This is a genomic window from Streptococcus sp. STC1396, assembly GCF_058933875.1.
This window is the reverse complement of the sequence record NZ_JBZYCU010000006.1, coordinates 1-88750: the sequence shown is the minus strand read 5'-3', so window position 1 is coordinate 88750 and position 88750 is coordinate 1. Positions and strand designations below refer to the sequence as shown.

Annotated in this window: 91 protein-coding genes and 1 pseudogene; 83 read left to right on the top strand and 9 right to left on the bottom strand. The window is 42.5% G+C overall.

The features are described 5' to 3' along the window. Positions 1-219: 219 nt before the first annotated feature. The 4 genes from AC5FEC_RS03495 to AC5FEC_RS03480 form a co-directional block, all read right to left on the bottom strand. Complete coding sequence (locus AC5FEC_RS03495) at positions 220-585, bottom strand: hypothetical protein (RefSeq protein ID WP_493661314.1); 366 nt, start codon at positions 583-585, stop codon at positions 220-222. A 252-nt stretch (positions 586-837) separates the two neighbouring features. Further along, positions 838-2379 (bottom strand): ATP-binding cassette domain-containing protein, encoded by a 1542-nt coding sequence (locus tag AC5FEC_RS03490; protein ID WP_493661313.1) that lies wholly within the window; start codon positions 2377-2379, stop codon positions 838-840. A 366-nt stretch (positions 2380-2745) separates the two neighbouring features. Beyond that, positions 2746-3486: an amino acid ABC transporter ATP-binding protein gene (locus AC5FEC_RS03485; protein WP_493661312.1), complete on the bottom strand. Its 741-nt coding sequence runs from the start codon at positions 3484-3486 to the stop codon at positions 2746-2748. Continuing rightward, complete coding sequence (locus AC5FEC_RS03480) at positions 3486-5660, bottom strand: ABC transporter substrate-binding protein/permease (RefSeq protein WP_493661311.1); 2175 nt, start codon at positions 5658-5660, stop codon at positions 3486-3488. Before AC5FEC_RS03480 ends, AC5FEC_RS03485 begins: the two co-directional genes overlap by 1 nt. Before the next feature lie 188 nt (positions 5661-5848). On the opposite strand from AC5FEC_RS03480, the gene AC5FEC_RS03475 reads away from it, so the two are divergent. From AC5FEC_RS03475 to AC5FEC_RS03440, 8 genes are all read left to right on the top strand, one after another. After that, positions 5849-6142 carry a TIGR04197 family type VII secretion effector gene (locus tag AC5FEC_RS03475; RefSeq protein WP_493661310.1) on the top strand — a complete coding sequence of 98 codons (294 nt, stop codon included), beginning with the start codon at positions 5849-5851 and terminating at the stop codon, positions 6140-6142. Beyond that, positions 6135-6494 (top strand): flagellar hook-associated protein, encoded by a 360-nt coding sequence (locus AC5FEC_RS03470; protein ID WP_493661309.1) that lies wholly within the window; start codon positions 6135-6137, stop codon positions 6492-6494. Before AC5FEC_RS03475 ends, AC5FEC_RS03470 begins: the two co-directional genes overlap by 8 nt. Further along, complete coding sequence (locus tag AC5FEC_RS03465; RefSeq protein ID WP_493661308.1) at positions 6484-8370, top strand: DUF3114 domain-containing protein; 1887 nt, start codon at positions 6484-6486, stop codon at positions 8368-8370. Before AC5FEC_RS03470 ends, AC5FEC_RS03465 begins: the two co-directional genes overlap by 11 nt. After that, positions 8354-8947, top strand: coding sequence for a hypothetical protein (locus AC5FEC_RS03460; protein ID WP_304948769.1), 594 nt, complete (start codon positions 8354-8356; stop codon positions 8945-8947). The genes AC5FEC_RS03465 and AC5FEC_RS03460 overlap by 17 nt, the downstream gene beginning before the upstream one ends. 278 nt (positions 8948-9225) lie before the next feature. Next, positions 9226-10173 carry a CPBP family intramembrane glutamic endopeptidase gene (locus AC5FEC_RS03455; RefSeq protein WP_493661307.1) on the top strand — a complete coding sequence of 316 codons (948 nt, stop codon included), beginning with the start codon at positions 9226-9228 and terminating at the stop codon, positions 10171-10173. A 161-nt stretch (positions 10174-10334) separates the two neighbouring features. Beyond that, positions 10335-12323 carry an excinuclease ABC subunit UvrB gene (gene uvrB, locus AC5FEC_RS03450; RefSeq protein ID WP_493661306.1) on the top strand — a complete coding sequence of 663 codons (1989 nt, stop codon included), beginning with the start codon at positions 10335-10337 and terminating at the stop codon, positions 12321-12323. A 21-nt stretch (positions 12324-12344) separates the two neighbouring features. Continuing rightward, positions 12345-12842, top strand: coding sequence for a GNAT family N-acetyltransferase (locus AC5FEC_RS03445; protein WP_234550071.1), 498 nt, complete (start codon positions 12345-12347; stop codon positions 12840-12842). A 35-nt stretch (positions 12843-12877) separates the two neighbouring features. After that, positions 12878-13429, top strand: a complete 552-nt coding sequence (locus AC5FEC_RS03440) for a DUF1697 domain-containing protein (protein ID WP_493661305.1) — start codon at positions 12878-12880, stop codon at positions 13427-13429. A 101-nt stretch (positions 13430-13530) separates the two neighbouring features. Here the strand turns inward: AC5FEC_RS03440 and AC5FEC_RS03435 are convergent, their stop codons facing one another. After that, the gene (locus AC5FEC_RS03435) at positions 13531-14307 is read right to left on the bottom strand and encodes an XRE family transcriptional regulator (RefSeq protein ID WP_268735796.1); all 777 of its coding nucleotides are present in this window, start codon (positions 14305-14307) and stop codon (positions 13531-13533) included. An 89-nt stretch (positions 14308-14396) separates the two neighbouring features. Then, positions 14397-15239: a DegV family protein gene (locus AC5FEC_RS03430; protein WP_493661304.1), complete on the bottom strand. Its 843-nt coding sequence runs from the start codon at positions 15237-15239 to the stop codon at positions 14397-14399. A 123-nt stretch (positions 15240-15362) separates the two neighbouring features. Between AC5FEC_RS03430 and AC5FEC_RS03425 the strand changes: the two genes are divergently transcribed. Beyond that, positions 15363-15935: a TetR/AcrR family transcriptional regulator gene (locus AC5FEC_RS03425; RefSeq protein WP_037615450.1), complete on the top strand. Its 573-nt coding sequence runs from the start codon at positions 15363-15365 to the stop codon at positions 15933-15935. Positions 15936-16056: 121 nt separating this feature from the next. On the opposite strand, the gene AC5FEC_RS03420 is transcribed toward AC5FEC_RS03425, so the two are convergent. Next, positions 16057-16227, bottom strand: a complete 171-nt coding sequence (locus tag AC5FEC_RS03420; RefSeq protein ID WP_005590510.1) for a DUF3042 family protein — start codon at positions 16225-16227, stop codon at positions 16057-16059. Positions 16228-16309: 82 nt separating this feature from the next. Here AC5FEC_RS03420 and miaA point away from each other — a divergent pair, with 82 nt between their 5' ends. The 48 genes from miaA to AC5FEC_RS03180 all read left to right on the top strand — a co-directional run bounded on the left by miaA (position 16310) and on the right by AC5FEC_RS03180 (position 62976). Beyond that, positions 16310-17194 (top strand): tRNA (adenosine(37)-N6)-dimethylallyltransferase MiaA, encoded by an 885-nt coding sequence (miaA, locus tag AC5FEC_RS03415; RefSeq protein ID WP_493661303.1) that lies wholly within the window; start codon positions 16310-16312, stop codon positions 17192-17194. 31 nt (positions 17195-17225) lie between these two features. Beyond that, complete coding sequence (hflX, locus tag AC5FEC_RS03410) at positions 17226-18464, top strand: GTPase HflX (protein ID WP_493661302.1); 1239 nt, start codon at positions 17226-17228, stop codon at positions 18462-18464. Then, a complete protein-coding gene (locus AC5FEC_RS03405; RefSeq protein ID WP_493661301.1) occupies positions 18457-19080 on the top strand; it encodes a cystathionine beta-lyase in 624 nt (207 codons plus the stop codon). Before hflX ends, AC5FEC_RS03405 begins: the two co-directional genes overlap by 8 nt. Positions 19081-19090: 10 nt before the next feature. Beyond that, entirely contained in the window at positions 19091-20020 is a 930-nt protein-coding gene (rnz, locus tag AC5FEC_RS03400; protein WP_493661300.1) for a ribonuclease Z, read from the top strand. Continuing rightward, on the top strand, positions 20017-20772 hold the full coding sequence (locus tag AC5FEC_RS03395) for an SDR family NAD(P)-dependent oxidoreductase (RefSeq protein ID WP_493661299.1): 756 nt from the start codon (positions 20017-20019) through the stop codon (positions 20770-20772). Before rnz ends, AC5FEC_RS03395 begins: the two co-directional genes overlap by 4 nt. A gap of 6 nt (positions 20773-20778) precedes the next feature. Continuing rightward, complete coding sequence (locus AC5FEC_RS03390; protein WP_493661298.1) at positions 20779-21489, top strand: methyltransferase domain-containing protein; 711 nt, start codon at positions 20779-20781, stop codon at positions 21487-21489. Positions 21490-21529: 40 nt separating this feature from the next. Then, positions 21530-22582, top strand: a complete 1053-nt coding sequence (locus AC5FEC_RS03385) for an acyltransferase family protein (protein WP_493661297.1) — start codon at positions 21530-21532, stop codon at positions 22580-22582. Between the two features lie 219 nt (positions 22583-22801). Continuing rightward, positions 22802-25021: a single-stranded-DNA-specific exonuclease RecJ gene (gene recJ, locus AC5FEC_RS03380; protein WP_493661296.1), complete on the top strand. Its 2220-nt coding sequence runs from the start codon at positions 22802-22804 to the stop codon at positions 25019-25021. Positions 25022-25144: 123 nt separating this feature from the next. Further along, a complete protein-coding gene (locus tag AC5FEC_RS03375) occupies positions 25145-25657 on the top strand; it encodes an adenine phosphoribosyltransferase (RefSeq protein WP_037615461.1) in 513 nt (170 codons plus the stop codon). 100 nt (positions 25658-25757) lie between these two features. Further along, positions 25758-26699, top strand: coding sequence for a homoserine O-acetyltransferase MetA (gene metA / locus AC5FEC_RS03370; protein WP_037615463.1), 942 nt, complete (start codon positions 25758-25760; stop codon positions 26697-26699). An 8-nt stretch (positions 26700-26707) separates the two neighbouring features. Then, on the top strand, positions 26708-27388 hold the full coding sequence (locus AC5FEC_RS03365) for a DnaD domain-containing protein (protein WP_037615464.1): 681 nt from the start codon (positions 26708-26710) through the stop codon (positions 27386-27388). 262 nt (positions 27389-27650) lie between these two features. Then, on the top strand, positions 27651-28910 hold the full coding sequence (murA, locus tag AC5FEC_RS03360) for a UDP-N-acetylglucosamine 1-carboxyvinyltransferase (RefSeq protein WP_037615465.1): 1260 nt from the start codon (positions 27651-27653) through the stop codon (positions 28908-28910). Between the two features lie 33 nt (positions 28911-28943). Then, complete coding sequence (locus AC5FEC_RS03355; protein ID WP_493661295.1) at positions 28944-29495, top strand: GNAT family N-acetyltransferase; 552 nt, start codon at positions 28944-28946, stop codon at positions 29493-29495. Further along, positions 29488-30765: a CBS-HotDog domain-containing transcription factor SpxR gene (gene spxR, locus AC5FEC_RS03350; protein WP_187423900.1), complete on the top strand. Its 1278-nt coding sequence runs from the start codon at positions 29488-29490 to the stop codon at positions 30763-30765. The genes AC5FEC_RS03355 and spxR overlap by 8 nt, the downstream gene beginning before the upstream one ends. A gap of 59 nt (positions 30766-30824) precedes the next feature. Then, positions 30825-31682: a methionyl aminopeptidase gene (locus tag AC5FEC_RS03345; protein ID WP_493661294.1), complete on the top strand. Its 858-nt coding sequence runs from the start codon at positions 30825-30827 to the stop codon at positions 31680-31682. A 57-nt stretch (positions 31683-31739) separates the two neighbouring features. Further along, positions 31740-32636, top strand: a complete 897-nt coding sequence (locus AC5FEC_RS03340) for a YihY/virulence factor BrkB family protein (protein ID WP_217472602.1) — start codon at positions 31740-31742, stop codon at positions 32634-32636. A gap of 150 nt (positions 32637-32786) precedes the next feature. Next, complete coding sequence (locus AC5FEC_RS03335) at positions 32787-32915, top strand: DUF4044 domain-containing protein (protein WP_082757320.1); 129 nt, start codon at positions 32787-32789, stop codon at positions 32913-32915. Between the two features lie 52 nt (positions 32916-32967). Next, the gene (gene obgE, locus AC5FEC_RS03330) at positions 32968-34278 is read left to right on the top strand and encodes a GTPase ObgE (RefSeq protein ID WP_493661293.1); all 1311 of its coding nucleotides are present in this window, start codon (positions 32968-32970) and stop codon (positions 34276-34278) included. 11 nt (positions 34279-34289) lie between these two features. Beyond that, positions 34290-34448, top strand: coding sequence for a hypothetical protein (locus AC5FEC_RS03325; RefSeq protein WP_148881334.1), 159 nt, complete (start codon positions 34290-34292; stop codon positions 34446-34448). A 384-nt stretch (positions 34449-34832) separates the two neighbouring features. Then, positions 34833-36599, top strand: a complete 1767-nt coding sequence (locus tag AC5FEC_RS03320) for an ABC transporter ATP-binding protein (RefSeq protein WP_493661292.1) — start codon at positions 34833-34835, stop codon at positions 36597-36599. Further along, the gene (locus tag AC5FEC_RS03315) at positions 36592-38337 is read left to right on the top strand and encodes an ABC transporter ATP-binding protein (RefSeq protein WP_493661291.1); all 1746 of its coding nucleotides are present in this window, start codon (positions 36592-36594) and stop codon (positions 38335-38337) included. The genes AC5FEC_RS03320 and AC5FEC_RS03315 overlap by 8 nt, the downstream gene beginning before the upstream one ends. Positions 38338-38431: 94 nt before the next feature. Further along, entirely contained in the window at positions 38432-40024 is a 1593-nt protein-coding gene (locus tag AC5FEC_RS03310; protein ID WP_493661290.1) for a DUF2130 domain-containing protein, read from the top strand. A gap of 51 nt (positions 40025-40075) precedes the next feature. Then, a complete protein-coding gene (locus AC5FEC_RS03305) occupies positions 40076-40882 on the top strand; it encodes an alpha/beta fold hydrolase (RefSeq protein WP_493661289.1) in 807 nt (268 codons plus the stop codon). A gap of 3 nt (positions 40883-40885) precedes the next feature. Continuing rightward, positions 40886-41764 (top strand): tRNA pseudouridine(55) synthase TruB, encoded by an 879-nt coding sequence (gene truB, locus AC5FEC_RS03300; RefSeq protein WP_493661288.1) that lies wholly within the window; start codon positions 40886-40888, stop codon positions 41762-41764. A gap of 25 nt (positions 41765-41789) precedes the next feature. Further along, positions 41790-42719: a bifunctional riboflavin kinase/FAD synthetase gene (locus tag AC5FEC_RS03295; RefSeq protein WP_493661287.1), complete on the top strand. Its 930-nt coding sequence runs from the start codon at positions 41790-41792 to the stop codon at positions 42717-42719. Positions 42720-42830: 111 nt separating this feature from the next. Beyond that, complete coding sequence (locus AC5FEC_RS03290; protein ID WP_037615395.1) at positions 42831-43229, top strand: Spx/MgsR family RNA polymerase-binding regulatory protein; 399 nt, start codon at positions 42831-42833, stop codon at positions 43227-43229. Positions 43230-43232: 3 nt separating this feature from the next. After that, positions 43233-43511 (top strand): UPF0223 family protein, encoded by a 279-nt coding sequence (locus AC5FEC_RS03285; RefSeq protein WP_493661286.1) that lies wholly within the window; start codon positions 43233-43235, stop codon positions 43509-43511. Beyond that, positions 43501-44271: an inositol monophosphatase family protein gene (locus AC5FEC_RS03280; RefSeq protein ID WP_493661285.1), complete on the top strand. Its 771-nt coding sequence runs from the start codon at positions 43501-43503 to the stop codon at positions 44269-44271. Before AC5FEC_RS03285 ends, AC5FEC_RS03280 begins: the two co-directional genes overlap by 11 nt. Before the next feature lies 1 nt (position 44272). Next, positions 44273-45586, top strand: coding sequence for an RsmF rRNA methyltransferase first C-terminal domain-containing protein (locus AC5FEC_RS03275; protein WP_493661284.1), 1314 nt, complete (start codon positions 44273-44275; stop codon positions 45584-45586). A 97-nt stretch (positions 45587-45683) separates the two neighbouring features. Continuing rightward, a complete protein-coding gene (locus AC5FEC_RS03270; RefSeq protein ID WP_493661283.1) occupies positions 45684-46568 on the top strand; it encodes a phosphate ABC transporter substrate-binding protein PstS family protein in 885 nt (294 codons plus the stop codon). Beyond that, positions 46565-47482 (top strand): phosphate ABC transporter permease subunit PstC, encoded by a 918-nt coding sequence (gene pstC, locus AC5FEC_RS03265; protein WP_015604880.1) that lies wholly within the window; start codon positions 46565-46567, stop codon positions 47480-47482. Before AC5FEC_RS03270 ends, pstC begins: the two co-directional genes overlap by 4 nt. Next, complete coding sequence (pstA, locus tag AC5FEC_RS03260) at positions 47472-48356, top strand: phosphate ABC transporter permease PstA (RefSeq protein ID WP_037615389.1); 885 nt, start codon at positions 47472-47474, stop codon at positions 48354-48356. The genes pstC and pstA overlap by 11 nt, the downstream gene beginning before the upstream one ends. An 11-nt stretch (positions 48357-48367) precedes the next feature. Further along, positions 48368-49171, top strand: a complete 804-nt coding sequence (pstB, locus tag AC5FEC_RS03255; protein ID WP_148880482.1) for a phosphate ABC transporter ATP-binding protein PstB — start codon at positions 48368-48370, stop codon at positions 49169-49171. Between the two features lie 27 nt (positions 49172-49198). Next, the gene (pstB, locus tag AC5FEC_RS03250) at positions 49199-49957 is read left to right on the top strand and encodes a phosphate ABC transporter ATP-binding protein PstB (protein ID WP_493661282.1); all 759 of its coding nucleotides are present in this window, start codon (positions 49199-49201) and stop codon (positions 49955-49957) included. 50 nt (positions 49958-50007) lie between these two features. After that, positions 50008-50661 (top strand): phosphate signaling complex protein PhoU, encoded by a 654-nt coding sequence (gene phoU, locus AC5FEC_RS03245; RefSeq protein WP_037615384.1) that lies wholly within the window; start codon positions 50008-50010, stop codon positions 50659-50661. Between the two features lie 296 nt (positions 50662-50957). After that, entirely contained in the window at positions 50958-51587 is a 630-nt protein-coding gene (locus AC5FEC_RS03240) for a hypothetical protein (RefSeq protein WP_493661281.1), read from the top strand. Further along, a complete protein-coding gene (locus AC5FEC_RS03235) occupies positions 51578-51745 on the top strand; it encodes a hypothetical protein (RefSeq protein ID WP_156956310.1) in 168 nt (55 codons plus the stop codon). The genes AC5FEC_RS03240 and AC5FEC_RS03235 overlap by 10 nt, the downstream gene beginning before the upstream one ends. 194 nt (positions 51746-51939) lie before the next feature. Continuing rightward, positions 51940-52569: a hypothetical protein gene (locus AC5FEC_RS03230; protein WP_493661280.1), complete on the top strand. Its 630-nt coding sequence runs from the start codon at positions 51940-51942 to the stop codon at positions 52567-52569. Between the two features lie 267 nt (positions 52570-52836). Further along, a complete protein-coding gene (locus AC5FEC_RS03225) occupies positions 52837-53466 on the top strand; it encodes a hypothetical protein (RefSeq protein ID WP_037617954.1) in 630 nt (209 codons plus the stop codon). Next, a complete protein-coding gene (locus tag AC5FEC_RS03220) occupies positions 53457-54797 on the top strand; it encodes a hypothetical protein (RefSeq protein WP_493661279.1) in 1341 nt (446 codons plus the stop codon). The genes AC5FEC_RS03225 and AC5FEC_RS03220 overlap by 10 nt, the downstream gene beginning before the upstream one ends. A 10-nt stretch (positions 54798-54807) precedes the next feature. Continuing rightward, entirely contained in the window at positions 54808-55104 is a 297-nt protein-coding gene (locus AC5FEC_RS03215; RefSeq protein WP_493661278.1) for a hypothetical protein, read from the top strand. Positions 55105-55112: 8 nt separating this feature from the next. Then, positions 55113-55439 carry a hypothetical protein gene (locus AC5FEC_RS03210; RefSeq protein ID WP_493661277.1) on the top strand — a complete coding sequence of 109 codons (327 nt, stop codon included), beginning with the start codon at positions 55113-55115 and terminating at the stop codon, positions 55437-55439. Between the two features lie 243 nt (positions 55440-55682). After that, positions 55683-58223: a M1 family metallopeptidase gene (locus AC5FEC_RS03205; RefSeq protein WP_493661276.1), complete on the top strand. Its 2541-nt coding sequence runs from the start codon at positions 55683-55685 to the stop codon at positions 58221-58223. A gap of 219 nt (positions 58224-58442) precedes the next feature. Continuing rightward, a complete protein-coding gene (locus AC5FEC_RS03200) occupies positions 58443-58883 on the top strand; it encodes a hypothetical protein (protein ID WP_493661275.1) in 441 nt (146 codons plus the stop codon). Positions 58884-59002: 119 nt separating this feature from the next. After that, positions 59003-59677: a response regulator transcription factor gene (locus AC5FEC_RS03195; RefSeq protein WP_125387876.1), complete on the top strand. Its 675-nt coding sequence runs from the start codon at positions 59003-59005 to the stop codon at positions 59675-59677. Continuing rightward, positions 59667-61025: a sensor histidine kinase gene (locus AC5FEC_RS03190; RefSeq protein ID WP_493661274.1), complete on the top strand. Its 1359-nt coding sequence runs from the start codon at positions 59667-59669 to the stop codon at positions 61023-61025. Before AC5FEC_RS03195 ends, AC5FEC_RS03190 begins: the two co-directional genes overlap by 11 nt. Positions 61026-61101: 76 nt before the next feature. Further along, positions 61102-61488 (top strand): lactoylglutathione lyase, encoded by a 387-nt coding sequence (gloA, locus tag AC5FEC_RS03185; protein ID WP_493661273.1) that lies wholly within the window; start codon positions 61102-61104, stop codon positions 61486-61488. Positions 61489-61578: 90 nt separating this feature from the next. Continuing rightward, entirely contained in the window at positions 61579-62976 is a 1398-nt protein-coding gene (locus AC5FEC_RS03180) for a polysaccharide deacetylase family protein (protein ID WP_493661272.1), read from the top strand. 82 nt (positions 62977-63058) lie between these two features. Here AC5FEC_RS03180 and AC5FEC_RS03175 read toward each other — a convergent pair whose 3' ends face one another. Beyond that, positions 63059-64147 carry a DEAD/DEAH box helicase gene (locus AC5FEC_RS03175; RefSeq protein ID WP_493661317.1) on the bottom strand — a complete coding sequence of 363 codons (1089 nt, stop codon included), beginning with the start codon at positions 64145-64147 and terminating at the stop codon, positions 63059-63061. Next, a complete protein-coding gene (locus AC5FEC_RS03170; protein WP_493661271.1) occupies positions 64140-65120 on the bottom strand; it encodes a Gfo/Idh/MocA family protein in 981 nt (326 codons plus the stop codon). Before AC5FEC_RS03170 ends, AC5FEC_RS03175 begins: the two co-directional genes overlap by 8 nt. A 104-nt stretch (positions 65121-65224) precedes the next feature. On the opposite strand from AC5FEC_RS03170, the gene udk reads away from it, so the two are divergent. The 26 genes and pseudogenes from udk to ldcB all read left to right on the top strand — a co-directional run bounded on the left by udk (position 65225) and on the right by ldcB (position 88472). Then, positions 65225-65860, top strand: a complete 636-nt coding sequence (udk, locus tag AC5FEC_RS03165; RefSeq protein ID WP_217472574.1) for a uridine kinase — start codon at positions 65225-65227, stop codon at positions 65858-65860. A gap of 40 nt (positions 65861-65900) precedes the next feature. After that, entirely contained in the window at positions 65901-66569 is a 669-nt protein-coding gene (locus tag AC5FEC_RS03160) for a YoaK family protein (protein WP_493661316.1), read from the top strand. Positions 66570-67109: 540 nt separating this feature from the next. Beyond that, positions 67110-67367: pseudogene (locus tag AC5FEC_RS03155) on the top strand (hypothetical protein); the annotation flags it as partial. A 147-nt stretch (positions 67368-67514) separates the two neighbouring features. Then, a complete protein-coding gene (locus AC5FEC_RS03150) occupies positions 67515-67949 on the top strand; it encodes a hypothetical protein (protein WP_493661315.1) in 435 nt (144 codons plus the stop codon). Further along, entirely contained in the window at positions 67942-69657 is a 1716-nt protein-coding gene (locus tag AC5FEC_RS03145) for a cutinase family protein (RefSeq protein WP_493661270.1), read from the top strand. The genes AC5FEC_RS03150 and AC5FEC_RS03145 overlap by 8 nt, the downstream gene beginning before the upstream one ends. Beyond that, positions 69641-69952: a hypothetical protein gene (locus tag AC5FEC_RS03140; RefSeq protein WP_493661269.1), complete on the top strand. Its 312-nt coding sequence runs from the start codon at positions 69641-69643 to the stop codon at positions 69950-69952. The genes AC5FEC_RS03145 and AC5FEC_RS03140 overlap by 17 nt, the downstream gene beginning before the upstream one ends. An 11-nt stretch (positions 69953-69963) precedes the next feature. Next, the gene (locus AC5FEC_RS03135; protein ID WP_493661268.1) at positions 69964-70275 is read left to right on the top strand and encodes a hypothetical protein; all 312 of its coding nucleotides are present in this window, start codon (positions 69964-69966) and stop codon (positions 70273-70275) included. 478 nt (positions 70276-70753) lie between these two features. Continuing rightward, positions 70754-72319, top strand: coding sequence for a 2-isopropylmalate synthase (locus AC5FEC_RS03130; protein ID WP_493661267.1), 1566 nt, complete (start codon positions 70754-70756; stop codon positions 72317-72319). Positions 72320-72331: 12 nt separating this feature from the next. Then, positions 72332-73369: a 3-isopropylmalate dehydrogenase gene (gene leuB, locus AC5FEC_RS03125; protein ID WP_037617995.1), complete on the top strand. Its 1038-nt coding sequence runs from the start codon at positions 72332-72334 to the stop codon at positions 73367-73369. Further along, on the top strand, positions 73366-73632 hold the full coding sequence (locus AC5FEC_RS03120; protein ID WP_037617997.1) for a DUF1294 domain-containing protein: 267 nt from the start codon (positions 73366-73368) through the stop codon (positions 73630-73632). The genes leuB and AC5FEC_RS03120 overlap by 4 nt, the downstream gene beginning before the upstream one ends. Position 73633: 1 nt before the next feature. Next, entirely contained in the window at positions 73634-75016 is a 1383-nt protein-coding gene (leuC, locus tag AC5FEC_RS03115; protein WP_037617999.1) for a 3-isopropylmalate dehydratase large subunit, read from the top strand. Between the two features lie 9 nt (positions 75017-75025). After that, complete coding sequence (gene leuD / locus AC5FEC_RS03110) at positions 75026-75616, top strand: 3-isopropylmalate dehydratase small subunit (protein WP_493661266.1); 591 nt, start codon at positions 75026-75028, stop codon at positions 75614-75616. 99 nt (positions 75617-75715) lie between these two features. Next, positions 75716-76495, top strand: coding sequence for an L-threonylcarbamoyladenylate synthase (locus AC5FEC_RS03105; RefSeq protein ID WP_037618002.1), 780 nt, complete (start codon positions 75716-75718; stop codon positions 76493-76495). A 188-nt stretch (positions 76496-76683) separates the two neighbouring features. Continuing rightward, positions 76684-77496 carry an SIR2 family NAD-dependent protein deacylase gene (locus tag AC5FEC_RS03100; RefSeq protein ID WP_493661265.1) on the top strand — a complete coding sequence of 271 codons (813 nt, stop codon included), beginning with the start codon at positions 76684-76686 and terminating at the stop codon, positions 77494-77496. Next, positions 77484-78236: a protein-ADP-ribose hydrolase gene (locus AC5FEC_RS03095; protein ID WP_493661264.1), complete on the top strand. Its 753-nt coding sequence runs from the start codon at positions 77484-77486 to the stop codon at positions 78234-78236. Before AC5FEC_RS03100 ends, AC5FEC_RS03095 begins: the two co-directional genes overlap by 13 nt. A 68-nt stretch (positions 78237-78304) precedes the next feature. Then, positions 78305-78754 carry a MarR family winged helix-turn-helix transcriptional regulator gene (locus tag AC5FEC_RS03090; protein WP_037618008.1) on the top strand — a complete coding sequence of 150 codons (450 nt, stop codon included), beginning with the start codon at positions 78305-78307 and terminating at the stop codon, positions 78752-78754. A 17-nt stretch (positions 78755-78771) separates the two neighbouring features. Next, complete coding sequence (locus tag AC5FEC_RS03085; protein WP_037618108.1) at positions 78772-79626, top strand: SDR family oxidoreductase; 855 nt, start codon at positions 78772-78774, stop codon at positions 79624-79626. After that, positions 79619-80347: an ABC transporter ATP-binding protein gene (locus tag AC5FEC_RS03080; protein ID WP_037618010.1), complete on the top strand. Its 729-nt coding sequence runs from the start codon at positions 79619-79621 to the stop codon at positions 80345-80347. Before AC5FEC_RS03085 ends, AC5FEC_RS03080 begins: the two co-directional genes overlap by 8 nt. Continuing rightward, entirely contained in the window at positions 80340-81860 is a 1521-nt protein-coding gene (locus AC5FEC_RS03075) for an ABC transporter permease/substrate-binding protein (protein WP_493661263.1), read from the top strand. Before AC5FEC_RS03080 ends, AC5FEC_RS03075 begins: the two co-directional genes overlap by 8 nt. Positions 81861-82010: 150 nt before the next feature. Next, on the top strand, positions 82011-82328 hold the full coding sequence (locus tag AC5FEC_RS03070; RefSeq protein WP_037618014.1) for a TfoX/Sxy family protein: 318 nt from the start codon (positions 82011-82013) through the stop codon (positions 82326-82328). Positions 82329-82419: 91 nt separating this feature from the next. Next, positions 82420-83085: a SatD family protein gene (locus tag AC5FEC_RS03065; protein WP_493661262.1), complete on the top strand. Its 666-nt coding sequence runs from the start codon at positions 82420-82422 to the stop codon at positions 83083-83085. Beyond that, complete coding sequence (locus tag AC5FEC_RS03060) at positions 83082-83819, top strand: DUF3307 domain-containing protein (RefSeq protein ID WP_493661261.1); 738 nt, start codon at positions 83082-83084, stop codon at positions 83817-83819. The genes AC5FEC_RS03065 and AC5FEC_RS03060 overlap by 4 nt, the downstream gene beginning before the upstream one ends. Positions 83820-83895: 76 nt before the next feature. Further along, on the top strand, positions 83896-84480 hold the full coding sequence (locus AC5FEC_RS03055; RefSeq protein ID WP_493661260.1) for a GrpB family protein: 585 nt from the start codon (positions 83896-83898) through the stop codon (positions 84478-84480). Between the two features lie 322 nt (positions 84481-84802). Beyond that, positions 84803-85939, top strand: a complete 1137-nt coding sequence (locus AC5FEC_RS03050; protein ID WP_493661259.1) for a DUF6574 domain-containing protein — start codon at positions 84803-84805, stop codon at positions 85937-85939. 25 nt (positions 85940-85964) lie between these two features. Continuing rightward, positions 85965-87686: a TcaA second domain-containing protein gene (locus AC5FEC_RS03045; RefSeq protein WP_493661258.1), complete on the top strand. Its 1722-nt coding sequence runs from the start codon at positions 85965-85967 to the stop codon at positions 87684-87686. Positions 87687-87689: 3 nt separating this feature from the next. Continuing rightward, on the top strand, positions 87690-88472 hold the full coding sequence (gene ldcB / locus AC5FEC_RS03040) for an LD-carboxypeptidase LdcB/DacB (protein WP_493661257.1): 783 nt from the start codon (positions 87690-87692) through the stop codon (positions 88470-88472). Positions 88473-88750 lie beyond the last annotated feature (278 nt).

Here is an 88750-nt window from a genome sequence, read left to right as displayed (position 1 = left end):
ACTCATGCTCAAGGCGATATTTTGGGGTACTCGTCGGTAGAGTGGATTAGTTTGTCCCGCGAAAGTGATATTCAAGAAATTATCAACCACAAAGCCCTCACTTATATTATACTTCTAAATGAGGGCTTTTGTCTTTATTTTCGTGTTTCTGTGGGTGACGGCTATGTCGTCATGGCTGTCTGTCCCACTCTCATATTTATAAAAGATAGATTTAGTGTACTACTTGTTTTGAATCGCTTCTTTTACTTGGGCAATGGTGACAGGTTGAGAGTTTCTATAAACGACTTTGTTGCCTTTAGTATCAAGAATTTCTCCGACTAGAGGTTCGCTACTATCTGCAGATTTAACAGAAAACCCACCACCCATGTTTTCAGGATAGGCAATGATAGTATCCTGGTCTGAAAATTGATTTAATGTTTCCAAGAGATTAGGATTTTTAGAAGCTTGTTTTACCATTATCTCTAGAGTTGGTGGTTTCGCTTGGATATCCTCGCCTTTATCATTTGCAAATATAATATTACTTCCGATAAGGACAGAAGAAATTAGAGTAAGGATAAAAGCACATGTAGTGACTTTCTTGAGCATGCTGAGTCTCCTTATCTATTTTCTATGATGTATCGAGTCGTAGTTATTAGTGTAGTGTAAAATGCGAAAAGATATATCGGTTAGTTCTGACGTATTAAGCCAGAGAAACATAGTTTCCTAATTTTTTCCTTTCTATCTCTAGTTAAGTGATAGGGCTTCCATTAATATTGTACTTTTTTTGAAATGTAAGGAAAGAAACTTAAATAAAAAAGTAACTTTAAAAATAATATAAGAGTCATTTAATCATAGATTTTAGTTCAAGGATTGGTTTAGTTCCACCACTTCCAACCCTGTATCCGTAAGTCGATAAATCTTCTGACAGACTTCTTTGAGAAAGATGCGATCGTGGGAGACAGCGATGATAGCGCCGGGATAGGTGGCCAATAGCTGGCGAACCTGAGGCTGAGAGGTGGGAGAGAAGTTGCGGGTTGGCTCGTCCAGAAGGAGAACATGAGGGCGGTCTAGGACTAGTTTGAGTAGGAGGAGCTTGGCTTTTTGACCTCCGGAAAGCTGCCCAATCGGGTGGCGAGCCTCGTCGCGCGTGAACTGGAGATTAGCTAGATGGGTCAGAATTTTCTCCTCCTGAGCCTTGTCGCCAGAGGGAGCTAGAAAGTCCAAAGGAGAGCTTTCGTCATCCAGCAAGTCGCCATAGTGCTGGGACATGTAGCCGACCCGCAGATCTGTCCGCTCACGCAGAATCTTCCATATTTCCTTAAGTAGAGTAGATTTTCCTGCACCATTGGCGCCAATCAGTCCGATTTTTTCCTGACCGCAGACCTCCAGAGTCAGGTTCTCCGCTAACTGTTGTCCGTCTACTTCCAGTTTTATGCCTTCTAATTTTAGGATTCTTTTGGTCAATGGAAGAGCTTCTATGTCTGAGAAGTGAAGGCTGATGGCATCTTCCTGTGTCGGGATTTCGGTCATTTCAGCACCTGCCTTTTCGAATCGTTTGCCCTGCGAAAGAACGTTTTTCATCTTCTTAGCCACCAGTCGACCTGCAGTAGAATCATGGGTATTTCGTAAAGTATGCTCCACACTCTGCTTAACCCGTCGGTGTTTTTCCATGGTCTTGGCGTGCTCTTCCCGCTCTTTCCGTGCTAGTTGTCCCTGTTTTTCAAAGGTCTCCTGACGCTGATGGCGGTAGTTTTCATAGTCCAGACTCTTGACGCTGGTTCTAGCCTCCTGTTTCTTTTTGATTCGCTCCAGATGAACAATCTTGGTCGCAGCTTGAGCGAGGAAGTGCTCGTCGTGAGAGACGAAAAGGACCGTTCTCTGGCTACGGCTGATAAAGTTTTCCAGCCAAGTTAGAGTTTCGAGATCGAGGTCATTAGAGGGCTCGTCAAGAAAGAGAATATCCCAATCACTGGCTAGTTTCTTGATGAGCTGAACTTTAAGCTTTTCTCCTCCAGATAGGCTAGAGAGCTGCTGCTGACTGGCAAAACGCTGGCTGTCAAAGTTGAGCTCTCCAGCGTAGCGATAGAGCTTGGCATAGTCCAGCTCAGTCTCAAAATCAGCAAAGAAATAGTCATTGAGGGTCAGTTGGGCATCCTCTGAAGGCAGCTGCTGGGGCAGGTAAACAGCAGCAGTATAGGACTTATCAATCTGCCCGCTGTAGCTGACATAGGAGCTGACCAGTCGCTCGTCTAGCAGGAGCTTGAGCAGGGTGGACTTGCCATTGCCCTCCTCGCCGATAATAGCGACCTTGTCTCCTTGATTGACGGTCAGTGTCAGATCTTTGACCAGCTCCTTCAGGTCTTTTAAGTGGGTAATGGTTAGATTTTTTATTTGCAGCATAGATGTCTCCTTCGTTTTATAACACAAAATACAGCCCTGCTTTATTTAGCAGAGCTGTTTTTAATTGCACAAAGAAGACACAGGAGTGTCAAAGTCAGGTCTTTCGTATATGGTCTCCCAGCCTATACTGCCATAGGAAGGACAGGATTGGTCTAAAAACCAACGGAAGCTAGAGAGCACACAAAACGACAGACCTGCGGATATGCAGAAACATGACAAAATCTACTAAATAAAGTTTCCTTTAAAAAATAGACTTAATTTTTCATGTCTCCGTGTACCTCCGAAATCATTCTATCTTTAGTCTAGCAAAAAGGGCAAAACAAGTCAATAAAAATCCTGAAAAATTACTTTCAGGATTCGTCACATTTATACATTGAGCACCTTGTCCAAGAAGTCCTTGAGACGTGGATGCTGAGGGTTATCGAAGATTTGGTCTGGTTTACCGTCTTCTAGGAATTCACCATCAGCAGTAAAGATAACGCGATTGGCAACTTGACGGGCAAAGCCCATTTCGTGAGTCACAATCAGCATGGTCATACCTTGCTGAGCCAGATCCTTCATAACGTTGAGAACGTCGCCGACCATTTCAGGGTCAAGGGCAGAAGTCGGTTCGTCAAAGAGCATAATGTCCGGGTTCATAGCCAATCCTCGAGCGATGGCCACCCGCTGTTTTTGTCCTCCTGACAAGCTGTCTGGTTTGGCATCGGCCTTGTCCGCCAACCCTACCTTTTCCAAGAGTTCCATACCAAGTTTATCTGCCTCAGCTTGGCTCATTCGCTTGTGCTCAACTGGAGCAAAGGTGATATTCTGTAGGACGGTCATGTGTGGGAAGAGATTGAAGTGCTGGAAGACCATTCCGATGTCTTCACGAACATGGTCTACGTTTGTAGCTTTATCTGTCAGATCATAACCATTGACGGTAATCGTTCCACTGGTCACTTCTTCGAGCAGGTTCAAGCTGCGTAGGAAAGTTGATTTCCCAGAGCCAGAAGGTCCGATGATACAGACGACATCCCCCTCGTAAAACTTAGCAGTAATACCTTTCAGAACTTCGTTTTCTCCATAGTATTTATGCAAATCGTTGACATCAATTTTTAATTTTGCCATTACTTAATCCTCTTTTCTAAGCGTTTTGCCAAGCGAGTCAAGAGTGTGATGATGACCAAGTAGAGCACTGCTAGGATGGCATACATCTTGAAGCTCTGATAGTTACGGGCAATGATGATCTTACCTGTTTGGAAGAGCTCGACAAGTCCGATAGCTGATACGATAGTCGTATCTTTAAGGGCAATGACGAACTGGTTGACAAAGTTTGGCAGCATAATTTTGGTTGCTTGAGGCAGGATAATCTTGCGCATGGTCTTTCCATACGAAATCCCTAGACTTCGGCTAGCTTCCATCTGTCCAGCTGGAACAGCTTGAATCCCTCCGCGAACAATCTCAGCGATATAGGCACCGGCATTGAGTGACAGGGCAATCGTCCCTGCGACAAAGTCGTTAATCGGACTTTGCTGACCAGTCATAGACTCAAGGAAGTTTGGAATTCCCCAGAAAATGAAGGCTGCCAGAATCATGAGTGGGATACCACGAATAACATCGACAAAAATTTCTGAAATAATGCGAAGCGCTTTGATTGGGCTGACGCTAAACATTCCAAAGATGATCCCAATTACCATGGCAATTGCAAAAGAAAGAAGTGCCAGAGCGATAGTAACACCCAGACCGCTCAAAAGTTGTTTGTAGTTGTTTTGCAGGAGTCCCCAGATGGTTGTTTCGTCAACGGTCGTAGAATCATCTTTGTCAGCTGATAGATATTTATCAAGGATTTCTTGGTATTTACCATTTGCTTTCAGATTGGCCAGACCGTTATTGAACATTTCGATAAGCTCAGAATTGGTTCCTTTTTTCACTGCAAAAGCAACTTCACCACTAGGAGTTCCTTTAATTGGCGTTTTCATTTTCTTGCCTTGGTTGATGGCATATTTGACAACGGGCTCGTCGTCCATAATGGCAGCAACAGAGCCAGAGTTTAGGCTGTCATACATCGAAGAACCATCTGAAAAAGTTTTGATTTTATAGCCGTATTTGCTTTGATTTTCGACGAGGAAGGTTTGAGAGGCTGTACCATTTTTGACTCCAACGGTCTTTCCTTTCAAGTCGTCATAAGAGCTAATAGTGCTTGATTCTGTCACCGCAAGGATAGAGTTAGCTGTGTAGTAAGGTTCAGAGAAATCAAAGGTCTCTTTACGAGCATCTGTCACAGACATCCCTGCAATCATTCCGTCAGCTTGGCCAGATTGAACAGCATTGATGGCAGCATCAAAGCCAGGGTTAGAGATTTCAAGTGTAAAACCTTGGTCTTCGGCAATAGCTTTAATCAAGTCCATGTCAATACCAGTGTATTGGTTACTATCATTTTGGAAAACGAAAGGAGCAAAGGATGAGTCGCTGGCAATCGTATATTTAGCTTTGACTGGAGTGGCTTTTTGACCAGACTTGGTTGTGGTCTCTGGTACTGCTGAATTTGTTGAAGTTTTGGAAGCAGCAGTCCACTTGTTGATGATGTCCTTCAAGGTGCCATCTTTTTTCATCTGAGCCAAGGCTTCGTTAAACTCAGTGACTAGGTATTCGTATTTGCTGCCTTTTTTGACACCAAATGCAAAACTACCAACAGCCTCACCCTTCATTGAAATTTTCAAATCTTGACCTTGGCTGATTGCGTATTCAATAACGGGTTGGTCATCCATGACTGCGTCAACCGCTCCAGCTGACAGACTATTATACATGAGATCACCCGTATCAAACGTTTTGATGGTGAAGCCATACTTATCTTTGATTTTTTCAAGGAAACGCTGAGCAGCTGTACCGTTTTTGACACCGACTGTTTTTCCTTGGAGTTGATCATAGGATTTTATTGTATTGGCTTTGGTCGTTGTGATGACAACTTTTGTGTCATAATATGTGTCAGACATGGTAAAGACTTTTTCGCGTTCAGCAGTCTTGGTCATACCTGCCATAATAGCGTCGGCCTGTCCCGCTTGGACCGCATTAACAGCAGCATCAAAGCCAGGGAAGGACATATTGATATCCCATCCTTTGATTTCAGCGACCTTATTGATAATGTCTACATCAATTCCTTTGTATGTTTGGTCGGAATCTTTAAATTCAAAAGGCGCATAAGCCGTGTCAGATACGATTTTGATTGTATCTGCATGAATTGTTGTCCCTAAGGCAAAGATAGGGAATAATGTTAGCAGAAAAGCTATGATTTTTTTCTTCATACTTTCTCTCCTTTGGTAGAATATTGTCTGATTATATCAGAAAAATTTGAGAAAGGCAAATATTTTTTGAATTCCATGTCATATTTTCTAACACAAAGCATAAGCGGTGCCAATATTAAGCGCTGTTTTACTTTGCTTGGATAATATGCTAGAATTGAGACACACATGTGGGTTTGAAGGAAATTTATATGAAGGAAATTAAAAGTGATATTTTGATTGCCCAACAATTAGGGGCTGCTTTGAGAACTGGGGCAGAGGCACTCATCAGTATTGCAGATGTCTATAAAGATGAGCAAACTAAGCTTTTGGGAAATGATTCTGCACATCATGCAATAGAGCTTTCTCAAAGCAAGGCTAAGGATATTTCTGTTGCTATTCAATCAGTTTGCGCCAATATCAAAAGCGTTGCAGAGGAATTTCAAGCTATTGATGAGGCTAGTGCCAGTAGATTTCAGCTGATGGAGGGCCGAAATCGTGAATAAAGAGCAGAAGCTCTATGAACTGAGAAAAGAGGAAGCACGGCTGTTTCGACAGAAGGAAAGCTTGCTGAAGGAAAAAAGCTTGCTGGAGAATCAAATAGAAGATTTTGAAAGGTATTGTTCAGATGCACAAACAAAGCTCTGGGATTCTTTCGAGACTTATCCTTGTTCCAGAATCTTTTTTGAGCAGTTGCAGTCAGAGGCATCTCATGAGTCGCGTATGATTTCTGAAAGCTTCTTTGATGATTTGGATAAAGTGAATCTTCAAAAGTGGAAGTTAGAAGATGATTTAAATGACGTCTATCACGAGCGTATCAGAATCAACCAAATGGAGGATGAAGAAGATGGGAATTGAAGTTTATTGCGGAAGCTTAGATGCCCAGGCCGAGAGTACAACAATTATGACTAAAAGCCAGCTGGAGTGCTATAAAGAATTGGGGAAGGCTCTGGAACAAGCGGAGAATTCTGCATCCTCCTTATCTGGTAAAGCTTATGATTCTTTTAGAGCTTTTATCAGCGATGTCATTGTCCCTTTAAAGGAAGCAGGAATAGCCTTATCTGAAGCGACTCAGATAGATGTGCAGTCTCTTCCAAAGGAGTATCGTACACAAGTTGCGGATGAGGATTTACAGGAGGATAAGCTGGTAGAGGATATTCAGCGTTATGACCAGCTTCTTGCAGCTAATCTAGATTTACTAGATGCCATTGTGACAAGTAAGTCCACTAGTCCGGGTAGTTTTCAACGGCTACAGGGACTGCAGAAACTGAACGACACCTATACTGCAGCTCGAAAAGAGCTTCAGGAAAAGTTGGATAAACTCCGAGCTTTTGATGCCAGTTCGTCTGAAATATTCGGAGATATTGATGCTTTGGTGCAAGCGATTGATACTGGTGTGGGGCAGCTAGCTAGCTCTTGGGATGCTAATACAGGGACCTATAGTATTCCTGCGGATTTATCGTGGACGACAGTAACGGGAGAACTAAAAGCAAATCGTGATTTTGCTAAGAAATATCAGATTGAGCGACCACAAAATCTGTCATGGAAGGAATACAACTCTTATATCACAGGTCTGCGCCAACAGGCCGAAGAGTTGAAGAAAGTTGATGGCTGGGATGATACCGCGGTAAAAAGTTATGTCACTCAGGTTAAATCAAGCACAGCAAAACTTCAGACGGGCCAAGAGTTCTACAATAAACGTGATGAACTCTATGCTCAGACCAAGGAAGTAGGATCTGACGTCTACACAGGCATGTATGCAGCAAGTAAGATGAGTTCCAGAGACAAATTAGAATTAGTTCTCAAACATTTAGGGGCTGAGGTGGATGGATATAATTTTATGCATTTAACCAGTACAACTCATAAATTTTCTGATAAAATGGCGCCTCATGGAGATTTTTTGATGTATTTTAGAAAAGATGTAATTTTGACTTTTAAGGATAAATCGCTGAAGGACGATAAATCTGGGTTAGGTCAGCAGATTCACCTTTTCCGCTATTATCTGGATCGTCAAGCAATTTACTATATTCGAAATAATTACGACGGCGCTAATGACTATGAAAAACTCTTGGCTTACGGCAAGGAGCAAGGACTTACCTTTGATTATACAACGGGAGCTAACTATCACAATCGTTATGATAAAGCAACAGAGTTTTTTACACGTCCTTACAATATGAAGGTGCAAGTTCCTAAAGAAAACACAGTTCGTTCAAAAAAAGATTTAAATAATGCTCGGATGGTTGAATTTATTGTGAATCTCGAAACAGGAGAATTTGAGACTCAGTGGGATGCCTATGATCAGCATAAATTGCCTGATGGTAGATACGATTCCAATCCAGAACATTATACTCATGATGAATTGCATGAAATTGCTAACACGGAATCCTTTAACTACGGTCCATCAAAAGGGAATAATGACGCAGTCACAGGAATTTATGCCGGTCAACATAATAGATTGGATGTTACACAGCCGGCAGACTCTGAGCTCAGGCAAAAAGCCAAGAATATCTTCAAATCTGAAAGTGATTTGGGTAAAAAGGGCGGCCAGTATGCAGATATTGTAAAAGGAGGAGGACACAAAGATTATGAAGCTTGGCAAGAAAGAACAAAGGGCATGTCCGAAGATGAAAAAGTGGCAGAGTATAATAAATATAAGGAGTATGCGAATAAGCTTGGTGCTACTCCTGGTTATAGCGATTATTCTAATAGTAAGGACTATGGTTGGGACCACTAATAATGCTCGAGAAGTTCTTGAACATAAACGCTTTGTATTAGTTCAAAATCCCAAGTTTATAAAAAGTAAAGGTGATCATTATGGCAAAGGCTTTGATCTATATGATAAAAAATATTTTAATCCTAATCAGGCTGCTATAAAAGATAATTCTATTTACGGAGGAGCTAATAACAGTAATGCAACAGAATTTTTTATAAGAATGAAAAACTTTGAGTTCTCTTCTGCACTCTTAAATTCGAATTTTACAACTGATGAAATAAAAAAATCAAACTATCAAATTACTCGCTCACCTGAATCGCTGGTGAATAAATCCTTATTAAAAGAAAAATATCCACCCGAATTTGAGTTACAATACTTCTACAGGGAAGAAGATCAGTTTTCAAAGGTGCGCATCACATACAACAAAGATTTTCTGCCAACCAAGATAGAATGGTATTACAAAGGCGAAGAAGGGCTTAAATGGTACACTTGGCGGACTTATTCTTATCCCTTCAAGAATAAGGCGGAATTTGATAAACGGTTAGACGAAGAAATAGCCAACATTGAAGAGATTGCTAGAGAAAACGAAGGGGACTGATAGCTCTCTCTAACTTGTTTTCATACTATAGAATCAATGAAGAATAAGGCGAAGAGGATTAGATAATTGAAACTTGGCAAGAAAAATAAGATTATGTTTGATTGCGTTTGTTCAAAAAACCAAGTTTATAAAGAACAGAGGTGAGGATTGTGGCAAGGGCTTTGATTTATAGGATAAAAATTTTCAAATCCTAATCAGGCAGCTATAAAAGATACTTCGCTTTTTACGCATACTGTAGTAATATTTTATGGTAATTAAAAAAAGGAAGGAACATGTTTATGTTTAAATCACGTATGTTGGAAAATGTTAAACTGTCTCGCTACATACCGGCCATTTGGTTGGCAGTTTTACTTGCGATCGGTTTTGTCTATTTAGGAGAAATAATTGCATTTGCTGGAATGATTCCGGTGGGGCTGATCATCGGGATCTTGCTTGGTCTTGCAAATCCAGCAGCTGATCGGACGGCAGTTATGGAAGTGGTCGGACATTATGGTATCTTTTTTCAGCTGGGTAGTTTTTTCTTTATTGGTCTAGTTGTTTTTTTCTGGGTCAAGTTTGGAGAAAAGAGACCTTTTTCCAGTCTGGGCTTCTTTAAGAGAGGATGGCTGAAAGAGCTGGGCAGAGGCTTCCTGATTGGGGCAGCACAGTTTTCGCTCGTCGTCGCTTTGTTCTTGCTAACGGGTACGGGAAGCCTAGAATGGTCACAGCTTAGCTTAGAACCATTTCTCTTTATCCTTGCTTTGATTCCTTTTTGGATTCTTCAAGGGGGAGCGGAGGAGTTGGTTACTCGTGGCTGGCTCTTTCCAGCAGTTAGCGCTAAGTCAAATATCTTCATTGGTATCTTGATTTCTAGTGCTCTATTCGGGGCATTGCACCTTTTTAATCCTGGTGTGACAGTCCTTTCCATTGTTAATATTGTTTTGGATGGTATCTTTGCTTGTTTCCTTATGCTCAAGTATGACAACATGTGGGTATTGGCTGGCATGCATGGAGCTTGGAACTTTGTCCAAGGAAATATCTATGGCATCCAGGTCAGTGGTCAAGGAGCTATTGCCTCTGTCTTCAACTACACTTCCCAATCTTCTATGGACTGGCTTTCTGGCGGTGCCTTTGGCGCAGAAGGCTCTGTTATTAGCAGTATCGTTTTGATTGGCTGCATTGCCTATCTTTACTGGTCACTCAAGAAAGAAAATCGCCTGCCTCAGGCGCTGATCTATAAAAAATAACCATTTCGCCCAGTTGAGCTGGGCCTTTTTTATGTTTTTTAACGAGAGGTGTGACAAGAGACAGACGATGGTAAAAGCGTGGCCATTCTACCTACACCCAAACCCAGAGAAAATGTGTCAAATATGATAAAATGATAGAAGCACAAGTTAAGGAATAAAAGATGATTAACAGAATAACAGATAATAAATTTGAATTGATTTCTAAGTATGAGCCTTCAGGTGACCAACCTCAAGCTATCGAGCAGCTGGTGGACAATATCGAGGGGGGCGAGAAGGCTCAGATTCTCATGGGGGCGACTGGTACAGGTAAGACCTATACCATGAGTCAGGTTATTGCTCGGGTCAACAAGCCGACTCTGGTTATTGCCCATAATAAAACGCTGGCCGGGCAGCTCTATGGTGAGTTCAAGGAGTTCTTCCCCAATAACGCGGTGGAATACTTCGTTTCCTACTATGATTACTACCAGCCAGAGGCCTATGTGCCTTCCAGCGATACTTATATCGAAAAGGATAGTTCGGTCAATGACGAGATTGATAAGCTCCGTCACTCAGCGACTTCTGCCCTCTTGGAGCGCAATGACGTAATTGTCGTGGCTTCGGTCTCTTGTATCTACGGTCTGGGTTCGCCTAAGGAATACTCCGACAGCGTGGTAAGCTTGCGTCCTGGACTAGAGATTTCCCGTGACAAGTTGCTCAATGATCTGGTAGATATCCAGTTTGAGCGCAATGACATTGACTTTCAGCGGGGGAAATTCCGAGTTCGTGGCGATGTGGTGGAGATTTTTCCAGTTTCTCGTGATGAGCATGCCTTTCGGGTGGAGTTTTTCGGAGATGAGATTGACCGGATTCGTGAGGTTGAAGCCTTGACAGGTCGAGTTTTGGGTGAAGTGGACCATTTAGCCATCTTCCCAGCCACTCACTTCGTGACTAATGAAGACCACATGGAAGTAGCCATTGCCAAGATTCAGGCCGAGTTGGAGGAGCAATTAGCTGTCTTTGAAAAGGAAGGCAAATTGCTTGAAGCCCAGCGTTTGAAACAGCGAACAGAGTATGATATAGAAATGCTGCGTGAGATGGGCTATACAAATGGGGTTGAGAACTATTCTCGCCACATGGATGGACGGAGCGAAGGTGAGCCTCCTTATACGCTTCTCGACTTCTTCCCAGATGATTTCTTGATTATGATTGACGAGAGTCACATGACTATGGGGCAAATCAAGGGCATGTACAATGGAGACCGTTCGCGTAAAGAAATGCTGGTTAATTATGGTTTCCGTTTGCCATCAGCTTTGGACAATCGACCTCTACGCCGGGAGGAGTTTGAGAGCCATGTGCATCAGATTGTTTACGTTTCAGCAACACCAGGTGATTATGAAAATGAACAGACCGAGACAGTAATTGAGCAAATCATTCGCCCGACTGGGCTTTTAGACCCTGAGGTGGAAGTCCGTCCGACTATGGGACAGATTGATGACCTTTTGGGTGAAATCAATGCCCGTGTTGAAAAGAACGAACGGACCTTTATCACTACTTTGACTAAGAAAATGGCAGAGGACTTAACCGACTACTTCAAGGAAATGGGTATCAAGGTCAAGTACATGCACTCAGATATCAAGACCTTGGAGCGGACTGAGATTATCCGTGATTTGCGCTTGGGTGTCTTTGACGTTCTGGTTGGGATTAACCTTCTACGCGAGGGAATCGATGTTCCCGAGGTTAGTCTGGTGGCAATTCTTGATGCGGACAAGGAAGGCTTCCTCCGTAACGAGCGTGGTCTGATCCAGACCATTGGACGGGCAGCCCGCAACAGCGAAGGGCATGTGATTATGTATGCAGACACCATGACCCAGTCCATGCAGCGAGCTATCGATGAAACTGCCCGTCGTCGGGCAATCCAGATAGCTTATAATGAAGAGCACGGCATTGTACCGCAGACTATCAAGAAAGAAATCCGCGACCTGATCAGCGTGACCAAGGCTGCCCTGCCAGACAAGGAAGAAACTGTCGAAATCGAAAGTCTCAATAAGCAAGAACGCAAGGACATGATCAAGAAACTGGAAGGTCAGATGCAAGAAGCTGCCGGACTTCTGGACTTCGAACTGGCTGCACAGATTCGCGATATGATTTTGGAAATAAAGGCGATGGATTAGGGATATCAAGGAGAAAAACAAATGGTCATCACTATCAAAGTAATGGAAACAGCTGAGGAGATAGAAGGGAAATCCCGAGTTCATTGGCAGACATGGCGTGAAGCTTATGATGAGATTTTGCCTGAGGAATTTCAAGAGCAGATGACTTTGGATAAGTGCCGATTTTATAGTCAAAAGTACCCTGAAAATACCTTGATTGCCTTGGATGATGCTAAAGTGGTTGGCTTTGTTAGCTACGGTGATTTTCAAGATTCAGCTACGATTGCGGGTGAAATTTTCGCCTTGTATGTCTTAAAAGATTATTATGGCAAGGGTGTAGGACAGCAGCTAATGCAGACTGCTTTTGCCGCTTTGGATGGTTATCAAGAGATTATATTATGGGTTTTAGAAGATAACAAACGTGCCATCGCCTTTTATGAAAAAATGGGTTTTGTTTTTGACGGCGAGGAAAAGGTCATTGACCTCGGGAAAGGCGTGAAAGAAAAACAGATGATCTACATTAGAAACTCTAGCAGTTAGTTTGGAAATAATAGATATATTTTTAAGGAGCACACATGCGTTATGCACTTTTACTCCGTGGCATCAATGTCGGCGGGAAAAACAAGGTCGTTATGGCTGATTTGAAGAAGGATTTGGCTGGGTTGGGTTTTGAAAATCCAGTTTCCTACATCAACAGTGGTAATCTTTTCTTTGATAGCGAGGAGCAGGAGGAGAGGATTCGGGAGATTTTGACGGCTTATTTCAGTCAGTCTTATGATTTTCCTCTGCCTTTTGTCCTGATCAGCTCTGCTATGCTTCAAAAAGAAACAGCCAATCTACCTACTTGGTGGCAGGATGAAACAGCTTTTCGGCGAGATGTTCTCTTTTATCTGCCGCAGACAGACAGGGAGAATGTTCAAGAGCTGGCTGGCAGTTGGGCAAATGACAAGGAGCAACTGCATTTTGGGCAGACGGCTTTCTTTTATAGCAATGCTGATCAAGCGGATTACCTCAAGTCCAACTACCATAAGAAACTGCTCAAGTCTAGTTTTTACAAGCAACTGACCATCCGGAACGGCAAGACTTTCCAGAAGATTGTGGAGTTGGTTCATGAGAACAAAAAATAAACTATTTAAGAGTTGATACACAAGCTTTTCTTTGACGATGAGAGGTCTAGATAAGAAATGTTGGAGTCGTTAAATGATAATTAAAAAGCCGCTTTATTTTACTAAAGTGGCTTTTGTGCTTGCTCTGACAAATCTAAGGGCATAAAGGCGGCCATGACACGGCCGATGACCTTGGGTTCTTCCTGATGTGGGATAAATTTATCGCTGTATTTTTTATTGAGAGAGATGAGTCGGATGCCGGCTGGGTCATTGAAGACTCTTTTCAGAATTGTCTGACCGTCGTAATCAATAGCATAAATGGCGCCAGCAAATTCAAAATGTGTATTCTTGATGAGAGCTACAGATCCTTGCGGATACTTTGGCTCTAACGAATCCGTGCGGATCCAGAGAGCAATATCATAGTCAATTTTTCTATCCAGCCAAACCAGATCGCCCTGCTCTTTCTTATGGACAAAAGTATAGTAATCCTCGTAGACCATGTAAGGGAAATAGTTTTCTTTTAATTTCATTTCCAATTCTTGGTCTTTTAATTTTTTTTCAGTTAGTGCGAGAATCTCTTTCTGATTTTCCACGTCTAGATCTTGGTAGAGCTGAGTCAACTCGGTAAATTCCTGTGGAATATCTGCCGTGAGTCGGTAGCGGGGGTCGATTTCCTCTACTGTAATAGCAAAAAAATCAGCAATTTTTTCTATATTTGCTGCGATTGGCAGTGAAGTTCCTTTGATATAACCTGTTAGAGTGCTCGCTGGAATGCCAGTTTCTCTAGATAATTCAATTTGTTTTTTTCCTTGCTCTTTGAGCAATTCTTTAATTTTTTTGGAAATGGTCAGCGTTGCTGCTTTATCCTGTGGACTTGCCGTTCCTCTTCCTCTTGCCATGAAATCAACTCCTTTTCTCTCTTATTTTAGCGAATTAAATCGAAAAAGTAAAGAGCCGAATGCCAACATTCAGCTCAAAAGGTGAAGATTTAAATTTCGTAGCCCAGCAAGAGTCCACCTTCTTCCGCATAAAAACTGCAAAGTCCAGAAGTTGGTAGGAATGAAATGTCGGCAGCTGGGAATTTTTCTTTGATGAGGCTAGAGAATTGCTGGCAAAATTTCTCGTTATTGCGATGAGCAATGATAATGCGACCTCCCTTATATCCAGCTTTCAGAACTTCATCGACAGCAGCAGTCAGGGCTTTTTTAGCACCTCTGGCTTTTTGGAGCAACTCAAGTGTCCCCGTCTTGCTGGCTTCGCCGACCATCCGAATATTTAGGAGTCCAACAACTGCACCAATCAGCTTATTGAGACGGCCATTTTTGACCAGATTATCAACTTTAGCTAGAACAAAAAGGAGTTTTGTCTTTTCTTGGTAGTGAGTGATGGCTTCCACGATTTCATTAAAAGAAAGCCCTTCTTTGATGAGTTCGTTTAACTTTGTGATGATGAGATCAACTTCGCCTCCAGCGGAGAGGCTGTCAATCACATGGATATTAGCTTCTGGGCGTTCTTCTAAAAAGAGCTTTTTAGCCAACTGGGCGCTGTTGTGACTACCAGAAAGGGAGCCTGTGATCGTCACGACAAAGATATTTTCAGCTCCTTCAAAGCTTCTGAGGTAGTCATCAGGGCTTGGGCAGGCTGACTTTGAAGCGGTTGAAGTAGCGTACATTTTTTCCATCATGTCATCAATATCAAGATTTGCATCGTCCACAAAAATCTCACTATCCACCTGAATAGTCAGCGGTACGCTTTTAAAGCTTGTATCGTTTGCTAAATCAGCAATCTCGCGGTAATCACAACCAGAATCGGCAATTATTTTCCAAGTCATTTTTTCTCCCCCTCATCAACCTTAGGCATTGACAAAGAACATGTCTTTTCTTACAATTATATCATGAAGATGGCTTGATATAAAGGCCTAATTCTCAGCTGATACAGGAAGAAAGAAATTGTTATGGCGGAAAAGAAAATATCAGAAAAATCCCTTGCAAATTTAAAAACTTATAACCAAGAATCTAATCGAATTACAAAGGAATCCTTGGAAATTTCTCTGATGCAACTGCTAGAGAAGAAAGATTTGAAAAAGATTACCATCTCTGAGTTAGTCGAGCGGGCTGGAGTTTCGCGCGCAGCCTTTTATCGTAACTATAGCTCCAAAGAAGAAATTCTAGAGGGGATTTTCCAAAATACGGTTCAGGGAATTGTCGATAAACTGGAGCAGTTTAATTTCAAGACAGAAATGTACCAGATTTGGCTTTTTCTTTTTAAGGAAGCCAAGAAAGAGGCGCGTGTTATCAGTCTGGCTATTGATTATAATTTTGAAAAGTTGCTGACGCAGGCGGTCTTTGATTTCCTTGAAAAGCGCAGCAAAAGTGGGAAAAAGACAGCTAATTCCTATATGAATTCATTCTGGAGTTCTGCGGTTGTTTCGGTGCTTTCCAAATGGATCAAAGAAGGCATGAAGGTTCCAGCTGAAAAGATAGCTGCTTTGGGGATGCCACTTTTTCCACAGAAAAAGAAGAAATAAGCTTGGGCTATGGCCATATAGTTTATAACTTTTCCTGGCAGTTACAAAGCAAAAAGAGCCAATCTCAGGCAAATTTTCCAAGAGGAAATGATGAGATTAGCTCTTTTAATTATTTTGCAGCTTAGTGTGCTACGCGTTTACGGGCTGCTTTCTTACGATTTTCTTCGATGAAAGCTGCTTTTTGTTCTTCTGGTTCGATGACTTTTTTCTTAAAGGCATAGACTGCACCAGCAAGAGCAGCAACAGTACCTGCTACACCTGTAAGAACGCCTTTTCCAAATCCTTTAGCCATGTGATTTCTCCTTTTCTGAACTTTTATTATTTATGTTATAATTAATAGTAACGAAAAATCAAAATTTTTTCAAGGAAAAACGATGAAAACCAAGATAATTGTAATAGTGGGGCCGACGGCAGTTGGGAAAACGGCTCTGAGTATCGAAGTAGCCAAGCGCTTCAATGGCCAAATCATCAGCGGTGATAGCCAGCAGGTCTATCGTGGCTTGGATATTGGCACGGCCAAGATTCGTCCTGAAGAGCAAGAGGGCATTCCCCATCATCTGCTGGATGTGCGGGAGGTTGGAGAAAGCTACTCGGCCTATGATTTTGTGACTGAGGCGTCTCAGACTATTCGTGAGATTGCAGCTCAAGGACAGCTTCCCATCATTTGCGGCGGCACAGGGCTCTATATCCAGAGCTTGCTCGAGGGCTACCATCTGGGCGGCTCCGTCCCTCACGAGGAGATTCTGGCCTATCGGTCGCAGCTGGATACTTGGTCAGATGAAGCTTTGTTTGGGAAAATAGCAGAGCTGGGTATCGAGATTCCTCAGATAAATCGACGCAGGGCTATGAGGGCGCTAGAGATTGCTCAGTTAGGCGGGCAACTAGAAAACAATCTTCCAGACTATGAAGCTCTGCTGATTTGTCTAGATGATGAGCGGGAGCGACTTTATGAGCGGATCAATCAGCGGGTAGATCTGATGATGGAAGCCGGACTTTTAGAAGAAGCCCGCTGGCTTTACGAGCAAGCCCCGACCAGTCAAGCCAGTAAGGGTATCGGCTACAAGGAACTTTTCCCCTACTTTGAAGGTCAGATGAGCCTAGAAGAGGCGGTGGACAAGCTCAAGCAGAACACCCGCCGTTTCGCCAAGCGCCAGCTGACTTGGTTTCGCAACCGGATGTCTGTAACCTTTTATCAGGTGGGAAATCCAGACTATAAAAATCAGGTCATGGAAGCCATTAGGAAGTTTTTGGACAAGTAGCTGGCTGACCAAGTCTTAGTAAGGATATGAAATGATAGAAACAGAGAAAAAAATAGAGCGTGTCTTTCTGGTCGGTGTGGAACTACCAGACACGGAGAATTTTGACCTATCCATGGAGGAGTTGCAAAGTCTGGCTAAGACGGCAGGGGCTGAGGTAGTTGGTTCCTATAGCCAGAAGCGGGAAAAGTATGACAGCAAGACCTTTGTCGGTTCTGGCAAGTTAGAAGAAATCCGGCAGATGGTTGATGCCGAAGAGATTTCGACAGTTATTGTCAATAACCGTCTGACACCTCGCCAAAATGTTAATCTGGAGGAAAGTTTGGGGGTCAAGGTCATTGACCGGATGCAGCTGATTTTGGATATTTTTGCCATGAGGGCTAGGAGTCATGAAGGCAAGTTGCAGGTGCATCTGGCCCAGCTCAAGTACCTGCTGCCTCGCTTGGTTGGTCAGGGCATCATGCTCAGCCGTCAGGCTGGTGGAATTGGCTCCCGCGGGCCTGGTGAAAGCCAGCTGGAGCTCAATCGACGCAGTGTCCGCAATCAGATTCATGATATTGAGCGCCAGCTCAAGGCAGTTGAGAAAAACCGGGCTACCGTTCGTGAAAAGCGACTGGAGTCCAGTATTTTCAAAATCGGCCTCATCGGTTATACCAATGCTGGAAAGTCTACGATCATGAACTGCTTGACTAGTAAGAGTCAGTATGAGGCCGATGAACTCTTTGCGACGCTAGACGCCACGACCAAGAACATCAATCTCAGTGGCCAGCTCAATGTCACTCTGACGGACACAGTTGGCTTCATTCAGGATTTGCCGACGGAGCTGGTGTCTAGCTTTAAGTCCACTCTGGAAGAGAGTAAAAATGTCGATTTGCTGGTTCATGTTATTGACGCCAGCGACCCTCATCATGAGGAACATGAAAAGACCGTTCTGGACATCATGAAAGAGCTGGACATGCTGGATATTCCCCGGCTGACTCTCTATAACAAAGCGGACAAGGCTGAGGATTTTACTCCGACCTTGACTCCTTATTCTTTGATTTCGGCTAAGGCGGACAATAGCAGGGCTGTTTTGCAGCAAGTCCTGCTGGAGCGGATGAAAGAGCTCTTTTTGCCTTTTACCATCAAGGTAGCTCCGGCTAAAGCTTACAAGATTTATGATTTAGAGAAAGTAGCGATTATCGGAAATCGAGAATACATAGACGACGTCGAAGCTATTTCAGGCTGGATTGCCGAGAAAAATAAATGGAAACTGGAAGAATTTTATGACTGATTATATTGATTTGGCCCTGAAATACGGCGGTTTTACTAGTCTAGACAGGGTTTACTTAGAGCAAGTATTGGCTGGTCTGACGGAGGAGCAGAAGCTTAGCTTCATCACACCGCCGCCCAGCGTTATCAACGCTTACTTTGCAGAGCTTTATCAAAAGAAAAGTCCGGAAGCCGCGACAGCCTATTTTTTAGAAATCAGCCAAGCGCTGGACTTGTGGAATGCGGAGCCTAGCTTTGTAGAAAGCAAACCTTTTGTAAGACTTAATCTTTCTGGCAAATCCTATGGATTTTGCTATGAGAGTGAGGAAGTCGGCTTGGTATTCCCTGAAAAGCCAGAGCCGGTAACAGCTGACTTGCTCTTTGAAATCGCTCAAGTCTTTCCCCAGTACTTGGTCTACGAAGAAGCTGGGAGAATAAAAATGGCACCTCTCAAAGCTGAGTCTCAAGTCGTGGATAGTCAGGCTCTGACTGCTTTGACCGATTGGCAGCAGCTGGCTGATGGCAGCCAGAGGGTTCTGGGCTACAATCAAGATGAAGTCAGTCAGCTGGCTCAGTCCTATGCTGGCAGGAAATACTATCACTCGCAGAATCGCTCTGCCATGATTTATATCATTTAGAAAGAAAAACATGCAATTACAATTTTTAGGAACAGGAGCCGGTCAGCCCTCCAAGGCCCGCAATGTGTCCAGTCTTGTCCTCAAGCTTTTGGAGGAAATCAATGAGGTCTGGATGTTTGACTGTGGCGAAGGGACGCAGCACCAGATCTTGGAGACGACGATTAAACCGCGCAAAATCAGCAAGATTTTCATCACGCATCTGCATGGCGACCATATTTTTGGCTTGCCGGGCTTTTTATCCAGTCGTTCTTTTCAGGCTAATGAAGAGCAGACGGACCTAGAGATTTTTGGTCCCAAAGGTATTAAGAATTTTGTCCTGTCTAGCCTGCGCGTGTCTGGTTCTCGTCTGCCTTATCGGATTGATTTTCATGAGTTTGATGAAAACAGTCTGGGCAAGATTATGGAAACGGACAAGTTCACTGTTTATGCAGATAAGCTGGATCACACGATTTTCTGTGTGGGCTATCGGGTCATGCAGAAAGATTTGGAAGGAACGCTGGATGCGGATAAGCTGCGGGCAGCAGGTGTTCCCTTTGGTCCCCTCTTTGGTAAAGTTAAGAACGGTCAGAATATCGTCCTCGAAGATGGCACGAAGATTATCGCAGCCGATTATATCTCAGCTCCTCGTCCGGGCAAGACCATTGCTATTCTAGGTGATACTCGGAAGACTGCTGCCAGCGTTCGCTTGGCTGTATCAGCAGATGTGCTGGTCCATGAAGCAACCTATGGCAAGGGAGATGAAAAGATGGCTCGCAAGCATGGGCATTCTACCAATATGCAAGCAGCAGAAGTAGCCAAGGAAGCTGGTGCCAAGCGCCTCCTCCTCAATCATGTCAGCGCGCGTTTCTTATCGAAAGACATTAGCCAAATGCGTCGCGATGCCAGCGCTGTCTTTGACAATGTCCATGTGGTCAAGGATTTGGAAGAGGTTGAATTGTGAGAAACATCATCATCACAGGGGCTAGCGGTGGATTGGCTCAGGAAATGGTTAAGCTCTTGCCCCATGACCGACTGATTTTGGTCGGGCGAAGCAAGGCTAAGCTGGAAAAACTCTATGGAGAAAATGACAATCTTGACCTAGTGGAGCTGGATATTACAGACAGCTCGGCTTTGGAGAGCTTTGCTGAGCGGATTGACAGCCAGTACGGTCCTGTCGATGTCCTGGTCAATAACGCTGGCTATGGAATTTTTGAAGAATTTGACAAAATCAGCTCAAGCGATATCGAGGCCATGTTTGAGGTCAATACCTTTGCCCTGATGAATCTGTCCCGTATCTTTGGGTCTCGTATGAAGCAGAGAGGTCAGGGGCATATCGTCAATATCGTCAGTATGGCCGGCCTCATTGCTAGTGGCAAGTCCAGTCTCTACTCGGCAACCAAGTTTGCAGCAATTGGCTTTTCCAATGCCCTGCGTTTGGAACTTCTGCCTTTTGGGGTCTATGTCACGACGGTAAATCCCGGTCCTATCAAAACTTCCTTTTTCGATCAGGCAGATCCTGACGGCTCCTATGTGAAAGCAGTTGACAAATATATGCTTGAGCCAGACTTTGTAGTGAGCAAAATTGTCAGCTCCTTTGGCAAAAAGAAGCGGGAAATTAATTTACCTGGGATTCTCAATCTAGCTCATAAGCTTTATACACTTTTTCCAAGAATGGCCGACAAGATGGCAGCCAATATGTTTAACTACAAGTGAGGTTTTATGACAGCTAATCTACAAGCTTACAAGGCTCATCTGCAGGCGCCTTGGGGCAAGCTTCAGTATGATATTGTTTTTGCCTTTCTAGAGTCACTTAAGGGCCAGAAAATTCTTGATTTCGGTAGCGGTTTTGGGATTGTGGCTGATTTTCTAGCGGAAAAGAACCAAGTGACCGCCATCGAGCCGAACTCAGAAATGATTGCTGAGCGCAAGCAGAATTTTTCCTATGAGCAATTGCAAGGTAGCCTAGAAGTTCTGCAAACATTGCCAGTCCAGTCTTTTGATGTTATCATCTGCCATAATGTTTTAGAGTATGTATCTGAGCCATCCCTTTATTTAGCAGAATTTTCTCGCCTCTTAAAAAAGAATGGCAAAATCTCTCTGGTTAAGCACCACGAGGTTGGGCGCATTATGCATACAGTGGTTTTTGAAAATGACCCAGAAAAGGCCCAGCATTTTTTGGCAGGTCAGGAATATCAAACCCACAGCATGGGAGCTGCTAAGGTCTATCAGGTTCAGGAAATGATCTCAGGTCTGCCATTAGAAGTTGAGGATTATCAGGGAGTACGGATTTTTTACGGGCTGCAATCCAATGACTACAAAACGGCCCCTGACTGGGCTGAAAAGATGCTTGAGATGGAGCTGGCTGTCTGCAACAAATCACCTTATCGGGACATCGCCGCCTTTCAGCATGTTTGGCTGAGCAAGCACTAAATCTATTTATTAAGCACAATCTTCCTAGGGAGAACTATTTATGGCAGAAAGAAATGTCAGAGAGCCTGAGCAGCCGATCAACTACGCCATGCTAAGTTTATTTCAGTATCTGGCTTCAATTTTGGTAATTCTGGTTCACTGCCAGAGGCTTTTTGAACATGAAGCTCTACATTTTATTCAGAAGAGTATGTTTGGCCGCATGGCGGTCCCTTTCTTTTTAATTTCTTCAGCTTTTATACTTAAATCCAGCTTGGCTAAGAAGAAGGAAATGAAGGTCTACATTAAGCGGGTTTTGAAGCAGTATCTTTTGTGGAGCGGAATTTATATCCCTTATGCCTTGGCCTATTTTTGGTCGCTTCCACTCCCTAAACATTATGCTCCTTTAGCCTTATTGGCTGGGCTTTTGTATATCGGTTTATGCTATCAGCTTTGGTATATTCCTGCCTTTCTCTTAGGACTTTTACTTGTTCACTATTTTTATAGAAAATGGGGTGCTAGAAAGACGGGGATATTTTTACTCTTGCTTTATGTAATCGGCTCGATTGAGACATACTACGCTTATTTTTCAAATAGCTGGCTTACCCAGTCATTTGATGCCTATGCTAAAGTTTTCTTCACCACCCGAAATGGCATTTTCTATACTCCTATTTTTATTTACTTGGGCTATCTCCTTTATGATTATCGTCATTTCAGCCTTTTCAAGGACAATTTTGGGAAAAAGCTATTCTTATCTGGCCTTCTTTTGCTGCTAGATGGGTGGATTGTCTTTATTCACCAAGGAATTGATAAGAACTTCTTTTTGGCTTTGCCTATTTTTTCATTGTTTCTGGTGAATTGGGTTTTACGGACCAAGGTAGGTCAAAAGTGGCGTCTTTATCACCTTAAAGAATTGAGCGTTTTATATTTCTTTTTGCATCCAATTTTTATAGAATCCTCTTTTTATCTGCTCCAGAAGACCGATTTTGCCAAATGGCAGCAGGGAAGGATTGTATTTTTGCTAACTTTGCTCTTAACTCATCTAAGTGCAGAAGTCATTTTATTGGCTCGGAAGCGCTTGTTCTTGAAGCAAAGACTTACAAAGGGAATAGGATGACGAAAGAAAGCTAGTGAGTCGGATATGCCGATTGGAGAAGTCCTAACTGGTAAGAGAAAATCCACCCAAATTGCTCTTACCCAGATTTTGACCGAGCGAGGAAGATAAATCATAAAGTGATGGGACAGAAGAAATATTCGTGCCTTTTTCTTCTGTTCTGTTGCTTTTTCATGTTATAATATTCAGACAAGATTGAACGGAGAAAGTGTTTCACTTATCATGATTAGCTCAAAATACGACTGGCAGTTTGCCACTAATTTTACAGACGAAAAATTTTTAAAAAAGGCTAAGAAAGCTGGCCTAGAACCCGCCGCTGCCAGTCTTCTTTATCAGAGAGGTGTGCAGACTGAAGAGGCCTTGCAGGAATTTTTGGAACCTAGTTTGGATCTGCTTCACGACCCTTATGACCTGCATGATATGGAGAGGGCAGTGGAGCGCATTCGCTCAGCGATTGAGAATTACGAGCAGATTTTGATCTACGGCGATTATGATGCTGATGGGATGACCTCCGCATCGATTGTCAAGGAAGCCTTGGAGCAGCTGGGGGCTGAGTGTCAGGTTTATCTGCCCAATCGCTTTACGGATGGCTATGGTCCTAATAGCAGTGTTTACAAATATTTTATTGAAAATCAAGGCATCTCGCTCATTATTACAGTAGATAATGGAGTGGCTGGCCTTGAAGCTATCGAGCTGGCCCAGTCTCTGGGCGTGGATGTCATCGTGACGGATCATCACTCCATGCCTGAGGAGCTGCCAAACGCCTATGCGATTGTCCATCCGGAACATAGCGAAGCGGATTACCCTTTCAAGCATCTAGCTGGTTGTGGGGTGGCTTTTAAGCTAGCAACAGCCTTGCTGGAAGAAGTCCAAGTCGAACTTTTGGACTTAGTTGCCATTGGCACCATTGCCGATATGGTCAGTCTGACAGAAGAAAATCGAGTTCTGGTCAAATACGGACTTTCCGTTCTCAAAAATACCCAGCGAGTAGGACTTCAGGAGCTCTTCAAAATCGCTGGTATTCAGCCAGATGAACTGGATGAAGAAACGGTTGGCTTCCAGCTTGCTCCCCGACTCAATGCTTTAGGACGATTGGATGATCCCAATCCAGCGGTTGAGCTTTTGACAGGCTTTGACGACGAAGAAGCTCGCGACATTGCTCTCATGATCAACCAGAAAAATGACGAGCGCAAGGAAATCGTCCAGCAGATTTATGAAGAAGCACAAACCATGTTGGACCCTAAGAGACCAGTGCAGGTGTTGGCCAAGGAAGGCTGGAATCCCGGTGTGCTAGGGATTGTCGCTGGGCGCTTGCTGGAAGAGCTGCACCAGCCAGTCATAGTGCTCAATATTGAGGATGGCATCGCTAAGGGTAGCGCCCGCAGTATTGAAGCGGTCAATATTTTTGAGGCCTTGGACAGCCATCGTGACCTTTTTGTAGCCTTTGGTGGCCATGCTGGAGCAGCTGGAATGACTCTCGAAGCAGATAAACTGTTGGAGCTTGCTGATATCTTGACAGCTTATATCTTAGACAATGATGTAGATTTGACTGGCAAAACAGCCCTGCACTTGGATGAGGAGTTGTACTTGCCAGAACTAACCCTCGATACACTCAAAAGCTTTGAAAAACTGGCTCCTTTTGGTATGGACAATAAGAAGCCGCTTTTTTACCTCAAGGACTTTAAAGTGGACAATGCTCGGACTATGGGGGCTGGCAATAGCCATCTCAAGCTGAAAATTTCTCAGGAAGATGCATCTTTTGAAGTAGTAGCTTTTGGGCAAGGAAGCTTGGCGACAGAGTTTGCCCAGACCAAGAATCTGGAGCTAGCTGTCAGCCTCTCTGTCAATAAATGGAATGGACAGACCAGTCTCCAGCTCATGCTGGTAGATGCCCGTGTGGACGGTGTTCAGCTTTTCAATATCCGCAGCAAAAATGCGACGCTGCCTGACAAGGTTCCAGTCTTGCGTTTCACAGAGGAATTGCCGGATTTGTCAAATAGCAGAGCAGTTGTGGTTTATGACCTGCCTGATGATTTGCAGCTCTTGAAGAAGATTCTTCAGTCTCAAGATTTCGAAGCTATTTACTTTAAGAATGAGATTGCCAAGCCTTACTATCTGACCGGTTATGGTACTCGTGAGCAATTTGCTAAACTTTACAAGACAATCTATAAGTTCCCTGAATTTGACGTTCGCTATAAGCTCAAGGACCTAGCAGCTTATCTGAAAATTGACCCCATTCTCTTGGTCAAAATGATTCAGATTTTTGAAGAACTGGGCTTTGTCAGCATCACAGAAGGCGTCATGAAAGTCAATAAGGAAGCTGAAAAGAAAGAAATTGACAGCAGTCACATTTATCAAGACCTCAAGCGCCTGGTCAAGGAGCAAGAACTCATGGCTTTGGGCACCGTGCAGGAGATTTATGACTATCTCATGGGTAAATAAGCGACAAACCTCCGTATTTTACAAATATTTTACATGTTAAAATATTTGATAGTCTGCTACAGCCTTTTTGAATAAAACATGATATAATAGAGAGTAAAAAATTTTTTTGAAAGAAAGTATATTATGAATTTAAAAGATTATATTGCAACCATTGAAAACTACCCTACGGAAGGTATTCTCTTCCGTGATATTAGCCCTTTGATGGCTGATGGGAATGCCTATAGCTACGCTGTACGTGAAATTGTACAGTATGCGACTGACAAGCAGATCGACATGATCGTTGGTCCAGAAGCGCGTGGCTTTATCGTAGGCTGTCCAGTTGCCTTTGAATTAGGAGTTGGTTTTGCCCCTGTTCGTAAGCCTGGTAAACTTCCTCGCGAAGTCGTTTCAGCTGACTATGCCAAAGAATATGGTGTAGATACTCTGACCATGCATGCGGATGCAATCAAACCTGGTCAACGCGTTCTGATTGTAGATGACCTTCTTGCGACTGGTGGAACAGTGAAGGCGACGATTGAGATGATTGAACGTCTTGGCGGTATCGTTGCTGGCTGTGCCTTCCTTATCGAGTTGGATGAGCTGAAGGGCCGCGAAGCAATCGGCAATTATGACTACAAGGTATTGATGCATTACTAAAGATATAGCTTATTACTATATCTAGTTAGAGAAAAAGTATAATTGAAAACTATATCTCCTTTGAGTATAATGAGTATATTAAACAAAAGGAGATATTTTCATGCCTATCAAGATTGATAAGAAGCTTCCAGCAGTTGAAATTTTAAGCTCTGAGAATATCTTTGTCATGGATGACGATCGGGCGGACCATCAGGATATTCGCCCTCTGAATATTCTGGTACTCAATCTCATGCCCCAGAAAATGGTGACGGAAACTCAGATTTTGCGTCATTTGGCCAATACGCCTTTGCAATTGACTATTGAGTTTCTTTATATGACTTCTCATACATCAAAGACCACTCAGGCAGAGCACATGCAGACCTTTTACAAAACCTTTGATGAGGTCAAAAATCGTTTCTTTGATGGCTTGATTATCACGGGAGCGCCAGTAGAGCATCTGCCTTTTGAGGCAGTGGACTATTGGGAGGAATTCCAGCAGGTGATCGAATGGTCAAAGACTCATGTCTTTTCGACTCTACATATCTGTTGGGGAGCTCAAGCTGCGCTTTATGCCCGATATGGTATTGACAAACATCAGATGGAACGAAAACTATCAGGGGTCTATATCCAGTCGGCACCAAGTAACAATCTTCTTTTCCGCGGTTTTGACGATGAGTTTTATGTTCCCCATTCTCGGCATACAGAGGTTTTAAAAGAAGATATTCTGAATCTAACAAATCTGGAAATTCTTTCTTATGGAGAAGATGCGGGTCTGTCTGTGCTTGCTAGCCGCGATCTGCGAGAAGTCTACAGCTTTGGTCACATGGAATACGACCGTGATACTCTGGCTAAGGAATATTTCCGTGATCTTAAAGCGGAGAAAAATCCGCATATTCCGGAAAATTATTTCAAGAATGACGATGTCAATTCGACTCCTTGTTTGCGCTGGAGCCTAGCGGCAGCTCTCTTTTTCAACAACTGGGTCAATTATGCTGTCTATCAGGAAACTCCTTTTGACTGGGAGAGTCCCGAAAATGATGTATCGTTTTTTGCTTATTTATAAGAGGTGACATGACGTATTTATCAGCTTTTAAATCCGGTAATTTAATTATTCCGAGCGCCCTTTTGTTCCATTTCAAGGAGATTTTTGATTCCAGCGATGATTTTTTGGTTTGGCAGTTTTTCTATCTGCAAAATACAACTTCGCTCGAAGAAGTTGCACCGAGACAAATTGCGGAAAATATTGGCAAGACATTGACAGAAGTTAATCGCTCCATGTCTCATTTAACTGAAAAAGGACTCTTGCAGTATAAGACTATCGAGCTGAATGGTGAAACGGAAGTAATTTTTGATGCTTCACCAGCCTTAGAAAAGCTGGATGAGATTTTGTCAGCTAAGACAGGAGATCAGCAGCCTGTTAAGACTGCGCAGAATATTTTGAAAGACTTAGTAGATACTTTTCAGCAGGAATTGGGCCGTTTACTTACACCTTTTGAAATTGAAGATTTGACCAAAACGATTCAGGACGATCAGACAAATCCTGACTTAGTTAAAGCGGCGCTTCGTGAGGCTGTTTTTAATGGGAAGGCTAACTGGAAATATATCCAAGCTATTTTGCGTAACTGGCGTCGGGAGGGCATTACTAGTCTGGCTCAGGTTGAAGCCAAGCGGGCAGAGCGTGAGGCAACCAGCCCACAAAATATCACCGTTTCAGACGACTTTCTAAGTGCTATGAATCTTTGGAAAGACTGAGATTCACTTTTTATTGTATAATAGAACTAAAATCTGAATGTTTCATTCAGATTTTTCTTATCTATCAGAGAGAAATATAGAAACTAAGAGTATATTTTATAACGGCAAAACCAATCTAACAGCGACAAGATGTGGGTTTCTCCTCTAAAAATGTCCTTCATAGCTAAATTGTAAAATATTGATGTAGGAAAAATCAAACTGTTATGGTATAATGGGAAAAGATAGATTATAAATGAATATTTGAAAGAACCTATTTTAAAATATGAAAAAAATTGTGATTAATGGTGGTCGCCCCTTAAAAGGAGAGGTGATCATTAATGGTGCCAAGAACAGTGTCGTAGCATTGATTCCGGCAGTGATTTTGGCGGATGATACGGTGATTCTTGATGGAGTACCCAATATTTCTGACGTTGATAGCTTGATTGATATCATGGAAGCAATGGGGGCAAGTATTAAGCGGGTAGAGGATAGTTTAGAAATTGATCCACGCGGCATTAAAAATATGCCGATGCCCTTTGGTAAAATCAATAGTTTGCGAGCATCCTATTACTTTTATGGCAGTTTGCTAGGACGTTATGGTGAAGCAACAGTTGGTCTGCCTGGTGGCTGTGATCTTGGTCCCCGCCCGATTGATCTGCACCTTAAGGCTTTTGAAGCCATGGGAGCAAAGATGACCATGGATGGAAATTATATGAATCTGTCAACGGGTGGCAAACAGCTAGTCGGGGCAAGTATTTATATGGATACGGTCAGTGTGGGTGCCACCATCAATACAATTCTGGCTGCAGTTAAGGCCAAAGGTCGGACTATTATCGAAAATGCAGCACGTGAACCAGAGATTATTGATGTGGCTACCTTGCTCAACAATATGGGAGCTCATATTCGTGGGGCAGGGACAGACATTATTATCATTGAAGGTGTGGAAAGACTTCACGGAACCCGCCATCAAGTCATTCCTGATCGGATTGAGGCGGGAACTTATATCGCTTTAGCAGCTGCTATTGGAGAAGGAATCCAGATTAACAACGTCCTCTATGAGCATTTGGAAAGCTTCATTGCTAAATTAGAAGAAATGGGCGTTCGGATGACGATTTCTGAGGACAGTGTTTTTGTTGAGAAACAGACTGATTTAAGAGCAATCAGTATTAAAACCTCTCCTTATCCAGGCTTTGCAACTGATTTACAACAGCCGATTACTCCACTATTGCTGACGGCGCGTGGTCATGGAAAAATCATTGATACGATTTATGAAAAACGAGTAAATCATGTCGCTGAGTTGGCAAAAATGTCAGGTAGAATTTCTACAGCCAGCAATCAGATTGTTTATGAGGGTCCAAATCAGCTACATGGGGCATCTGTAAAGGCAACAGATCTCCGTGCAGGTGCAGCGCTTGTTATTGCTGGTCTGATGGCTGAAGGCCAGACCGAAATTACCAATGTGGAATTTATCTTGCGTGGTTATTCCAATATTATTAAAAAATTAAGGAGCTTGGGTGCAGATATCCAGCTCATCGAAGAATAAGCGATTGTCGCTTATTTTTTATAGAGGAAGCATATGAATTTGTGGACAAATTTGGCAGCTTTTTCATTTATTGAAATGAAGCATTTGTTTTTGCGTCCGATTATTTTTGAAGATGCAAAAGCTCTTTATAAAATAGCTTCAAATCCAGAAAACACCGAGTTTATTTTTCCGACTGAAAGCAATCTGCAGGGAAGTGAATATCTTATCGCTAATTATTTTATGAAAAATCCTTTGGGAATATGGGCTATTTGTGATAAGGAAACAAACGAAATGATCGGAACTATTAAATTTGAAAGAATGGATGAGATAAAAAAAGAAGCTGAATTAGGCTATTTTTTGAGGAAGGACTATTGGGGACAAGGGTTGATGACCGAAATTGTCCGTGAGCTAGTTTTCCTTTCCTTTACAAAATTTGGTTTTAAGCGCCTGAGCATTGTCACGCATGCAGAAAATATAGCGAGTCAGAAAGTTGCGCAGAAAGCTGGTTTTAAGCTCTTTCGTCAGTTTAAGGGAAGCGATCGCTACACAAGAAGAATGCGAGATTATATTGAATATAGCTATGAGAGAGGAGATTTTAATGAGTAAGCACCAGGAAATTTTAGCCTATCTTGAAAATCTTCCAATCGGAAAAAGGGTCAGTGTTCGCAGTATTTCAAATTACTTAGGAGTCAGCGACGGGACGGCTTATCGGGCGATTAAAGAGGCAGAAAATCAAGGAATTGTTGAGACCAGACCTAGGAGTGGAACCGTTCGGGTTAAGTCAAAAAAGGTTGTTTTAGAGCATCTGACTTATAAGGAGATTGTAGATATTACTGGCTCGGAAGTGCTGGCCGGAGAAAATGGTTTGGAGAAAGAATTTAATAAATTCTCCATTGGTGCTATGACGGAACAGAACATTCTGCGTTATCTGACAGAAGGAGGTCTCTTGATTGTCGGAGACCGAACCCAGATTCAGATGCTGGCGCTTGAAAATGAGAATGCGGTGCTGGTGACGGGTGGTTTTGAAGTCGATCCAGAAGTTTTAAAATTAGCCAATCGTAAAGAAATTCCAGTTTTTAGAACCAAGCACGATACTTATACAGTGGCGACCATGATTAACAGAGCCTTATCCAATATCCAGATCAAAACAGATATTCTGACAGTGGAACAGGTTTATCGGGCCAGTCATGAATATGGTTTTCTGCACGATACGGATACGGTGAGGGATTACTTGGATTTGGTTCGTCGCAACCGAACCAGTCGCTTTCCAGTTATTAATCAGCACCAAATGGTCGTGGGTGTCGTAACTATGCGGGATGCCGGTGACAAATCGCCTTTGACAACTCTAGATAAGGTGATGACTCGAAGAGTCTTTATGACGGGGCTTTCTGCCAATATTGCTAATATCAGCCAGCGTATGATTGCGGAAGATTTTGAAATGATTCCGGTTGTGCGTAGCAATCAGACCTTATTGGGCGTGATTACCCGGCGTGATATTATGGAAAAGATGAGTCGGGCACAGATTTCTAGCTTACCAACGTTCAGTGAACAGGTTGGGCAGAAAATTAGCCGTCAGGATGATGTTTTTTCCTTTACCGTTGAACCTTTTATGTTGGATCAAAATGGGGTTCTGGCTAATGGAGTTTTGACGGAAATTATCACTCGGATTACGCAACAGATGATGTCAAATAGAGGCCGCAGTCTAATCATCGATCAGATGATGATGTATTTCTTTCAGGCGGTGCAGATTGATGATCTCCTGCATGTTCAGCCACAAATTATTCGTCAGACTCGGCGAACGGCTATTATTGATTTTGATATGCTTCTGGGGACTAATCTGGTTTCCAAGGCTACCATTACTGTAAAGATTAACTAAAGCATTTAGACTTGTATTCGAAAAAAGATTTAAAATAGAACTTACAGACAGGAGATAGAATGATAACGTTAAAATCACAACGTGAAATTGACTTGATGGACAAGAGCGGAGACTTTCTGGCTTCTATCCATATTGGTTTGCGAGATTTGATCAAGCCAGGCCTTGATATGTGGGAAATTGAAGAATATGTTCGCAGACGTTGTAAAGAGGATAATGCTCTGCCCCTACAGATTGGAGTGGAAGGAAGCGTCATGGATTATCCTTATGCGACATGCTGCTCGCTTAATGATGAAGTTGCCCATGCCTTTCCTCGTCATCAGAGATTGGTAGAAGGTGATGTGATCAAGGTTGACATGGTTGTTGGTTTAGTGGATAAAGCCGAATTGGATGTCTCTAAGCTAGATTTTAACAATGTCGCTGAAATGAAAAAACACACAGTGGAATTTCGGGGCGGTGTAGCTGATTCTTGCTGGGCTTACGCAGTTGGTCAGGTCAGTCCAGATGCCCAAAAGCTGATGGATGTGACCAAAGAATGCCTTTATCGGGGGATTGAGGCAGCAAAAGTTGGCAATCGTATTGGAGATATTGGCGCAGCAATTCAAGAATATGCTGAAAGTCATGGCTATGGTGTCGTGCGAGATCTAGTTGGCCACGGGGTTGGTCCAACTATGCACGAAGAACCAATGGTTCCTCATTACGGCCGAGCTGGTCGCGGCCTGCGTCTGCGGGAAGGGATGGTCTTAACGATCGAGCCGATGATTTCAACTGGAACTTGGGAAATTGATACGGATTATGAAACAGGTTGGGCTCATAAAACCCTTGATGGCGGACTTTCTTGCCAATATGAGCATCAGTTTGTGATTACTAAAGACGGTCCTCGCATCTTGACTAGTCAGGGTGAAGAAGGAACTTACTAAAAACAGCAAGGGTTGAGAAGGGATTTCTCAATCCTTCTTTTTTGAAGGAGGCTAGGAGTGAAGAAATGGATTGAAAGGGTTCGGAAGAATCAGTTTTTAGGAGCTTTTTTTGGATTTTATCAATCAGCTGAGACGGACATTACGAGTATTGCAGTGGCTTATTATTCACTGATCTCGGTCTTTCCACTGCTTTTGATTCTCGTCAATATCCTGCCCTACTTTCAGATTCCAGTAGCCGACTTTTTGGAAGTGATTGAAGATGTGCTTCCAGAAACTTTTTATGAGGTAGTAGCAAAAATTGTCAGAGATGTTTTGACTCAACCTTCTTCTGGTTTGCTGAGTTTCTCCATTCTTTCTGCCTTATGGACTTTTTCACAGTCCATGAACTTTTTGCAAAAGGCTTTTAATAAGGCTTACGGAGTTGCTAAAAGTCGAGGAGTCATTTCCCATCGTCTGCTCAGTCTAGTAGTCAGCTTGGGGCTCCAGCTGCTCTTTGCTTTTGCCCTTTTTTTGACTATGTTCGGGCATATGTCGATGATCTTTATCCGCAATTTTTGGGAAATTGATGAAAGAACCTATCTGTATCTGCAAAATCTGACTCAGCCATTGATTTACTTCTTGCTGCTGGTTACTGTAGCTTTGCTTTATTATTTTCTGCCCAATGTGAAAATTAACAAAATCCGCTATGTTCTGCCGGGCAGCGCTTTTGTTGTATTCGCTATCATGGCCTTGCTGAATCTGTTTTCGGCTTACATGGACAAGTATGTCAATCATCTGGTTGACGTTCGCTTTTTCAGTTCCATTATTGTAGTAGTGATTATGGTGTGGTTTATCATCATTGCTAAACTGTTGATTATCGGAGCTATTCTCAATGCAAGCTATCAAAGCTGTCGGGAATCTGAATTTGAGGTCGGTAAAGTGCGAAATTTTTCCTTTGTAAAAAAGGAAGACTAGCTTTCCTCTTAGCATTTGGCTGCTTAGTTGAAAGGGTCTGCAATTGACAGGTTTGAAAGTGCCTTCTGGACATTTCTCTCACTTACCATTTGAAAAACCTGCTTTTTCATGTTAAAATAAAAAGAAGTAATTTGTAAAAGAGGTAATAAAGTGGCTTTTGGAGATAATGGACAACGTAAAAAAACTGGATTTGAAAAATTGACAATGCTGGTCGTGGTAATTATGTTACTTGTAACGGTCGGTGCAATTTTTGCATCAGCTATCGGCGCAATCTTCTAATCCTAAACGCTGCAAGGCGTTTTTTTAGAGTAAAAAAGAAGCGAGAATTTATATGAGTATGTTTTTAGATACAGCCAAGATTCAGGTCAAGGCTGGCAAGGGCGGCGATGGCATGGTGGCCTTTCGTCGAGAAAAATATGTACCCAATGGCGGACCTTGGGGTGGCGATGGCGGCCGTGGTGGCGATGTGATTTTTGTCGTGGATGAAGGTCTCCGTACCTTGATGGACTTCCGTTACAACCGTCATTTCAAGGCTCAATCGGGCGAAAAAGGAATGACTAAGGGAATGCATGGTCGAGGAGCGGAGGATTTGATTGTCCGTGTACCTCAGGGGACGACCGTGCGTGATGCTGAAACTGGCAAGGTAATTACGGATTTGATCGAGCACGGTCAACGATTTATCGTGGCGCATGGCGGCCGTGGCGGACGTGGCAATATCCGCTTTGCTACACCTAAAAATCCTGCTCCGGAAATTTCTGAAAATGGGGAGCCAGGTCAGGAAAGAGAATTACTGCTGGAGCTAAAAGTGCTGGCCGATGTTGGTCTGGTTGGTTTTCCTTCGGTTGGCAAGTCAACCCTTCTGAGTGTGATTACATCAGCCAAGCCAAAAATCGGAGCCTATCACTTTACCACGATTGTTCCTAATCTGGGCATGGTTCGAACTCAGTCTGGGGAATCTTTCGCTGTAGCCGATCTACCGGGCTTGATTGAAGGAGCCAGTCAGGGAGTAGGCCTAGGCACCCAGTTTCTTCGTCATATTGAACGGACACGGGTGATTTTGCACGTTATTGATATGTCTGCCAGTGAGGGGCGCGATCCTTATGAGGATTACCTAGCGATCAATAAAGAGCTAGAATCCTATAATTTGCGCTTGATGGAGCGGCCACAGATTATTGTAGCCAACAAGATGGATATGCCTGATAGCGCAGAAAACTTGAAAGAATTCAAGAAAAAACTGGCTGCCAACTATGATGAATTTGAAGAGTTGCCGCAGATTTTCCCTATTTCTAGTCTGACCAAGAAAGGTCTTGCAACTCTTCTAGATGCTACAGCTGAGTTGCTGGATAAGACACCTGAGTTTCTGCTTTATGAAGAAGCGGATATGGAAGATGAAGCTTATTATGGCTTTGATGAAGAAGCACCAGCCTTCGAAATCTCCCGTGATGATGATGCTACATGGGTACTTTCAGGTGATAAACTAGAAAAACTCTTTACAATGACCAACTTTGACCGAGATGAGTCCATCATGAAATTCTCCCGTCAGCTACGCGGTATGGGCGTTGATGATGCCCTTCGTGCCCGCGGTGCTAAGGACGGCGATTTGGTTCGTATCGGCAAATTTGAGTTTGAATTTGTTGACTAAGGAGATTTGTGATGGGCGATAAACCAATATCTTTCCGAGACGAAAATGGGAACTTTGTCTCAGCAGCAGATGTCTGGAATGCAAAAAAGTTGGAGGAACTCTTCAATCGGCTTAATCCAAATCGCAAACTTCGCCTTGAGAGAGAAAAGCTAGAGAAGAAGGAAGAGTAAGAAAAGCGAAGCTAAAACAAGTTTTTTCAGTAAACCTCAAACAATTTCTCGGACTAGTGAAGTGGAATCTAAGAAGGTAGTTTTCGTCAGGCAAGTTTTGTGGAGTCTAATTGACGAATAAAGTAGAAACTTGCTGCGGAAGAACTATCTGCAACAACAAAGACTCGCTTTTGAGAACAGTCAGTTTACAAGCTAAAATAGTTTTCTAGACTACTTTAGCAAGGAATTGGCGAATCAATCATTTATTGTTATGAAAATTGAGGCTGGGACAATATTGTCTCAGCCTTTTAAAATTCTCTTGACATTAGAATTGTCAGAATTTATAATAAAAGGAAACTGGTGGTTCATAAAACTCCCTGTTTATTGATGAAAGAAGGATTTGATATGAAGAAAAAATCTGTCTTTGCTTGGATTTGGGAATTTGTTTCCCATCACAAACTCTATTTTATTCTCAGTTTGACTTTTGCCTTTGCTTCTGTGCTAGCTGGTTTTCTACCCTACTTTTTGGTGGGAAATATGATTAATCAGCTCTTGGCTGGCAACCGGGATTGGAATTTCTATCTGGTCCAGTCTATTTGGGTTGGTATTTTCTGGATAGCTTATTGGGGTTTTCATGGCATTTCTACCCTGCTTTCCCATACAGCAACCTTTAAGATTCTGGCGGAGATGCGCTACCGTCTGACCGAGAAATTGCGACTCTTGCCTCTAGGAACTGTCTTAGATCAGTCTTCTGGCAGCTACAAGAACATTATTGTGGAGCGGGTGGATGCGACCGAGACTACCTTGGCCCATTTGATTCCTGAGTTTACATCTGGTCTTTTTGGCCCTTTGTTGATTTTGGTGGCCATGTTTGTCATTGACTGGCGGCTGGCTCTGTTTTCGCTTTTAACTCTACCTATCGCTGTTCTGGCCTATATTCGGATGGCGGCTAACAGCGAAGCTGATTATCAGAATACCATTGTTAAGACCAAGAAACTCAACGATACGGCTGTTGAATATATCAATGGGATTGAGGTCATCAAGATTTTTGGCAAGGAGAAATTCTCCTACGATAAATTTGTCAAAGCCGCCAAAGAAGGAGCGGACTGTTTTATCGAATGGATGCGCAAATTCAATCTGGAAATGGCTATTGTGACAGCTTTTCTACCTTCTGGCTTACTCTTTTTGCTACCGGCTGGAACTTATTTTTATCTGCGAGGAAGCGTCAGTGCAGGCAATTTCATCCTTATGATTATCTTATCGCTCAGCCTGCTGACACCTTTGATTTTGGTGGCCAGCTATATGGACGAATTGCGCAAGGTGGGATCTATCTTTGGGGAAGTCATTGCTATTTTGGAAAAGGAAAATCTGGAAAGGCCGATTGCTCTGGTAGAAAAACCTCAGGGGTGTGATTTGGTTATGAAAGATGTTTCTTTTGGCTACTCTGCAGAAGAAGAGGTCTTGCATGGGATTTCCTTTGTTATCAAAGAAGGCAGTATCAATGCATTGGTCGGTCCGTCGGGATCAGGTAAATCCACCATTGCCAAACTCTTGGCTTCCTTCTGGGATGTTTCCTCTGGTCAGATTACTTACGGCGGAGTCGACATCCGCCAGTTACCGCTGGATTATTACAGTCAGCAGATTGCCTATGTTACTCAGGACAATTACCTTTTTGATGAAAGTATTATGGATAATATCCGCATGGGAAATCCTGCAGCCTCGGATGAAGAAGTTATGGAAATTACTCGAAAGTGTGGCTGTTATGACTTTATCCTGCAGCTGGAAGAAGGTTTCCAGACTCGCGTTGGTGTTGGTGGCAGTCATTTGTCTGGTGGTGAGCGTCAGCGGATTGCTATTGCCCGTGCCATGCTTAAGGATGCACCGATCATTATCTTAGATGAGGCGACAGCCTATACTGATCCGGAAAATGAAGCTCGTATCCAGTCTAGCCTGGCTAAGCTGATTGAGGGTCGAACGCTGATTGTTATTGCCCATCGTCTGTCAACCATTAAGACGGCAGAACAAATTCTAGTCCTTAATGCCGGTCGACTTGAGGCTCAAGGGCGTCATGAGGAACTGTTAGAGACCTGTCCGATTTATGCTTCCATGTGGCAGGCTCATATAGCGGTTAAGGATGGAGACCAGCTGGAAGGAGGGGTGGCTCATGCTTAGTATACTGAAAAAATTCTTTGATTTTTGCCAGCCAGAAGATTGCAGAAAATTTTATCTATCCATCTATCTGGGGGTAATCAAATCCTTGATTATCGCCCTGCGTATTCCGGCTATTGGCCTAGTAATTATGGGGCTGATTGAGAAAAATCTTTCCATGCGGACTTTTTGGCTGTCCTTGGTTATTATGGCTATTTCTGTTCTGCTTAATATCTGGATTACACTGAAAATTACTATGCTGCAGACGGAAGCTGGCTATAATACCTGTACTCAGAAACGGATTGAGATTGCCCAGCACATGCGCTATCTGCCTATGGGATATTTCAATCAAACTAGTTTAGGAAAAATCACCAGTGTCACAACCAATACACTGGAAGCCTTATCCGATGTAGCGACGCGGGTGGTCATGATGACAGTTCAGGGCTTTCTCTCGTGTGCTTTGATTACTATTCTAGTCTTTATTTTTGACTGGCGGATTGGTTTGGTTCTGCTGGTGGGGCTGAATCTTTTTCTCTTGCCCAATAGCCTCATGCGCTGGCAGGCGGGTAAGGTATCGGATATCAAGCACAGGGCAGATATGAATCTGGTCGAAGTGGTTCTCGAGTACAGCCAAGGTATTGCTGAAGTCAAGAACTACAATCTAGCTAGCCGATCTAGCAAGAAGCTATCGCGGGCGATTGATGAAAAGAGCCGACTGGATACCAATCTGGCCCTAGTCACTTCGCCATATATTGCCCTCCAAGGTATGATTACCAAGCTGACTGGACTCTTTATGGGACTCTTCTCAATTTACTTTTATCTGAATGGCAGCATGGAGTTGCTAGTGGCTATCATGATGATTATCAGTGGTTTTATGGTCTATGAAAATCTGGATGGTGTAGGCAGTTTTTCAGCGCTCTTACGCATTGTTGATCTGTCGGTCGATATGGTTAATCAAGTCTTGGCTATCCAGCCTATGGACATCAGCGGTCAGGATATAGAGCCCAAGAGCAGCCGTATTGAGCTGAGAGATGTCAGCTTCTCTTATGGAAATAAAAGGATTATTGACCATGTCTCTCTCTCTATTCCAGAAAAAACGACAACTGCTCTGGTCGGACCTTCTGGCTCTGGCAAAACAACGCTCTGCAATCTCATTGCCCGTTTCTGGGATGTGGAACAGGGCAGTATCAGTCTGGATGGACATGATGTCAGGGATTACAGCTATGATAGCTTGATTCGCAATTTCAGCTTTGTCTTCCAAAGCGTCTATCTCTTTGAGGACACCATTGCCAATAACATCCGTTTTGGCAAGCCAGAAGCTAGTCTGGAAGAAGTGATAGAGGCTGCCAAGAAAGCGGCCTGTCATGACTTTATCCTCTCGCTGCCTGATGGCTATGACACCAAGATTGGTGAAGGAGGAGCCAGTCTTTCTGGAGGTGAGCGTCAGCGCATTTCCATTGCACGAGCAATTATCAAGGATGCTCCTATTATCATTCTGGATGAAGCAACAGCCAATGTCGACCCAGAGAACGAAGAAGCCCTCATGCAGGCTATTCAGGCTCTGACTCGCGATAAGACTATTATCATGATTGCCCACCGACTCAAGACAGTTGAGCATGCAGACCAGATTCTGGTGTTGGATCAAGGTCGCATTGTCGAGCAAGGCAAACACCAAGACTTACTAGCCAAACAAGGAATCTACAGCAAGTTTATCCAAGAAAGAAAAACAGCTGCTAGCTGGCGGATTGAGATAGCTGATTAACAGTTGATACAGCGAGCCCCTTTGGCTTGCTGTTTTTCATTTGCAGGGAAGAATGTTATAATGAGATATAGAAATGTCTTGAACGAGGTACCCTATGAACGAAATCAAATGCCCCAACTGCGGGGAGGTTTTTACAGTCAATGAGAGCCAGTACAGTGAGCTCTTATCGCAGGTGCGGACAGCGGAGTTTGACAAGGAGATTCATGCTCGGATTGAGCAGGAACTGGCTTTAGCAGAGCAAAAATCACAGAATGCACAGCAGACTCTCAGCGCTCAAAAAGATCAAGAAATCAGTCGACTAAAGCACCAAATTGATCAGTTTGAAACTGAAAAAGAGTTGGTCAAAAAGGAAGTTGAGAAAGAGTATGACAAATCTATAGTTGACAAGGATCAGACTATCACGGAGCTTCGTAATCAAATTTCTCAATTTGATAGTCAGCAGGAGCTTGCGAAAAAAGAGGCTCAAAATCAGCAACAGCTCATCCTAGCAGAGAAGGAGCAGGAAATTACTGATTTACATCATAAGATTAGTCAATTTGAGACAGAGAGAGAGTTAGTAAAGCAAGAAGTTGAAAAAAACTACGATAAGCGTATAGCAGACCAAAATCAAGTTATCTTAGAACTTCAAAGTCAGATTGCTCAGTTTGAGACCCAGCAGGAATTGGCTAAGAAAGAGGCGGAGCAGGTAGCTAGTCTTCAATTACAGGAGAAAGACAAGGAAGTCCAGCAACTGGAAAATCAGCTGAAAACTCTGCAATTGGAGCATGAAAATCAACTTCAAAAGACCTTGTCTGCGTTGGAAAAAGAGCGAGACGAGGTTAAGAATCAGCTAGTTTTGCAAGAAAAGGAAGCAGCGCTGGCTCAGACCTCGCTCAAAGAGCGCTATGAGGTAGAGCTACGGCAGAAAGATGAGACTATAGAGTTCTACAAGGATTTCAAGGCCAAGCAGTCTACTAAGATGATTGGTGAGAGTTTGGAACAGCACTGCGAGTACGAGTTTAACAAGAACCGTATGGCTATGTTTCCACGAGCGGAGTTTGGCAAGGACAATGATGCCAGAACCGGCAGCAAGGGTGACTACATTTACCGTGAGGTGGATGAAAATGGTGTAGAAAGCCTCTCCATTATGTTTGAGATGAAAAATGAAGGTGATGAGACAGCGACCAAGAAGAAAAACGAGCATTTCTTCAAAGAGCTGGATAAGGACCGGCGGGAGAAAGGCTGTGAGTATGCTATTCTGGTGACACTTCTTGAGGCTGACAGCGAGCTCTACAATTCGGGTATTGTCGATGTGTCCTATGCCTACGAGAAGATGTATGTTATCCGGCCTCAGTTCTTCCTGCCCATGATTACCCTCCTGCGTAATGCTGCGCTTAACTCGCTCCAGTACAAGCAGGAACTAGCCTTGGTGCGGGAACAGAATATTGATATTACGCATTTTGAGGAAGATTTAGATGCCTTTAAAGTAGCTTTCGCCAAGAACTATCAGTCTGCTTCGACCAACTTTGGCAAGGCCATCGAGGAGATTGACAAGGCAATCCGCCGGATGGAAGAGATCAAGAAATTCCTGACGACTTCCGAGAACCAGCTGCGCTTAGCTAACAATAAACTGGACGATGTCTCTGTCAAAAAACTGACACGCAAAAATCCTACTATGAAAGCTAAGTTTGAGGCTTTGAAAAAGTAATAACAGGCCTTGAACTATTCTTGTAAGTAAGATTTCGGGAGGATTCTGAATATGGTCTATCGTGCAAAAAATTATGTCCTGCATCTTAAAGATAGGAGCATGGACTATGTGACCTTTGGAAAAGGTAAGAAACCTCTGCTCATCATCCCAGGTCTAGGGGATGGTTTGGCGACTGTTAAGGGAATGGCGCAAATGCTTGCCCTATCTTATAGGGAATTCGCAACAGCTTACCAAGTGTATGTTTTTAGCCGAGTCAATGAATTGCCAGAAAATTACACAACACGAGATATGGCGACTGATATAGCTGAAGCTATGGAGGTCTTGGGGCTGAAAGCAGAAGCTGTTCTAGGAATTTCCCAAGGCGGTATGATTGCTCAGTGGTTGGCAGCAGATTTCCCGGAAAGAGTTGAAAAATTGATTTTGACAGTTACAACTGCAAAACTGAATAATCTTGGTAGGGAGCGGATTACTCGCTGGCTTGAGTTGAGTCAGACTGGATCCTATAAGGAACTGATGTTGGATATTGCAAGTCACTCTTATACGGCTAAATCCTTTGGAAAGTTTAAATACCTTTATCGAATAATGGGAATCTTTGGTCGCATTAAAGATAAACAGCGGATTGCTATTCAGGCCATATCTTGCTTAAGACATGATAGTTTAGCAGTTCTGGAAAAGATCAATTGTCCTACGCTAATCATTGGAGCAGAAGAAGATGATGTTCTAGGTATAGAAGCTTCGCTCGAATTGCATCAACATATCAAAGATAGCCAGCTCACTATTTTTCCAGACTGTGGCCATGCACTCTATGAAAAGCATAAGGATTTCCAAAAGAGAGTTTTAGTATTTTTAGAAAGTTAATCAATGAACGGAATTATCAACTTAAGAAAAGAAGCGGGCATGACCTCGCATGATGCGGTATTTAAGCTGCGCAAGATTTTAAAAACCAAGAAAATCGGTCATGGAGGCACCTTGGATCCAGATGTGGTCGGAGTACTTCCGATTGCTGTAGGCAAGGCGACACGTTTGGTCGAGTTCATGCAAGAGGAAGGCAAAGTTTACGAAGGTGAAATTACTCTGGGCTGCTCAACGACAACAGAGGATGCCAGCGGAGACATCCTAGAGCGGATGCCGGTGACGGAGCTTTTAGAAGAAGCTCTCATTGATGAAGCTATGGAGTCCATGACCGGTGAGATTCGCCAGATTCCGCCCATGTACTCTGCAGTCAAGGTAAATGGCCGCAAGCTTTATGAGTATGCAAGAGCGGGTCAAGAAGTGGAGCGACCAGAGCGGCAGGTGACTATTTTTAGCTTTGAACGCACCAGTCCGATTTCCTACGTAGATGAACAAGCCTGCTTTCGGTTTCGAGTGAAGTGCAGCAAGGGGACTTATGTTCGGACTCTGTCTGTTGATTTGGGAGCCAAGCTTGGCTTTGCCAGTCACATGTCCCAGCTGACACGGACTTCTTCAGCGGGTATGAGCTTAGATGATGCCTTGACCTTGGATGAAATAGCAGAGCGAGTAGCAGTGGAGGATTTCTCTTTCCTCCAGCCCTTGGAGCTGGGGACGGGTGACCTGCCTAAGCTAGAACTGAGAGCAGACCAATTGGAAGAAGTGCGCTATGGTCGTTTTATTACCCTAGAAGATGCTGGACTGGAATTAGCTGCCTTTCATGAGGGTAAGCTAGTCGCAATATTAGAAAAAAGAGACCAGTCTTATAAGCCTAAAAAGGTCTTTCTCTGATATTTTGTGATAAAATAGAAAAATGATGAAAACGATTAAAATTAAAAATGAAAAAGATATTATCCAGAAAGAAGACACCGTCCTAGTTCTAGGTTATTTTGACGGTTTGCACAAGGGTCATCAAACACTTTTTAAGCAAGCTCAGAGAATTGCGGCTGAGCAAGGGCTGAAAATTGCGGTGCTGACTTTTCCAGAGTCACCTAAGCTGGCTTTCGTCCGCTATCAGCCAGAGTTGATGTTGCATTTGAATCATCCCGAAGAACGCGCTGCTCACCTAGAGAATTTAGGTGTGGACTATCTTTATCTGATTGATTTTACCAGCCATTTTTCTAAGAACACAGCCCAAGAATTTTTTGATAAGTATGTCTCTGCGCTCAAAGCAAAGGCAGTTGTAGCGGGATTTGACTATCATTTCGGTTCTGACAAGCGAAAGGCAGATGAGCTAGCAGATTATTTTGATGGTCAGGTGTTTATCATTTCATCGGTCAACCAGGATGATGAAAAAATATCCTCTACTCGTATCCGTCAAGCTGTGCAGAGTGGTGATGTCTCCAAGGCACATCAGTTGCTGGGTTATCCTTTGTCTACTCGCGGAATCGTGGTCCATGGCAATGCCAGAGGCCGTACGATTGGCTATCCTACGGCTAATTTGGCGCCGCTGGACCGAGTGATCCTACCAGCAGATGGTGTTTATATTGTGGAAGTTGAGCACAATGGCAAGCTTTATCGAGGCATGGCTAGTGTCGGCAAGAACGTGACCTTTGAAGGTGATGAGCTCCGTTTTGAAGCCAATATTTTTGACTTTTCTGAGGAAATCTATGGCGATACCATTCGAATTATTTGGTTGGATAAGATTCGGGAGATGGTCAAATTTGACAGTATCGAGACTCTCGTTGCTCAGCTGCAGAGTGATGAGCAGGTCGCTAAAAGTTGGACTGCTTATCGAAATAGTTGAAAAATTTATAATTTCATGACATTCGGCAGTAATTTTCAAAAAAATATAGTCAATCCAAATTAAATTTAGTATAATAGAGTTAGTTATTATATAAAATAAGAAGAGAAAAGCATGATTACACTATTTTTATCGCCGAGTTGTACTTCCTGCCGCAAGGCGCGTGCTTGGTTGATTAATCATGAAGTTCCATTTACGGAGCATAATATCATGACAAGCCCTCTGTCTGCCTCAGAATTGCAGCATATTCTTTCATTGACAGAAAACGGAACAGATGACATCATTTCAACTCGTTCAAAAATTTTTCAAAAACTGGACTTAGATGTAGAGGATTTATCGATTTTAACGCTGATTAAGTTGATTGAGGAAAACCCTAGTCTTTTGCGTCGTCCAATTATCCTTGATGGCAAACGAATGCAAATCGGTTTCAATGAAGATGAAATACGTGCTTTCTTACCTCGGGGTTATCGGAAGGAAGAGTTAAGAGCCGCAACTATGCGTGCTGATATTTAAAATATGGACAAAAATTATAGTTACCCACTAGACTTATCGTGGAGCACTGAAGAGCTTGCTTCAGTGCTTTCTTTTTTTAATGATGTAGAGCAAGCTTACGAACAGAAGATTCAAGCGGAACAACTGCTCCAGTCTTATGCAGTCTTTAAGAAAATTGTTCCCAGCAAAGGAGAGGAGAAGCGAATTGGCCGTGAGTTTGAGACTGTCAGTGGCTATTCGCTTTATCGTGCTGTTCAGGAAGCTAAAAGAAAAGGGAAAGGAATGATTTCTCTTGGAAAATAAATTTCATTTTGCGAAAGAAATAGTTTGTCAGGCAGGTGTTTTTTTAAAGGAGCATCTGCATGATGACTTAGATGTTGTGCAAAAGAGCAGTCCGACTGACTTGGTGACCCAAATGGACCAAAAAATTCAGGATGATTTGGTTGAGAAAATATTGGCTCGTTATCCTGATGATGCGATTTTGGCAGAGGAAAATGACCTGCGACATGATATCTCAGATGGGAATGTCTGGGTGATTGACCCCATTGATGGAACCAATAATTTCATTACCCAGCAAGCTGATTTTGCTATTATGTTGGCTTATTTTGAAAGTGGGCAGGGCCAGTTCGGATTGATTTATGATGTGACGCGGGACCAGCTTTTTCATGGAGGCGGGGCTTTTGATGTTTACTGCAATGACAGAAAGTTGTCTGCTTTTATCAATAAACCCTTGCAAGCATATCTCATCGCTTCAAATGCCAGTATGCTGGAGCATAATCACTGGGGGCTGGCTGACTTGTCTCGTGCTTGCTTAGGCGTGCGTGTGTATGGCAGTGCTGGGATTAGTTTTGGCAAGACCCTTTCTGGTGGTTTGGCGGCCTATTTCTCTTATAATTGGCCTTGGGACTATGCAGCGGCCTACGTGATGGCTGACAAATTGGGGTTTGTCATTCAGACTTTAGATGGCGGCCAGCCGAATTTCCAGACCAAGGAGCCCATCATGATTGCTCCAAAGTGTAAATTGGGTGAACTACAAGAGTATTTACGAAAGGGAAAAGGCTAGTATGGACTTTCCAGTAGGTTTTAAGGAAAAGTATGAGAAGCTCTTGGGTCAGGAAGCAGAGGCTTTTTTTGCGACTTTTGATCAAGAGCCGATTTCAGCCTTTCGAAGCAATCCTTTAAAAGAAACTCAGAAAGATTTTGTGAATGCTATCCCAAATACAGACTGGGGCTATTATGGAAAAATATCAGGTAAGTCAGTAGAACACGTCACAGGTCTAGTCTATTCTCAGGAACCGGCTGCCCAGATGGTTGCCCAGGTTGCAGCACCGCAAAAGGGCATGAAAGTTTTGGACTTAGCGGCTGCACCAGGCGGAAAATCTACCCATTTACTCTCTTATCTGGAAAACACAGGTTTGCTGGTTTCTAACGAAATCAATGCCAAACGTAGTAAAATTTTGGTGGAGAACATTGAGCGTTTTGGAGCGCGAAATGTCCTTGTCACCAATGAATCTGCGGATAGATTGGCTAAGGTTTATCAGGGATATTTTGACCTCATTGTCCTAGATGCTCCTTGCTCTGGCGAAGGGATGTTTCGCAAGCAGCCGGATGCCACCCAGTATTGGAACCCAGAATATCCTGCTCAGTGTGCACGTCTGCAGCGAGAAATTTTAGCGGACGCTATCAAGATGTTAGCAACAGGCGGGCAGTTGGTCTATTCGACCTGCACTTGGGCACCTGAAGAAAATGAAGAAATTGTCGCTTGGCTTTTAGAGAATTTTCCTTTGGAATTGCTTGAAATACCAAAAGTCAATGGCATGGTGGCGGGGAATGATTTTCCAGAAACAGCTCGTATGTATCCCCAACGTTTCAAAGGAGAAGGGCAGTTTGTAGCGAAATTTTGCTTTACAGGAAGTCAATCTGCTAAAAAAATTAAAGCAGTTAGAAATAAATTGACAGCTGAGCAAAGAAAACTCTGGCAAGATTTCCAGAAAAAGCATCTAAAAATTGAGCTAGAAGGACATTTAGATACTTTTGGGGACAATCTGTATCTGGTGCCAGCTGGACTGCCAGACATGGCTAAGCTGAAAATTGCTCGCAATGGCCTGCATCTAGGAGAATTTAAGAAAAATCGCTTTGAACCGAGCTTTGCCTTAGGTTTAGCCTTGAGGCCCAGTGAAGTCGTCTCTGTCCTTGAGATTGATGACGAGGCCTTTGGTAAATATGTAGCAGGCGAGACGGTTCAACTCTCTCAAAACTATCCAAATGGTTGGTATCAAGTGCTTGCCCAAGGCAATGGTCTGGGCTTTGCAAAAATTACTGGAAATACCTTGAAAAATTATTTCCCTAAAGGGCTTCGCTTTCGTTCAAAAGACTAGGCAAAGCCCTCTTTCTATGTTATAGTGGATATAGTGGGATTTTCAGTTTCTTTCAAATAGACATTCCACTATCATTCTCAAGATTTCGAGGAGAAAAATGGTGAAGAAAAAATATAAGCTGATTTTGTCAGCGGTTCTAGTGCTATTTGCAGTCAGCCTATCAGCCTGTTCCAGCTGGATTGATCGAGGGGAGTCCATGACTGCCGTTGGTTCGACAGCTCTTCAGCCGCTTGTCGAAGCAGCAGCGGATGAGTTTGGTTCAGCCAACATTGGAAAAACAGTCAATGTTCAGGGTGGCGGATCAGGTACTGGCTTGTCTCAGGTTCAGTCTGGTGCGGTTGAAATTGGTAACTCAGATGTCTTTGCTGAGGAAAAAGAAGGGATTGATGCTTCAGCCCTTGTTGATCACAAAGTAGCAGTCGCTGGAATTGCCGTGATTGTCAATAAAGAAGTATCTGTCGATAATTTAACGGCAGAGCAGTTGCAGAAGATTTTTACCGGTGAAGTGACCAACTGGAAGCAGCTGGGTGGGAAAAACCTAGAGATTTCCATCATCAACCGTGCGGCAAGTTCTGGTTCTCGAGCTACGTTTGACAGTGTCATCATGAATGGTAAATCAGCCGTTCAAAGTCAGGAGCAGGATTCAAATGGGATGGTTAAGTCCATTGTTTCCCAAACTCCTGGAGCTATTTCTTATCTAGCCTTTGCTTACGTGGATGATTCTGTCAAGACTTTGAAGCTCAATGGCTACGAGCCAACGGCCAAAAATGTTGCGACCAATGCTTGGCCACTCTGGTCTTACGAACACATGTATACTCTTGGTCAGCCTCAGGGCTTGGCAGCAGAGTTTCTGGACTACATGTTGTCAGATGAAGTTCAGGATGGAATCGTCTCAGGAATGGGCTATATTTCCATCAAGGAAATGCAGGTCAGCAAGGACGCTGATGGAAATGTTACGAGCTTAAAAGGAGATAGCAAATGAGAAATGAAGAATTAGCAAAGAAATTACTATCCCCTTCGAAAAACTCTCGTCTGGAAAAATTTGGTAAATATATCACCTTTGCCTGCCTGTCTTTAATCGTACTGATTGTAGCCATGATTTTAATCTTCGTAGCACAAAAAGGTTTATCGACCTTCTTTGTCAACGGAGTCAATGTGTTTGAATTTTTATTTGGTTCAACTTGGAATCCGTCAGGTAAGGAATTCGGTGCTCTGCCCATGATCTTGGGTTCTTTCATTGTTACGATTTTGTCAGCATTGATTGCAACGCCATTTGCTATTGGAGCAGCGGTCTTTATGACTGAAGTGTCGCCTAAAGGGGCCAAGATTCTTCAGCCTGCGATTGAGCTCTTGGTTGGGATTCCGTCTGTTGTGTACGGATTTATCGGCTTGCAGGTTGTTGTTCCGTTTGTTCGGACTGTTTTTGGAGGTACCGGATTTGGAATTTTGTCTGGTATTTTCGTACTTTTTGTCATGATTTTGCCAACGGTGACTTTTATGACGACAGATAGTCTTCGTGCTGTGCCACGTCACTACCGTGAAGCAAGTCTGGCTATGGGCGCTACGCGTTGGCAGACTATTTGGCGGGTAACACTCAAGGCTGCTCGCTCCGGTATCTTTACAGCGGTAGTCTTTGGAATGGCGCGGGCCTTTGGGGAAGCCTTGGCCATTCAGATGGTTGTCGGTAACTCTGCGGTGATTCCAACCTCTTTGACAACACCTGCGGCGACCCTGACTTCCGTTTTGACCATGGGAATCGGAAATACTGTTATGGGAACCGTTGACAACAATGTCCTCTGGTCCTTGGCTCTGGTCTTGCTGTTGATGAGTCTGGCCTTTAACAGTGTCATTAAATTGATTACAAAAGAAAGAGGTAAGAAAAACTATGCACGCTAAGAAATTAGATAAATTGGCGACTGGTATCCTCTACACGATAGCTGGTATCATTGTTGCTATCCTTGCCTCTCTGATTCTTTATATTCTGGTAAGAGGATTGCCGCATATTTCTTGGTCTTTCCTGACTGGGAAATCTTCTTCCTATCAAGCTGGTGGTGGTATTGGGATTCAGCTTTATAATTCCTTCTTCCTGCTGGTGATTACTCTGATTATCTCTGTTCCCCTTTCGATGGGAGCGGGAGTCTATCTGGCTGAGTATGCTAAAAAAGGTCCGGTGACTAATTTTGTCCGTACCTGTATTGAAATCCTATCCTCGCTGCCGTCCGTGGTTGTCGGACTCTTTGGCTATTTGATTTTCGTTGTCCAATTTGAGTATGGCTTTTCTATCATCTCAGGTGCCTTGGCGCTGACTGTTTTTAATCTACCTCAGATGACCCGCAATGTTGAAGATAGCTTACGCCACGTTCACCATACACAACGTGAAGCAGGTCTAGCTTTGGGAATTTCCCGCTGGGAAACGGTGCTACATGTTGTTATTCCCGAAGCTCTGCCAGGGATTGTGACAGGGATTGTTCTTGCTTCTGGTCGGATTTTCGGCGAAGCAGCTGCCCTGATTTACACTGCAGGTCAATCTGCGCCAGCTCTGGATTGGTCTAACTGGAACATTTTCAGCATTACAAGTCCGATTTCGATTTTCCGGCAGGCGGAGACACTGGCTGTTCATATCTGGAAGGTCAATAGTGAAGGAACCATTCCTGATGGAACAGTGGTATCAGCAGGATCAGCAGCTGTGCTCCTGATTTTCATCTTGATTTTCAACTTTGGAGCCCGCAAACTCGGTTCCTACTTGCACAAGAAATTAACCTCTGCATAAAAGGAGAAGCAATGACAGAATATAATTGGAATGAAAAACATATCATTACTTTTCCTGAAGAAAAGATAGCCCTTTCGACCAAGGATTTACATGTTTACTACGGTAAAAAAGAATCCATCAAGGGCATTGATATGCAGTTTGAAAAGAATAAAATCACAGCTTTGATTGGACCGTCTGGTTCAGGGAAATCCACTTACCTCCGCAGTCTCAATCGTATGAATGACACGATTGATATTGCTAGTGTGACTGGTGAAATTTGGTATGAAGGAATTGACATCAATCGTCGTGATATTAATGTTTACGAAATGCGTAAGCACATCGGCATGGTCTTTCAACGTCCTAATCCATTTGCCAAGTCCATTTATCACAATATCACTTTTGCCCATGAGCGGGCTGGTGTGAGAGATAGGAAAGTTTTGGATGAGATTGTTGAAACTTCGCTCAGGCAAGCCGCGCTTTGGGACCAAGTAAAGGATGATCTTCATAAATCGGCCTTGACCTTGTCAGGCGGCCAGCAGCAACGGCTCTGTATTGCCAGAGCTATCTCAGTCAAGCCAGATATCTTGCTTATGGACGAGCCGGCTTCTGCGCTGGATCCGATTGCGACCATGCAGCTGGAAGAGACTATGTTTGAGCTCAAAAAGGACTATACGATCATCATCGTGACTCACAATATGCAACAGGCTGCCCGGGCCAGTGACTACACCGGCTTCTTTTATCTGGGAGATTTGATTGAGTACGACAAGACTGCCAATATTTTCCAAAATGCCAAATTGCAGTCGACCAATGACTATGTTTCTGGTCATTTTGGTTAAAGGTGAAGAAACTAAAGGAATGAACTTATGACAGAACCTATTTTGCAAGTCAAGGACTTGTCGGTTTATTATAATAAAAAGAAAGCACTCAATAGTGTCTCCTTGGACTTTATGCCCAATGAAATTACAGCCTTGATTGGACCATCAGGCTCAGGGAAATCTACCTTGCTCAAGGCTATCAATCGCATGGGTGATTTGAATCCAGAAGTAACAACGACAGGAACGGTCATCTATAATGGGCACAACATCTACAGTCCTCGGACAGATACGGTGGAGCTGCGTAAGGAGATTGGCATGGTTTTCCAGCAACCCAATCCCTTCCCGATGACCATTTATGAAAATGTTGTCTACGGCCTGCGGATCAACGGTGTCAAGGATAAACAAATATTAGATGAAGCGGTAGAACGCTCCTTGATGGGGGCTTCTATCTGGGATGAGGTGAAAGACCGTTTACATGATTCGGCTATTGGTCTTTCCGGCGGTCAGCAGCAGCGGGTCTGTGTAGCGCGTGTATTGGCTACTCGTCCGAAAATTATCCTCTTGGATGAGCCAACGTCAGCGCTGGATCCAATCTCTGCTGGTAAGATTGAGGAAACTCTGTATGGACTCAAAGACACTTATACTATGCTCTTGGTAACTCGTTCCATGCAGCAGGCTTCTCGGCTTTCGGACAAAACAGGCTTCTTCTTGGGTGGTGATTTGATTGAGTTTAATGAGACGAAAGAAATGTTTATGAACCCAGCTAATAAAGAAACAGAAGACTATATTACTGGTAAATTTGGTTAAAAATTTGATTCTATCAAAAGGAATCAGAAAAAGCTTATGAAAGGAAAATTATGCTTAGAGTACAATTTGAAGAAGATTTACAGAAACTCCATAATCAATTCTATGCTATGGGAAATGAAGTGCTGTCGCAGATTAATCGCACAGTTCGAGCTTTTGTGACCCATGACCGCGACTTGGCTCGCCAAGTTATTGAAGATGATGCGGAAGTCAATGAATACGAAGTGAAGTTGGAGAAAAAATCTCTAGAAATTATTGCCTTGCAGCAGCCCGTTTCTCAGGATTTGCGGACAGTTATTACAGTACTGAAGGCCAGTAGTGACTTGGAACGGATGGGAGACCACGCTGTGTCTATCGCCCAAGCTACCATTCGGATGAAAGGCGAAGTACGCATCCAGTCTGTTGAAGAAGAGATTAAGAAAATGGGCCGCGATGTCAAGGATTTCGTAGAGGAAACCCTCAATGTCTATCTGAATGGCAATGTGGATCAGGCCTATGCTATCGCAGCTATGGATGAAAAAATCAACCAACATTTTGATGATATTCGTGATTTAGCAACTGAAGAAATCAAACATAATCCCGAACTGATTGTGACTGGCCGCGATTACTTTCAAGTCATCTCTTATCTGGAGCGCATCGGAGACTACGCTAAAAACATCTGCGAGTGGGTCGTTTACTTCGAAACAGGTAAGATTATTGAATTATAATAGATAGTAAAAAGACAGGCTAAGCTTGTCTTTTTGTGTTTTAATGAAGAAAATGGTAAGACGAGCTTAAAAGGATAGATGCCTAGCCTTTAGGTAGACAATGGACGAATTGGGATTTCAAAGGCCCAAAAGCCTAAAATAAACTAGCGTGATTTACCTAGATGATTGAGGAAGCCACCTTTGGTTGAAACGATAGAAAAAGACGATAGGGGACAATACTAAAAAATTATGCTACAATGTGGGAAAGCGATGACTGAAAGCGTTGTTTTATAGGATACTATAATGGAGGTATGGTTATGAAGAAAAAGGTTGTTGTCAGTCTGACAATTTTATTCTTTCTAGTTTCAGGAGGGGGATACTATATGACAAAATGGATTGAACATCAAAACTCGCCATATAATGTTAGTGACGTTTTAGACAACAAAGGAGTAAAACTTTACAAACGCGGATTTGGTTTGTTGGAAGAACAACTGGCAACTTACATTAAAGAGCACTATTCAGGAGTTAGTAAAATTGAGTTTTCACCTATACTAGTTCGAGGAGGTGACGGACGATATATGTTTCATGCCAATATTGTTCCTATAGTTTATGACGAATATGGAGATAAGGCGTATTTAGGTAAAAAAATTGGAAATCAAACATTTGCTCATTATGATGATTTTAGTAGTATTAGACTCGATTTTGATGGATTGGATGAAGAAATCATTGAAATAAGAGTTGGTAGTGAATTTATTGATATATCTGATAGTAAATGTTTACCTGAAAATGCAAAACTTAATTCTGTTAAAGAAATTGATGAAAATATTGAAGCGCTTGTCAATGCTGGTCACCTAAAAGATGTGGTAAAAAGTGAAAAAGGTAGTCAAAAAGTGGAAATTCTCTATAATACAGAAATTAGGAAAGGAGACCATTTGGAATGGCGTTGACAGATGAAAAAATGCAAGAGCTACAAGTCAATGTGCTTGATATAATAAAAGAAAGCGATGCTGGAAAAGACTATACAATCCCCAGAACTAATCATAAGTATAGGTTAATCAATGAGGTCAACGAAACAACCCAAGCCATTGCTTTTGCTGGAACTTAAGTTCTTGGCGGAGCCATTAATAATCATGTTATAGAGTCTGGATTTAATGCAGCAACAGCAAGAGTTTAATTAATAGAACAGACAAAAGCAACACCGAAATCAAAATGGAAAGTTAATAAAATGGTATTTATGTTATAATTCAGGTATATAGTTGCTGTTACACAGTTTTCACGAAATATAAAAGGAGGAGACTGATGAAGAAAAAAATTTTTGTAATCGGCGCAGTTCTTATAGTTTTAATTTCGGGAGGAGTATATTGTATGACAAAATGGATTGAACATCAAAATTCGCCATATAATGTTAGTGACGTTTTAGACGATAAAGGAGTGAAACTTTACAAACGAGGATTTCGTTTGTTGGAAGAACAACTGGCGACTTACATCAAAGAACACTATTCAGGAGTTAGTAAAATTGAGTTTTCACCAATTTTTGTCCAAGGTGGGGATGGACAGACTATGTTCGATGCTAATATCGTTCCCGTAATTTATGACAATCATGGGAATAAGGCTTATTTAGGGCGGAAAGTTGGTAAGCATGGATATGCAAGCTACGGTCTTTTAGGAGATCTACGGTTAGATTTTAATGGATTTGATGAGGAAGTGATTGAAATTGATGTAGATGGTAAATTTCTTGACATAACGAATTACAAAAGTTTTCCTCCAAAAGCTAAATTAACAATCAACCCCTCAATGGATGAAAATATTGAAGCGCTTGTTAAAGATGGACAACTAAAAGATGTGGTTAAAAGTGAAAAAGGCAGTCTAAAAGCAGAAGTTGCCTATAATACAGAAATTAGGAAAGGAAATGAGTGGGAATGGCGTTGATAGAATGACATTGTTTATATTAAATAGCACTTAGTAAGGCTAAAAGATGTTAAGAAATCAGATGTAGGAAGTCCGAATGATGAAATAGACTACAACTTAGAAATTAAAAGAGGGAGCTACTCAGAATGGGAATAATCTTTGATTAAACAGGGAAATTTCTGTTTATGGATAATATGGCAGGAAAAATCGTCAAGAATATAAATATTGTTATATACTATAAACAGGGAAAATGGATTCGTTTTCATTTAGATATAGAGGTGACAGTTAATGAAGAAAAAACAACTTGTAATTATAGCTGTATTAAGTACCTTAGTTTCAGGAGGGGGATACTGTATGACAAAATGGATTGAACATCAAAACTCACCGTATAATGTTAGTGATGTTTTAGACGATAAAGGAGTGAAACTTTACAAACGCGGATTTCGTTTGTTGGAAGAACAACTAGCGACTTACATTAAAGAACACTATTCAGGAGTTAGTAAAATTGAGTTTTCACCAATTTTTGTTCAAGGTGGGGATGGGCAGTATATGTTTCATGCCAATGTTGTTCCTGTCATTTATGATACTCATGGTAATAAAGTCTATTTAGGTCGAACAGTTCAAAATTTCGGTTATGCTAGTTATGGAGATTATGGTGATGTCAGATTGGATTTTAATGGATTTGATGAAGAAATAATTGAGCTGAGAGTAGGAGATGATTTTATTGATATTGCAGGCAATAAAAAACTCCCTGAGGAAGTCAAATTATCATCTAAACCCAAGATGGATGAAAACATTGAAGCGCTTGTTAAAGATGGACAGCTGAAGGACGTGGTTAAAAGTGAAGAAGGCAGTCCAAGAGCAGAGGTTATTTATAATACAGAAATCAAGAAAGGATATCATTGGGAATGGCATTAAATGATGAACAGGTACAGGAATTACAAGTTGATGTGTTAAAAATAATAAAAGAAAAAAATGTCAATGAACAATTTCGTCTTGAAAGAAGCGGAAAGAAATATCAATTAATCAACGAAGTCAACGAAACCACCCAAGCCATTGCCATTGCGCCTCTTAATAATCAAGGACAACCAGACTACAGTCAAACGACCATCGTGGTAGCTGGAACTCAGGCACCTAACGGAGATATTAATAATCATGTTTTAGAATCTGGATTCAATGCAGTAATGGCAAGAAATCAATTAACAGAACAGACAAAGGACGTTCGGGATTTTTATAACCAATCATTATCTAAGGCTAAAAAAATGGCTGGAACAGGACAAGCAGTTGATATTAGTAATATGTCGGGATTTAGTCAAGCGGGACCAGCAGTTGCTAAAGTAGCTGCGGAGATGAAAGTCCAGAAGATTACAAATTTCATGGACTGGGGTGCGTGGAATTCGTTGACAAAAAATACAGCCGATTATAGAGGTATTAGTGATGAAGAATTAGCATATCTTAATAAACACTTACATTCATACAGTGATCAAGGGAAAGATTTAACAAGTTGGGATGGTCATGGAGGGATCATTCCGTATGGAAAAGTATTTACTGTAGAGGGAAAACATCATAATGCTGGCTTACCAAAGATTAAAGGTAATAGTCTAGATATTAAATGGTATATAAAAAATAGTCTTTTCTGTTCTGGCATGACTGAAAAACAAGTGAGGGAGATTGCTAAAAGAAAAGCTAAGGCTGCTGAAAAATTTGACTTGTCTAAGCTAGAGACATGGTTTGATAGTACAGATCCAGAGTCTTATATCAAAGAATATTTAGAAAAATATGGTTCTTTTGCCCCAGAACCCACTAAACAAGAATTACTCACTTTAAATAGACAACGCATTGGTGAACTGCACGCTTCTTTGAAAATGAGTTCCGGCAGTCAAATGATTAGCTTGAGAGAAGAATTAGTTCGTACAAGCGCGCAAACTGCTCAGCTACAAGCTGAGGAATATGAGCAGGCGATCAAAGATAGACTTGCAAATGCCAAGGAAAGTGTCTCTCAGCACATAACAGAACTACGATCGACAGCGTATACGGTGGCTCATAACCTTTCTGGTGGAGAGATAGAGGATTTACTATCCGAGCTGAGCTTTGAACTAGCTTGGAATACTGGAATAGAAGCAGCAACTCTTTCCTCGGCCAACTCATATCAAACGAAAATGACAAGTATAGCAGGAAAATTAAACAAGGCAGCTGATAGAATCGTGGAAATTGACCAAAAAGGTAGCCAGATTTTTGGGGAATTATAGGAGGAAGCGTATGATTGAACCAATTATAGAAGATCGAGCAGAAGCAGAGCGTATCAAAAAAGAGTATCTGAGGATACAGGAACATCTGGCCATTCGAGGATTAATCTCAGCCAAAAGAGCCACTCTCCTTGAAGAAAGTCGTCTATTGCAAGAATGGCTTACCAATCAGGCTGAGACGATGAAATCATTCTCATCAGTTCAAGTTCCTGCCGATTTGGAAGGTGCTTTTTCCGGATTAGCAGCCGAATCGATTAAGAATGTTTTAACTGAAATCTCAACACCTCATTTGATGAGCCCAATTCTATAGGAGGTTTTATGGATACAAAAAAGCGGATGGCGCAATTAGACGATGAACATATAGCATTTCGAAGAAAAGCCAGTGAATTGGAATGGGATTATCACGATATGAAACGGGAGGCTAGAAATTTTTCGGAGGAAATGAGTAATTGGGTTATATCATTTTGTCGTCACAGTTCGCCTGTTGATTCATCTTATATATTAAATCAAATCGAGGAAAATCGAGAAGATTTTGAGCGGAAAATGAGGCGTTATGAAGATCGACTGAATGAAGTCTGTCAAGAAGAAAATCGCTTGTACAATAAAAAATTGGACGCACTGAAGAAAGAAACAAAGCAAACTTGAACTTCACTTTTCTTTTGAGACGAATCTGTCAGGCAGGCTAAGCTTGTCTTTTTTTTGTTTTTGGGAGGAGAAAAAGAAAGACGAGGTGAGTTTAAAAGGATTGCTTTATGTTTAAAATCAAAAATCAATTTTGAATTAGTTGGGGAGAGTATAAAGTCATTAAATATGGTAAAATAGTAACAGATGAATTTTGAATGGAGGTTGGTTCAATACTACCCCCTTCAATTAGATGAGGAGAAAAACATGCAAGCAGTTGCACATTTTATTGATACTTTTGTTCCAGAGCACTATGATCTCTTTTTGGATTTAAATCGTGCGGATAAGACTTTCTCAGGAAAAGTTACCATTACTGGTGAAGCCAAAGCTGAGAAAATTTCCTTACACCAAAAGGATTTGACGATTGAGGCCGTAGAAGTGGCTGGACAAGCTCGTCCCTTCACTCTTGATAATAATAATGAAGCTCTTTATATTGAATTGGCAGCAGCAGGCCCTGTGGAAGTAACCTTGACCTATACAGGTAAGATTACAGATAATATGACAGGGATTTACCCATCTTACTATACTGTGGATGGAGTGAAAAAAGAAATTATTTCTACGCAGTTTGAGAGCCATTTTGCCCGCGAAGCCTTTCCGAGTGTGGATGAGCCAGAGGCTAAGGCAACTTTTGATTTGGTTTTGAAATTTGACCAAGCAGAGGGTGAGTTGGCCCTGTCTAATATGCCGGAAATTGATGTTGAAAACCGCAAAGCGACTGGCGTTTGGAAGTTTGAAACGACTCCACGTATGTCTTCCTATCTCTTGGCTTTTGCTGCAGGTGATATGCAAGGAATTACTGCTAAAACCAAGAATGGAACTTTGGTAGGAGTTTATGCGACCAAGGCCCACCCAGAGAGCAATCTAGAGTTTGCTTTGGACATTGCGGTTCGCTGTATTGAATTTTACGAAGAATATTATGGAGTCAAGTATCCTATTCCCCAATCCCTTCATGTGGCTTTGCCAGACTTTTCTGCGGGGGCTATGGAAAACTGGGGCTTGGTGACCTATCGGGAAATCTATTTGCTGGTGGATGAAAATTCAACAGCTCTGAGCCGTCAGACAGTTGCCTTGGTTGTTGCACACGAACTAGCTCACCAATGGTTCGGAAATCTAGTGACCATGAAGTGGTGGGATGACCTTTGGCTCAATGAAAGCTTTGCCAATATGATGGAGTATGTCTCAGTTGATGCGATTGAGCCTAGCTGGAAAATTTTTGAAGATTTTCAGACCAGTGGGGTTCCTTATGCCCTCAAGCGTGACGCGACAGATGGCGTTCAGTCGGTCCATGTAGAAGTCAAGCACCCTGATGAAATTAATACTCTTTTTGATGGGGCGATTGTCTATGCTAAGGGGAGTCGTCTCATGCACATGCTGCGCCGTTGGCTGGGAGATGATGCCTTTCGTAAGGGGCTAGGTGCCTACTTTGAGAAGCATCAGTATGATAATACTATCGGTCGTGACCTCTGGGACGCTCTTTCTCAAGCTTCTGGCCGTGATGTAGCTGCCTTTATGGATGCTTGGCTTGAGCAGCCGGGGTATCCAGTTGTCACTGCTAAGGTCGAAAATGACATCTTGATTTTGACCCAGAAGCAGTTCTTCATTGGGGAGCATGAGGACAAGGGCCGTCTCTGGCCAGTACCGCTCAATAGCAATTGGCAAGGACTTCCAGATACTCTGACGACAGAAAGACTGGAAATTCCTAATTATGCAGCCTTGGCAGCGCAAAATGAAAGAGCTCTGCGTCTCAATACAGAAAACACAGCCCACTATATTACAGATTATCAAGGTGAGTTGCTGGATGCTCTTTTGAATAATGTCAGCTCTTTGGACAATATCAGTAAACTGCAAATCGTGCAGGAGCGCCGACTTCTGGCAGAGTCTGGTAAGATTTCCTATGCAGACCTGCTGCCAGTCATCAGTAAGCTGGCAAACGAAACTTCTTATATGGTGGTTTCAGCTGTTTCCCAAGTTCTAGAAGGGTTGAATCGCTTTGTGGATGAAGGCAGTCAGACAGAAGAAGATTACAAAGCCCTGTTGAAAGTTCTCAGTCAAAGTAATTTCGACCGTCTTAGTTTTGAAAAACAGGAAGGCGAAAGTGATGAGGATGAGATGGTTCGCCAGCTGATTGTGGGTAATATGATTAAGGCGGACGATGAGACAGCTAAAGCTCAAGCAAGCCAGATTTTTGACCGCTATCGTGATAATTTGGAAAAACTCCCTGCCGCTATTCGCCTGCAGGTGCTAGTCAACCAAATCAAGCATCATGAAAGCAAGGAGCTGACTAATCTTTATCTGGACCTGTATGTCGCTTCAAATGATGGAAGCTTCAAGAATGCTCTTTCTACAGCCCTTTCTTATACGAAGAACAAGGAAACCTTGGATGAACTTTTAGCGACTTGGAAGGATAAATTTACTGTGAAACCGCAGGATTTATCAGCTTGGTATGCCCGTTTCCTCAGCCGTGATTTTACTCAAGAAGCAGTGTGGACTTGGGCGCGTGAGAATTGGGACTGGATCAAGGCAGCGCTAGGTGGCGATATGAGTTTTGATAGCTTTGTCATTAGCCCAGCAGTGGTCTTCAAGACAGAGAAGAGATTGGCAGAGTACAAAGCCTTCTTTGAGCCACAGTTGGACGATATGGCTATCAGCCGTAACATCAGCATGGGAATCAAGGAAATCGCGGCGCGTGTTGACTTGATTGCCTGTGAAAAAGCAGCGGTTGAGAAAGCTATCAAGGCATCAGTCTAGCATATCGAAAAGATCAGATTATAAAGTCTGGTCTTTTTTCTTGTTTAGAATCCCATAATTTCAGCCTTCTTTAAGAAAAAATTCAGTCCCGTTTAAGCAAGCCTCCCTATAATAATCCTAGCATGTGAAAGGATATGGGCTTGTGTACTCAAGGTTTATATTACTTCATCATGTTAAAATCCATGAAAATATGAAATTTAGAAAGAGGAAAACTTTAAAATGGATATGGAAAAAATGATTGTAGTTAAGAAGAGTACCAAATGGTGGATGACCGTAGTAGCTAGTGCATCCTTAGCTGTCGGAGCGGTCGGTGGCTATGGGATTGCTGCTTTGACTCAGAGAAGTCCGCAGCAAAGCTTGGTGCAGGCTACTATGCCACAGCAAAACAATCAAGAGGGCAAGATGCCAGGTCAAGGTGGACAACCTCCTCAAGGTCAGGGACAGGGAAATGAAAATGGCATGCCGCCTCAGATGGGTGGACAAAACGGTCAAGATGGACAAGGCGGTCCCGGAGGTCAGCTCCCTCAAGGAAACGGTCAGCAGGGTGACTCGCAGCAGGAAAATAAATCAAAAAAGAAGCCATCAAACGCTGACGGTACAACAAAAGATGACAAGAGCAGTGAGACAATAGAAAATAATTCGAAAACAACAAATTCTTAAAGTATTTTCAATAAGTCATGATATAATAGAAAAAGATAGGTTAAGATAAGATGAGAAGTGCTTGTCATGTCTCTATTAAACGAAACGACATAAGCTTTTTCTAAAAAGGGAGGAACAGGATGATTAAGATTTTATTAGTAGAGGATGACCTCGGTCTGTCAAACTCAGTATTTGATTTTTTAGATGATTTTGCAGATGTTATGCAAGTCTTTGACGGCGAAGAAGGTTTATATGAAGCAGAAAGCGGCGTGTATGACTTGATTTTGCTGGACTTGATGCTACCAGAAAAGGATGGCTTTCAGGTGCTCAAAGAATTGCGTGAAAAAGGGGTTACCACTCCTGTCCTCATCATGACTGCCAAGGAAAGTATTGATGATAAAGGCCATGGTTTTGAACTCGGTGCAGATGATTACCTGACCAAGCCATTTTACCTGGAAGAGCTTAAAATGCGGATTCAGGCCTTGCTCAAACGTTCTGGTAAGTTTAATGAAAACACCCTGTCCTATGGCGATGTAGTGGTCAATCTTTCGACCAATTCGACCTTGGTAGACGGAAAAGAAGTAGAGCTGCTGGGCAAAGAGTTTGACTTGTTGGTTTACTTCCTTCAGAATCAAAATGTCATTTTGCCTAAGACACAAATTTTTGACCGTTTATGGGGCTTTGACAGCGATACGACGATTTCTGTGGTGGAAGTCTATGTATCCAAGATTCGGAAAAAATTGAAAGGAACGGCTTTTGCGAATAATCTACAAACCCTTCGCAGCGTCGGTTACATTTTAAAGAATGCTGAATAAACTCAAACAAACCTTTTATGCGGATGATTTTTCTTATTTCATTCGCTATTTTGGTGTATTCACCCTGATTTTCTCAGCTATGACTTTGATTATTATCCAAGTCATGCGCTCCAGTCTTTATACGACCGTTGATGATAATCTAAAAAGTTTAAGTCAAAGTCCGGCTTCTGTTGCGAGTTTGGCTTATCGGACAACAGGCCAGCAAGAGCAAGATCCGAAGAACCTAGAACATGACCAAGCTCCTGATATCAAGATTGAGGAACCGGGCAGGGCAAATGTCAGTGCCAACACTTTTGCTATTCTTTTGGATGATGATTACCACAATTTGACGGCGCAGAATGGTTTTTTGAACTTTGATTCGGTCAAATTTAACAAGCGTTTCCTTAATCAAATCAAACAAATTCAGCTGACCAATAGTTATGGGCAGGTCGAAAGTTACCGGGCCTATCTGTTTGATATTGACCCAGATGATGAAATTGAACATGTCAAATATGCAGTGGTCATGACTGGTATCAGCCAGCTGGAGCAGACCAGTGAAAAGCATGAGAAGCTGATTGCGATTGTCATGATTAGTTTTTGGGGCATTTCTTTGATTGCTAGTATTTACCTAGCACGGATGAGCGTCAAGCCTCTCTTGGACAGCATGCAAAAGCAGAAGTCCTTTGTTGAAAATGCTAGCCACGAATTGCGGACGCCTCTAGCTGTGCTGCAAAATCGACTGGAATCTCTCTTCCGTAAGCCTGAGGCTACAATTATGGAGTCTAGTGAGAGTATCGCATCCAGTTTAGAGGAAGTGCGAAATATGCGTCTACTCACGACCAACTTACTCAATCTAGCAAGGCGAGATGACGGCATAAAGCCAGAATACGGTGAAGTCACGCCAGACTTCTTCACGACAGCTTTTTCTAACTATGAGATCATCGCTGAGGAAAGTGATAAGGTCTTTCGATTTGAAAATCTAGTGTCAAAATCAATCACGACGGATAAAGTCTTGCTCAAGCAGCTCATGACCATCCTTTTTGATAATGCCATCAAGTACACTGAAGAAGATGGAGAGATTCATTTTATGGCTTTGGCCAGTGACCGGAGTCTGATTTTGCGGATCTCTGATAATGGGCCAGGGATTGCCGGGGACGATAAGAAGAAAGTTTTTGATCGTTTTTATCGGGTGGACAAGGCTCGAACTCGTCAGAAAGGCGGCTTTGGACTGGGACTATCTCTAGCGAAACAAATTGTAGATGCCTTGAAAGGAACTATCACAGTCAAAGATAATAAACCACGCGGCACCATCTTTGAAATCAAAGTGCCTCTAAAGTCGGATATCAGAAAGCGAATCAGCAAAGGCTGAAAAAATTTTCATTTAATTTACAATTTTGACAGATTCTGCGGTATAATAGAGGGAAGAAAATAAAGAGGTGAAGATTATGACAGCAAAAATGCTACACACTTGTTTACGGGTAGAAAATTTGGAGGCTTCTATTACCTTTTATGAAGATGCATTCGGTTTCAAGGAACTGCGTCGTAAGGATTTTCCAGAATACGCTTTTACCATTGTTTATCTAGGTTTGAAAGGCGATGACTATGAGCTGGAGCTGACCTATAATTACGATCACGGACCTTATGTGATTGGTGATGGCTTTGCTCATATCGCACTTAGTACGCCTGATTTGGAAGGATTGCATGCTGAGCATGCTGCCAAGGGTTATGAAGTGACTGAGCCGAAAGGCCTGCCGGGCAATCCGCCAAATTACTACTTTGTCAAAGACCCTGACGGCTACAAGGTTGAAGTGATTCGAGAGAAAAGTCTTTAAAAATAGGTTAAACTTGTATTTTAGCACTTGTAAAATACAAGTTTTTTAACATCAGAATCACTTTGTGATAGACAGTTTAGGGGAAAATAGATGAAAAGACAAGATAAAAGAAAGCATACTCAAAAAAGGAGATTTTTTCTCAGTCTCCTGAATGTGTTTTTCTTAGGGCTCCTGATTTTAGGTGCTGTGCGAATCCATGCGATTTTTCAAGAAAGGGATTTTCAGAAAAAGGTCGCAGAAGTGATTGCAAAGGAAGAAAAAGAGCATGCTGGCAATGCTGAGAAGCAGGCTGGAATGATAGGCAGCCATTATGTGGCAGCTTTTTATCCTCTTATGAATGGCCAGCCTTTTCAAAGCGCTAAAGAGCAAATGTTACAAGATAGTCAGAGCATTACAGATGACAAGAAACAGGCTGGAAATATGACTGCCTTGACCTTTTACTACACAGAAGAAAGGTCATCCAGTCTGGCAAATACAAAGGAAATGGTCATTCAAAGGAAAGATTACGACATCATAAAGAGAACCATCAAATCTGAGGATGTAAGAGAAATCGCTTCAACTTATATAAATCAAGAGGGAGCAGTAGTGACCTTGGACAAGCTGTTTCAAAATCCAGAAGCCGCCAAGGAAATCTTTATAAATGAGCTGACCAGTCAGTTGACCTTTCGGCAGGTTAATGAAACAGATCAAACAGCAGCTTTGAATGCCCTTCGAGAAATGGATATGAGTCAGTGGAACTTTCATTATGAGGCTGGCTTGTTCTCTATTCGTTTGCCCAAAGAAATTCACGGGGTGACGAGCTTGATGGTGCCTCTCTCAAATTTCTACGACCAAATCCATCCTGAATATCTGCAGGGCGATGATTTGGAGGCTTATCATCAATACGAAATCAAACGGCATGAGAAAATGGTGGCTCTGACCTTTGACGATGGCCCAGACAGTAAGACAACCCCTCAGGCCTTGGAAATTCTGAAAAGATACAATGCTAAAGCGACCTTCTTTATGGTGGGACAAAATGTTGCAGCCAATCCAGAGTTGGCCAAACGTGTTCATGACGAAGGTCATCAGCTTGGCATTCATACCTGGAGTCATCCAGTCCTGACCAAGCTGCCTCTGGACCAAGCCAAAAAGGAAATCACAGACACGCAGGAGGCTATTTATCAAGCCGCAGGCATTCGGCCTTTGATTACACGGCCGCCTTATGGGGCGGTTAATGCCGCAGTGCAAAACGCAGTAGATCAGTCCTTTATCATGTGGAATGTGGACAGTCTGGATTGGAAAAATCGCAATACCAGCGCTATTATGCAGGAGGTGGCCAAAACCCAGCCAGGCTCCATTATTCTCATGCACGATATCCATCAGACGACCATTGATGCTTTACCGAGTGTTCTTGAGTATCTAAAGAATAATGGTTATACACTAGTGACAGTTGATGAGCTACTAGAAAATCAGCTTCAACCACATCAGATTTACTATAGCAGAAATTAAGAAAAGCATTGGAAATCTTGAATTTCCAATGCTTTTTGCTTTACTATCATCAGATAATAATATCGATTACTGTAATTCTCACTCAAGGCTGCACATACAGTTCTTGTTTTTTCAGGATAATTTCTCGAACAGAGGCATATTTTTTGAGAGCTTTTAGTTCTTCTGGATGGCTGATGAAGGTGATGACATAGCCTTCCTTACCCATCCGACCTGTTCGGCCAGAACGGTGAGTATAAGTTTCCAGATCGCGCGGCACTTCGTAGTTAACCACGCATTCTAAAGAATCAATATCAATGCCACGGGCAACCAAGTCCGTCGCCAGCAAGAGCGTGATATCGTAATTTTTAAATTTTTCCAGAATAACTTTGCGGAATTTTACATTGACATCGCTGGCTAAGGAAACTGCACTAGCTCCTCGGTACTGTAGCTTTTCTTCGGCGCTGCCCAAATCTGACAAGCTGTTGAAAAAGACTAGACCACGAAATTCTTCTACATTGGATAGTTTGCGCAAGAGTTCGACCTTGTCACGCTTTTCCACCTGCATATAGAAGTGCTGGATATTGTCCAAAGTCTGGTCGTCAATGCTGATGCGTAGAGTGTTTTCGGCAATCTTATCTTGATCGAACTTTGCCGTAGCACTCATGTAAATCAGCTGGTGATCACGCGGTGCATAATGCAGAATCTTATCAACAAAAGCGTACTGGGAATCACTGAGAAGCTGGTCAAATTCGTCAAGGATAATAGTGTCGACGTTCATCATCTTGATTTTCTTTAGCTTGATCAGCTCAAAAATCCGCCCCGGTGTACCAATGAGGATTTCCGGACCTTTCTTAAGACGTTCGATTTGCCTTTTCTGGCTATTACCAGAGAGGAAGAGTTGGCTGCTCAAGCCCAAGGGCTCCGCCCAAGATTTACAAACATCAAAAATCTGGCCAGCCAGCTCTGTATTTGGAGCTAAAATCAAAAGCTGCTGCGCTTTTTTAGGCTTCAATTTCAATAAGCTAGGAAAGAGATAGGCCAATGTCTTGCCCGTACCAGTCGGACTGATGCCTAGCACTGTCTGACCCTGAGAAATGGGCTCGAATATTTTTTCTTGGATGGCAGTCAGTTCAGCAAAACAGAGCTGATTTAGCTGTTCCTGCCAGACTGTTGGAAATGTTTCTTTAATCATGGTCAACCTCAAATCTAATGCCAGCATCTTTTCTCATGGCAAACATGCACTCATGAACAGTAGCAGCAGCCTGCAAATAGTCACTGTAAAGCTCTTCTTGGCCACCTTTAAGCACCTGAGCAAAAGCCTGAGCCTCTTCCAGCATTTGGTGGTCTGCTTGGCGGATAGCTAGACTTTCCGTCTCTCCATTAAGCTTTTGGAAAATAGCAGAGCGGATATATTCGATACCGTCTAAGGTCAGGGTGCCTTGGTTTGTGTAGATTTCAGCTGGCAGCTGGCTGTTGATATTTTTTCCAGCCTGAATGCGGACCTGGAAATCAGGATAAATCAGACTGCCTGAACCGTTGAGATCAACACTATTTGGCAGTTGTTGAGCTGTGTAGCAGACGCTTTGTGGAGCGTCAAAAAGCCGGACAGCAGCATAAATCGTATAGACCCCCAGGTCCATCAGAGCACCGCCTGAAAATTTAGCAGAAAAAACATTGGGTTCTTGTCCACTCAGCAGGGCTCCCATCTTGGAGGAGTATTTGGCATAGGTAAAGTTGGCTCCCCATATTTTCTTGTCTTTAAGGAAGTTACGAATAACTGCAAAAGCTGCTTCGTGGTAGTTTCTGGCTGCTTCAAAGATATAAACCTGATGTTCAGCTGCCAGCTTGACCAATTCTTGCCATTCTTCTGGTCTTGATACAGCCGGCTTTTCAACAATGACATGTTTTCGAGCCAAAATGGCTACCTTGACATGGTTGAAGTGGAGGCTATTGGGACTGGCGATATATACCACATCTAGGTCGGTAGATAGGAATTCAACTATATCGGTGTAGAGGCCGACATTTTCATAGGCTTCCGCAAAACGCTCCGCCCCACTAAGTGTCCGCGAATAGACAGCTGCTAACTCATACTCACCACTTAGTCGGGCTGCTTTGATAAACTCATGGGAAATAAATCCCGTGCCAATGATACCGAGTCTTAACATGCTTTCTCCTTTTATAATGATTTTCCTAATTTTTCTTGATTCACCCTTTCATTATATCATGAATTGCGGTAAAATAGATAGGATAACAAGTAATGGAGAGAACAATGCAAAACAGACCTATTATTATCGGTGTTACAGGAGGCTCAGGTGGCGGGAAAACCAGTGTTTCTCGAGCGATTCTTTCTAATTTTCCTAATGAAAAGATTGCCATGATTGAACACGATTCCTACTACAAAGATCAGTCCCATCTGACTTTTGAGGAGCGGGTTAAGACCAACTATGACCATCCTTTTGCTTTTGATACAGACCTCATGATTGAGCAAATCAAGGAACTTTTGGCTGGTCGTCCAGTGGACATCCCGACCTATGATTATACGGAGCACACTCGCAGCAACAAAACTTATCGTCAAGAACCACAGGATGTATTCATTGTGGAGGGAATTTTGGTCTTGGAAGATCAACGTCTACGCGATTTGATGGACATCAAAATTTTCGTCGATACTGATGATGATGTACGGATTATCCGCCGGATTAAGCGGGATATGGAAGAGCGCGGCCGCAGTCTGGATAGTGTCATTGAGCAGTATCTTGGTGTCGTTAAGCCCATGTATCACCAGTTTATCGAGCCGACCAAGCGCTATGCGGATGTCATCATTCCAGAAGGCGCTTCTAACAAAGTTGCGATTGATTTGATTACCACCAAGATTGAAAAGATTTTGGAGGAAGCAAGAGAAGGATAGAAAGGAAGTCTGGCGTTACACTGGACTTTTTGGGTCAATGATGAAAAAGTTAGTCAAAAGAGAATTTCATTCGCGATCGAAGTTTTTTGCTTGTCTGCTGACTTTTTGCGCAGGCTTCGTGGATGCCTACACTTTTATGGAGCGCGGGGGTACCTTGGTCGCTGGACAAACAGGGAATGTCGTCTTTTTGTCCGTTGAGCTGATTCACCATAAAACTGGAGAAATTGAAGTGAAACTGGCTACCATGCTGGCTTTCATGCTGGGCATTTTCCTGATAACTGTTTTACGCCCCATTTTCGAGCAGTCTTTATGGCGGGTAACTAGTATCTCGCCTCTGGTGCTTATCTGTACCTTGGTAGGTTTTATGCCAAATACGGTGCCAAATATGTTTATCGTTCCTCCAATCGCTTTTTGTATGGGAGTCGTTGCGACAGCCTTTGGCGAAGTAGATGGCATTGTCTATAATAATTCTTTTATGACAGGAAATATCAAGAAAACGATGGTAGCTTTTGGAAATTTTGTCCGAACTAGCGAAAAGCCGTATCTGAAAGAAGGTATCTTTTTCGTTGCTTTGTTAGGAAGCTTCATCACCGGAGCTATTATTTCTACTTACCTCATCCAATTTTACGCTTTGCGAACGATTTGGATTGTTGCAGTGATTCTTTTTGCTTTTATGATGTTCCGCTTGATTCAGTATGTACGAAGATAGAGACGAAGTGGCTTAGGAATGAAGAAGCTTGATTAGTACATTTTGAAAAAATAGAGGAATATGAGAAAAATAATTTTTATTGGACAGAGCGGCGACGAGGTTGTCTATTACAACACGTGAACAAAAGAGGCTCTTGTAGCAAATAAGGATATCTTGTTAAATACCGAAGGAGCAAGGAAATCTAATAGAGCCATTATTCCTTTGGTTTTGCTTTTTACATTATTTGGCGGAGGTACTGGACTTACGGTTTTTTTCTTTACTACTCCATTTAGATTAAACAAGAGGATGATTCCAATTGTTTTAGTGTCCATATTCTTAGTTTTTGTTAGTAGTATATATATGTTGGAAACAGCCTTATATAAAAATGTTCGATCCACAGTTTTAGCAAGCGAAGAACAGTTTAAAGATGCAGTTAATGGAAGTTTAATATGGGAAGGATTTTCTGATAAGAAAGCAACATTTGGTAAAATTTTCCTTTTCTTGTTTGTTATCTTGGTTCTTCTGTTTTGTATAGGAATTGTAATTTTATTTGGAATACCAGAAATGCTTAAGGAGTTTGTAAAATCTCAAAATTCAAAGATTGAATCTGTTCAGATTGATTGGAATGAAACTATGTGGGAAGAAGTTGGAAATGGTACCCCACAAGGTGGTGGTGAGGTAGTTAGCATTTTCGGAGAATTTAACAATATAGAAGAGTCGGATTGGAGTGTCATGTTTGAAATTGAAAATGATGAGGTGATTTTTGATTCTATGATATTAAGCGGTCCATTACGAATAGGGGGCGGTCCTTATGAGTAACAGTAATTTAAAAACTTTTGATAATTTTTATGCTGATTTAGCGCAGTTTGCCAATTTCAAATTTAACGAGAATACTTTTCAGAAGTATTTTTTTAATGCATTCATGATATAATAATAGTAACTTCTCTTTACTTTGGAGGATAAATGATGAAAAAAAATAGATTAGCTATCCTTGCGATAGCGACTGCTCTAGTCATAGGAGGAACAATTATGACAGTTCAAAACAAAAGTTTATTCACTGATGGGACTTTCGATTTGAGAAGCCCAAAAGAGAAACAGCTAGCTTATTTAAAAAAGCATGAAGAAGATATAGCTGAATTTGTTAAATCCAGAAATCCTAAAGTTAAAAGTGTTCAGTTTGATTGGGGTAGTATGACAATTGAGGATATAGGTAACGGAACTCCTCAAGGTGGGGGGAATATACTAACTTTAAGCGGAAGAATTAATAATATTGAAGATTCTGAATTTACTCTGGGTTTCCCGCTAGAACATAATAGAAACAGTATTCCTGATATTAAGAGAATTTCTGAAATGCAACCGATAAGAGTCTTGAAAGGCAATGTATGGGATATTTATGAGTAATAGTAATTTAAAAACTTTTGATAATTTTTATGGAGATTTAGCGCAGTCGGCTTATACTGGTCGTCCTAATAATTTTCCACCTAAAAATAACTCAACCAAAGTAAAAGTATTTGATTTCTCAAAAGAAGTAATTTATGATGAAGAAATCACCCCTGGAGGTAAGAATCTTCCTTATGATGGCAGGGTCTATCTACAACCTGATTCTGGTTTGCACGATGTCAATAAAATTACCACCGTACCAGTACCTGATACGAACGGTATGAGACGTGAGCCACGTATTGTAGACAGCTATCAAAAGGGGCTAATGACTGACGAAAAAGCGGGCTTTAATTCTTATTTTTTAACGGATACGCCGACGTTGGGAAAAGATACCGAGAAAACTTATATGGCTATTCGAGGTAGCGATGGTTTTAACTTAGATAAGATACTTGAGCGGGGCGTCAAAGCACTAAATTTGAATGATTGGGTAGATAATGACGCCCAGTTTGCATTTAATCACATCCATATTCCACAAGCTCCTTTGGCAACCGAGGCCATGAAAACTCGTATCCAAGAAATGAGAGAGAAAGCGCCTAATGCAACAATGGATCTTACTGCACATTCGCTAGGAACTATGGTGACGGTTCAAGGTATTGCTGGATTGAGCAGTAAAGATATAAATAAGATTGGAAGAGTAGTCCTCTTCGACGGACCAGATACAACAAAGAGCTTAAAGAAAATGGGACTCAGCGATGAGAAAATCAAAAAAATTAGCGAAAAAATTGAATATTATGTCAATCCTTTTGACATGGTTAGCATGCTTAATCGAGAATATACAATTGCCCATTTACCTGAAGATGGTGACCAATATCATGTAAGAGGTGAAGGTGGACCAGTTGGTAAAGTTAATATCGTTGTCCCTTTGCATTATACTCAGAGTTTCGATTCAGAAAGTGCCCATGATTTTGGTGTTTTTCAGGGAGACGGCAAAGGTTCATTCTTGACCGCTTCGGATGATTTTCATCCTGAACTGCTGAGAGCAGGAGAAAAGCTAGCTCGTCTAATTGCCAAAACATTGGATGCTCTCCGAAAACTAGGAGTTAATGAAGAAACTGCTTCAAATATATTCAATTCTCTTATGAAAGGAGATTTTCCTGATAGGGCTGTGTTGGGATATGCCTTCTATCATCAATTTGAGACAGAATACAAGGAGATTATTAGGGTTGCCCGCTTAGAATCAATGACTTGGGATCGTGAAGCCATTCCTCGTTATCAGAAACAGTTGGAAAATGGTAATCTTACAGGAGGAGATAGAATTTTGATTCGTGCTCGCCTCCTTCAGACAGCAGCTCAGCTGGCTATCTTTGAAATGGAAGATAAAGTTAAGCATGTCCAAACCTTATTGTCGGATGCCAAGGAATTTGTCCAAAATACAGTAAAGGATACGAGTGAAGAGGCAATGGGAATGGTGACTTATCTGAGTGGCACAGAGGTAATGAGTTTGCTAGCTGATTTTCATGTTTCTCGTTTTTGGGATGATACGATTGAAAGCATTACAGAGACATCTGCAAAAGGATTTATGACAGAGATTGAACAGTTAGGAACGACTTTGGTCAGAGCTAGTGGAGATTTTGCTGCAGTCGATACTCAGCAAGCTGAGGATTTCAATAATCTCTTGGCAGATGTGAAAGGAACATGGAGGGTTATTGACAATGCTTATACTAAATGATGGTTCGCTTGTAACTAAAGCGGAATTAGAGAGACAGTTCAAAGAAAAGATGAAAGAGCAGGAGCGTCAGGCTATCAAAGCTTTGATAGTGGCAAAAGAGCAGCTTATTCTTGCCAAAGGAGTAGAGCTAGTAACACAGTTACAGGCAGTGGCTTCGGATATGAAAAATTATGCATCTACTAACTACGTTAATAACATTAAGGGTGGATTTGAAGGTAAGGCTGCACAAGCTGCTGAAACTCATCTAACTCAGACGATGCAGAAACCTTCTTTGAATAGTCCGATCAAGGGATAGGAGTTGAGGCAATGCTGGATAAAAAGAAGCTTCAGGAGCTGGAAAATGAACATGCACTAAAACTGCGTGAGTTAGACCGAGTAGAGACAGAATTAGATGCTTACTACTATAAGTTTGATAGAGAGACGAACAAACTCTTAGAGGCGATTTCTTATGCGTGTAGAGAGGTTCCTTTGACAGAAGCTCAGCCTTATATTTTTCAAATAGAAGATAATCTGGAGCAATATCATCAGCAATACAAAAAGCGCATAGACGATGTTCTAGAAGCTCGCTATCAGGAGAACAGACGCTTTCAGAAAAAACTGGATGAAGAGAGTCAATAAACTATGTTGCTATTACTGGAAAAATTGGAAGAAGTGAGAGTTACCTTGCTCCTTTTTCTTTCCCTTATTTATACTAATGAGAACACAAAATAATCCAGTATATTTAAAATTTTCAGAAAATATTGAATTATCTGTTGACAGTTCGATTCTACTGTGTTAAAATACTAGCAATAACATTTCAAAAGGAGTCAGTCAAACATGAAGTCAACCCAATATTCAAACTTTGCTTTGTTGTTGCGTTACTCGGGCTAGTGCGAAAGCATTAGTCCTGTTTGGCTTACCAAGCGGGAGTAAATCAACATCTCGCTTGGTTTCAAGCGAGATGTTTTTTGTTTTATACTCTTCGAAAATCTTTGGATAGGATGTACTGCGCTAGGGCGAACTTAAAGTTCCCTTCACAGTTTCATTTCTTAGCGACATTGATTTTCATTGACTATTTCCAGTAGCTATTTTAAACGCTATAGAAAGAGGGATGTTTATGCGCAAAATTGAATTTCTAGATACCAGCCTTCGGGATGGTGAGCAGACACCGGGAGTAAATTTCTCCGTTAAGGAAAAGGTAGCCATTGCCAAGCAACTAGAAAAATGGGGAATTTCCGCCATTGAGGCTGGTTTTCCAGCTGCTAGCCCAGATTCATTTGCGGCGGTGCAAGAGATTGCTAAAGTCATCACTAAAGCTTCCGTCACTGGTCTGGCGCGTTCGGTTAAGTCTGATATTGATGCCTGCTACGAGGCACTCAAGGATGCCAAGCATCCACAAGTTCATGTTTTCATTGCGACCAGTCCCATTCATAGAGAGTTCAAGCTGAAGAAGTCTAAGGAAGAGATTTTAGAAGCCATTAAGGAGCATGTTTCCTATGCTCGCTCTAAGTTTGAGATTGTCGAGTTTTCACCTGAGGATGCGACACGTACCGAGCTGGGCTTCCTGCTCCAAGTTGTCCAGACAGCAGTTGATGCGGGTGCGAGCTACATTAACATTCCAGATACGGTTGGTTTTACTACACCTGAAGAGTTTGGCAATATCTTCAAGTATCTGATTGACAATGTCCAAACGGACCGAGAGATTATCTACAGTCCTCACTGTCACGATGATTTGGGAATGGCAGTAGCCAATAGTCTGTCTGCTGTTAAATACGGAGCTGGACGGGTGGAAGGCACGATCAATGGTATTGGCGAGCGTGCTGGTAACGCTGCGCTGGAAGAAATAGCGGTTGCCTTAGAGATTCGTCAGGACTATTATCAGGTCGAGACAGATATCGTCCTCAATGAAACCATCAACACTTCTGAGCTGGTGTCCCGTTTCTCAGGTATTCCAGTGCCTAAGAACAAGGCAGTCGTTGGTGGCAATGCCTTCTCTCATGAGTCCGGTATCCATCAGGATGGTGTCCTTAAGAATCCACTGACCTATGAAATCATCACACCAGAGCTGGTTGGGGTCAAGAGCAATTCACTACCGCTTGGCAAGCTGTCTGGCCGCCATGCCTTTGTCGAAAAACTCAAAGAACTGGCTCTGGACTTTGCGGAATCTGAAATCAATGATCTCTTTGCTAAGTTTAAGGTCTTGGCTGATAAGAAAAATGAAGTCACAGATGCTGATATTCGGGCTCTGATTGCCGGAACGACGGTCGAAAATCCTGAAGGCTTCCACTTTGATGATCTGCAGCTGACGACCAACGACGACCATACCATCACAGCGGATGTGCAGTTGGTTAATGGGGACGGCGAGACGGTCAGCTGTGTGGCGGAAGGTAAAGGAAGCGTCGAAGCCATCTTTAATGCCATCGACCAATTCTTTAACCAATCTGTTCAGCTTTTATCTTATAACATAGAGGCGGTGACGGACGGTATTGACTCTCAGGCTCGCGTCTTGGTAGCTGTTGAAAATACGGATACTGATACAATTTTCAACTCCTCTGGTATTGACTTTGATGTTCTTAAAGCCAGCGCCATTGCCTATATCCATGCCAACACCTTTGTGCAAAAGGAAAATGCTGGTGAAATCGGCCATCAGGTATCCTACCGCGATCTGCCTGCAAATAATTAGAAGGAAGCGACTATGACAAAAGAAATTGTAGCTCTGGCGGGTGACGGTATCGGCCCAGAAATCATGGAAGCCGGTCTCCAAGTTTTGGCTGCTGTTGCGGACAAGTTCGGCTTTGCTTATCATATCACGGAGAAGGCTTTTGGAGGTGCTGGGATTGATGCGGAAGGTCATCCTCTGCCTCAGTCAACGTTGGCAGCAGCCAAGGAGGCGGATGCTATTCTCTTGGCAGCTATCGGCAGCCCCCAGTATGATAATGCACCGGTTCGGCCTGAGCAAGGTTTGCTAGCTCTGCGCAAGGAACTTAAGCTCTATGCCAATATCCGTCCGGTTAAGATTTTCGATGCCCTTAAGCATTTGTCGCCTTTGAAAGCTGAAAGAATTGCTGGTGTGGACTTCGTGGTCGTGCGCGAGTTGACAGGTGGGATTTACTTTGGTGAGCATATTTTGAAGGATAAATCTGCGCGTGATATCAACGACTACAGTTATGAAGAGGTGGAGCGGATTGTCCGTAAGGCCTTTGATATTGCGCGTGGTCGCAGAAAGCGCGTGACCAGTATTGACAAGCAAAATGTGCTAGCGACATCCAAACTCTGGCGCAGAGTAGCGGATGAGGTGGCCAAGGATTATCCAGATGTGACCTTAGAGCACCAATTGGTGGACAGCGCAGCTATGCTCATGATTACCAATCCTGCTAAGTTTGATGTCGTAGTAACGGAAAATCTCTTCGGGGATATTCTCTCAGACGAGTCCAGTGTCTTGTCAGGGACGCTGGGAGTTATGCCATCGGCCAGTCATTCGGCTGCTGGGCCAAGTCTTTATGAGCCCATCCATGGTTCGGCTCCCGATATTGCGGGGCAGGGTATTGCCAATCCTATCAGCATGATCCTTTCTGTAGCTATGATGCTGGGGGATAGCTTTGCGGAGCTTGAAGCTGCAGAAGCGATTGAAGCAGCGGTTGAGAAGACTTTGGGTCAGGGTGTCTTAACCCGAGATCTGGGCGGTCAGGCAGGAACAACTCAAATGACGGAGGCAATTATTAATAACTTATGAAATGGATATTAACGGGTATTTGCCTGCTATGGAACCTTGTCGTTTTCCTGCTTTATGGCTGGGATAAGCGAAAGGCTAAGAAAAATCACTACCGCATTCCAGAGAAAACCTTGCTCTTATCAGCTCTGGCAGCCGGAGGTTTGGGCGCTTTCTTGGGTGGTCGCCTCTTTCATCACAAGACCAGAAAATGGTATTTCTGGTTGGCTTGGATTTGCGGAATGATAGTGGAAATCGGAATTTTATATTACATATGGAGAAGCTAGTATGGCTGGAAAATCGATTTTTGATAAGCTTTGGGACAGGCATGTCATAACAGGCCAAGAAGGCCAGCCCCAGCTTATGTATGTGGATCAGCATTATATTCATGAAGTAACCAGCCCTCAGGCTTTTCAAGGCCTTCGAGATGCAGGGCGCAAGGTCAGACGGCCGGATTTAACCTTTGGAACTTTTGATCACAATGTCCCCACTGTCAATATCTATGACATCCGAGATGCGATTTCTAAGGCTCAGATTGATAAGCTTTCTGACAATGTCAAGGAGTTTGGCATTGAGCACGCAGCTCACGGATCGGAGTTGCAGGGGATTGTCCATATGGTTGGACCCGAAACTGGCAAGACTCAGCCGGGCAAATTTATCGTCTGCGGTGACAGTCACACGGCCACTCACGGAGCTTTTGGAGCTATTGCTTTTGGAATCGGTACTTCGGAGGTGGAGCACGTTTTTGCCACGCAGACCATTTGGCAGGTCAAGCCTAAGAAAATGTTGGTCAAATTTACCGGAGTGCCACCTAAAGGTGTCTATTCCAAGGACTTTATCCTCGCTCTGATTGCCCGCTATGGTGTGGCCGCTGGTGTCGGTCATGTGGTCGAGTATGTTGGTGATGCGATTGACCATCTGACCATGGAAGAGCGCATGACTATCTGCAATATGTCCATTGAGTTTGGCTCCAAGATGGGCATTATGAATCCCGACCAGAAGACTTATGATTACGTTCAAGGGCGGCCGGGCGCTCCCAAGGACTTTGAGGCGGCGGTAGCTGATTGGAAGACTCTAGTCAGTGATCCTGATGCTGTCTATGATAAGATCATTGAGATGGATGTTTCCGAGCTGGCACCTATGGTGACTTGGGGAACCAATCCTTCTATGGGAGTAGAGTTCGGCGCGGCTTTTCCAGAAATCTGTGATATGAACGACGAGCGGGCCTACAATTACATGGATCTCTCCCCAGGTAAGAAAGCAGAAGATATTGACCTAGGTTATATCTTTATCGGATCCTGTACCAATGCCAGACTCAGCGATTTGCAGTTGGCAGCTAAGTTTGTCGCTGGCAAGCATATCGCTCCCAATCTGACAGCTATCGTCGTACCAGGCTCTCGTCCGGTCAAGCGGGCTGCTGAAAAGATGGGGCTGGATAAGATTTTTATGGAAGCGGGCTTTGAGTGGCGCGATCCGGGCTGCTCTATGTGTCTGGGAATGAATCCAGATAAGGTGCCGGACGGTGTTCATTGTGCATCGACCAGTAATCGGAACTTTGAGGATCGTCAGGGATTTGGCGCTAAGACCCATCTTTGCAGTCCAGCCATGGCAGCAGCGGCAGCTATTGCCGGGCACTTCGTAGACGTCCGCCAGCTACCGGAGGTCCAGTAAGGAAGTTTTATGGAAAAATTTACAATCTACACGGGGACAACGGTCCCCCTCATGAACGATAATATCGATACGGACCAAATTTTGCCCAAGCAGTTTCTCAAGTTAATTGATAAAAAAGGCTTTGGCAAGTACCTCATGTACGCTTGGCGCTATCTGGACAATCAGTACACCGAAGATCCTGATTTCGTCTTTAACAGACCAGAGTACCGTAAGGCGACTATTCTGATTACAGGGGACAATTTCGGTGCGGGTTCCTCTCGGGAGCACGCTGCCTGGGCCTTGTCTGACTATGGCTTTAAGGTAGTCATTGCTGGATCTTTCGGGGATATTCACTATAACAACGAGCTTAATAACGGTATGCTGCCTATTGTCCAGCCGCTGGAAGTGCGGCAAGCCTTGGCTAATCTGAAGCCGACGGATGAAGTAACGGTGGATTTAGAACAGCAGAAGATTTTTTCACCAGTGGGAGAATTCTCCTTTGACATTGATGGAGAATGGAAGCACAAGCTTCTCAACGGTCTGGATGACATCGGAATTACCCTGCAATATGAGGATTTGATTACAAAATATGAAAAAAATCGTCCATCTTATTGGCAGTAACCTTATTTTTGCTATATTGAGAAAATTCTGGAAAAACCTTGTTTTCACTAAATTTATATGGTAAAATAAATCTTAATTTAATAGAAAAGGAAGAAACTTATGACAAAACACATTCAATGGAACGGACAGCTTTCACAAGAAGGTTATGACATCTTGAAAGGTGATGGTGGCTGTATCGTTTGCCCGACCAAGGTGGGTTACATCATCATGACCAGCGATAAAGCTGGCTTGGAGCGTAAGTTCGAAGCTAAGGCTCGTAACCGTAATAAGCCAGGTGTTGTTCTATGTGGCAGTATGGATGAGCTCCGTGCTTTGGCTCAGCTGAATCCGGAAATTGAAGCTTTTTATCAAAAGCATTGGGATGAAGACATCCTCTTGGGCTGTATCCTTCCATGGAAGCCAGAAGCTTTTGAAAAGCTCAAAGCTTATGGCGACGGTCGGGAAGAGCTGATGACAGATGTTCGTGGCACTAGCTGTTTTGTTATTAAGTTTGGTAAGGCGGGCGAGCAGCTGGCAGCTAAGCTTTGGGAAGAAGGCAAGATGGTCTATGCATCCTCAGCCAACCCATCCGGTAAAGGAAACCGAGGCAAGGTCGAAGGCATTGGCGAGCGTATCGAAAATGCTGTTGACTTAGTCATTGAAGCAGATGACTATGTAGCCTCTATCCAGCCAGATAAGACAATCGAAACTCGCTATGAGCAAGGCGTTATGGTCTCAATGGTTGACAAGGATGGAAAACTGATTCCAGAACAAGGTGGCCAACGTTCCATCTCACCAGCACCAGTAGTCATCCGCAAAGGCTTGGACATCGACAAAATCATGATGCACCTGTCCGATACTTTCAACTCATGGGATTATCGTCAGGGTGAATATTACTAAGATAAAAAGAAGCTCAGTGTGAGAGGGGATTTCCTCTTTACACTGGGCTTTTTAGTTTGGAACTTTAAGTTCAAAATCTTTACCCATTTTAAAATTATTTCCAAATAGAATAAAATCCTTGACAGATGTAATATCTGGTGTTACAATTGATAAAAACGATTCGATATAGAAATAAATTGGAGTAAGGAATGAATCAAGTTAAAGAAGCAAAGAAATTACTGGATGAGGCAGATGCGGTTTTGATAGGGGCTGCTGCTGGATTATCAACCGCTGCAGGTTTAGATTATGCAGGTCAGAGATTTCAGCAACATTTTTCAAACTATATAGAAAAATATGGAATGACTGATATGTATTCTGCTGGATTTTATCCTTTTCAAACTTTGGAAGAAAAGTGGGCATATTGGTCACGACATGTATTATTAAACAGTTATGGCGAAAGTTTGCCTCTATATCAGGATTTGTATAATCTTGTAAAAGATAAGGAATATTTTGTCATGACGACGAATGTGGACGGTCAGTTTGAAAAGGCTGGATTTGATCGAGAGCGATTGTTTGAAATTCAGGGGAACTATGGCGAGTTTCAATGCTCAGTTCCTTGTCATCAAGAAGTATACTCAAACGAGGAAGCTATCAAGAAAATGGTGAAGGCAAGTCAAAATTTAAAGATTCCAAGTGAGTTGATTCCGTATTGTCCGCGTTGTCAGGCACCCATGAATATGCATTTGCGGATTGATTCAACCTTTGTAGAAACGACGCTCTGGCACCAAGAACAAGAGGCTCTACAAAAATTTGTAGAGCGCTATGAAGATAAGAAATTAGTCTTACTTGAACTTGGAGTTGGCTACAATACGCCTACAATTATCAAATATCCTTTTGAAAGAATGACAATTTACTTTCCAAATGTTAGTTTGATTCGTTTGAATATAGAAGACAAACCCAAAAAAGGCATCATCACGATTAATCAAGACATCAAGGAGGTACTGGCAGCATGGAAAGAGTAAAGAAATTGATTCACTATTTGGCACCAGATATCCCTATCCCAGAAAGCAAAGAGGAATGTGATTATCTATTTAAGGCTCTAAGGACAGTTTGGAAGCCACAAGAACTCCCTGCAGATTTTTGGGATTTACAGGATGCTTATCTGAAAGAGCAGGCGGAAAAGAAGGGGCAGACCTTGCTTTTAGAACTGGAGGAGGTAGCGCCTAACCTCTATCTCTGGCAGGGAGATATTACGATCCTGAAGGTTGATGCTATTGTTAATGCGGCTAATCATCAGCTTTTAGGCTGTTTCATTCCTCATCATCGCTGTATTGATAATGCAATCCATTCCCAAGCGGGTCTGCAGTTGCGCTTAGAATGTTATCAATTGATGGAGGAACAGGGGCATTTAGAGCCTACTGGGCAAGCTAAGTTGACAAAGGCTTATAATTTACCTGCTAAATATGTTATCCATACAGTTGGTCCTATTGTTCAAAAGGAACTGAGAAAAAATGACGAGGATTTATTGGTTTCTTCTTATCAGTCATGTTTAAAGTTAGCTGTTGAAAATGGGATTGAAAGTTTAGCTTTCTGCTGCATTAGTACTGGTGAATTTCATTTTCCAAATCAACGGGCTGCAGAGTTAGCAGTGAAGACAGTTCAAGATTTTATGATAAAACATCCTCAAATCAAGATTGTCTTTAATGTATTTAAAGATGAAGATTTAAACATCTATAAAGAGATTATTTCTAAATCGAAATAGTTGACAGATGTAATAAAAATGATTACAATAACTTTATAAAGTTCGATATAGAAGAAAAAGGAGACGAAATGGATAAGATGATAGGGGGCTATCAAGCTCTACAGATTCGTTTATTGAATGGGCGTATCTTTCAAAAACTATTGAGGAAGGAACCAGAAGCTCAATACAGAAGTGAACAAGGGAAAATTTTAACAGTGCTTTGGCAAAAAGAAGATGGTAGAGCAACTGCTACGGATATCGCCCTTGCTTCAGGACTAGCTAACAATACCCTGACCAGCATGATTAAGAAGTTAGAAGACCAAGGCTTGGTTACTGTAAAACCTTGTACTCAAGATAAGAGAAGAAAATTTGTTAGTTTGACCGAATTGGGTTGGGTACAAAAGGAAATTGGAGATCGTGTTAGTAAAGAGTTGGGCGATATTTTCTACCAAGGCTTTTCTGATCAAGAAATCCGAGAATTTGAGGCTTATCAAGAGCGAATTATCTCAAATCTAAAAGCTAAAGAAAATGAAATATAGTAGAAGGGAAAATGCTTATGATTGGTATTACGGGTGTAACAGGGAAATTAGGCTCCTATGTGGCTGATCTTGTCGACAAGAAAGGAATCGCTTCCGTCCATCTAGCACGAAGCCCTGAGCGTGCAAAAGTCTATGCGTCTGCGGAAATCCGTAAGATGGTGTATGCCAATACTCCAGAGGTGGTTGAGGCCTTAAAGGGTATCGATGTCCTGTTGATGGTCTCTGCTCGGGAAAATCCAGAGCGTGTAAAGGAACACAAGAGTTTTTTGGATGCTGCAAAGCTAGCGGGGGTGCAGCATATCGTCTATACCTCCTTTTATGGGGCAGATGAGAAGGCAACTTTTACCTTATCTCGGGATCATGCCCAGACAGAGGCTTATATCAAGGAGTTAGGATTCACCTACACTTTTCTCAGAGATAATTTTTACTTGGACTTATTTATTGATATTGCGCTTGAAAATGGAGAAATTCGTGGTCCGGTCGGCAGTGGCCTTGTGTCAGCTGTTGCCCGTAAGGACACATCTAGGGTTGCAGCGGAGATTCTCTTACATGCTAAGAAATGGGAAAATCAAACCTTGAATCTAACAGGACCAGAGGATCTTTCCATGGAAGAGATCGCGACACTCCTTTCAAGAGCAACCAAACAAATAATCACGTATGTAGATGAATCAGTAGAAGAAGCCTATGAGTCACGGAAAAAATGGCCAGCACAAACTTGGGAGTACGATGCCTGGGTCAGTACCTATACAGCTATAAAAGTTGGGGAACAAGCTGGGGTTTCAACAGATATCGAAAAAGTCCTAGGGTATCCAGCAAGTAGCCTATTGGATATTCTTAGAGACAGAAAACTTATTGAGGAAGAACATGATTGAATATAAAAATGTAGCGCTACGCTATACAGAAAAAGATGTCTTGAGAGATGTCAACTTACAGATTGAGGATGGTGAATTTATGGTTTTAGTGGGTCCTTCTGGTTCCGGTAAGACAACCATGCTCAAGATGATCAACCGCCTTTTGGAACCTACGGATGGCGATATTTACATGGATGGCAAGCGCATTAAGGACTATGATGAGCGTGAGTTGCGCCTTTCTACTGGCTATGTCTTACAAGCTATTGCCCTCTTTCCCAATCTAACAGTGGCAGAAAATATCGCTCTCATTCCTGAAATGAAGGGATGGAGCAAAGCAGATATTCAGCAGAAGACCTATGAATTGCTGGAGCTAGTAGGCTTACCTGCAGAAGACTATGCTCAGCGCATGCCGGGTGAGCTGTCTGGTGGTGAGCAGCAACGGGTGGGCATTGTCCGTGCCATTATCGCCCAACCCAAAATCCTACTGATGGACGAGCCTTTTTCAGCTCTTGATGCTATCTCGCGTAAGCAATTGCAGAGCTTGACCAAGAGTATTCATGACCAATTTGGGATGACGACAATCTTTGTGACCCATGATACGGACGAGGCTTTAAAGTTGGGGAATCGGATTGCTGTTCTGCAGGATGGGAAGATTCGTCAAGTGGCGACACCTGAGGAAATCCTATCTGCACCTGCGACCAGCTTCGTAGCAGATTTATTTGGAGGTGTTCAACATGGCTAATTTGTTTTCTACCTTTCAGGAGCGCTTTGGTGAATGGTTGGCAGCCTTAGGGCAACATCTCCAGCTATCTCTTCTGACCTTACTAGTGGCCATCTTCCTGACCATTCCGCTCGCTATCTATCTTCATAGTCACAAAAAAGCAGCCAATTGGGTGCTGCAAATTGCGGGAATCTTTCAAACCATTCCTTCAATGGCTTTGTTGGGACTCTTTATCCCTCTTATGGGGATTGGTACACTGCCGGCACTGACTGCTCTGGTGATTTACGCTATTTTCCCGATTTTAGAAAATACTGTCACAGCCTTGAATGGGATTGATCCTAGTTTAGAAGAAGCTGGAATTGCCTTTGGGATGACCAAGTGGGAGCGACTCAAGAAGTTTGAACTGCCTCTAGCTATGCCCGTCATCGTATCAGGAGTTCGGACGGCAACGGTAATGATTATCGGAACAGCAACTCTAGCAGCTCTTGTCGGAGCTGGTGGACTAGGTTCTTTTATCCTTCTAGGAATTGATCGTCGCAATGCCAGTCTAATCTTGATTGGAGCAATTTCATCGGCAGTTTTGGCTATTCTTTTCAACAGTCTCCTTAAATGGATGGAAAAGGCTAAGCTTCGCACAGTATTTACAGCTTTTGCGGTCTTAATCCTCGGCCTCGGCGCTTCTTACACACCGAGTCTAATTCCCAAGCAGGAGAAGGATCATCTGGTTATTGCTGGGAAATTAGGTCCAGAGCCAGAGATTCTTATGAATATGTATAAACTCCTCATCGAGGAAAATACGGATATGACTGTGACAGTCAAACCTAATTTTGGGAAGACCGACTTCCTTTATCAAGCTCTGAAAAAAGGTGATATTGATATCTATCCTGAATTTACCGGTACGATTACTGGAACTCTTTTGCAGCCTACTCCAAAGGTCAGCAATGATGCAGAAGAGGTTTTTGAAGTAGCACGTGATGGAATCAAAAAACAAGACAATCTAATCTTGCTCAATCACATGGCTTATCAAAATACCTATGCGATTGCAGTGCCAAAGACTATCGCTCAAGAATACAATCTTAAAACGATTTCCGACCTCAAGGCGGTTCAGGATAAACTCAAAGCGGGCTTTACCCTAGAATTTAACGACCGTGAAGATGGAAACAAGGGTTTGCAATCTCTATATGGTCTTAATCTTAATGTAGCGACCATGGAGCCAGCCCTTCGCTACCAAGCTATCCAGTCGGGTGATATTCAAATCACGGATGCCTATTCGACTGACGCAGAACTTGCGCGTTATGATTTACAAGTTTTAGAAGACGATAAACACCTTTTCCCACCTTATCAAGGGGCACCTCTCCTGAAGGCTGAATTGCTCGAAAAACACCCTGAGTTGGAAGGTATTCTCAATAAGCTGGCTGGTAAAATTACGGAAAGCCAGATGAGCCAGATGAATTATCAAGTCGGCATTGAGGGTAAAAAAGCGGAAGCTGTCGCGCGCGATTATCTGGTCAAGGAAGGACTTTTAAAAAAATAATAAGTAAAAGAGTTAGACTTGTAAGATCTAGCTTTTTTGCTTACTTGAGGATAGCCAGACTACGGATTGGAGGAGATGAGTTGATCTCTTAGTCAGGAAATCTTCATCTATTTTTGGTATAATAAGGTATTAATGCATGGAGGTGTTTCGATGGCATCTAGTCAAGAATATTTGGATTTTATTCTGAAGCAACTGGAGGGCTTAGGGCAAGAAATTAGCTTTCGCAAGATGATGGGAGAGTATTTGCTCTATTATCGGGGGCGCTTATTCGGCGGGATTTATGACAATCGCCTGATGGTCAAGCCGGTCCAGCCAGCTCTGGATTTTTTTGAAAATCCGATTTATGAGTCTCCTTATCCAGGCGCAAAACCAATGCTTCACATAAAAGAAGTAGAAGATGCTGCCTTTCTCTGTAATCTGATTGAAGCAGCCTACCCTGCATTACCAACAGCTAAAAAGAAAAAATAGTCTTTCCTTTACAATAGATATTCTAAAAAATTGCCGTTTGAATAGACATTTTTAAAATTTTCCTTTATAATGGACTTAAAGGAGGTTTGGTATGCTTTATATTGCTCTTATTGGAGATTTAATTGAATCCAAACAGCTAAAAAATCGTAAGCAAGCCCAGAAGGACCTGCAGGACATGATGGCGGTGCTAAATCAGGATTATCAGGATTATCTGGTGTCACCTTTCACGGTAACGACAGGAGATGAGTTTCAGGCTTTGTTGCGCCCTAATCCTGAAGTCATGCGACTCATTGATCAGATTGCATTAGGATTTCCCCACCCGATTCGCTTTGGACTTGGTCTGGGTGAGATTGTGACCGAGATCAATCGCGAGCAGAGTATTGGTGCCGACGGTCCGGCCTACTGGAGGGCACGCGCAGCTATTAACGCAGTCCATGAGAAAAATGATTATGGCAGCAGTCGTTTGGCGGTATCCTTGGGCGATGAAGAGCTCAGTCAGGCGGTCAATACGGTGCTGGCGGCTGCGTCCTTTATCCAGAGTAAGTGGAATAGCAGTCAGAGAGAAGTTTTGGAGCAGATGCTCATGGAATATGTCTATGATGAAAATTTTTCTCACGGGGAAATAGCAGAGCTGCTGCAGATTAGTCCCAGTGCGCTGAGTAAGCGGCTCAAGTCGTCTGGACTGAAGATCTATCTGAGAAATCGCCGTTTAGCTATGAAAATGATTCTACAGGCCGCAAAGGAGGCTGAACAATGACAAATTTTATGGGATTTTCAGAATTTTTCATGCAGAATCCGATTCTTGTACTGACTTTGCTGGCTCATGTGCTAGCTGATTTTCAGCTTCAAAGTCAGAAGATGGCCGACCTCAAAAGTCGACGGCTAAATTTTTTAATTCTCCACTTGGGAATTGTTCTCTTACCTCTATTACTCTTGGGGATAATTTTACCTAAGTATCTGCTATATTTCGCCTTGGTCTGGCTCAGCCATGCACTTATCGACTTTTTGAAATACAGATTAAATTCTTTGATTGTCCGTCACCATGCGCAAAAGTTTGCTTTTCTGATGGATCAGATTTTGCATGTGGTCTGCATTTTTGCTTTTTATTTTCTCTTGCGACAGCAGCAAATTTCGGCTCCTCGCTGGCTGTCCGAACACTATCTTATGTTGCAGGCTTTCTTTTTCTTCGCCCTTACTGGTAAGCCGGTCAATATCCTCTTTAAACTCTTCTTCAGCAAGTATCAGGCGGGGGAAGACAGTGGAGAGACTATCGCAGGAGCTGGTGCCATGATTGGGATTTTGGAGCGCATGATTATGGGACTTTCCCTTATTTTCAGGCAGTTTACTGCCATTGGGCTAGTTTTTACGGCTAAGTCTATCGCTCGCTATAATAAGATTTCAGAAAGCCAGTCCTTTGCAGAATACTATCTGATTGGCTCACTCTTTAGCATGATCAGCGTTTTACTGACTTATGGCTTGCTTTATTGGTAATAAAAAATGGAGGCTGGGGTAAGATTTCTCAGCCTTTACTTTAATTCTTATTTTCTATAAAGAAAGGAGAAGGCACATGGCCAAAAACTTAGAAGATATGTCGTTAGAAGAATTATGGCAGTTGTTCCCAATTTTCTTAGAGGAGCACAATAAGGACTGGTCAGCTTGGTATGTGGAGGAAAGCAGAAGAATACAAAGCTTTTTGCCACCAAATCAGTTATTTAAAATGCATCATATCGGTTCCACATCTATTGAAGGGATATGGGCTAAGTCGATTATTGATATTCTTTTAGAAATTCCTCGAAGTGAAGATATGGAGAGCATTGAGAGAGAATTGCTGGAGCAAGGCTACCTACTTATGTCAGAGTCAGAAGGCCGCATGTCTTTTAACAAGGGCTATACACTTCAAGGCTTTGCTGAGCGGGTTTTCCACTTGCATCTGCGCTACTATGGAGACCATGATGAACTTTATTTCCGAGACTATCTGCAAGACCATCCAGCTGTCGCCAAAGACTACGAGCAGTTGAAATTAATCTTATGGAAAAAGTACGAGCACAATCGTGATGCTTATACGGAAGCTAAAAGGGATTTCATTAAACAGTACACTCAAAAGGCCAAAAAGCTTTATGAGGGAAGATATGAAAGAAGCCATGATTTTTAGTGTAATTTCTTGGTTTATGCTGACGCTTACTTACTTTTTCGTTAATCAATTCAGCAAACTAAGAGACAGTTAGGTTTGATGGACTGAATGATGCTAAAACCTAGGATTGCTACTTCTTGCTGGGGCAGTAGATTTGTGCATACTTGACAATCCCCTGACCAGCAAGTTTTTCAATCCATCAGTATAGAGAAAAGAGTAGGGAGAAATTTTGGGAAAATTGACAAATTGACAAAGGATAAACACGGAAGAAGACAAGGGACATTGAAATTTAAGCAGTCTTTTTATATAATAATAGTTATATAAAAATTATAGCGAGGTTTTTATGCAAAAAGAAGATTGGTTAGATTATTTTGAAGCTATTAATGGCCGTTCAGCGACTGAAGAAGAAATTGCCCAAGCTCTAGCAGCAGGGGAATTTCAGGCGGAATCTGAATCAGTTCAAACTCCCGAATTTACAGTATCTCAGACGAATCCCACAGTTGAAGCTGAACAGGGCCGTCCTCAGGTAAATGCTTCTGCTCTGGCATCAGAGACAGTAGTCTCACAAACTGTTGCTGAGCAACCTTTTAGCTCGCCAGCATTTAACCAAGCAATGCCTAAGCAAGAAGCGCAGTATGCTGAGCAGACTTATGTTAACCCTCAGCAAGTTCAGCAGTCGTTTGGTCAGCCTCAAAGCCATCCACAGCAGTACCATAACCAGCCCAACCCAGTCCAACAGCAGTTTAATGGTCAGGGGCAACAGTTTGGTCAACAACAATATAATCAGCAAGCCTATCAACAGCAGCAAGCATTTCAAAATGGATCTCAAGAGCCGTTTGGTCAGCAAGCTCATTATACTCAGCTTCAGCAAAATCAGTTTTCACAAACAATGAAAGCTTTTTGGGCTTGGTTGCTTTCAGCTTGGAAATCACCGACTTCTGAAGTGGAAACAAAATCCAGCAATGGCTACATAGCCTTGGGACTACTGAGTTTTCTCAGTGGAACCTCGCTCTATCTTTCTATTTTCCGTACAGCTAGCTATGTATACTCAGCTGTACCCTTTCATCTAGCTGGCAGTGCGTCATTTGATTTCAAGCATTTCTTTCTGTCCGTTTTATCAGCAGCTTTTTCTATTTTCTCCATTATCTTAGGCGGTTTTGTCGTGAAGCACTTGATTTACAGAGATGATAGCTTTACCTTTAACAAAGCTTTTGACTGGTATGGCCGTCTTTATGCAATTGTTTTACCAATCATCACACTAGCGGTATTGATGAATCTTTTAGAAGCGCTGGCTTTGGGTATCTTACTAAATGCTGCTGCTATTCTTTTAGTAGGTATCGGCGCCACCTTTGCTCTCATTTTCTCTAAGAACAATTCTAATTTAGATCCATTCTACAAATACCTGCTAGCTATTGTGGTAAATGGAGTGATTGTCTTTATCTGTGGCTTAATTTCTATGGTAATGCTTAGCGGACTATAAAAGAGACTAAACAAGGGAGAATATGATGGCAACAAAAGAAAAATGGGTGGAACTTTTTGAAGGGGCTATTGGTCGCAAACCTAGCCCTGAGGAATTTATGGCTGCTAAAGCGGTAGACTTTGATTTAAAAAGCATTCAATCCATTGCTGGCTGCTCACAGAAAAGCAGTGAACAGCCAACAAATAGTGAAATAACTCCAGAAGACATTCCTGGCAAGGAGAAAGTTGATGAACAGGCAGCATTTGAGCCAGCTCAGGAGTCTACTCTCAAGCAGACTTCTGAGCAGGTAGTTGCCCCTCAGGAAATCTGGCTGACAGCCTTTCAAGAGGCTTTTAAGCGACAGCCTAGTCCAGAAGAGTTTCAGATGGCTCAAAGTCAAGGTTTCTCGTCAATTCCAATTCATTCAAAATTGACTGAAAAAAATAATCCAAGCCAGCTAGATATTAAAAAGGACAAAAAGCAGATTTTTAAGAAAAAAGTGGTCTTATCCGGCTTGGGCCTACTAATCTTGATTTCCCTGATAGGATCCTTCTTCTACCTTAGTTCGGTTACTGGAGTTAAAGCGGTGACGGATAAATTTGCCATGGCAATCAAGAATAAAAACTATGACCAAGTAGCTAGTCTGCTCTCTACAGATAGTGATAAATGGACTCGGGCAGAAGCCAAGAACCTGATCTCTTATCTGAACCGAAAAGATATTAATATCGAGACTGAGTTGGGCAATATTGAAAAATCCAATGGCGAGTCTAGTTTCACTGATGAAAATGACAATCAAATCCTCGGTGTTGCTAAAACAAGCAAAAAGTTCGGAATCTTTCAAGAGTATCGAATGCTTGCCTATCCGGTCAAGGTCCGTATCACGACGAATCTTGATGGGGCGACTATCAAACCCGGCGATAAAGAAACAATTAACTTGAAAAAGGATACGCAGATTGAAATAGGTGATTTCCATTTTACCGAGCAGGACTTTCTTCTCAAAGGAAAAACGGAGATTGGCAATGTTGAAACCAAGATAAAGCTAGATTTGGACAAGGCTAAGGATAATCAGCTGGATCTCAGCCTAAAATCTGAAAAGAAACAGCTCAATATCACTATGCCAAAGGAAACTTCAACAGCGACAGGATATAAGATTATCGTCAATGGCAAGGAAGCTGGCGACAGTCTATCTCCTGAAGTTCAGGTTATCCCTGATCAGGAATTAGAAGTTTATGCTAATTTTTCTATGAATGATGTCAGCTTTACTACAAATAAGGAAAAAGTAGTGGCAAAAGATGATAGAATTGAAGTTGTTCTTACAGTATCTAACGATGTTGTAAAACGTATCAAGGAAGTGGAAGCAAGTCAAAAAGCTAAAGAAGAGGAAAAACGGAAACAGGAAGAGAAAAAAGCTCAGATTTCTATTTTTCTCAGTGATTATCGGAGCGCAGTGTTCGACTCAGTTTCCAGTCGCTCTAACTATTTCTCTAAATATTATGATACCTCTAGTGCTGCCTATAAAGAAATGGTTAACTGGACTACCGGTGGTGGAGTCCAGAAGGCGAAGATCGATTACTACAAGCCGGGAGCTCTTGAAATTCGAGAAGTCAGAGAAGAAAAGGGTTCCTATATTGTCACGACCTATGAAGATTTTACAGTGTATTATATCGATAACACACCAAACAGCGTCAATCGTAAGAACAAGGTTTACTACCTCAAGCCAGTAGGAAATAGCTTTGTTATTTATGATATACAAGTATCAGAGGAGTAGAAGATGATGAACAAATATGCAAAATTAATGTTACTCAGTTTAACGATACTAACTCTAGGAGCTTGTTCTTCTCATAAAAAAACTGAAGACAGCGGTGAAACTAGTAAAGAGCTCTCTACTAAAGTGAGTGAGTCTTCTAATGAATCTCAAATTAGCTCTAATAGTACAGATAAATCAGGAGAGAATGAGGAAGAAGAAATAGCTCATTCTGGTCAAGTTAAGACCATAGATAAAGGTGTTTCTTACAATGGAAGTTATTATAGTATAAAAGGGAAGTATGATGAAATTGTTATTGTTAATAAACATTATCCTTTGTCTCCCAACTATAATCCTGGGGAAGATGCCACAGCAAAATCAGAATTATTAAAATTAATTGCTGCCATGCGGGATCAGGGCTACGCCATCAGTGATCAGTACAGTGGTTTTCGTAGTTATAAGACACAAGTCGGTCTCTATCAAAGCTATGTCAATCAAGATGGTCAGGCAGCGGCAGACCGATATTCAGCAAGACCTGGTTACAGTGAGCACCAGTCAGGCTTGGCCTTTGATTTGATTGATAGCAGTGGAAATCTAGTGCAAGAAGCTGGAGCAAGCCAGTGGCTCTTGGATAATGCTCATAAATATGGCTTTGTCGTGCGTTATCCAGTTGGGAAGGAATCTTCTACAGGGTATATGCCAGAAAGTTGGCATTTGCGCTATGTTGGGAAAGAAGCCAAGGAAATAGCGGAGTCTGGCCTATCCTTGGAAGAGTATTACGGCTTTACCGGTGGAAATTACGTAGATTAAAAAAATTTGGATGATTCAACGAATGATGCCAATAAGGAGTCCTATGAAATCCATAACCTTTATGGTTAGGAACAAAACGATGTTTTGCTGATTCAGCAGTTGATTATCTATAAGAAAAAAAGCTTAGAACCCTTACAAACGGTTCTAAGCTTTTTTGGGCTCTTTTCTACCATTTGTCAAGTCTGTCAAGGCTTTAAGTGAAAAATGAGATAAGACAGTAGCTATTCCGAGGTTACTGTCTTATTTTTAACACTTTTTGAGCCATAAAAGGGCATGCA

What these genes read in the sequence shown, in the direction of transcription:
- AC5FEC_RS03385 (WP_493661297.1), top strand. Translation starts at nt 21,530, where the DNA reads ATGGCAGAAAGAAATGTCAGAGAGCCTGAGCAGCCGATCAACTACGCC.
- AC5FEC_RS03345 (WP_493661294.1), top strand. Translation starts at nt 30,825, where the DNA reads ATGATAACGTTAAAATCACAACGTGAAATTGACTTGATGGACAAGAGC.
- AC5FEC_RS03205 (WP_493661276.1), top strand. Translation starts at nt 55,683, where the DNA reads ATGCAAGCAGTTGCACATTTTATTGATACTTTTGTTCCAGAGCACTAT.
- AC5FEC_RS03230 (WP_493661280.1), top strand. Translation starts at nt 51,940, where the DNA reads ATGAAGAAAAAAATTTTTGTAATCGGCGCAGTTCTTATAGTTTTAATT.
- AC5FEC_RS03070 (WP_037618014.1), top strand. Translation starts at nt 82,011, where the DNA reads ATGGCATCTAGTCAAGAATATTTGGATTTTATTCTGAAGCAACTGGAG.
- AC5FEC_RS03315 (WP_493661291.1), top strand. Translation starts at nt 36,592, where the DNA reads ATGCTTAGTATACTGAAAAAATTCTTTGATTTTTGCCAGCCAGAAGAT.
- AC5FEC_RS03050 (WP_493661259.1), top strand. Translation starts at nt 84,803, where the DNA reads ATGCAAAAAGAAGATTGGTTAGATTATTTTGAAGCTATTAATGGCCGT.
- AC5FEC_RS03145 (WP_493661270.1), top strand. Translation starts at nt 67,942, where the DNA reads ATGAGTAATAGTAATTTAAAAACTTTTGATAATTTTTATGGAGATTTA.
- AC5FEC_RS03210 (WP_493661277.1), top strand. Translation starts at nt 55,113, where the DNA reads ATGGATACAAAAAAGCGGATGGCGCAATTAGACGATGAACATATAGCA.
- AC5FEC_RS03235 (WP_156956310.1), top strand. Translation starts at nt 51,578, where the DNA reads ATGGCGTTGACAGATGAAAAAATGCAAGAGCTACAAGTCAATGTGCTT.
- leuB (WP_037617995.1), top strand. Translation starts at nt 72,332, where the DNA reads ATGACAAAAGAAATTGTAGCTCTGGCGGGTGACGGTATCGGCCCAGAA.
- AC5FEC_RS03160 (WP_493661316.1), top strand. Translation starts at nt 65,901, where the DNA reads ATGAAAAAGTTAGTCAAAAGAGAATTTCATTCGCGATCGAAGTTTTTT.
- AC5FEC_RS03180 (WP_493661272.1), top strand. Translation starts at nt 61,579, where the DNA reads ATGAAAAGACAAGATAAAAGAAAGCATACTCAAAAAAGGAGATTTTTT.
- AC5FEC_RS03295 (WP_493661287.1), top strand. Translation starts at nt 41,790, where the DNA reads ATGAAAACGATTAAAATTAAAAATGAAAAAGATATTATCCAGAAAGAA.
- rnz (WP_493661300.1), top strand. Translation starts at nt 19,091, where the DNA reads ATGCAATTACAATTTTTAGGAACAGGAGCCGGTCAGCCCTCCAAGGCC.
- gloA (WP_493661273.1), top strand. Translation starts at nt 61,102, where the DNA reads ATGACAGCAAAAATGCTACACACTTGTTTACGGGTAGAAAATTTGGAG.
- udk (WP_217472574.1), top strand. Translation starts at nt 65,225, where the DNA reads ATGCAAAACAGACCTATTATTATCGGTGTTACAGGAGGCTCAGGTGGC.
- AC5FEC_RS03045 (WP_493661258.1), top strand. Translation starts at nt 85,965, where the DNA reads ATGGCAACAAAAGAAAAATGGGTGGAACTTTTTGAAGGGGCTATTGGT.
- uvrB (WP_493661306.1), top strand. Translation starts at nt 10,335, where the DNA reads ATGATTAACAGAATAACAGATAATAAATTTGAATTGATTTCTAAGTAT.
- AC5FEC_RS03430 (WP_493661304.1), bottom strand. Translation starts at nt 15,239, where the DNA reads ATGACTTGGAAAATAATTGCCGATTCTGGTTGTGATTACCGCGAGATT.
- AC5FEC_RS03080 (WP_037618010.1), top strand. Translation starts at nt 79,619, where the DNA reads ATGATTGAATATAAAAATGTAGCGCTACGCTATACAGAAAAAGATGTC.
- AC5FEC_RS03100 (WP_493661265.1), top strand. Translation starts at nt 76,684, where the DNA reads ATGAATCAAGTTAAAGAAGCAAAGAAATTACTGGATGAGGCAGATGCG.
- AC5FEC_RS03355 (WP_493661295.1), top strand. Translation starts at nt 28,944, where the DNA reads ATGAATTTGTGGACAAATTTGGCAGCTTTTTCATTTATTGAAATGAAG.
- AC5FEC_RS03095 (WP_493661264.1), top strand. Translation starts at nt 77,484, where the DNA reads ATGGAAAGAGTAAAGAAATTGATTCACTATTTGGCACCAGATATCCCT.
- AC5FEC_RS03215 (WP_493661278.1), top strand. Translation starts at nt 54,808, where the DNA reads ATGATTGAACCAATTATAGAAGATCGAGCAGAAGCAGAGCGTATCAAA.
- AC5FEC_RS03375 (WP_037615461.1), top strand. Translation starts at nt 25,145, where the DNA reads ATGAATTTAAAAGATTATATTGCAACCATTGAAAACTACCCTACGGAA.
- AC5FEC_RS03120 (WP_037617997.1), top strand. Translation starts at nt 73,366, where the DNA reads ATGAAATGGATATTAACGGGTATTTGCCTGCTATGGAACCTTGTCGTT.
- AC5FEC_RS03090 (WP_037618008.1), top strand. Translation starts at nt 78,305, where the DNA reads ATGGATAAGATGATAGGGGGCTATCAAGCTCTACAGATTCGTTTATTG.
- AC5FEC_RS03365 (WP_037615464.1), top strand. Translation starts at nt 26,708, where the DNA reads ATGACGTATTTATCAGCTTTTAAATCCGGTAATTTAATTATTCCGAGC.
- AC5FEC_RS03135 (WP_493661268.1), top strand. Translation starts at nt 69,964, where the DNA reads ATGCTGGATAAAAAGAAGCTTCAGGAGCTGGAAAATGAACATGCACTA.
- AC5FEC_RS03105 (WP_037618002.1), top strand. Translation starts at nt 75,716, where the DNA reads ATGACAAAACACATTCAATGGAACGGACAGCTTTCACAAGAAGGTTAT.
- recJ (WP_493661296.1), top strand. Translation starts at nt 22,802, where the DNA reads ATGATTAGCTCAAAATACGACTGGCAGTTTGCCACTAATTTTACAGAC.
- miaA (WP_493661303.1), top strand. Translation starts at nt 16,310, where the DNA reads ATGAAAACCAAGATAATTGTAATAGTGGGGCCGACGGCAGTTGGGAAA.
- AC5FEC_RS03305 (WP_493661289.1), top strand. Translation starts at nt 40,076, where the DNA reads ATGGTCTATCGTGCAAAAAATTATGTCCTGCATCTTAAAGATAGGAGC.
- truB (WP_493661288.1), top strand. Translation starts at nt 40,886, where the DNA reads ATGAACGGAATTATCAACTTAAGAAAAGAAGCGGGCATGACCTCGCAT.
- metA (WP_037615463.1), top strand. Translation starts at nt 25,758, where the DNA reads ATGCCTATCAAGATTGATAAGAAGCTTCCAGCAGTTGAAATTTTAAGC.
- AC5FEC_RS03440 (WP_493661305.1), top strand. Translation starts at nt 12,878, where the DNA reads ATGCGTTATGCACTTTTACTCCGTGGCATCAATGTCGGCGGGAAAAAC.
- leuC (WP_037617999.1), top strand. Translation starts at nt 73,634, where the DNA reads ATGGCTGGAAAATCGATTTTTGATAAGCTTTGGGACAGGCATGTCATA.
- AC5FEC_RS03275 (WP_493661284.1), top strand. Translation starts at nt 44,273, where the DNA reads ATGGACTTTCCAGTAGGTTTTAAGGAAAAGTATGAGAAGCTCTTGGGT.
- AC5FEC_RS03270 (WP_493661283.1), top strand. Translation starts at nt 45,684, where the DNA reads ATGGTGAAGAAAAAATATAAGCTGATTTTGTCAGCGGTTCTAGTGCTA.
- ldcB (WP_493661257.1), top strand. Translation starts at nt 87,690, where the DNA reads ATGATGAACAAATATGCAAAATTAATGTTACTCAGTTTAACGATACTA.
- AC5FEC_RS03060 (WP_493661261.1), top strand. Translation starts at nt 83,082, where the DNA reads ATGACAAATTTTATGGGATTTTCAGAATTTTTCATGCAGAATCCGATT.
- murA (WP_037615465.1), top strand. Translation starts at nt 27,651, where the DNA reads ATGAAAAAAATTGTGATTAATGGTGGTCGCCCCTTAAAAGGAGAGGTG.
- AC5FEC_RS03480 (WP_493661311.1), bottom strand. Translation starts at nt 5,660, where the DNA reads ATGAAGAAAAAAATCATAGCTTTTCTGCTAACATTATTCCCTATCTTT.
- AC5FEC_RS03085 (WP_037618108.1), top strand. Translation starts at nt 78,772, where the DNA reads ATGATTGGTATTACGGGTGTAACAGGGAAATTAGGCTCCTATGTGGCT.
- AC5FEC_RS03175 (WP_493661317.1), bottom strand. Translation starts at nt 64,147, where the DNA reads ATGATTAAAGAAACATTTCCAACAGTCTGGCAGGAACAGCTAAATCAG.
- phoU (WP_037615384.1), top strand. Translation starts at nt 50,008, where the DNA reads ATGCTTAGAGTACAATTTGAAGAAGATTTACAGAAACTCCATAATCAA.
- AC5FEC_RS03425 (WP_037615450.1), top strand. Translation starts at nt 15,363, where the DNA reads ATGGCGGAAAAGAAAATATCAGAAAAATCCCTTGCAAATTTAAAAACT.
- AC5FEC_RS03290 (WP_037615395.1), top strand. Translation starts at nt 42,831, where the DNA reads ATGATTACACTATTTTTATCGCCGAGTTGTACTTCCTGCCGCAAGGCG.
- pstA (WP_037615389.1), top strand. Translation starts at nt 47,472, where the DNA reads ATGCACGCTAAGAAATTAGATAAATTGGCGACTGGTATCCTCTACACG.
- AC5FEC_RS03075 (WP_493661263.1), top strand. Translation starts at nt 80,340, where the DNA reads ATGGCTAATTTGTTTTCTACCTTTCAGGAGCGCTTTGGTGAATGGTTG.
- AC5FEC_RS03310 (WP_493661290.1), top strand. Translation starts at nt 38,432, where the DNA reads ATGAACGAAATCAAATGCCCCAACTGCGGGGAGGTTTTTACAGTCAAT.
- AC5FEC_RS03475 (WP_493661310.1), top strand. Translation starts at nt 5,849, where the DNA reads ATGAAGGAAATTAAAAGTGATATTTTGATTGCCCAACAATTAGGGGCT.
- AC5FEC_RS03195 (WP_125387876.1), top strand. Translation starts at nt 59,003, where the DNA reads ATGATTAAGATTTTATTAGTAGAGGATGACCTCGGTCTGTCAAACTCA.
- AC5FEC_RS03055 (WP_493661260.1), top strand. Translation starts at nt 83,896, where the DNA reads ATGGCCAAAAACTTAGAAGATATGTCGTTAGAAGAATTATGGCAGTTG.
- AC5FEC_RS03220 (WP_493661279.1), top strand. Translation starts at nt 53,457, where the DNA reads ATGGCATTAAATGATGAACAGGTACAGGAATTACAAGTTGATGTGTTA.
- AC5FEC_RS03485 (WP_493661312.1), bottom strand. Translation starts at nt 3,486, where the DNA reads ATGGCAAAATTAAAAATTGATGTCAACGATTTGCATAAATACTATGGA.
- pstC (WP_015604880.1), top strand. Translation starts at nt 46,565, where the DNA reads ATGAGAAATGAAGAATTAGCAAAGAAATTACTATCCCCTTCGAAAAAC.
- AC5FEC_RS03495 (WP_493661314.1), bottom strand. Translation starts at nt 585, where the DNA reads ATGCTCAAGAAAGTCACTACATGTGCTTTTATCCTTACTCTAATTTCT.
- AC5FEC_RS03490 (WP_493661313.1), bottom strand. Translation starts at nt 2,379, where the DNA reads ATGCTGCAAATAAAAAATCTAACCATTACCCACTTAAAAGACCTGAAG.
- AC5FEC_RS03130 (WP_493661267.1), top strand. Translation starts at nt 70,754, where the DNA reads ATGCGCAAAATTGAATTTCTAGATACCAGCCTTCGGGATGGTGAGCAG.
- pstB (WP_148880482.1), top strand. Translation starts at nt 48,368, where the DNA reads ATGACAGAATATAATTGGAATGAAAAACATATCATTACTTTTCCTGAA.
- AC5FEC_RS03445 (WP_234550071.1), top strand. Translation starts at nt 12,345, where the DNA reads ATGGTCATCACTATCAAAGTAATGGAAACAGCTGAGGAGATAGAAGGG.
- obgE (WP_493661293.1), top strand. Translation starts at nt 32,968, where the DNA reads ATGAGTATGTTTTTAGATACAGCCAAGATTCAGGTCAAGGCTGGCAAG.
- AC5FEC_RS03140 (WP_493661269.1), top strand. Translation starts at nt 69,641, where the DNA reads ATGCTTATACTAAATGATGGTTCGCTTGTAACTAAAGCGGAATTAGAG.
- AC5FEC_RS03065 (WP_493661262.1), top strand. Translation starts at nt 82,420, where the DNA reads ATGCTTTATATTGCTCTTATTGGAGATTTAATTGAATCCAAACAGCTA.
- AC5FEC_RS03225 (WP_037617954.1), top strand. Translation starts at nt 52,837, where the DNA reads ATGAAGAAAAAACAACTTGTAATTATAGCTGTATTAAGTACCTTAGTT.
- AC5FEC_RS03170 (WP_493661271.1), bottom strand. Translation starts at nt 65,120, where the DNA reads ATGTTAAGACTCGGTATCATTGGCACGGGATTTATTTCCCATGAGTTT.
- AC5FEC_RS03455 (WP_493661307.1), top strand. Translation starts at nt 9,226, where the DNA reads ATGTTTAAATCACGTATGTTGGAAAATGTTAAACTGTCTCGCTACATA.
- AC5FEC_RS03435 (WP_268735796.1), bottom strand. Translation starts at nt 14,307, where the DNA reads ATGGCAAGAGGAAGAGGAACGGCAAGTCCACAGGATAAAGCAGCAACG.
- AC5FEC_RS03420 (WP_005590510.1), bottom strand. Translation starts at nt 16,227, where the DNA reads ATGGCTAAAGGATTTGGAAAAGGCGTTCTTACAGGTGTAGCAGGTACT.
- spxR (WP_187423900.1), top strand. Translation starts at nt 29,488, where the DNA reads ATGAGTAAGCACCAGGAAATTTTAGCCTATCTTGAAAATCTTCCAATC.
- AC5FEC_RS03325 (WP_148881334.1), top strand. Translation starts at nt 34,290, where the DNA reads ATGGGCGATAAACCAATATCTTTCCGAGACGAAAATGGGAACTTTGTC.
- AC5FEC_RS03460 (WP_304948769.1), top strand. Translation starts at nt 8,354, where the DNA reads ATGGTTGGGACCACTAATAATGCTCGAGAAGTTCTTGAACATAAACGC.
- pstB (WP_493661282.1), top strand. Translation starts at nt 49,199, where the DNA reads ATGACAGAACCTATTTTGCAAGTCAAGGACTTGTCGGTTTATTATAAT.
- AC5FEC_RS03405 (WP_493661301.1), top strand. Translation starts at nt 18,457, where the DNA reads ATGACTGATTATATTGATTTGGCCCTGAAATACGGCGGTTTTACTAGT.
- AC5FEC_RS03320 (WP_493661292.1), top strand. Translation starts at nt 34,833, where the DNA reads ATGAAGAAAAAATCTGTCTTTGCTTGGATTTGGGAATTTGTTTCCCAT.
- AC5FEC_RS03465 (WP_493661308.1), top strand. Translation starts at nt 6,484, where the DNA reads ATGGGAATTGAAGTTTATTGCGGAAGCTTAGATGCCCAGGCCGAGAGT.
- AC5FEC_RS03285 (WP_493661286.1), top strand. Translation starts at nt 43,233, where the DNA reads ATGGACAAAAATTATAGTTACCCACTAGACTTATCGTGGAGCACTGAA.
- AC5FEC_RS03200 (WP_493661275.1), top strand. Translation starts at nt 58,443, where the DNA reads ATGGATATGGAAAAAATGATTGTAGTTAAGAAGAGTACCAAATGGTGG.
- leuD (WP_493661266.1), top strand. Translation starts at nt 75,026, where the DNA reads ATGGAAAAATTTACAATCTACACGGGGACAACGGTCCCCCTCATGAAC.
- AC5FEC_RS03190 (WP_493661274.1), top strand. Translation starts at nt 59,667, where the DNA reads ATGCTGAATAAACTCAAACAAACCTTTTATGCGGATGATTTTTCTTAT.
- AC5FEC_RS03390 (WP_493661298.1), top strand. Translation starts at nt 20,779, where the DNA reads ATGACAGCTAATCTACAAGCTTACAAGGCTCATCTGCAGGCGCCTTGG.
- AC5FEC_RS03150 (WP_493661315.1), top strand. Translation starts at nt 67,515, where the DNA reads ATGAAAAAAAATAGATTAGCTATCCTTGCGATAGCGACTGCTCTAGTC.
- AC5FEC_RS03240 (WP_493661281.1), top strand. Translation starts at nt 50,958, where the DNA reads ATGAAGAAAAAGGTTGTTGTCAGTCTGACAATTTTATTCTTTCTAGTT.
- hflX (WP_493661302.1), top strand. Translation starts at nt 17,226, where the DNA reads ATGATAGAAACAGAGAAAAAAATAGAGCGTGTCTTTCTGGTCGGTGTG.